Annotated in this window: 109 protein-coding genes (2 of these 109 cut by a window edge); 45 read left to right on the plus strand and 64 right to left on the minus strand. The window is 59.2% G+C overall.

The features are described 5' to 3' along the window. The 3 genes in view from WNZ14_RS07825 to WNZ14_RS07835 are tightly spaced (at most 8 nt apart) and all read left to right on the plus strand, a layout consistent with a single transcriptional unit that may run on beyond the window. Positions 1-377: the final stretch of an ABC transporter permease gene (locus WNZ14_RS07825; protein ID WP_342868011.1), read on the plus strand. Its footprint begins 685 nt before the window's first position; 377 of the gene's 1,062 nt are visible here — the last part of the coding sequence; its start codon lies off the left edge, out of view; the stop codon is at positions 375-377. Next, positions 377-1,153, plus strand: coding sequence for an ATP-binding cassette domain-containing protein (locus WNZ14_RS07830; RefSeq protein ID WP_342868012.1), 777 nt, complete (start codon positions 377-379; stop codon positions 1,151-1,153). The genes WNZ14_RS07825 and WNZ14_RS07830 overlap by 1 nt, the downstream gene beginning before the upstream one ends. A gap of 8 nt (positions 1,154-1,161) precedes the next feature. Beyond that, the gene (locus tag WNZ14_RS07835) at positions 1,162-1,800 is read left to right on the plus strand and encodes a nucleoside/nucleotide kinase family protein (protein WP_342868013.1); all 639 of its coding nucleotides are present in this window, start codon (positions 1,162-1,164) and stop codon (positions 1,798-1,800) included. Between the two features lie 141 nt (positions 1,801-1,941). On the opposite strand, the gene WNZ14_RS07840 is transcribed toward WNZ14_RS07835, so the two are convergent. The 12 genes from WNZ14_RS07840 to WNZ14_RS07895 all read right to left on the minus strand — a co-directional run bounded on the left by WNZ14_RS07840 (position 1,942) and on the right by WNZ14_RS07895 (position 14,502). Further along, positions 1,942-3,045, minus strand: a complete 1,104-nt coding sequence (locus WNZ14_RS07840; RefSeq protein ID WP_342868014.1) for a branched-chain amino acid ABC transporter substrate-binding protein — start codon at positions 3,043-3,045, stop codon at positions 1,942-1,944. A gap of 167 nt (positions 3,046-3,212) precedes the next feature. Next, positions 3,213-3,563, minus strand: a complete 351-nt coding sequence (locus WNZ14_RS07845; RefSeq protein WP_342868015.1) for a DUF6867 family protein — start codon at positions 3,561-3,563, stop codon at positions 3,213-3,215. A 13-nt stretch (positions 3,564-3,576) separates the two neighbouring features. Then, a complete protein-coding gene (locus WNZ14_RS07850; protein WP_342868016.1) occupies positions 3,577-4,308 on the minus strand; it encodes an ABC transporter ATP-binding protein in 732 nt (243 codons plus the stop codon). Next, a complete protein-coding gene (locus WNZ14_RS07855) occupies positions 4,305-5,240 on the minus strand; it encodes an ABC transporter ATP-binding protein (RefSeq protein WP_342868538.1) in 936 nt (311 codons plus the stop codon). The genes WNZ14_RS07850 and WNZ14_RS07855 overlap by 4 nt, the downstream gene beginning before the upstream one ends. A gap of 26 nt (positions 5,241-5,266) precedes the next feature. Next, positions 5,267-6,622, minus strand: coding sequence for a high-affinity branched-chain amino acid ABC transporter permease LivM (livM, locus tag WNZ14_RS07860; protein ID WP_342868017.1), 1,356 nt, complete (start codon positions 6,620-6,622; stop codon positions 5,267-5,269). Beyond that, the gene (locus tag WNZ14_RS07865; protein ID WP_342868018.1) at positions 6,622-7,548 is read right to left on the minus strand and encodes a branched-chain amino acid ABC transporter permease LivH; all 927 of its coding nucleotides are present in this window, start codon (positions 7,546-7,548) and stop codon (positions 6,622-6,624) included. Before WNZ14_RS07865 ends, livM begins: the two co-directional genes overlap by 1 nt. Positions 7,549-7,913: 365 nt before the next feature. Continuing rightward, positions 7,914-8,681, minus strand: a complete 768-nt coding sequence (locus WNZ14_RS07870; protein WP_342868019.1) for a TylF/MycF/NovP-related O-methyltransferase — start codon at positions 8,679-8,681, stop codon at positions 7,914-7,916. A gap of 120 nt (positions 8,682-8,801) precedes the next feature. Next, a complete protein-coding gene (locus tag WNZ14_RS07875) occupies positions 8,802-9,971 on the minus strand; it encodes a glycosyltransferase family 2 protein (RefSeq protein ID WP_342868020.1) in 1,170 nt (389 codons plus the stop codon). Then, positions 9,968-11,173 (minus strand): glycosyltransferase, encoded by a 1,206-nt coding sequence (locus WNZ14_RS07880; RefSeq protein WP_342868021.1) that lies wholly within the window; start codon positions 11,171-11,173, stop codon positions 9,968-9,970. The genes WNZ14_RS07875 and WNZ14_RS07880 overlap by 4 nt, the downstream gene beginning before the upstream one ends. A gap of 187 nt (positions 11,174-11,360) precedes the next feature. Further along, positions 11,361-12,575 carry a glycosyltransferase gene (locus tag WNZ14_RS07885; RefSeq protein WP_342868022.1) on the minus strand — a complete coding sequence of 405 codons (1,215 nt, stop codon included), beginning with the start codon at positions 12,573-12,575 and terminating at the stop codon, positions 11,361-11,363. Next, positions 12,572-13,648 (minus strand): radical SAM protein, encoded by a 1,077-nt coding sequence (locus WNZ14_RS07890; protein WP_342868023.1) that lies wholly within the window; start codon positions 13,646-13,648, stop codon positions 12,572-12,574. The genes WNZ14_RS07885 and WNZ14_RS07890 overlap by 4 nt, the downstream gene beginning before the upstream one ends. Beyond that, on the minus strand, positions 13,645-14,502 hold the full coding sequence (locus WNZ14_RS07895; RefSeq protein ID WP_342868539.1) for an NAD(P)-dependent oxidoreductase: 858 nt from the start codon (positions 14,500-14,502) through the stop codon (positions 13,645-13,647). Before WNZ14_RS07895 ends, WNZ14_RS07890 begins: the two co-directional genes overlap by 4 nt. A gap of 113 nt (positions 14,503-14,615) precedes the next feature. Here WNZ14_RS07895 and WNZ14_RS07900 point away from each other — a divergent pair, with 113 nt between their 5' ends. From WNZ14_RS07900 to WNZ14_RS07915, 4 genes are all read left to right on the plus strand, one after another. After that, positions 14,616-15,863, plus strand: a complete 1,248-nt coding sequence (locus tag WNZ14_RS07900) for an FkbM family methyltransferase (RefSeq protein WP_342868024.1) — start codon at positions 14,616-14,618, stop codon at positions 15,861-15,863. Between the two features lie 69 nt (positions 15,864-15,932). Next, a complete protein-coding gene (locus tag WNZ14_RS07905; RefSeq protein WP_342868025.1) occupies positions 15,933-16,685 on the plus strand; it encodes a class I SAM-dependent methyltransferase in 753 nt (250 codons plus the stop codon). Positions 16,686-16,811: 126 nt separating this feature from the next. Beyond that, on the plus strand, positions 16,812-17,582 hold the full coding sequence (locus WNZ14_RS07910; protein ID WP_342868540.1) for a cephalosporin hydroxylase family protein: 771 nt from the start codon (positions 16,812-16,814) through the stop codon (positions 17,580-17,582). 125 nt (positions 17,583-17,707) lie between these two features. After that, entirely contained in the window at positions 17,708-18,922 is a 1,215-nt protein-coding gene (locus WNZ14_RS07915) for a mandelate racemase/muconate lactonizing enzyme family protein (protein ID WP_342868026.1), read from the plus strand. 35 nt (positions 18,923-18,957) lie between these two features. On the opposite strand, the gene WNZ14_RS07920 is transcribed toward WNZ14_RS07915, so the two are convergent. Continuing rightward, complete coding sequence (locus WNZ14_RS07920; protein ID WP_342868027.1) at positions 18,958-19,350, minus strand: VOC family protein; 393 nt, start codon at positions 19,348-19,350, stop codon at positions 18,958-18,960. A gap of 210 nt (positions 19,351-19,560) precedes the next feature. Between WNZ14_RS07920 and rpe the strand changes: the two genes are divergently transcribed. Next, on the plus strand, positions 19,561-20,235 hold the full coding sequence (rpe, locus tag WNZ14_RS07925; protein WP_342868028.1) for a ribulose-phosphate 3-epimerase: 675 nt from the start codon (positions 19,561-19,563) through the stop codon (positions 20,233-20,235). Between the two features lie 109 nt (positions 20,236-20,344). Here the strand turns inward: rpe and WNZ14_RS07930 are convergent, their stop codons facing one another. The 6 genes from WNZ14_RS07930 to rocF all read right to left on the minus strand — a co-directional run bounded on the left by WNZ14_RS07930 (position 20,345) and on the right by rocF (position 26,613). Next, positions 20,345-21,703 (minus strand): nucleobase:cation symporter-2 family protein, encoded by a 1,359-nt coding sequence (locus WNZ14_RS07930; RefSeq protein ID WP_342868029.1) that lies wholly within the window; start codon positions 21,701-21,703, stop codon positions 20,345-20,347. Positions 21,704-21,896: 193 nt separating this feature from the next. Continuing rightward, positions 21,897-22,907, minus strand: coding sequence for an allantoicase (gene alc / locus WNZ14_RS07935; protein WP_342868030.1), 1,011 nt, complete (start codon positions 22,905-22,907; stop codon positions 21,897-21,899). 83 nt (positions 22,908-22,990) lie between these two features. After that, positions 22,991-23,926: a LysR family transcriptional regulator gene (locus tag WNZ14_RS07940; RefSeq protein WP_342868031.1), complete on the minus strand. Its 936-nt coding sequence runs from the start codon at positions 23,924-23,926 to the stop codon at positions 22,991-22,993. Between the two features lie 123 nt (positions 23,927-24,049). Further along, a complete protein-coding gene (locus WNZ14_RS07945; RefSeq protein ID WP_342868032.1) occupies positions 24,050-24,532 on the minus strand; it encodes a YaiI/YqxD family protein in 483 nt (160 codons plus the stop codon). Between the two features lie 66 nt (positions 24,533-24,598). After that, positions 24,599-25,651 (minus strand): ornithine cyclodeaminase, encoded by a 1,053-nt coding sequence (locus tag WNZ14_RS07950; protein WP_342868033.1) that lies wholly within the window; start codon positions 25,649-25,651, stop codon positions 24,599-24,601. Positions 25,652-25,689: 38 nt separating this feature from the next. Then, positions 25,690-26,613: an arginase gene (rocF, locus tag WNZ14_RS07955; RefSeq protein ID WP_342868034.1), complete on the minus strand. Its 924-nt coding sequence runs from the start codon at positions 26,611-26,613 to the stop codon at positions 25,690-25,692. 250 nt (positions 26,614-26,863) lie between these two features. Between rocF and WNZ14_RS07960 the strand changes: the two genes are divergently transcribed. Continuing rightward, on the plus strand, positions 26,864-27,307 hold the full coding sequence (locus WNZ14_RS07960) for an Lrp/AsnC family transcriptional regulator (RefSeq protein ID WP_342868035.1): 444 nt from the start codon (positions 26,864-26,866) through the stop codon (positions 27,305-27,307). Between the two features lie 151 nt (positions 27,308-27,458). Further along, positions 27,459-27,707, plus strand: coding sequence for a hypothetical protein (locus WNZ14_RS07965; protein WP_342868036.1), 249 nt, complete (start codon positions 27,459-27,461; stop codon positions 27,705-27,707). 27 nt (positions 27,708-27,734) lie between these two features. On the opposite strand, the gene WNZ14_RS07970 is transcribed toward WNZ14_RS07965, so the two are convergent. Next, on the minus strand, positions 27,735-28,514 hold the full coding sequence (locus tag WNZ14_RS07970) for a MipA/OmpV family protein (protein WP_342868037.1): 780 nt from the start codon (positions 28,512-28,514) through the stop codon (positions 27,735-27,737). Positions 28,515-28,664: 150 nt separating this feature from the next. Next, on the minus strand, positions 28,665-29,501 hold the full coding sequence (locus WNZ14_RS07975; protein WP_342868038.1) for an amidohydrolase: 837 nt from the start codon (positions 29,499-29,501) through the stop codon (positions 28,665-28,667). 212 nt (positions 29,502-29,713) lie between these two features. Between WNZ14_RS07975 and WNZ14_RS07980 the strand changes: the two genes are divergently transcribed. The 5 genes from WNZ14_RS07980 to ispD all read left to right on the plus strand — a co-directional run bounded on the left by WNZ14_RS07980 (position 29,714) and on the right by ispD (position 35,202). Continuing rightward, positions 29,714-30,448 carry an SDR family oxidoreductase gene (locus WNZ14_RS07980; protein WP_342868039.1) on the plus strand — a complete coding sequence of 245 codons (735 nt, stop codon included), beginning with the start codon at positions 29,714-29,716 and terminating at the stop codon, positions 30,446-30,448. Positions 30,449-30,605: 157 nt separating this feature from the next. Further along, positions 30,606-31,445, plus strand: a complete 840-nt coding sequence (locus WNZ14_RS07985; RefSeq protein WP_342868040.1) for a fumarylacetoacetate hydrolase family protein — start codon at positions 30,606-30,608, stop codon at positions 31,443-31,445. A gap of 156 nt (positions 31,446-31,601) precedes the next feature. Continuing rightward, positions 31,602-32,744: a fumarylacetoacetate hydrolase family protein gene (locus WNZ14_RS07990; RefSeq protein ID WP_342868041.1), complete on the plus strand. Its 1,143-nt coding sequence runs from the start codon at positions 31,602-31,604 to the stop codon at positions 32,742-32,744. Positions 32,745-32,756: 12 nt separating this feature from the next. Further along, entirely contained in the window at positions 32,757-34,262 is a 1,506-nt protein-coding gene (locus WNZ14_RS07995) for an aldehyde dehydrogenase (NADP(+)) (RefSeq protein WP_342868042.1), read from the plus strand. A gap of 241 nt (positions 34,263-34,503) precedes the next feature. After that, complete coding sequence (gene ispD / locus WNZ14_RS08000) at positions 34,504-35,202, plus strand: 2-C-methyl-D-erythritol 4-phosphate cytidylyltransferase (RefSeq protein WP_342868043.1); 699 nt, start codon at positions 34,504-34,506, stop codon at positions 35,200-35,202. Between the two features lie 55 nt (positions 35,203-35,257). Here ispD and WNZ14_RS08005 read toward each other — a convergent pair whose 3' ends face one another. From WNZ14_RS08005 to WNZ14_RS08045, 9 genes are all read right to left on the minus strand, one after another. After that, the gene (locus WNZ14_RS08005) at positions 35,258-35,935 is read right to left on the minus strand and encodes a GntR family transcriptional regulator (RefSeq protein WP_342868044.1); all 678 of its coding nucleotides are present in this window, start codon (positions 35,933-35,935) and stop codon (positions 35,258-35,260) included. A gap of 9 nt (positions 35,936-35,944) precedes the next feature. Next, complete coding sequence (locus WNZ14_RS08010) at positions 35,945-36,826, minus strand: dihydrodipicolinate synthase family protein (protein WP_342868045.1); 882 nt, start codon at positions 36,824-36,826, stop codon at positions 35,945-35,947. Positions 36,827-37,124: 298 nt separating this feature from the next. Next, positions 37,125-38,924: an IlvD/Edd family dehydratase gene (locus WNZ14_RS08015; RefSeq protein ID WP_342868046.1), complete on the minus strand. Its 1,800-nt coding sequence runs from the start codon at positions 38,922-38,924 to the stop codon at positions 37,125-37,127. 100 nt (positions 38,925-39,024) lie between these two features. After that, entirely contained in the window at positions 39,025-39,939 is a 915-nt protein-coding gene (locus WNZ14_RS08020) for an SMP-30/gluconolactonase/LRE family protein (RefSeq protein ID WP_342868047.1), read from the minus strand. Beyond that, positions 39,936-40,895: an ABC transporter permease gene (locus WNZ14_RS08025; protein ID WP_342868048.1), complete on the minus strand. Its 960-nt coding sequence runs from the start codon at positions 40,893-40,895 to the stop codon at positions 39,936-39,938. The genes WNZ14_RS08020 and WNZ14_RS08025 overlap by 4 nt, the downstream gene beginning before the upstream one ends. A gap of 11 nt (positions 40,896-40,906) precedes the next feature. Then, positions 40,907-41,956 (minus strand): ABC transporter permease, encoded by a 1,050-nt coding sequence (locus tag WNZ14_RS08030; protein WP_342868049.1) that lies wholly within the window; start codon positions 41,954-41,956, stop codon positions 40,907-40,909. Then, positions 41,949-43,493 (minus strand): sugar ABC transporter ATP-binding protein, encoded by a 1,545-nt coding sequence (locus WNZ14_RS08035; protein WP_342868050.1) that lies wholly within the window; start codon positions 43,491-43,493, stop codon positions 41,949-41,951. The genes WNZ14_RS08030 and WNZ14_RS08035 overlap by 8 nt, the downstream gene beginning before the upstream one ends. A gap of 92 nt (positions 43,494-43,585) precedes the next feature. Then, positions 43,586-44,722 carry a sugar ABC transporter substrate-binding protein gene (locus WNZ14_RS08040; RefSeq protein ID WP_342868051.1) on the minus strand — a complete coding sequence of 379 codons (1,137 nt, stop codon included), beginning with the start codon at positions 44,720-44,722 and terminating at the stop codon, positions 43,586-43,588. 114 nt (positions 44,723-44,836) lie between these two features. Continuing rightward, on the minus strand, positions 44,837-45,583 hold the full coding sequence (locus WNZ14_RS08045; RefSeq protein ID WP_342868541.1) for a GntR family transcriptional regulator: 747 nt from the start codon (positions 45,581-45,583) through the stop codon (positions 44,837-44,839). Between the two features lie 201 nt (positions 45,584-45,784). Here WNZ14_RS08045 and WNZ14_RS08050 point away from each other — a divergent pair, with 201 nt between their 5' ends. Together WNZ14_RS08050 and WNZ14_RS08055 are read left to right on the plus strand one after the other, a co-directional pair. Then, positions 45,785-46,384, plus strand: coding sequence for a TetR/AcrR family transcriptional regulator (locus WNZ14_RS08050; protein ID WP_342868542.1), 600 nt, complete (start codon positions 45,785-45,787; stop codon positions 46,382-46,384). A 1-nt stretch (position 46,385) separates the two neighbouring features. Further along, positions 46,386-46,715, plus strand: coding sequence for a multidrug efflux SMR transporter (locus tag WNZ14_RS08055; protein WP_342868052.1), 330 nt, complete (start codon positions 46,386-46,388; stop codon positions 46,713-46,715). Between the two features lie 61 nt (positions 46,716-46,776). Here WNZ14_RS08055 and WNZ14_RS08060 read toward each other — a convergent pair whose 3' ends face one another. From WNZ14_RS08060 to WNZ14_RS08095, 8 genes are all read right to left on the minus strand, one after another. Beyond that, a complete protein-coding gene (locus tag WNZ14_RS08060) occupies positions 46,777-47,820 on the minus strand; it encodes an NADP-dependent oxidoreductase (RefSeq protein ID WP_342868053.1) in 1,044 nt (347 codons plus the stop codon). A gap of 126 nt (positions 47,821-47,946) precedes the next feature. Further along, complete coding sequence (locus WNZ14_RS08065) at positions 47,947-48,717, minus strand: SDR family oxidoreductase (protein ID WP_342868054.1); 771 nt, start codon at positions 48,715-48,717, stop codon at positions 47,947-47,949. 35 nt (positions 48,718-48,752) lie between these two features. Continuing rightward, positions 48,753-49,907 carry an acyl-CoA dehydrogenase family protein gene (locus WNZ14_RS08070; protein WP_342868055.1) on the minus strand — a complete coding sequence of 385 codons (1,155 nt, stop codon included), beginning with the start codon at positions 49,905-49,907 and terminating at the stop codon, positions 48,753-48,755. Positions 49,908-49,987: 80 nt separating this feature from the next. Continuing rightward, complete coding sequence (pimC, locus tag WNZ14_RS08075; RefSeq protein WP_342868056.1) at positions 49,988-51,190, minus strand: pimeloyl-CoA dehydrogenase large subunit; 1,203 nt, start codon at positions 51,188-51,190, stop codon at positions 49,988-49,990. An 11-nt stretch (positions 51,191-51,201) separates the two neighbouring features. Further along, the gene (locus WNZ14_RS08080; RefSeq protein ID WP_342868057.1) at positions 51,202-52,386 is read right to left on the minus strand and encodes an acetyl-CoA C-acyltransferase; all 1,185 of its coding nucleotides are present in this window, start codon (positions 52,384-52,386) and stop codon (positions 51,202-51,204) included. A gap of 41 nt (positions 52,387-52,427) precedes the next feature. Continuing rightward, positions 52,428-54,095: a dicarboxylate--CoA ligase PimA gene (pimA, locus tag WNZ14_RS08085; RefSeq protein ID WP_342868058.1), complete on the minus strand. Its 1,668-nt coding sequence runs from the start codon at positions 54,093-54,095 to the stop codon at positions 52,428-52,430. Next, positions 54,092-56,194, minus strand: coding sequence for a 3-hydroxyacyl-CoA dehydrogenase NAD-binding domain-containing protein (locus tag WNZ14_RS08090; protein WP_342868059.1), 2,103 nt, complete (start codon positions 56,192-56,194; stop codon positions 54,092-54,094). Before WNZ14_RS08090 ends, pimA begins: the two co-directional genes overlap by 4 nt. Next, a complete protein-coding gene (locus tag WNZ14_RS08095) occupies positions 56,184-57,047 on the minus strand; it encodes an alpha/beta hydrolase (RefSeq protein ID WP_342868060.1) in 864 nt (287 codons plus the stop codon). Before WNZ14_RS08095 ends, WNZ14_RS08090 begins: the two co-directional genes overlap by 11 nt. 197 nt (positions 57,048-57,244) lie before the next feature. On the opposite strand from WNZ14_RS08095, the gene WNZ14_RS08100 reads away from it, so the two are divergent. The 6 genes from WNZ14_RS08100 (at position 57,245) to WNZ14_RS08125 (ending at position 62,849) form a co-directional block, all read left to right on the plus strand. Next, the gene (locus WNZ14_RS08100; protein ID WP_342868061.1) at positions 57,245-58,156 is read left to right on the plus strand and encodes an IclR family transcriptional regulator; all 912 of its coding nucleotides are present in this window, start codon (positions 57,245-57,247) and stop codon (positions 58,154-58,156) included. After that, the gene (locus WNZ14_RS08105) at positions 58,156-58,947 is read left to right on the plus strand and encodes an ABC transporter ATP-binding protein (protein ID WP_342868062.1); all 792 of its coding nucleotides are present in this window, start codon (positions 58,156-58,158) and stop codon (positions 58,945-58,947) included. The genes WNZ14_RS08100 and WNZ14_RS08105 overlap by 1 nt, the downstream gene beginning before the upstream one ends. After that, on the plus strand, positions 58,944-59,657 hold the full coding sequence (locus WNZ14_RS08110; RefSeq protein ID WP_342868063.1) for an ABC transporter ATP-binding protein: 714 nt from the start codon (positions 58,944-58,946) through the stop codon (positions 59,655-59,657). Before WNZ14_RS08105 ends, WNZ14_RS08110 begins: the two co-directional genes overlap by 4 nt. Positions 59,658-59,667: 10 nt before the next feature. Then, positions 59,668-60,543 (plus strand): branched-chain amino acid ABC transporter permease, encoded by an 876-nt coding sequence (locus WNZ14_RS08115; RefSeq protein ID WP_342868064.1) that lies wholly within the window; start codon positions 59,668-59,670, stop codon positions 60,541-60,543. Between the two features lie 3 nt (positions 60,544-60,546). After that, positions 60,547-61,599 (plus strand): branched-chain amino acid ABC transporter permease, encoded by a 1,053-nt coding sequence (locus tag WNZ14_RS08120; RefSeq protein WP_342868065.1) that lies wholly within the window; start codon positions 60,547-60,549, stop codon positions 61,597-61,599. 116 nt (positions 61,600-61,715) lie between these two features. Then, positions 61,716-62,849, plus strand: a complete 1,134-nt coding sequence (locus WNZ14_RS08125) for an ABC transporter substrate-binding protein (protein ID WP_342868543.1) — start codon at positions 61,716-61,718, stop codon at positions 62,847-62,849. A 119-nt stretch (positions 62,850-62,968) separates the two neighbouring features. Here the strand turns inward: WNZ14_RS08125 and WNZ14_RS08130 are convergent, their stop codons facing one another. Further along, positions 62,969-63,199 (minus strand): hypothetical protein, encoded by a 231-nt coding sequence (locus tag WNZ14_RS08130; protein ID WP_342868066.1) that lies wholly within the window; start codon positions 63,197-63,199, stop codon positions 62,969-62,971. A 194-nt stretch (positions 63,200-63,393) separates the two neighbouring features. On the opposite strand from WNZ14_RS08130, the gene WNZ14_RS08135 reads away from it, so the two are divergent. Continuing rightward, positions 63,394-65,256: a KUP/HAK/KT family potassium transporter gene (locus tag WNZ14_RS08135; RefSeq protein ID WP_342868067.1), complete on the plus strand. Its 1,863-nt coding sequence runs from the start codon at positions 63,394-63,396 to the stop codon at positions 65,254-65,256. 270 nt (positions 65,257-65,526) lie between these two features. After that, a complete protein-coding gene (locus WNZ14_RS08140; RefSeq protein ID WP_342868068.1) occupies positions 65,527-66,501 on the plus strand; it encodes an agmatinase in 975 nt (324 codons plus the stop codon). Between the two features lie 31 nt (positions 66,502-66,532). Here WNZ14_RS08140 and WNZ14_RS08145 read toward each other — a convergent pair whose 3' ends face one another. From WNZ14_RS08145 to dxs, 7 genes are all read right to left on the minus strand, one after another. Continuing rightward, positions 66,533-67,570 (minus strand): aromatic ring-hydroxylating dioxygenase subunit alpha, encoded by a 1,038-nt coding sequence (locus tag WNZ14_RS08145; RefSeq protein ID WP_342868069.1) that lies wholly within the window; start codon positions 67,568-67,570, stop codon positions 66,533-66,535. A 121-nt stretch (positions 67,571-67,691) separates the two neighbouring features. After that, positions 67,692-68,486, minus strand: a complete 795-nt coding sequence (locus WNZ14_RS08150) for an amino acid ABC transporter ATP-binding protein (protein ID WP_342868070.1) — start codon at positions 68,484-68,486, stop codon at positions 67,692-67,694. After that, complete coding sequence (locus tag WNZ14_RS08155) at positions 68,483-69,151, minus strand: amino acid ABC transporter permease (protein WP_342868071.1); 669 nt, start codon at positions 69,149-69,151, stop codon at positions 68,483-68,485. The genes WNZ14_RS08150 and WNZ14_RS08155 overlap by 4 nt, the downstream gene beginning before the upstream one ends. Then, positions 69,148-69,789: an amino acid ABC transporter permease gene (locus tag WNZ14_RS08160; protein WP_342868072.1), complete on the minus strand. Its 642-nt coding sequence runs from the start codon at positions 69,787-69,789 to the stop codon at positions 69,148-69,150. Before WNZ14_RS08160 ends, WNZ14_RS08155 begins: the two co-directional genes overlap by 4 nt. A 154-nt stretch (positions 69,790-69,943) precedes the next feature. Beyond that, entirely contained in the window at positions 69,944-70,771 is an 828-nt protein-coding gene (locus WNZ14_RS08165) for a transporter substrate-binding domain-containing protein (protein ID WP_342868073.1), read from the minus strand. Between the two features lie 373 nt (positions 70,772-71,144). Continuing rightward, the gene (locus WNZ14_RS08170; RefSeq protein WP_342868074.1) at positions 71,145-72,029 is read right to left on the minus strand and encodes a cobalamin B12-binding domain-containing protein; all 885 of its coding nucleotides are present in this window, start codon (positions 72,027-72,029) and stop codon (positions 71,145-71,147) included. 175 nt (positions 72,030-72,204) lie between these two features. Beyond that, positions 72,205-74,157, minus strand: coding sequence for a 1-deoxy-D-xylulose-5-phosphate synthase (dxs, locus tag WNZ14_RS08175; RefSeq protein ID WP_342868075.1), 1,953 nt, complete (start codon positions 74,155-74,157; stop codon positions 72,205-72,207). A gap of 394 nt (positions 74,158-74,551) precedes the next feature. Between dxs and bchI the strand changes: the two genes are divergently transcribed. Genes bchI through WNZ14_RS08205 form a run of 6 tightly spaced genes read left to right on the plus strand, consistent with a single transcriptional unit; the run spans position 74,552 to position 81,129 of the window. Continuing rightward, positions 74,552-75,583, plus strand: coding sequence for a magnesium chelatase ATPase subunit I (gene bchI / locus WNZ14_RS08180; RefSeq protein ID WP_342868076.1), 1,032 nt, complete (start codon positions 74,552-74,554; stop codon positions 75,581-75,583). Next, positions 75,576-77,453, plus strand: coding sequence for a magnesium chelatase ATPase subunit D (gene bchD / locus WNZ14_RS08185; protein ID WP_342868077.1), 1,878 nt, complete (start codon positions 75,576-75,578; stop codon positions 77,451-77,453). The genes bchI and bchD overlap by 8 nt, the downstream gene beginning before the upstream one ends. Continuing rightward, a complete protein-coding gene (gene bchO / locus WNZ14_RS08190) occupies positions 77,450-78,352 on the plus strand; it encodes an alpha/beta fold hydrolase BchO (protein WP_342868078.1) in 903 nt (300 codons plus the stop codon). Before bchD ends, bchO begins: the two co-directional genes overlap by 4 nt. Positions 78,353-78,409: 57 nt before the next feature. Further along, entirely contained in the window at positions 78,410-79,939 is a 1,530-nt protein-coding gene (locus tag WNZ14_RS08195) for a phytoene desaturase (RefSeq protein WP_342868079.1), read from the plus strand. Further along, a complete protein-coding gene (locus WNZ14_RS08200; protein WP_342868080.1) occupies positions 79,920-80,960 on the plus strand; it encodes a phytoene/squalene synthase family protein in 1,041 nt (346 codons plus the stop codon). The genes WNZ14_RS08195 and WNZ14_RS08200 overlap by 20 nt, the downstream gene beginning before the upstream one ends. Position 80,961: 1 nt before the next feature. Next, complete coding sequence (locus tag WNZ14_RS08205) at positions 80,962-81,129, plus strand: hypothetical protein (protein WP_342868081.1); 168 nt, start codon at positions 80,962-80,964, stop codon at positions 81,127-81,129. Here the strand turns inward: WNZ14_RS08205 and WNZ14_RS08210 are convergent, their stop codons facing one another. Both WNZ14_RS08210 and crtD read right to left on the minus strand, forming a co-directional pair. Then, positions 81,130-82,053, minus strand: a complete 924-nt coding sequence (locus tag WNZ14_RS08210; protein ID WP_342868544.1) for a carotenoid 1,2-hydratase — start codon at positions 82,051-82,053, stop codon at positions 81,130-81,132. Beyond that, positions 82,008-83,543, minus strand: coding sequence for a 1-hydroxycarotenoid 3,4-desaturase CrtD (crtD, locus tag WNZ14_RS08215; protein ID WP_342868545.1), 1,536 nt, complete (start codon positions 83,541-83,543; stop codon positions 82,008-82,010). Before crtD ends, WNZ14_RS08210 begins: the two co-directional genes overlap by 46 nt. 130 nt (positions 83,544-83,673) lie before the next feature. Between crtD and WNZ14_RS08220 the strand changes: the two genes are divergently transcribed. The 12 genes from WNZ14_RS08220 to pufC all read left to right on the plus strand — a co-directional run bounded on the left by WNZ14_RS08220 (position 83,674) and on the right by pufC (position 94,712). After that, positions 83,674-84,543 carry a polyprenyl synthetase family protein gene (locus tag WNZ14_RS08220; RefSeq protein WP_342868082.1) on the plus strand — a complete coding sequence of 290 codons (870 nt, stop codon included), beginning with the start codon at positions 83,674-83,676 and terminating at the stop codon, positions 84,541-84,543. A gap of 73 nt (positions 84,544-84,616) precedes the next feature. Then, complete coding sequence (locus WNZ14_RS08225) at positions 84,617-85,711, plus strand: methyltransferase (protein ID WP_342868083.1); 1,095 nt, start codon at positions 84,617-84,619, stop codon at positions 85,709-85,711. A gap of 104 nt (positions 85,712-85,815) precedes the next feature. Beyond that, positions 85,816-86,760, plus strand: a complete 945-nt coding sequence (gene bchC / locus WNZ14_RS08230) for a chlorophyll synthesis pathway protein BchC (RefSeq protein WP_342868084.1) — start codon at positions 85,816-85,818, stop codon at positions 86,758-86,760. Further along, positions 86,757-87,764 carry a chlorophyllide a reductase iron protein subunit X gene (locus tag WNZ14_RS08235; RefSeq protein ID WP_342868085.1) on the plus strand — a complete coding sequence of 336 codons (1,008 nt, stop codon included), beginning with the start codon at positions 86,757-86,759 and terminating at the stop codon, positions 87,762-87,764. The genes bchC and WNZ14_RS08235 overlap by 4 nt, the downstream gene beginning before the upstream one ends. 5 nt (positions 87,765-87,769) lie before the next feature. Further along, positions 87,770-89,314, plus strand: coding sequence for a chlorophyllide a reductase subunit Y (bchY, locus tag WNZ14_RS08240; protein ID WP_342868086.1), 1,545 nt, complete (start codon positions 87,770-87,772; stop codon positions 89,312-89,314). Continuing rightward, positions 89,311-90,771 carry a chlorophyllide a reductase subunit Z gene (gene bchZ, locus WNZ14_RS08245; protein WP_342868087.1) on the plus strand — a complete coding sequence of 487 codons (1,461 nt, stop codon included), beginning with the start codon at positions 89,311-89,313 and terminating at the stop codon, positions 90,769-90,771. The genes bchY and bchZ overlap by 4 nt, the downstream gene beginning before the upstream one ends. Before the next feature lie 35 nt (positions 90,772-90,806). After that, the gene (locus WNZ14_RS08250) at positions 90,807-91,046 is read left to right on the plus strand and encodes a hypothetical protein (protein ID WP_342868088.1); all 240 of its coding nucleotides are present in this window, start codon (positions 90,807-90,809) and stop codon (positions 91,044-91,046) included. A 121-nt stretch (positions 91,047-91,167) separates the two neighbouring features. Further along, positions 91,168-91,389, plus strand: coding sequence for a light-harvesting antenna LH1, beta subunit (gene pufB, locus WNZ14_RS08255; protein ID WP_342868089.1), 222 nt, complete (start codon positions 91,168-91,170; stop codon positions 91,387-91,389). Between the two features lie 12 nt (positions 91,390-91,401). Continuing rightward, a complete protein-coding gene (gene pufA, locus WNZ14_RS08260; RefSeq protein WP_342868090.1) occupies positions 91,402-91,602 on the plus strand; it encodes a light-harvesting antenna LH1, alpha subunit in 201 nt (66 codons plus the stop codon). A 129-nt stretch (positions 91,603-91,731) separates the two neighbouring features. Continuing rightward, positions 91,732-92,577 (plus strand): photosynthetic reaction center subunit L, encoded by an 846-nt coding sequence (gene pufL, locus WNZ14_RS08265; RefSeq protein ID WP_342868091.1) that lies wholly within the window; start codon positions 91,732-91,734, stop codon positions 92,575-92,577. Between the two features lie 10 nt (positions 92,578-92,587). After that, complete coding sequence (gene pufM / locus WNZ14_RS08270) at positions 92,588-93,556, plus strand: photosynthetic reaction center subunit M (RefSeq protein ID WP_342868546.1); 969 nt, start codon at positions 92,588-92,590, stop codon at positions 93,554-93,556. A gap of 4 nt (positions 93,557-93,560) precedes the next feature. Then, positions 93,561-94,712, plus strand: a complete 1,152-nt coding sequence (pufC, locus tag WNZ14_RS08275) for a photosynthetic reaction center cytochrome PufC (protein ID WP_342868092.1) — start codon at positions 93,561-93,563, stop codon at positions 94,710-94,712. Between the two features lie 307 nt (positions 94,713-95,019). Here pufC and idi read toward each other — a convergent pair whose 3' ends face one another. From idi to bchF, 16 genes are read right to left on the minus strand one after another with little or no spacing between them, the layout of a single operon-like run. Further along, positions 95,020-95,544: an isopentenyl-diphosphate delta-isomerase gene (gene idi / locus WNZ14_RS08280; RefSeq protein ID WP_342868093.1), complete on the minus strand. Its 525-nt coding sequence runs from the start codon at positions 95,542-95,544 to the stop codon at positions 95,020-95,022. A gap of 14 nt (positions 95,545-95,558) precedes the next feature. Then, positions 95,559-96,335 carry a spheroidene monooxygenase gene (locus tag WNZ14_RS08285; RefSeq protein WP_342868094.1) on the minus strand — a complete coding sequence of 259 codons (777 nt, stop codon included), beginning with the start codon at positions 96,333-96,335 and terminating at the stop codon, positions 95,559-95,561. Positions 96,336-96,393: 58 nt separating this feature from the next. Then, positions 96,394-97,611: a 5-aminolevulinate synthase gene (gene hemA / locus WNZ14_RS08290; RefSeq protein WP_342868095.1), complete on the minus strand. Its 1,218-nt coding sequence runs from the start codon at positions 97,609-97,611 to the stop codon at positions 96,394-96,396. 19 nt (positions 97,612-97,630) lie between these two features. Beyond that, positions 97,631-98,473 carry a putative photosynthetic complex assembly protein PuhE gene (gene puhE / locus WNZ14_RS08295; RefSeq protein ID WP_342868096.1) on the minus strand — a complete coding sequence of 281 codons (843 nt, stop codon included), beginning with the start codon at positions 98,471-98,473 and terminating at the stop codon, positions 97,631-97,633. 13 nt (positions 98,474-98,486) lie between these two features. Then, a complete protein-coding gene (gene acsF / locus WNZ14_RS08300; RefSeq protein WP_342868097.1) occupies positions 98,487-99,590 on the minus strand; it encodes a magnesium-protoporphyrin IX monomethyl ester (oxidative) cyclase in 1,104 nt (367 codons plus the stop codon). Next, positions 99,587-99,892, minus strand: coding sequence for a hypothetical protein (locus WNZ14_RS08305; RefSeq protein ID WP_342868098.1), 306 nt, complete (start codon positions 99,890-99,892; stop codon positions 99,587-99,589). The genes acsF and WNZ14_RS08305 overlap by 4 nt, the downstream gene beginning before the upstream one ends. Beyond that, the gene (gene puhC / locus WNZ14_RS08310) at positions 99,889-100,395 is read right to left on the minus strand and encodes a photosynthetic complex assembly protein PuhC (RefSeq protein ID WP_342868099.1); all 507 of its coding nucleotides are present in this window, start codon (positions 100,393-100,395) and stop codon (positions 99,889-99,891) included. The genes WNZ14_RS08305 and puhC overlap by 4 nt, the downstream gene beginning before the upstream one ends. 4 nt (positions 100,396-100,399) lie before the next feature. Beyond that, entirely contained in the window at positions 100,400-101,080 is a 681-nt protein-coding gene (puhB, locus tag WNZ14_RS08315; protein ID WP_342868100.1) for a photosynthetic complex putative assembly protein PuhB, read from the minus strand. Beyond that, positions 101,077-101,874: a photosynthetic reaction center subunit H gene (puhA, locus tag WNZ14_RS08320; RefSeq protein ID WP_342868101.1), complete on the minus strand. Its 798-nt coding sequence runs from the start codon at positions 101,872-101,874 to the stop codon at positions 101,077-101,079. The genes puhB and puhA overlap by 4 nt, the downstream gene beginning before the upstream one ends. Positions 101,875-101,901: 27 nt before the next feature. Beyond that, a complete protein-coding gene (locus tag WNZ14_RS08325; protein ID WP_342868102.1) occupies positions 101,902-103,347 on the minus strand; it encodes a BCD family MFS transporter in 1,446 nt (481 codons plus the stop codon). Continuing rightward, positions 103,344-104,045, minus strand: a complete 702-nt coding sequence (bchM, locus tag WNZ14_RS08330; protein WP_342868103.1) for a magnesium protoporphyrin IX methyltransferase — start codon at positions 104,043-104,045, stop codon at positions 103,344-103,346. Before bchM ends, WNZ14_RS08325 begins: the two co-directional genes overlap by 4 nt. 9 nt (positions 104,046-104,054) lie before the next feature. Continuing rightward, a complete protein-coding gene (bchL, locus tag WNZ14_RS08335; RefSeq protein ID WP_342868547.1) occupies positions 104,055-104,969 on the minus strand; it encodes a ferredoxin:protochlorophyllide reductase (ATP-dependent) iron-sulfur ATP-binding protein in 915 nt (304 codons plus the stop codon). Positions 104,970-104,995: 26 nt separating this feature from the next. Further along, positions 104,996-108,745, minus strand: coding sequence for a magnesium chelatase subunit H (locus WNZ14_RS08340; protein WP_342868104.1), 3,750 nt, complete (start codon positions 108,743-108,745; stop codon positions 104,996-104,998). Continuing rightward, a complete protein-coding gene (gene bchB, locus WNZ14_RS08345; protein WP_342868105.1) occupies positions 108,720-110,306 on the minus strand; it encodes a ferredoxin:protochlorophyllide reductase (ATP-dependent) subunit B in 1,587 nt (528 codons plus the stop codon). Before bchB ends, WNZ14_RS08340 begins: the two co-directional genes overlap by 26 nt. Positions 110,307-110,309: 3 nt before the next feature. Beyond that, on the minus strand, positions 110,310-111,617 hold the full coding sequence (locus WNZ14_RS08350) for a ferredoxin:protochlorophyllide reductase (ATP-dependent) subunit N (protein ID WP_342868106.1): 1,308 nt from the start codon (positions 111,615-111,617) through the stop codon (positions 110,310-110,312). Further along, positions 111,614-112,114: a 2-vinyl bacteriochlorophyllide hydratase gene (bchF, locus tag WNZ14_RS08355; RefSeq protein ID WP_342868107.1), complete on the minus strand. Its 501-nt coding sequence runs from the start codon at positions 112,112-112,114 to the stop codon at positions 111,614-111,616. The genes WNZ14_RS08350 and bchF overlap by 4 nt, the downstream gene beginning before the upstream one ends. Before the next feature lie 275 nt (positions 112,115-112,389). Here bchF and WNZ14_RS08360 point away from each other — a divergent pair, with 275 nt between their 5' ends. Further along, a complete protein-coding gene (locus WNZ14_RS08360; RefSeq protein WP_342868108.1) occupies positions 112,390-113,403 on the plus strand; it encodes a hypothetical protein in 1,014 nt (337 codons plus the stop codon). Between the two features lie 97 nt (positions 113,404-113,500). Continuing rightward, positions 113,501-114,003, plus strand: partial view of a transcriptional regulator PpsR gene (gene ppsR, locus WNZ14_RS08365; RefSeq protein ID WP_342868109.1) — the beginning only. It continues 841 nt past the right edge of the window; the window shows 503 of its 1,344 coding nt (coding positions 1-503); it begins with the start codon at positions 113,501-113,503; its stop codon lies off the right edge, out of view.

Below are 114,003 nucleotides of genomic sequence, written 5' to 3' on the forward strand. Positions count from 1 at the left end.
CGGTCGGAGATGATCCGGAGGCGGCAGAACTGGCCGGCGTCCAGGTCAAACGGACCCTCATCTCGGTCTACATGCTCTCTGGCCTGATCTGCGCCTTTGCAGGCTGGGCCCTGATTGGCCGTATTGGTTCGGTTTCGCCGACATCCGGCCAGCTTGGCAATATTGAATCCATCACCGCCGTGGTGATCGGCGGCATATCATTGTTTGGTGGTCGTGGCTCGATCATGGGCATGCTGTTCGGCGCGCTGATCGTTGGCGTCTTCTCGCTTGGCCTGAGGCTGCTTGGCGCAGACGCGCAGTGGACCTACCTGCTCATCGGTGTTCTCATCATTGCCGCCGTTAGCGTGGACCAATGGATCAGAAAGGTATCAGTCTGATGGAACCTATCCTCAAAGGACGTAATCTCGTTAAACGCTATGGCCGCGTGGTGGCACTCGACAATTGCGATTTCGACCTTCACCACGGCGAAATCCTGGCTGTCATAGGCGACAACGGTGCCGGCAAGTCGACGCTCATCAAGGCTGTCTCGGGTGCTGTTACTCCGGACTCAGGCAAGATCTGGCTCGAGGGCAAGGAAATCAAGTTCCAGACGCCGCTCGACGGCCGCCATGCCGGCATCGAAACCGTCTACCAGACGCTTGCCATGTCTCCGGCACTGTCGATCACCGACAACCTGTTCATGGGGCGCGAACTGCGCAAGCCAGGGTTCCTGGGTTCGGTGATGCGACAGCTTGATCACAAGGCAATGGACGAGTTCGCCCGCGAGAAACTCAACGAGCTCGGTCTGATGACGATCCAGAACATCAACCAGGCGGTCGAGACCCTGTCCGGCGGGCAGCGCCAGGGCGTTGCCGTGGCACGCGCCGCAGCATTTGGGTCCAAGGTCATCATTCTTGACGAGCCGACCGCGGCTCTCGGTGTCAAGGAAAGCCGTCGCGTGCTGGAACTGATCCTCGACGTCCGTTCGCGCGGCATTCCCATCATCCTGATCTCGCACAACATGCCGCATGTCTTCGAGGTGGCCGACCGGATCCATGTCCATCGGCTGGGCAAGCGGCTGTGCGTGATCAATCCGAAGGATTACACAATGTCGGATGCCGTCGCTTTCATGACCGGAGCCATGGAGCCGCCGCAGGAAGCGGTGGCTGCCTGACATAGACCATGAAACGTCAGGCCAACGCGGCGCGCATAGCGGATCAGGCAATCGAAAGGGCAGGGGCAAGCCAGCGTTTCATTATCGCGCTGGCTGGCCCGCCGGGCGTTGGTAAGTCAGCGCTTTCCCAAGCGCTGGTGACGGAATTCAATATCCGTCGACAGGGTGCGGCGATCGTTCCGATGGACGGGTTTCATCTCGACAATGCGGTGCTTGAGGCGCGAGGAGCCCTGTCGCGGAAGGGTGCGCCTTTCACCTTCGATGCGGACGGTTATGCGGCATTGCTGGCGCGGCTTCGCACTGAACCCGATCGCGATATCGCTGTCCCGGTGTTTGACCGTTCGCTTGATCTGTCACGTGCCGGTGGCCGTATCATAACGCCTGAGCACCGTTTTCTGATTGCCGAGGGCAACTACCTTCTGCTGGATGATCCGGTCTGGGCGCCGATGGCAGACCTGTTCGACCTGTCCGTGATGCTGACAGCGGGTCTGGATGAGCTGCGGCAGCGTTTGACCGATCGCTGGCTTGAATACGGCCTTGATCCGGAACAGGCGCTTGCGCGCGCGCTTTTAAATGACATCCCGAATGCCGAGCTTGTTGTGGGCAGTTCTGCCAAGGCGGAGATGGAGGTCTCAACCGGAACCTGAGGTCTGGCAACTGCCAAGCACCTTCACCTCTGCGGGGAGATGGTGGATAGGACGTCCGTAATTATCCGGTTTTACTGCAATCGACAAAAAAAGCCCCGGTGCTTTCACACCGGGGCTCCTTTGTATCAGTTCAACTGAAACCTATTCGATTTCAGCGTACTTGCCATCGGACCAGCGATAGAAGACGTAACCAGGAAGCGAAACGTCGCCCTTGGCGTCGAACTTCAGGTCGCCGAGAACGGTGCTGAAGTCGCCCGAGTTGAGAGCGCCACGAACGGCGTCATAGTCGGTCGAACCGGCACTCTTGACGGCTTCTGCGTAGGCCTGGATGGCTGCGTAGGTGTAGAGCACGTAGCCTTCAGTGGTCTTGCCTGCGTCCTGCAGCGCCTTGACGACGGCAGCAGCGCCTTCGCGCTTGGTCGGATCTGGCGAGAAGGTCATCAGCGTGCCTTCGCCGGCATCGCCGGTGATTGCCCAGTACTCGTCAGTGACCAGTGCGTCGCCCGAAACCAGAACAGTGGACATGCCCTGTTCCTTCATCTGGCGAGCCATCAGGCCAGCCTCTGTGTGGTAACCACCGACATAGAGAACGTCGATGCCTTCCTGCTTCATCTTGGAAACAAGCGCCGAGTAGTCCTTTTCACCAGCGGTGTAGGCTTCGTACATGGCAGGCTTGCCGCCGCCAGCTTCATACGAACCCATGGTCGCATCTGCGAGACCCTTGCCGTAGGCGGTCTTGTCATGAACGAAAGCGACCTTCTTGTCGGCAAAGTTCTTGAGCAGGTAAGCAGCTGCGGTTTCGCCCTGCTGGTCGTCACGACCGCAAACGCGGTAGGTGCCGCCGTCAGCGCCGCCCGGACGTTCGTCGGTGAACTTCGGGTTGGTCGAGGCAGGCGAGATCTGGATGATGCCTTCATCCGAGTACACAGCCGATGCGGGGATCGAGGAGCCCGAGCAGAAGTGACCTGCCACGAACACCACGCCGCTGCCAGCGAACTGGTTGGCGACAGCAACAGCCTGCTTCGGATCGCAAGCATCATCACCGATTTCAAGCTTCAGCATTTCGCCGTTCACGCCGCCAGCGGCGTTGATGTCGGCAACTGCCTGCTCGGCACCGGTTTTCATCTGTTCCCCGAAGGATGCATATTGGCCAGTCATCGGACCTGCGGTTGCGATGACGATTTCAGCCGAAGCTGAAGACATGGCGAAGCCAAGGGCTGCACCTGCCAAAAGGATCTTCTTCATATTATCTCCCAGCAACGCCTGTTCGTTTCCTATCACCGGTGCCGCAGGCGCTGTCAGTGTTCGGCGCCGGTGTGGGGGGCTTATGCCCCGTGTGCAACCATCTAAGCGGATATTTTCTAAGAAATACAGACCTTTTAGATGGTGATTCAAACCATTTTGCTGAGCGGTTAATTGCTCTTTTGTCGCCAGTTCAACGGTCCTGAACGCGTGAATGCGAAACTGTACTGTGTTGCAATCTGTCCGGCGCGCGTGAAACGCATGCCCAGAAATGCAAAGATCAGGATGACGATAAAGTCTACCACGAAATAGTAGCCCGACAGCAACGTCCCGTTGAACAGCGCGAAGTGGATGAAGCGCACCGCCAGTCCCAGGATCACCATGTACCAGGCGAGCTGCAGCGGCGTACGCCAGGTCTGGGCAACCGCCCGGCCAGTCATCCACGCCGTTCCTCCACCCAGGATCATCGTGACGAAGATGAACTCAGCGATCGAGACTTCCCACAAGAGGCCGTTTTCCATGTCTTACCCCTGTTTAGTGAGCTCCGCCTTCAAGATAGGCGGCGCGAACTTCATCGCGTTTGAGCAATTCGGCGCCGGTGCCGGACATGGTGATGTTGCCATTCACCATCACATAGCCCCGGTGCGCCAGCTTGAGCGCGTGGAATGCATTCTGCTCAACAAGGAACACGGTCAGTCCCTCGTTGGAGTTGAGTTCCTTGATGATCTCGAAGATCTGCTTGACGATCAATGGAGCCAGACCGAGTGACGGCTCATCGAGCAGCAAGAGCTTCGGCCGGCTCATCAGAGCCCGACCGATCGCCAGCATCTGCTGCTCTCCGCCCGAAAGCGTCCCGCCGCGCTGGCCTGCACGCTCCCTGAGCCGCGGAAACAGATCGTAGACGCGCTTCAAATCATCTTCGAAATGCTTGTCGTCGACCAGTTGCGCCCCCATCTGGAGATTTTCAATCACGGTCATGCGGCCGAAAATGCGGCGGCCTTCCGGCGATTGGGCAATCCCCATGCGGATGATTTCGTGTGTCGGCATACGCGAAATATCCTGGCCGTCGAAAACAATCTCGCCGGTGCGGGCACGCGGGCTGCCGCAGATTGTCATCATCAGGGTCGACTTGCCTGCGCCATTGGCGCCGATCAGCGTCACGATCTCGCCCTTTTTCACGTCGACATCGACGCCGCGCAGCGCGACGATCTTGCCGTAATAGGTTTCGACGCCGCGAATGGTAAGAAGGTTCTGGTCGTCGCTCATGACTGGCCTCCTTCACCGTTCTGCGTGTCGATGCTTTCCTCGACTGCGGCAACTTCATCTTCATCAACGCCGAGATAGGCCGAAATCACCTTCGGATCATTCTTCACATGGCTGGCATTGCCGTCGGAGATTTTCTGACCGTAATCCAGAACGATCACATGGTCCGAGATCTCCATGACCACGCCCATGTCATGCTCGATGAGAAGGATCGAGGTGCCGTGATCCTTGCGGATATACTGCAGAAGATCGTTGAGCTCCGTGGATTCCCGCGGGTTCAGACCGGCTGCCGGCTCATCAAGGCAGAGCAGGTGTGGCCGTGTGCACATCGCACGCGCAATCTCGAGACGCCGCTGGTCACCGTAAGGCAAATCCGCAGCCGGATCGTCGGCCCGTTCGATCAGGCCGGTCTTCTCCAGCCAGTAGGCGGCAAAGTCGATGGCTTCGGCCCGCGCCTTCTTGTAACCCGGCAGGTTGAAGATGCCGCCAACCGTCATCATCGAGGCGATCATCAACGGATTGTGCTGCGCCACCAAAAGGTTTTCCAGCGCGGTCATTCCGCCGAACAGACGGATGTTCTGGAAGGTGCGGGCAACCTTGGCGCGCTTGGAGATTTCGAAATCCGGCATGCGCTCGAGCAGGAACACCCGATCGTCGCCATCATCGTTGAACTGGCGTCCGGTGCGCGTCAGCGCCTCGATCTTTTCGGACTGAAAGCTCTTGCCGTGGCGCATGACGATGCGGCCTTCGGTGGGTTTGTAAAACCCTGTGACGCAGTTGAACACCGTCGTCTTGCCGGCGCCGTTGGGGCCGATCAGGGCGGTAATGTCGCCGCGCCCGACATTGAAGCTCAGATCGTTGACGGCAACCAGGCCGCCAAAACGCATGGTCAGATGCTCGACTGACAGCACGACATTGTCGTCCCAGCTCTGCATGGAGGTCGTTTTCATTGCGGTTTCCATCAGTGGCCCTCACCTTGAGCGACCATGTCCGAGCTGATCTTCTTGCGTTCCTTGTAGACCGCGGAAGGGTTGCGGCTGGAAATGATGCCGCGCGGCTTCCACACCATGATGAGCACCATGGCCAGGCCGAAAATCAGCATGCGGTATTGTGTGGGTTCGAAATCCGGCCCGAAGATCTCCTTCAGGAAGCCGAGGTTTCGCAGCACCTCGATACCGCCGATCATCACCACCGAAGCGATGACCACGCCGATCTGGGATCCCAGACCGCCAAGCACCACGATCGCCAGAATGATCGCCGATTCAAGAAAGGTGAAGCTTTCCGGCGAGATGAACCCCTGCCGCGTTGCGAAGAAGGAGCCCGCGAAACCGGCAAACATCGCGCCGATCGAAAAGGCTGTCAGCTTGGTGTTGGTTGTGTTGATCCCGAGCGACCGGCAAGCGATTTCATCCTCACGCAAGGCCTCCCAGGCGCGACCGATCGGCAGCTTGCGCAAGCGCAGCGTGACGAAGTTGGTGATCAGCGCCAGTCCCAGGATGATGTAATAGAGGTAGATGAAGCGGTGGATCGAATCGTAATCGAGGCCGAAGAAATCGGCAAAGCCGCCCTTGCGTTCGAATTCGAGGCCGAAGAAGCTGGGCTTCGGAATGCCCGAGATCCCATCCGGTCCACCGGTGAACTCATACCAGTTGAGCAGCACCACGCGGATAATTTCCCCGAAAGCCAGTGTCACGATGGCAAGATAGTCACCGCGCAGACGCAAGACAGGAAAGCCCAGAATGACACCCCAGGTCGCAGCCAGCAGACCGGCCAGCGGCAGCGCCGTCCAGAAACCGATATCGAGATACTGGGCCAGCAGAGCGAACGAATAGGCACCGACCGCGTAGAAGGCTACGTAGCCCAGATCAAGCAGGCCGGCGAGCCCGACCACAACGTTCAAGCCCCAGCCAAGCATGACATAGGTCATGATCAGGATCGCCAGATCGATGAACTGGCGATCACGGCTGGGAAACAGATACATCAGCAGAAACGGCAAGACCGCTGCCACAGCCAGCAGGAACGGTCCAAGGAAACGGCCGATAACCGTGAGCAACCCCGCAGGCAGCGCGACGCTCATTCCACTTGTTACCGGCTTGTTTGCCTTGAAGATGAACAGGTTGAGAAGCAACCGGACACCGAAGACAATTGCTATCGCGGCAAACCACAGGCCCCACCGGTAGGTGAGATCGAGGCCGCCGGTACCGATGTCGGTGCGCAGGGCCAGGAAGAAGAAGCCGAGGACGGCGACGAGGACTGCGGCTACCGCCGCGTCCTTGAGGGATTCGGCCATAAGGCCGGAATTCGGAGCGGCGCTCATTAGACTTTCTCGACTTCAGGTTTGCCCAGCAGTCCCGACGGCATGAAGATCAGGACGATGACCAGGATGGAGAAGGCCGCAACGTCCTTGTATTCAACCGAAAAGTAGCCCGACCAGAACACTTCGATAAGACCGATCAGCAGGCCGCCGAGCATGGCGCCCGGGAGCGAGCCGATGCCGCCAAGAACGGCTGCGGTGAAGGCTTTCACGCCGGCAAGGAAGCCGATGTAGAAATCGATCACGCCGTAGAGCAGCAGGAACATGAAGCCCGCAACTGCAGCAAGGGCTGCGCCCATGACGAAGGTCAGCGAGATGGTGCGGTCGACATTGACGCCGAGCAGGGCTGCCATCTTCTGGTCCTGCTCGCAGGCGCGCTGAGAGCGGCCGAGCGAGGTTTTGGAGATCAGCAGCGAGAAGCCGATCATCAGGGCCAGTGTTGTGGCGATGATGATCATCTGCATGTAGGAGAGCTGAACTGCAATTGTGCCGTTTTCGGTGACACCTTCGATGAGCGTAACGCCGCCCTGGATCTGCGGCGGCAGCGGCTTGACCCGTGCGCCTTGCGTGATCTGGACAAAATTCTGCAACACGATCGACATGCCGATGGCAGTGATCAGCGGCGCCAGCCGGAAAGATCCGCGCAATGGCCTGTAGGCCAGCCGCTCCACCGTCCAGCCCCAGGCGGAGGTGAAAAGCATCGAGACAAGAAGCGTGATGAAGAGGATCAGCGGCAACGCTGAAATTCCAAGTGCCACCAGCGCCAGGAAAGTCGCGAGCGCGATGAACGAACCAACCATGAAGATGTCACCATGGGCAAAGTTGATCATGCCGATGATGCCATAGACCATGGTGTAGCCGATGGCGATAAGCCCATAAATGGAGCCCAGTGTGAGCCCATTGATAAGCTGTTGCAGAAAATATTCCATGAGGTAGCTGTCCCTCTCGTCTTTTTATGGGGGGTGCTTTCATTGCACCCTCTTGGTCCCTTGAGACTCTATAGCGTGTTTTTCAACAGCGAGAATAGGAAAAGTTGGTGCAGCATGGATTTTCAGGTGTTCAATCGATTTGGAAGCGAATGAACAGTGAAATCCACGGCCTTCCGCGTCTTCACGCCGCGATGGTGGTGGATGCAACGCGATGGTTTCCTGCAGTGCGTTCAAATGACGTGGCGCGCCCGAACAGATAGCGCGGCACGATCAACTCTGTCTTATCGATTCGACCGTTGAACCTGAGCGCTCAAGGGCCCTTGGGCATGAAATCCTTCGCCGCTTGGCTTGTTGTCGGCAATGCTTCAGGGTTTGATCACGTATCCGCCTGGCGCATTTGCCCAGGGAAAGCGCTTGACTGGCAGCGATTCCCCTCTTTTCGCGGCGAACTCGTCCCAGGCCTTGGTTTCTCCTGGCCATTTACTTGTGGCATACTCATCGAGGATCAGAACGCCTCCGGGGACTAACCGATCCCAGCAATTCTCGAGGATTGCATAAGTGGGTTCATAGATGTCCACGTCGATGTTGATCAGGCAGAAGCGGGCTTCGGCATTGGCGCCAAGCCACTCAGGCAGGCTTTCGACGATATTGCCAATGATGATGCTGCCACGGTTGGCGGGAATGACCGAATCCTGGTTGTGAAGTTCGAGAAGAAGCTTGAATTCCTCAAGGAAGGAACTTGCGCTCAGACCTCCGGTTTTTTTCTCCACAGAGGTGTCTTCGTCACCGTCTTGCTGTGACAATTCCGGGAACCCCCCAAAAGTGTCGAAGCCAAACACCTTCTTGTGTGTCGCCGTGGGCGTTAGGGTTTCAATGAACTTGTGCCAGGTGAAGTAGGAGCGTCCAAAATAGACGCCAAAATCAATATAGTGACCGGGCAGGTCCATGGTCAGCTTGAACAGCTCATAGTGTGCGAGTTGTCGAATGAAGCTTCTTCGGCTCGCGTAGACCGGAACCAGATCAAGGTAGTGACGCAAGTCGTGCGGGTACTTGTCGGTTATTGTCTTCAGTTTCTCAAAAAATGAATCTTCACCGCTGGAGGGGTAGAAAAACATATCTTCGGGAGGATTCATTTTTGCGTGGTCCTTGCTTTCGAGCGTTATCTCGAGTTGGGGAGATCATGAAGAGGGTGGGGCAATCTCAATTCTGGAGATTGAGGCTTCCGAACGTGCGGGCCCCAATCTCCCGGTTTGTCAGTACAGCCTGCCCTCTAGCAGATGAACCGGAAACATCATGGTGTCGAGAATGCCGTAGAATTCCGCTGCGGATTCCGCGTTGCCGATACCCATGTCAAATCGAAGTTCATTGTTGTGAAACCCGACAAAGTTCGGAATGTCGGTGCGGAATTTGTACTTCGGGTCAAATGCCGCAAGTGCGTCTTTGCCGCGCCATTGAACAATTGCCTGCCGATAGGCATCTTTGCGGGCTTCGAAGAGTTTGCGATCGGACTGGCTTTCGCAGTCATGCGCACAGGCCTTGATGAAATTGTCTTCCCATGCCGTGATTTCGATACCCTGCTCCTGCTTGAAGGCTTCGATCACATGGCCAATCTGAGCGGTGATCCCGAGTTCGATGGGGAAGGGAAAATTCGCTGCTTCGATCTTTCCATCCATTTCCCTTAGGAAGGTTTCAATCACGGTACGCGCTGATTTTTCGTCCCGCAGTCCCATCGTGTTTGACGCCTTGCAAGCTCCGAATACCGACATTGGGCGTTCAAAATAGACAAAGCTGTTGGCGACCATCAACGTCCGGCAGATATTGTCGTAATCGACAATGGGATGTCCAAAATACTGACCCGAAAACGTGTCGCGGATGTCCTCAAGCAGGGTGCGCTTGACCGCGCCGTGGTAGACGCCGAAGGGACAATTCGGCCGGTCAACCGCGTCTTCCCAGAAGAACAGCTTTCGGATCATGTCTTCCTTCTTGATCCTCATCAGATGATTGCCGTTCGACATCTTGGTGGTTTCTGGGCCGCTGCGTGCTTCCGGCCAGATGAAATGCAGCCGTCCCCATGTCAGCGCATCCGCATCGGGCACGACCTTCTTGGTAACCCGGATCACTTCGCAAAGTTCGGGGTCAAGATAGTCGTCGTCGCCGATGAAACTGACCCATTCACCCGATGTTTCCCGAACGATCCGCTCCCAGTTCGCCCGCATCGACAAGACCTTGTCCACAGGTGCCAGCAGCTTGAGCCTTGGGTCGGCGCAGTTTTCGACAAACTCTGCCAGCGGTGCGGCGTCATCGGAATTGTCAGCCACAACCACTTCGAAGTCGTCTCGTTCGGAAGACAGCATTTCCCTTACCGCCGACATCGCATAGATCTGTCGATTGCGGGTAGGGATGCAGATTGAAAGCAACGTCATGCCGCAAACGCCTGTCTTGCTGAAACCAGATACTTGACGGGCAGCAGGAAGGATTCAGCAAAGTGATAGAATTCGGCAGGCGTCTTGATCTTCGGAAGCCCGCTCTCACGGATATACAGATATCCCCGGTGCACTCCGGTAAGCTCGTTTTGTGATTTTGCCGGAGTGAAGTGTTCAGGCGGATTGAAATGGGAAGCCCATGCGCCGTCCTCGAATGCCGCAAAACCCCGTTTCAATCCTTCGACCTTGATCCGGTATTCCTCAACCGTTCGCGACGTCAGGCATTCCTGCAGTGCTGAGTGAGCAAAATTCTCCTGGAACCCTTCATTTTCGACGCCGTACTTGCGGCAGAACCACCAGGTTGCTGCTGCAATCGACGAAATGATGGCGAGCCCGGGGAGCTTGGGCGAGAACGGAAAATCGTGCCCCTGAACCTGCTGGTCGTCGCCCAGCTCGCGATAGAAATCGTCAACCAGCTTCTGCATGACTTCAAATGACTGGGTGCTGGCCGAATTGGAGGCAGCGCAAGCCCCAAGAACCGAAAACGGGCGCTGACAGTAAATCATCGCCTTGGCTTCGATTATGACCTTGCAGATATTGTCAAAATCAACGGTCGGATGCTCGAAATAGCGATTGCTGAATTTTCGCTTGATCCGCTCCATCAGCGAGCGGCGGACCGCGCCATGGTAGATACCGAACCCGCCAGCAGGGCGTTTTTCCCGTTGGCTCCAGCGATACAATTGATCACGCAGGATCTTCCTGTCGGGAACATTGGTGCCGTGGCCAACCGGCACTGCGGCGAGTGTTGTAATCCTGCGGTTGTCGGGCCAGTTGAAGTTCAGACGAGCCCAACCCACCACTTCAAGATCTGGTTGGTCGCGTTCATACCGGCGAATCAACTGAAGCACGCTGGCGTCAATATGGTCATCGTCGCCGATCATGCAGACCCAGCGGCCCCGGACCTCGGTCATTGCGCGCTCCCAGTTGTCGATCATCGAGAGAGCGGTGTCAGCCGGAGGCAAAAGCCTGAATCGGCTATCATTCAACTGGGTGCGAAAGTAATCGCCAAGAACCGTGGCATCGTCTGAATTGTCTGCAACAATCACTTCGAAATCGGTTTCTTTCGACTCCGAAATGGCCTTGATGGCTTCGATGCAATAGCTTTGCCTGTTTCGCGTCGGAATACAGATCGTCAAGTACACCAAAGTTGAAGCCCCTGTGTGACACCAAATGCCAATATTAGAATACAGAAATTAGCTTGTGTGACGCTGACCCGGCATCGCTGACACTTGTGGTCGCAAAGTAGTGAAAATGGTGCTTTAAGCTGCTGAAGCTGACATTGTGTCGTAACTAAGCCCTTCCATGTATTGGTCAAACCGCAGGTGCCGCTCAGGCCCTCGGTGAAAGATCCAGATCAGGATAGTAGGCCTTGAAATGGGCCAGACTGCCTTTGGATGCCGCTTGTCCCATCTGCGAACAGGAATCCGTGTCGCCGGGTCCACCTTGCATGGCTTCATACCAGTGCCTCGGCGTGGGCCCCAATGCCCCGGCAAAATCGGGCGTCCGCTTGGGCTTAAGCATCGCTGCCTGCCACAGTGCGCGGAAGGCAGCGATTGACCGGTCCGGCGTTTTCAGCTCGAGAACCTCTGCGCGCGCATTATCGCCCATCCGGCGCACCTCGCCCGGGTGGGCAAGCATCCAGTTCAGCAGTTGGGCGGCGTGATCGAGCGAAGTGGCAACCAGGCCCGTTTCACCATCGCGCACGATCTCCAGTTCACAGGGATTGGCAAATACCAGTGGTGCGCATCCCAGTGACATCGCCTCCACAAGCGCGTTCTCCGCCGTACCGAAATGGAACGGCTGCAGCAGGTAGAGAAACACCGAAGTCTGCGAAAGCGCGGCAAGCGGATCCTTTGTATGACCGCGCAATTGAAAGCGGTCGGGATGTGTCATCGATGCGATCGCGTCACGCACCGGGCTGCATGCTGCAACGTCGCCCCAGACATTGACCACAACGTCATTGTGTTCAAGCCGGTCGATGACGTCCATCATAGCCGGACTCATCTTGGTGAACTCGACGGTGCCAAGATAGCTGACGCCAATTTTCTCGCGGTCCGAAGCTGCGCTGGTGCCTGCATGGCAAAATCCGCTGTTGACGACGTGTGTTCTCTCAAGCTTGCCGGCGGTCAACCCGGAAAGGTTGGGGGCCCGCCTCGAGCAGGCTGACGTGAACACGAAGTGGTCAGCAGCTTCGACCAGGCCTTCGGGAATGAACGGTGCGTTGATACCCGAGACATGGCTCCAGAAAACCGATCGCATCGCAGGCAGCGGCGCGCCAGCCAGAAGCCCGCACATCAACGGGTGGTTCCACCATTCAAACTGCACAATATCGGTAGCGGCCATCAGTTCGTGGATCTGTTGCTGATCCCGGGCAATCGTGACTGTCGCGCCGGTCTCGCGGATTTCATCGGCATATCGGCGATCGCGCGGTTCTTCTAGAAGCACGTACTCGCGTTCGGCAGCTTGCCGATCCGCCTCGCACAAGGCGGCATGCGCCTTGCCCACACCCCCGCCCAGATGGGGGGCGATGTGGACAATCTTCATTCGGCAGCGATGATCGATGCGACGCGTTTGGCACCAGGCGCGGTGACGTCAGGATCGAGTTTCACCATCTCGCGGAACCGTTCCAGCAGCATCGGGCGATAAGGGTCGATATTGTCGGGCAGGCAATGGCTCAACTGGCCACAACTGCCGCAGGTTCCATTCTCGCAACGGCGGCCCTCCAGATGCTGCAGCCTGAGCGCGTTCATCTTGTCGGAGTTCCAGACCTGTTTGATTGACTGCGCCTTGACGTCGCCGATGATCAGATCGCGCGACCAGTCAAGGAAGCAGGAGCTGACCAGGCCATCCGGGTTCACCGACATGCTGTAGAAAATGTAGGGGCAGGTTTCCGTGTTGCTGACGTCCTGCTGGTAGATGCCCTTTTCGATCTTCACGCCGGTGTGCTTCTCGATGTCGAATTCGGGCCAGCAGGGTGCGAAATTCTCGACAAAGATCCGGTCGCAATGGTCGCCAAATGTGTCGAAGAACAATTCCCGTTCACCTGGCTGCAGTAGTTCGCCGGGAATCTTGATCGAGATTTCCATATCGCCCTTGTTGGCGTAGACCCATTTGACGTTGTCGACAAAGCCGGCAAAATCGAAATTGAACTTGGTGAAACGCTGGTAGGTGTCCTTGGTCATGCCGTCGACGGAAATGTTGATCTTGTCGAGGCCGGCTTCAATGACGGGTCCCATTCTTTCGGGCGTCAGGAATGTGCCGTTCGTGGTCGTGTCGATATAGTCGACATGGCCGCTCTGCTTGGCATAGGCGATCATGTCTGCCAGACGCTTGTTCAGAAACGGTTCGCCATCCTTGTAAAGCCGCAAGACCTTGATCGGCTTGCCGAACTCTCCGAGATCGTCGATGATCTTGGTGAAAAGGTCATACTTCATTGCGCCCTGGAACCGGCCGGTGTCGGCAATCATGTCCCGGTGTCCGGTGGGGCAGAAGGTGCATTTGAAATTGCACGCGCTTGAAGGATCCACGAACACCACGAAGGGGGTCTCAAGCGGAATGACTGTTTCAAGCGCGGTCCTGTCTTCGAGATTGATCCGCGGTTTCAGCTGAGCTTTCATGACCGTGCGTCCCTTTTTGACCCTTCAACGACAAAATTTGGCACGCCAACAACCGCAGAAGGATCAAGCGGATGCGGGGCGCGGGTACCGAACTCGAGCAAGTCGCGCCGCCCATACCGGTCAGCGATAGATTCGGCGAACTGACGAATACTTACAGGACGACCAGAACAAATGTTGATTGCTCCAACCTGACCAGTATCGATGACGTCGGCGATCCGGGCGCCGGCGATGGTGACATCCATGTAGTCACGCAACTGGGTTCCTGGTCCCAGTCGCGCCTTCTCGCCGGCTTCAAGGCAGCGATTGAGGTAGGGATAAAGTCGGTTTTCATTTTCGCCCTCGCCGAAAAGGTAAAACAGGCGGCACCAGGAAAATTGCACATCGGTGGATTTGAACAGCTCGTCCAGAATCTCGAACAGGGCCAGCTTGCATGCTCCGTAGATGGTGGAAGGTGCGGTCGGGGCGTTAACATCAAGCCGGTCGGAAGGCAGGGCATACTCCATGCAGGTTCCAACTCCGACAAACTGTTGCACGCCCGCCCGCAAAGCGCCTTGTGCCATTCTGAAGCTGCCAGATACGCAGGCTGCGTTCCGCTCTGAATCGAGATAGTCGGCCGGGTTAACATACCAGGCGGCATGGATGACCGCGTCCGCCCCGTTGCAGCTCATTTCCCACCAGTCCGTGGATTGGGTGAACAGGTCCTCGCATTCCAGGATCGTGGCTTCAGGAAACATGCTCGCCAGCCGGCTTGCTGCTTCTGGTCGCGCTACAAGCCGAACGCCGTGGCCGTTTCTGACAAGCTGGTTGACGATCTGCGCACCGACAAAGCCGCTCCCGCCGGTCACAAGTACCACGCTCAAGGCAAGGCCCGGAAAAGCTCTGGTGTATTAACTGTCGCCACTAGACTTGTCCTGTCAGGCAAATGTGATTCTCGCACGCAGTGTTGCACAAGGGAAGCGGTCCAAAAATGATGAAAACTTCCCCCTCAGCTTCTGGGCAACGCGCGGGGTACGCTGATGCGGGGTCGGTTTACCCGTCACGCTGGTTTGATCGTGTTCCCAGCCTGTTTGAAGCACACGTGCTCTTGCAGGAACTTGCAGATCAGGCCTGTCTCGCGTCTCCCGTCGCTCCCGCCGGTCCGCTGGTGATATATGGAGCCGGTACTTTTGGCCGGATGGCGCTGGATTTCCTCAGCGACGTCGGCGTCGAACCAGCATTGGTGGTTGACGCCCGGGCTGACCAGATCCGGCACGTCGATGCCTGGAAGGGGATTGATGTAAGGGCGCCGCACGAGGTTCCCGAGCAGATCAAAGCCGAGGCGTTGCTTGCCGTCAGCATCGTCACAAGCCCGGTATCGCCGCTGATGCAGGAGCTGCAAAACCAGGGTTGGCAGAACGTCGTGCCTTTTTACGATGTGGCCGAGAGCTACCGACCATCCCATCCGCTGTCCAATGGCTGGTTTGCCGAACCGTTGCAGCCGGCGGATATGGTTGGCATCACGGAATGTCTTGATGCATGGGGGGATGATCTTTCCCGGGCCCACCACCTGAGTTTCCTTGCCTGGCGGCTTGCCCGCCAGGAGTGGCACTTCGATGGCGTATCGATCGACAATTCCAACCGGTTCTTCATACCCGAGGTTGTCGACGCGCTGAAAGACGGCGATCTTTTTCTCGACGGCGGCGCACACCACGGCAGCGTGTCAAAGGCATTTCTGGCGGCAGGCGCTCAGGAAAGCCGCATCGTTGCGTTTGAGCCTGACCAGGCCAATGCCGATCAGTTCGAAGTCTGGCACGCAAGCCTGCGTGAGCCGGTGCGCACGCGCGTTGAGCTGCGGCGCGTTGCGCTGGATGCGATATCACGGGACCGAAAATTCCATGGTGGCCTCGGGTTCATGTCCCAGCTCACCGGTGATGGCCCTCAGAGCATCGTGACCCAAACCATAGACATGGCGAACCTCGACCCCGGATTTGTCAAACTGCATCTGGAAGGCGGCGAGCTTGACGCACTCAAGGGCGGTCTTGAGACGTTTTCCAGAAGCCGGCCTGTCATTGCGGTGACCGTTTATCACAATGCGGATGGTGTCTGGCGCACGGCCTGCTGGCTGCGTCATAACTTGCACAATTATTGTCTCTTGATGCGCGTGCATAGCTGGTGCGGTACCGGCGCTGTCATCTACGCGCTCCCGAAGGAACGGATGCCCGAAGATATCGCGTGATGCTGAGGGATCGGGTTTACACGCATGAAGCGGGCGAGAAGGCAGAAAATTGGCCGTAAGTGAGGACAGATGAGCAAGCAGGAAGATGACGGCAGCCAGGTGAAAAAGCTTGATCAGAGCCTCATGGGAAGCAGAAGATCTGTCATCATGGCGGCGCTGTCGCGCAAGGCTTTCGCCACCAGTATCAAGGCGCTTGAAATCGGTGTCTGGTACGGCACCGGGTCGACAAATATCTGGCTTGATAATTTCATGCCCGGCTCGGATGTCGTGCTGGTGGATGCCTGGCGGCCTTATGCATCAAGTGCAGATGTCTTGATCGACGAATTCGGTGCGGCCAATTGGGACTATGCCAAAATGGATAGTCTGTCCTCGGAAGCCTTTCTGTCTGCCTTTCTCAATGTTCGAAAATTTGAGAATGAGCAAGATGACAAGAATGTATCGCTGATACGTGGAAAGTCGTCATCAATACTCCCGCTGCTGAAAGATGATTCGTTCGATTTCATTTATATCGACGCCGATCACAAATACGAATCCGTAAAGAGCGATATCGTCAATGCGAAAAGGTTGATCAGCAAGAAGTATGGAATTATTTGCGGAGACGATCTTGAGAAACAGCCGACCCATGAGCTGGTGGAGCTCGCAAAAAAGTACAAGGAACGAGACTATATAAAGGGTGAATATGGTTTTCACCCGGGCGTATGTCTCGCAATATTCGAGGAATTCGAGGCGGTAAACATGGTGGATGGGTTCTGGTGGGTGGTCTGCAGGAATGATGAATTTTCAACAAGTGACATCACGCCCGAGGATTTGCTCGCTGAATGACGCATCCGGTACATCGTATTGCTTCGCCAAAACCGCACGAGTAAGCCTCGCGCATCGGAACGTGTCCAACTCAAGGAAAAATCAGTGAGCCAGGAAACTGAATTCGCCGCCTATGTACAAAACAATATAGATTCCGCGGCCAATGATCCCGGTTTTGTTGGTCTCTCCCAGGTCTGGGTGCGCGAAAGCATCCGCTATAAATACGCATACAATTTCACCTGGCTTGGTCGCCCGATCATCCAGGTTCCCCAGGACACCTACGCCTACCAGGAACTCATCTGGAATTACCGGCCCGACCTGATCATCGAGACCGGCATCGCCCATGGTGGTTCTCTTGTGATGAGCGCCTCGATGCTGGCCATGCTCGATTATTGTGATGCCGTAGCGGCCGGTACCGTCCTTGATCCAAAGGCGAGCCGTCGCAAGGTTGTCGGCATCGATATCGACATCCGCCCGCACAACCGCGCCGGGATCATGGCCCATCCGATGCAGCACAAGATCCAGATGATCGAGGGATCGGCGATCGACAAGGCGATTGTCGATGAAGTCCACGCGATCGCAAAAGACTACGATAGGGTGATGGTGTTTCTCGATTCCAACCACACCCATGATCACGTGCTCGCGGAACTGCACGCCTACGCACCGCTGGTCTCGCAGGGTTCCTATTGCGTGGTCTGGGACAGCGGTGTGGAAGACCTGCCGGCGGACATGTGTGCTGACCGGCCGTGGGGCAAGGGCGACAACCCGAAGACAGCGGTGCATGCCTATCTTGCCGATCAGGAGAATGCCAACCGGTCCGGCACTGACGGCAAGCCACTGAAGTTCGAGATCGATAGCCTGATGCAGGCCAAGCTGATGATCTCGGCCGCGTCTGACGGCTTCCTGAAACGGATCTGACCGCGCACTCAGCTGTTGCGGCATGTCGTCGGAGCCGCACTTCAGTCTTGTGGCAACAGGGGCTGGATTTTCCGGTCGGGACCTGATCGATTGCGCCCGATTGAGGTGAGATTCCGGAGAGCATGATGAAGATCAAGGATGTCCAGACTTTTGTGGTTGCCAACCCGCCGCCGCAGACCGGCGGACGTTACTTCCTGTTTGTGAAACTGGTGACCGATGGCGGTGTCGTCGGGTACGGCGAAGCCTATGACGCGGCCTTCGATCCGCATCTGACCGCCAAGCTGATGGAAGACGTCGCCGCGCGCTATCTCGTGGGCCGCGATCCCCATGACATCGAGAATTTCTTCCGGCTCTGCTATTCCTCGGGCTTCTCGCAACGCCCGGACATGACCATGATGGCGTGCTGTTCGGCGCTTGAAATGGCCTGCTGGGATATAATCGGCAAGGAAGCGGGCCAGCCGGTGCACAAATTGCTCGGCGGGCGGGTGCATGAGGGCCTTCGCTCCTACACCTATCTCTATCCGGCGACCGGCAGCGCAGATCCGCTCTCCACCGACAGCCCCAAGAACGTGTACAACGACCCCGAGCTTGCAGCTGCTGCCGCAATCGAAGCCGTTCGCCAAGGCTTTACCGCGGTCAAGTTTGATCCGGCCGGCCCCTACCGTGTGCAGGGCGGGCACCAGCCGCTATTGACTGACATCGATCTGTCAGCCCGCATGGTCAAGGCTGTGCGCGAGGCCATTGGCACCAAGGCCGATATCCTGTTCGGCACCCACGGCCAGTTTACCGCAGCCGGCGCCATCCGCATGGCCCGCGCCATCGAAGCCGCCGATCCATTATGGTTTGAAGAGCCCGTGCCGCCCGACCAGATTGCTGCGATGGCGGAAGTTGCGCGGGCGACATCGATCCCGGTTGCCACCGGCGAACGCCTGGTCACCAAGCACGAATTCGCCCGCGTCATCGAAGCGCGGGCAGCAGCCATCCTGCAACCCAATCTTGGGCGCTCTGGTGGACTGCTCGAAACCAAGAAGATCGCCGGCATGGCAGAAGCCTTCGGCATCCAGATCGCGCCGCATTGCTATTGCGGGCCGCTGGTCGCCGCTGCCAACATCCAGCTTGCCGCCACGTTGCCGAACTTCCTGGTGCTTGAATCGATCAAGACCTGGGACGGGTTCTACGCCGAGGTGCTCAAGAAGAAGATCGAATGGGAGGATGGCTACGTCATCCCGTCAGACGAACCCGGCCTTGGTGTCGAGCTCGACGAGGCGGTCTGCGAGGCCAACCCCTGGGGCGGCGACATGCTGCATCTGGAAATGACCCGCGAGCCGATCCGGTTCTGATCCGCCCAGTCAGGGAAGAAAAGGGCAGGGCAGTGTCAGCTGATGCTGCCCTGGTCCCACTCGGGATCGTCAAAACTCTGGATTTCGACGCGGTAGCCGTCGGGCGAATGAAACAGCGAGCTGTAGACGCCAAACTCTTCGCTATGCTCCGGACCGCTGACATAGGTCACGCCCTTGGCTTCGAGGAAATCGCGCCAGCCGTCGACATCGGGTGACACGATGGTCAGCGTCACGCCGGCCGTCCCCTGCGGACGGTCCGGCAGGTTGCAGACGCCGATATAGCTCATTGGTGTCAGCCGGTAGATGTGGCAGGCGCCCTGATCGACCACGAAATCCAGTTCCATCACCTCGCGCAGGAAGCGCGAGCCGCGCTCCAGATCGCTGGTATAGGTGAAAACGATGGAATGGCTGATCGGTGGTCGGCTCATGGCGGGCTCCTGCAAATGATGTGGGCAAATTGCCCGCACCGCCGTGATTCGGGCAAGGGACATTTCGGCTTTGCACAGGCACGATCAAGGCTTGGCTTGACCTTGGCGTAGCAGATCGGGCAAACCGCTGCGCAACACCGGGGCCGCGGTCCTGATAGAGAGATGAAATCCAAAGGCCCAGTCGAAAGGCCTAGTCCAAAGGAACGCGCCGTGACCCGTCCCGTGCTGATCGCCCCGTCCATTCTGTCGGCAGATTTCTCCCGCCTCGGTGACGACATCGAAGGCGTCATGCGCGCCGGTGCGGACTGGATCCATCTTGATGTGATGGATGGCCATTTCGTCCCCAACATCACCTTTGGTCCCGGCATCATCAAGGCAGTGCGCCCGCGCACGAAAGCCGTGTTTGATTGCCATTTGATGATCGAACCTTGCGATCCCTATCTCGAGGCCTTCGCCGATGCCGGTTGCGATATCATCACGGTTCATGCCGAAGCCACCAAGCATCTTGATCGCTCGCTGCAGGCGATCCGGGCGCTCGGCAAGAAGGCCGGCGTCTCGCTCAACCCTTCTACGCCCGAAACCGTCATCGAATATGTGCTCGACCGTCTCGATCTGATCTTGCTGATGACGGTCAACCCGGGCTTCGGCGGTCAGGCCTTCATTCCGTCGGTGGTCGAAAAGGTTGCGCGGGTCAAGAAGATGATCGGTGATCGCCCGATCCACATCGAGATCGATGGCGGCGTAACCACCAAGACGGCTCCGCTGGTGACCGCTGCCGGCGCCGATGTGCTGGTCGCAGGATCCGCAGTTTTCAACGGCGCGGGCGAAGCCGATTGGGCGAAGAACATTTCGGCCATTCGCCAGGCGGCGCAAGATACAAACTGAAGTCTGCCACCAGCGTCAGAGATAGCCGGTCTGAGGCAAAAGGTCTGATGTAGATGAAAAGCCCCCGGCGCGAACCGAGGGCTTCTTTTATTCACAGCTTGAGTTGATCTCAGTCGTCGAGATCTTCAGGCAGCAGAAGATTGAGCACGATCGAGATCAGGGCTGCAGGCAGCAGGCCGCTGGTCAGCAGGATCTGCGCGGTCTTGCCAAGATGCTGCAGGGCTTCGGGCACCAGCTGCAGGCCGAGGCTGATCGACAGGGCTGTTGCGAAGATCACCATGTTGCGGCGGTTCCAGTTGACGTCGGACAACATGTTGATGCCAGCGGCGCAGACCATGCCGAACATCACAATCACGCCGCCGCCAAGCACATTGATCGGCACGGTGTTGATGATGGCGCCAATCTTCGGAATGAAGCCGCAGGCGATCAGGAACAGCGCCCCGATGGTCACCACGTGACGGCTCATGACGCCGGTCATCGCGACCAGTCCGACGTTCTGCGAGAACGATGTGTTGGGCAGGCCGCCAAACACACCTGCGACAGCAGTGCCGAGGCCGTCAGCGAAGGTTGCGCCTTCGATTTCCTTGTCGGTGGCTTCGCGGCCTGCGCCACCCTTGGTGATGCCGCTGGTGTCGCCCACGGTTTCGATTGCCGAGACGATGGCCATGAAGCACATGCCCAGAACGATTGCGACGTTGAAATCAAAGCCCCACTTGAACGGGATCGGCGGTGCGAAATAGCTGGCGCGCGCCAGATTGCCGAAATTCACCTGACCCATCATCAGTGCAACGATGTAGCCGGCAATGATGCCGACCAGCACTGCAGCCACGGCAGCAAAGCCGCGGGTGAAGAACTTTATTGCCAGCGTGACCACGATCACCACCAGAGCCGGGATCCACATTGCCAGGCTGCCGAATTCCGGCTTGCCCATCAGCGGCACGCCACCGGCAGCGTACTGCACGCCGACTTTGACCAGCGCCAGGCCGATCATCAGGACGATAAGCCCGGTCACCAATGGCGGCAGGGCGTAGCGAATGCGGCCTACAAAAAAGCCGAGGCAGAAGTGGAAAACACCACCGATCATCACCCCGGTCATCAGACCGGCCAGACCGGCTGTGCCCAGCCCCGCAACGGCCGGGATCATGACTGGAACGAAGGCGAAGCTGGTACCCTGAACGATCGGCAACCGTGCGCCCACCGGGCCCATGCCGATGGTCTGCAACAAGGTGGCAATACCTGCGAACAGCATCGACATCTGGATCATGTAGGTCATGTCGGGAAACCCGAGCGCGCCCTGGTCCGAGCCGAAGCCGATGCCGGCAGCGCCAGCCACGATGATGGCCGGCGTGACGTTGGAGACAAACATGGCCAGCACATGCTGGATGCCCAGCGGTACGGCCTTGATAAGCGGTGGCGTATAGTTTGGATCGCGCAGTTGTTCTGCGGTCCCGATCGATGAGTCTGCCATAAGGTTGGTCCTTTTTCCCTCAGGGGCACGTGTCCCACCGGTTCGCCGCCCCCCATTGCTGCGAACCAGTTGAATTGCCGGTTTTTGTCGATCTTCCAGGAATCCGGGCAGATTTATCTCTGCTACCCTATCGCTGTCCTGGTCGGTGTCTCCAAAAGGCAATACTCATGCCGCCGAAAAGGCGTCACGAACCTTATGCGAGCCGTCCTGTCAGTTTCAGGCGGCTGACCCCCCCATCGGGGAAAATGTTGAGCCGGACATGTGTGACGGGCCCAATGTCATTGATATGAGCGGACAGATCATGGACATGATCAGCCTTGAGCTTCTGCTGCCCGATCAGTTCCGGCCAGAACATCGAGGACGTGATGATGCCATCGGCCGCATCCGTTCCGAATTCGCTCATGTCGGCTGCCTGTATCGAGCAGGTGTCCGGAAAATTGCCCTTGTAATATGCAGTGTCGACAATTGCGCCCGACAGCACGCCACGCGCTCCCAGAGCGATGACGATCCATTCATTGCCTGGAACGCGCCGACGGCTGGTCTCCCAGCCGTCACCCATGTTGTATCCGCGCCCTGGCGCCAGCAGGCGGTGATAGGATCCGTAATGCGCATCCGAGAAGCCGATGATCCGCCCGCCATTGAGGGACGCTGACAATTCGATGTCGCCATCGCCCACCCGTGACCGGTCCAGATAGGGCTGACCAAACACCCGCAGCCGCGCCACGCCACCGTCGGGATAGATGTGCAGTCGTACATGGGTGAAAATGTCAGACGATGTCGACGCAAGGTAATGGTGCGCGCTCGGCCCCAGCGGAGAGGTTGCCAGCACTTCGGTCCATTCCGTGCTGTCATCCGGATCGCCTGCGACGTTGCAGGCTTCGATCCGCGCAGCCGGCGGATAGTTGCCGGTGAAATGGGATGTGTCGACATCAAAACCGTCGATACGACCGGCAGCCGCCAGTCGGATGACCGCGAAATCATGTCCCAGAACGCGTTTGCGGCGGCTTTCCCAGCCGTCCATCCATTTGCCATTGTCGTCGTACTTGTCTTCGATGAACACCGCAGGCTGGTCGGCCAGCATGCGTTCAAGAGGTGCAAAGAATTCGTCGGTGACCTGAATGCCCTTGGCGCCAAGTCCCGCTGATGCAAGGTTGACGGAATTCCGCGCAAAGCCCGGGAGCTGCGCTGGCATGTGTTCACTCATCATGTATCTCCTGGACGAATAGGGCCGGTCTGGTGCGGCCGGATTTCAGCGCCCATAGTATGCAAGGAAAATACACTTCGGTTTCAAATTTTTCCTGAAGATGTTAAAGCCGCGGCACGGTCTATCTCGGCGCGGATCCCCTTGATGACGTGATCTATGAACAGTTTGACCTTCGGATCCTGCAGCCGCTTGTGCGGATAGAGACAGGAGAAGGCTTGCTGCGTCTGGGGGGTCGCAGTTGCCACTTCGACAAGGCTGCCCGCATCAAGCTGGGAGGCAACGTCATAGCGGGTCTTGCTGGCGATGCCGCAATCGGCCAGCGCCCAGGCTGTCAGCACATCGCCGTCATCGCTTTCAAGCGACCCTTCGGGATGAAACCCGCGGACTTCGCCGTTGACGACAAGGTTCCAGTAAAATTCGGTCGCGCCCGGATAGCGCAACAGCAGGCACTTGTGGTTGTTCGACATGATCTCGTCGCCACTTTCCGGCATGCCGTACTTCTTGACATAACCGGGCGAAGCGACCAGCACGCGCTCGAAATCGTGTATGGATCGCACCCTGAGATCGGAATCGGGAAGTGGCCCGAGCACGAAGGCTGCGTCGAGCCCTTCCTGTGCGATGTCGACCTTACGGTCAGACAATCTGAGCCGGACATTGATATCCGGATACTCGATCTTGAAGGCCGGGATCAGCGGCGCCACCAGTCTCTTGCCGAGAGCCAATGGTGCTGAAATGAACAGCGTCCCCTTGGGCTGAGCCGTGATTTCGGCGATACCGCCTTCGACTTCGCGGATCGTGTCGAGGATCTTGATTGCGCCCTTGTAGAACAATTCGCCATGCGCAGTGGCCCGCAGGCTGCGCGTGGTGCGGTTAAACAGCCGCACGCCGAGGCTCTTTTCCAGATCCGAAATGCGGCTTGAGGAGACTGCCGCTGAAACGCGCAGATCGCGTGCTGCAGCCGACATGCTGCCGAGCTCGTAAACCCGCACAAATGTCTTGAGCATGTCCGTATAAGCCATGAACGTCATCCCCGGTAACGCGACGGTTCAGTTGAACGCCTGAGCCCCTGATTGTCCAGAAGAAACGGAAAACAACGCCGATTAGCTTCGATGTGATGGTAATGGCTTGTCGAAAGTTCCGGCTCAGCCGTGCCGTTTCAGCCGAACCAGTGCGAGATCAAGCGCCGAGAGAAAGCGCGACCGGTCCTGCCGCGAAAACGGCGCGGGGCCGCCAACCTGTGCGCCGCCGGCTCTCAGATCCGCCATGATTGACCGTGTCGCCACCGCCATGCCGATGGAATCATGGGTGAACGGTTTGCCGGTATGGCTCATGACAGCCGAAGCCTCGGCCTTGAGGCAGCGCTCGGCGAGTAGGATGTCGGCAGTCACCACCACGGCCCGCTTTGTTACATGCTCGACAATGCGGTCGTCGGCGGCATCAAAATTGCCCGGCACGATTTCGCGTTCCACCAGCGGATCTGCTTCGATCCGGAAGAAGCTGTTGGAAACGAAGGTCACCTTGATGTCGTGGCGGAGGGCTACCTTCACGCATTCCTCGCGCACCGGACAGGCGTCGGCATCGACAAGCAGGCGGATCGGTGGGGTATCGGTGTCTGAACTGGTCATGGCTTTCCAATACCCCGTGTCACCGGCTTCGCCAAGACAGTTGCCAAGCCGTTTGCGAAGCGAGCGTCAGGCGGGCTCGCCGGCGCGGGTCAGCATGCCGAATAGATCGCGCGGATCGTCCGGATCGGCAATCATGTCGAGTTGCTGGAAGTGTCCGGTCTTCAGCGCCCGTTGATAGACATATTTCAGCGCCGAGAAATCCTCGATGGCAAACCCGACGCCGTCAAACAGCGTGATCTGCGATGCTGAGGTCCGGCCTTCTGTCTCGCCGGTGATCACCTGCCAGAGTTCGGTCACCGGATAGTCTTCCGGCATCTGCTGAATTTCGCCCTCGATCCGCGTCTGCGGCGGATACTCGACGAAAATCTGCGAGCGCAGCAGGATATCCTTGTGCAATTCGGTCTTTCCGGGGCAATCACCACCGATGGCGTTGATGTGGATGCCGTCGCCCATCATGTTGTCGGTCAGGATGGTCGCATACTGCTTGTCGGCGGTGCATGTGGTGACGATCTGCGCGCCTTCCATCGCCTCTTGCGAGGAGCGGCAGGAGATCACCTTCAGCCCGGATCCGGCAAGATTGCGTGCGCATTTCGCAGTGGCTGCGGCATCGATATCGAACAGGCGCACCTCATCGATGCCGACCACCGCCTTGAACGCCAGCGCCTGAAATTCAGACTGTGCGCCATTGCCGATCAACGCCATGACCTTCGAACCCTTTGGCGCCAGATGCCGCGCGGCCATGGATGAGGTTGCGGCTGTTCTGAGTGCCGTCAGCATGGTCATTTCCGACAGCAGCACTGGATAGCCAGAGTTCACATCTGCCAAGAGGCCAAAAGCGGTGACCGTCTGCAGGCCCTGCTTGGTGTTGGACGGGTGGCCGTTGACATATTTGAAGCCATAGAGCTCCCCGTCGGATGTTGGCATCAGCTCGATCACGCCGACATCGGAATGGCTGCCCAGACGTGGTGTCTTGTCAAACAGCGGCCAGCGGGTGAAGTCATGCTCGATGGCGTCCGCCAGTTCCTTCAGCACGGTCTCGATGCCGATGGAATGCACAAGCCGCATCATGTTTTCGACGCTGATGAAGGGCACGTAGGCAAGATGGGAAGGGGCTGTCATGGTCTGTCTCCGGGGTGAGAAGAGTGGCGGCGCTGGAATCAAATGCTGCGGTTGACGCGGTCAAACACCTTGCGGCCCATCAGGCTTGCGGTGAGATCGACCATCAGCCGTGCGGTGCGACCGCGCTCGTCGAGGAACGGGTTGAGCTCGACCAGATCGAGCGAACTGACAAGGCCGGACTCGTGCAGCAATTCCATCACCAGATGGGCTTCGCGGAAGGTCGCGCCGCCGGGCACCGTTGTGCCGACAGCGGGCGCGATCGACGGGTCAAGAAAATCGACGTCGAGCGAAACGTGCAGAAGCCCGTTGGCGGCCCGAACCTGATCCAGGAATCCGCTGAGCGGTGCAACGAAGCCGCGTTCATCCAGCTCACGCATGTCGACCGGTGTGATGCCGTTCGCGCGCAATGCGGAGCGTTCGTCGGTGTCGACGGAGCGGATGCCGAACAGGCAGATCCGGTCTGTGGGGACAGGATCGGGGAATGGCGGAAAGGCATCAAACCCGTCGAGCCCGGCAATGTATGCCATCGGTGTGCCGTGCAGATTGCCCGAGCGGGTGGTCATTGGCGTGTGAAAGTCACTGTGGGCATCGAGCCACAAGACGAACAACGGGCGCGCCTGCTTTTTGGCGTGGGCGGCTACTCCCGCGACCGTGCCAAGCGACAGACTGTGGTCGCCACCAAGAAAAACCGGAAATCCAGCGTTCATAGCCTCCTCGGCAGCCCCGGCGAGTGCCTTCGTCCAGGCGACTGTCTCTGTCAGGTGATGCACCGCTGGGTTGGCGCTGCTGGCAACGTCCAGCGCCCGCAGCGCGACATCGCCTCGGTCATCGACGGTGCAGCCCAATTCCTCAAGAGTGGAGGCCAGGCCCGCCACCCGGTAGGACGCTGGGCCCATCAGGCAGCCGGGATTGGATTGGCCGCTGTCGACGGGTGAGCCGACCAGAATGCAATGATGGTTCATGAGTGTCCCTCTGTTCGGACAAGCCGTCGCAGAGACCGCTGGCGGTTGGTATTGGAGATTTCGCCGTTCCGGGCATCAAACCGACGCTTGTGTCAGTCCGCTTTGCCATTTTGGCAAATGTGGTCGCGCGTACGTCCAGTCGAAGCTCGTATCTCAGACCGTAAATGCGAAAAAAGTTCGCTCTTTGCGAAGATGAGTTGATCGAATATAATCAAATCGAAAGCGCAATCTACCAGATCGGTAGCATTAAATGTCTACATTGGACGATATCGACATCCGCCTGATTGCAGAGCTCAGACGCGACGGGCGGGCGTCGATCTCAGATCTTGCCGGAAAGCTGAAGCTGGCCCGCGCCACCGTGCGCAGCCGCATCGAGCGGCTGATGGCCAGCGGTGAGATTGCCGGGTTCACGGCTCTCACCCGCTCAGATGTCACGGCGGCGCCTGTCAGAGGGCTGACAATGATCGGGATCGAGGGCAGGGGGACGGAACGGATCATCGCCCATCTGCAGGGTATGCTGGCGGTTCAGGCTGTGCATTCGACCAATGGTCGCTGGGATCTCATCGTCGAGCTGGCGACCGATACACTTCAGGAACTCGATGACACGCTGGTCCGAATCCGCCGTTTCGAGGGTATCACTTCGAGCGAGACCAGTCTTTTGCTGTCATCGCGGCGCGCATCGACCCGGCGTTGATCAGGTCTTCTGACCAAGGATTGAAAACTCCGCCACCGGTGAAGGGCTTTTGGCGTCCGCATTGGAACCACGGCATGTCTGTGGCGTTGAGGTAGATACACGGTATCCAAAGCCGTTCACTCGGACCTGAGTTTCTGAAAGGATCAGTGCCATGCCCCATCAGGATATGAACGCGGACATCAGAGCAATTCTTGAAGACAAAGATTTGTCCACCGCCAAAAAGGTCGAAATGCTTGAGCGCATGCGCGAGAGTGTACGTTCGGAAATGCGCGCTGCAACCGAGAGCGCGATGGTCGATGACAACGATGTGGGAGACGAGCTCAAGCAGATCGACGAGGCGCTTGAACACCTGTCTGCCGACCCTGCCTCACCCGAAGATCGCGGCGGCGCCACTTTGTAGGCGCCGCTTATTTTAGGGGACGGGAGATCAGAAGCCGATGTCGAAGCGTCGAACGACGCCGAACGACGCGCTGTACTGGTTCTTGGACCCCTGCGCTGTAATCGGTGATCTGGCCGCATCGCCTCTGAGCCGCGACCAGCCTGCATCTGCCTCGACAGCCCATGCATCGTTGACCTGATAGCGCGCACCAATTTCCAGGCCGGCGCTGTACAATCCGCCAGATGCTGTTGTCGCCGGGTAAAGAGCCGATGCCTCCGCAGCGGTAACGCCGAAATAGGTATTGGTAAATTTGGCGTTGCCGAAGTTCAAGCGCGGGCCGCCATGGAAGGTCCACTGGTCGCCGGCCCTGACGACGACATCTGCGCCGAGTTCACCACGGACGCCCTTGTGGCCGCCAAATCCCTGCCTCACCGCGCCCATCACCCGGAAGCTGCCCATCTGGTATTTTGCCGCCACACCCAGCTCGACTGCTGTGTCGATAGTTCTGAGCCCCGTCAGCTCAGGAGAATCCTTTGTCGAGCGTCTGCCGATCACATCGATTGAAGGGCTCAGCGAAAATCCCTCATCCGAACCGCCGCCAATAGTGAAGCCATTGGGGAATTCCAGGCGCTTGAGCCGGAACAGCGGAACCGGAGAAAGAACCAGCTTGCTTGCACCGAAATAGCGCGGCGTCATCTTGCCCGCGACGCCCAGTTCAAAGGAAATGCCTGGATCACCTGCATCCTGCGCCTGCGCCTGCGCCTGCGGAATGAAGGCTGCAGCAGCGGCAACAAGTGGAGCGACGGTGAAACGAAAAGCTTTGATCATAGTCTGGTCCCGGCATTACGGATTACGAACTGGGTTTCAAACACCATAATTGGCGAAGGTTAACAAGCCGAAGCCGTGGATAAGATGGACGCAGCTTTGAACTATTTCTGTAGGGTGCACTCCTTTCTTGGTTGCGCACGACCAATCGCTTCAAAGTCTCCACAAACGCCTTGCATTGCCTGAAAGCAGCTTCTGCTTTTCATCGGCACTGGCGCCGTTCAAAAGCGCATGGGTGGCCGCGACCCAGGCCAGAAGTCCGCCGCCGGGCGTGCAGACCGGCCAGTCGCTGCCCCAGACAACGCGATCCCACCCAAAACTTGAAATCGTGTGCTCGGCCCATGGCCGCAGTGTTTCCGCGATCCATGTGTCGGGATCGGCATAGGCCACGACGCCCGAAATCTTGGCAACCACGTTGGGCCGTTTGGCAAGCTCGGCAATGTTGTCGTGCCAAGGCTGTCGCACATCGCCCTTGATGTCGGGAACACCGCAATGATCGAGGACGAAGGTGACGTCAGGGGCGAGGTCGGCCAAGGCCATTGCGTTGGGCAATTGGTGCGGCAGCATGCAGATATCGAAAGTCAGCCCGGAGCCGGACATGCGCGCGATATTCTCCCGGAACAATGGCTGCTCGGACAATTCGTCCGGCACGACGTGCAGAACGCGGCGGAACCCCTTGACCATAGGATTCTGGCGCTGGCGATCTAGGTAGGCGGCAAATCCCGCATGCTCCGGCCGGCAGGAGGCGATGGCGCCTGCGATCAGGCTGCCGGGACGACTGGCGAGCGTTTCGATATAGTTGGTTTCGTCCTCGATGCGCTCCTCCGCGACATCGACTTCCATGTGCAGCGCACACGAGATCCCGGCACGACGGGCTTCCAGCTCATAAGCGGCATAGGGCCAGGCCTGGTTCAGCGCTGGCACGTTCGCAAGCCAGGGGTAATCCAGCACCCACGGATCGACAACGTGCAGATGGGTATCGATGATCATGCTGGTCCCTTTTCGTAAGCGCTGGCTTTCCAAGTCTGGCTGCCACCCGGATATTCCCACACCAGATGGTTTACTCAAACAGCAATTCAGGTTGTAGTGTCAAAATCCGATAGGGGCTTTTGGCGGCTGCTTATGTGGTGCTGAACGACAATCACATCTATAGCAGCAAGGGAAGGCGGAAGTCCGCCGAGCGGAAACTGGGGGGAGACAATATGCCAGACTGGGTCAAGGACAGGACGGTGCTGGTGACGGCCGCCGGACAGGGCATCGGGCGCGCAACGGCGATTGCCTTTACTGCAGCCGGCGCACGTGTCATTGCCACTGACATCAATGAGGCGGCCCTGGCGGAGCTGACATCGGAAACCGGCATTGAAACCCGCAGGCTCGATGTTCTCGATGCTGCCGATATCGCAGCCGCCGTTGCCGCTGTCGGCCCGGTCGATGTGCTGTTCAATGGCGCGGGCTTTGTGCATGCGGGCTCCATCCTCGAGATGAAGGAGGAAGACTTCGAGTTCGCCATGGATCTCAATGTCCGCTCGATGATCCGCACCATCCGCGCGGTGTTGCCGACGATGATCGAGCGCGGCGGCGGGGCAATCATCAACATGTCTTCGGTGGCGAGCTCGATCAAGGGTGTGCCCAACCGCTTCGCCTATTCCACCACCAAGGCGGCCGTTGTCGGCCTGACCAAGTCGGTTGCCGCCGATTATGTCGGGCATGGCATCCGTTGCAACGCGATCTGCCCCGGCACCGTCGAGAGCCCGTCACTGCAGGACCGCATGCGGGCGCAGGGAGATTATGAGGCCGCACGCGCTGCCTTCATCGCGCGCCAGCCGATGGGCAGGCTCGGATCACCCGAAGAAATCGCCGACCTCGCGGTTTACCTCGCCAACGCAACCTACACCTCGGGCCAGGCCTACGCCATCGACGGCGGCTGGACGATCTAACGACGGCGCAGTCGCCAAGGTCGCCATGGCCTGTGGGCGAACAGCGTCGTCGGCTTCTCAATCGAGTTGAAACCGCTATCAATGAACCCGACCATATTCAATCAGGCCTGTATCACTGCAGCCCGACCGGCCAAATCAGACACAAGGATCACATGATATGAAACTGCTTCGCGTTGGCGCCCCCGGACAGGAAAAGCCCGCCATTCTTGATGCTGCCGGCAAACCCCGTGACCTGTCATCTGTTGTGGATGATATCGCCGGCGAAACGCTGCTGCCCGAGACCCTTGCAAAGATCGCAGCTATCGATCCGGCGAGTTTGCCGGAACTTGACGCCGGTCGCATTGGCCCCTGCGTTGGCGAGGTCGGCAAGTTCATCTGCATCGGTCTGAACTATTCCGACCATGCTGCTGAAACCGGCGCGGAAGTGCCCAAGGAGCCGGTCATCTTCATGAAGGCTACCAGCGCTATTTGCGGACCCAACGACACGGTCCTGATCCCGCGCAAGTCGGTCAAGACAGACTGGGAGGTCGAGCTCGGCGTCATCATCGGCAAGGGCGGCGTCTACATTGATGAAGCCGATGCGATGGAGCATGTCGCGGGCTACTGCGTCATCAATGACGTCTCGGAACGCGAATTCCAGATCGAGCGCAGCGGCACCTGGGACAAGGGCAAGGGCTGCGACACCTTCGGTCCGATCGGCCCATGGCTGGTCACCCGCGATGAAGTTGCCGATCCGCAAGACCTCAAGATGTGGCTTGAAGTCGACGGTCACCGTTACCAGAACGGTTCGACCAAGACGATGGTCTTCGGCGTACAGCATATTGTGAGCTATGTGAGCCAGTTCATGAGCCTGCAGCCCGGCGACGTGATCTCCACCGGAACGCCTCCCGGCGTCGGCATGGGTCAGAAACCGCAAGTCTACCTCAAGGGCGGAGAGACCATGGAACTTGGCATCGAAGGGCTGGGCCAGCAGCGCCAGACGGTCGGCAAGGCCTGAGGCGGCGCAAAGGCGCGACACTGCGGCAGCGGTATTGAACTCGCAGGATTGGCGCCGGGGTGTCCTTGGCGCCATTTTTGCGTGTTCGGGGTTGCGAACTGGGCCAATCTGGCCGAAACATGGCCACTGCTTGTTGCCACTGGGGGGATATTTGCAATGACCGATTTCAACCTGCCTGCCGATGGCGTTTTCATCGGCCGCATCTGGTCGCCCGAGGCTCAAGGGCCTTCAGTCGTGACCATCCGTGACGGCTCCGTTGTGGACATTACGTCTAAAGACGCGCCGACCGTGCGCGACATTTGCGAGATGGAAAATCCGGCCGATTATGTGTGCAACGCGCCGGCAACTGCCGTTGGACGGCTGGCGGACATCGCCAGGAATTCCGGCCAGATGGACAAGCCGCATTTTCTGGCACCCTGCGATCTGCAGGCGGTCAAGGCCTGCGGCGTTACCTTCGCGTCCTCCATGGTCGAGCGGGTGATCGAGGAACAGGCGGCCGGCGATCCGAAGAAGGCGCTGGATATTCGCGCCCGCGTCGGAGAAGCCATTGGCGGCTCGCTGCGTAACATCAAGGCGGGCTCTACCGAGGCAGCCAATGTCAAGGCGGCGCTGATCGCCGAGGGGCTCTGGAGTCAGTATCTCGAAGTCGGCATAGGCCCGGACGCCGAGGTGTTTACCAAGGCGCCGGTGCTGTCCTCGGTAGGTCCCGGCGCAGAGGTCGGTCTGCATCCGATTTCGAAATGGAACAACCCGGAGCCGGAGATCGTGCTCGCGGTATCATCGAAGGGCAGGATCGTTGGCGCTTCGCTTGGCAATGACGTAAATCTGCGCGATGTCGAGGGCCGCTCGGCGCTGTTGCTCGGCAAGGCAAAGGACAACAATGCAAGCTGCTCCATCGGGCCGATGATCCGCCTGTTCGATGATGGCTTCACGCTTGATGACGTTCGTCAGGCGGAACTCGATCTCACGGTCACCGGCGAAGACGGCTATGAGCTCAAGGGCCACTCCTCCATGAAGGAGATCAGCCGGGATCCGGCCGATCTGGTTGCCCAGACGCTCGGTCGCCACCATCAATATCCGGACGGTATTGTGCTATTCCTTGGCACGCTGTTCGCACCAACCAAGGACAGGGATAAGCTAGGCGAAGGATTTACCCACAAGATCGGCGATATCGTCACGATTTCGTCGCTTCGACTTGGCAGTCTTACAAACACTGTGCGGCTTTCAACCGAGTGTCGGGAATGGACATTCGGTGTCGCCTCTTTTATGCGGAACCTCGCCGCGCGAAATCTTATCTGACTGGAGAATGACATGCTGACGGGAAAACATCTGATTGCCGGAAACTGGATCGCAGGTGACGCGACCTTCAAGAGCGAGCCGGCCCATGGCGACGCCCATGAATTTTCGGTCGGCACGCCTGCCCATGTCGATGCTGCGGCAAAGGCTGCCGAGGAAGCCTTCTGGAGCTTTGGCTATTCCACCCGCGCCCAGCGGGCAGAACTCTTGAATGCCATCGCTGACGAGATCGAGGCACGCGGCGAAGAAATCACCGCCATCGGAACTTCGGAATCCGGCCTGCCGGAAGCCCGGTTGCAGGGCGAGCGTGGCCGCACGACCGGCCAGCTGCGCCTGTTCGCAAGCCACATCGAAAAGGGTGACTATCTTGATCGTCGTCATGACGAGGCGCTGCCGGATCGTGCACCACTGCCGCGTCCCGACCTGCGCATGATCCAGCGCCCGATCGGCCCCGTAGCTGTCTTTGGCGCATCCAACTTCCCGCTCGCCTTCTCCACCGCAGGCGGCGACACCGCGGCGGCATTGGCGGCCGGTTGCCCGGTTGTGGTCAAGGGCCATTCCGCCCATCCAGGCACAGGTGAGATTGTCGCTCAGGCCATTGATGCGGCTATCAAGAAGCTCGGCATGCATCCCGGCATCTTTTCGCTGATCCAGGGCGGCACCCGCGAAGTTGGCCAGAGCCTGGTTCAGCACCCGCTGATCAAGGCCGTCGGCTTCACCGGATCTCTCGGTGGCGGTCGCGCCTTGTTTGATCTCTGCGCCCAGCGTCCGGAGCCGATCCCGTTCTTTGGCGAACTGGGTTCGGTCAATCCGATGTTCCTTCTGCCCGAAGCCGTCAAGGCGCGTGGCGAGGCCATTGGCAAGGGCTGGGCTGGATCCCTGACCATGGGCGCAGGCCAGTTCTGCACTAACCCCGGCATTTCGGTGGTCATCGACAGCCCGGAGGCTGACACTTTCATTAAAGCGGCAACGACTGCGCTTGAACCGGTTGGCGCACAGACAATGCTGACCGACGGCATCGCAAAGTCATACCGCGCCGGACGTGACCGGGTCGCGGGCGTCAAGGGCGTGCAGGAACTGCTGACCTCGACCTGCGATCTGCGCAACGCAACACCCTATCTGTACGCCACGACCGGAGCTGAATGGCTCGACAATGAGGTGCTCGGCGAAGAGGTGTTCGGACCGCTCGGGCTGATCGTCAAGGTCGCGGATTTCGACGAGATGATGAAGGTCGCGAAAAGCCTTCACGGACAGCTGACCTGCACCTTGCACCTTGATGGGGGCGACACCGAGCATGGCCGCAAGCTGATGCCGGTGCTTGAGCGCAAGGCGGGCAGGGTGCTCGCCAACGGCTTCCCGACCGGTGTCGAGGTGGCTGATTCAATGGTCCACGGCGGCCCCTATCCGGCATCGACCAATTTCGGCGCAACTTCGGTCGGCACACTCTCGATCCGGCGCTTTCTGCGCCCGGTCTGCTTCCAGGGCATGCCCGCCGATTTGCTTCCAGAAGACTTCGACTGAAAATAGCAACCAGTCGTCGCCAATGATGCCGGCCTCATCTTGTCCAAAAGACAGGATGAGGCCGGTTTTCGTTTGTCTGGACTGCACATGCAGTCGCAATAGGCCGTCAGCAGGGCTTCATCCGCCGGCGAACCCCAAGCTGCTGGCACAAGCCAATAAGTGAAAGGCACCCGGCATTTAGCAAAGACACAAGCCGAATTCGCGATTGCGGCTCTACAAAAGGTAGTTTAGTCCAAGTTGAATGTTGAACTCCGTGCTTATCGTTGCGGCAGGCCGCGGCCATCGTCTGGGTGGCGAGATCCCGAAGCAGTTTCTACCCGTCGGCGGGGTCTGCTCGCTGCGTCGTGTGGTGGACGCGTTTCTGGTTCTTGATGCGATCGACCTGCTGCGCGTTGTTATTCACCCCGATGATCAGATCCTTTGCCAAGAGGCGTTAGCGGGCATTGATGATCAGCGTTTGCTTGCTCCCGTGCATGGAGGCAGCACGCGTGCCCAGTCGGTGCGCCTGGGCCTGGAATCCTTTTGCGATACGAACACCCAAAAAATCCTGATCCATGATGCTGCCCGGCCCTTCATCCCTGTCGAAGTGATCGAAGCCGTTCTGGGAGCGCTCGATGAGGTGGAAGGTGCATTCGCAGCCCTTCCCGTCGTTGATGCGCTGTGGAGCTCGGAAGGAAACGCCGCCGTCGCTCCGGTTTCCCGGGAAGGGCTCTGGCGTGCGCAGACGCCGCAGGGGTTTCACTTCGGCCCCATTCTGGCAGCCCATCGCGGTCATGACGGCGAGGTCCATGATGATGTGGCGGTCGCGCGTGCGGCGGGCATGACGGTTCGTATTGTCGAAGGGGCTGAAGCGAATTTCAAGATCACCACCGCCGCCGATCTTGAACGGGCAAGCGCGGAACTGATGCGGTTGGAGCGGATGTCCAGTCAACCCGATTGAGCAAGGGATGCAGTGGAGAGGCTTGCCGGTCAGCCAGCCTCTCCAGCAGTTGAACTCATTCCATGTTGACGGCGCGCCGCCGCGCAACATCGATGTGCGCCTGCATCGCGATGGCCGCAGCCTCGGGGTCACGCTTCTCGATCGCTTCGATGATGCTCATATGCTCGCCCATCACTGACGGGATCATTGACACATAAAGCCGTGTTTCGGCAAGCCGGATAAGCTTGATCTTGATCCAGTTGACCCGGTAGGCCTGCGTGATGATCTCGTTGCCGAGCGCATCGATGATCGCCTCGTGCAGCTGCAGGTCCACGGCTTCCGCGTCCTGCATCAACCCATCCACATCGCCTCGCTGATTCCGTTCGAGGATTTCCTGATGGCGGGCCCGCAGGATTGCGATCAACTTTGGATCGGCACTCGAAGCGAAATGCCGCACAGCGGCCACTTCGATGAACTCGCGGAATTGATACGCGTTGCGCACCAGATTGAGGTCCACCTGCGGCACCTGCATGCCGCGCTGCGGCGCTGTGCGGATCAGCCCCTCGGCTTCGAGCCGTGGGACCAGTTCGCGGATCGCGCCGAGCGGAAACCCGGTGATCTCCACCAGTTCGCGCTGGGTGATGAACTGTCCCGGTTTGATCTCCTGCGACAACAGGCTTTTTGTGTATCCCTCATAGGCCTGCTCGCGCAGCTTCAGCGGTTCACCATCCTTGTTGTGCGGCGGCAAGATCATCTTATGTCCTCAGGCAACGGCCATGATGGTGTCAAAGGCTTCAACCAGTTTCGATCTCCGTTCGGCGCTCAGTTCGCTCAACGGTGGCCGCACGGCATCGAAAGCAGAATCCCGCGCCAGATGTCCTACCAGAACCTTGACTGCCGGTGTAACCGGATTTGCAACAATCAGGTCGACCAGATCGATGACCATCTTGCCATCGCCACCGGAATGGATCACCGGAACCAGCAGTTCCGGCGCGATGTTGGCAAGCCCGCAGATCGATCCTTCGGCGCCCTTGGCCATGGCACGCGGCAACAGCCGCTCGTCGCCGACCAGAACCGAGATGTCGCCATGTGCGGCGAGATAGCGTTCCGCCGTGGCCCAGTCGCCCGAGGAGTCCTTGATGCCGGTGATCACGCCGGGCCAGGCCTTGCGCAGGCGGGTGATCAGTTCTGGCGACAGGCCAACCGATGTCTGGCTTGGAATATGATACATGATGACACCACGAAGGCTTTTGCCGATGCGCTCGAACACCTGGTTGAACCAGCTGTAGAGGCCCTCGTCATCCACGCCTTTCATGTAGAACGGCGGAGCCATCAGAAGACCTGCTGCGCCGGCATCAAGGGCCGCCTTAGACTGCGCCACTGCATCGTCGATGGCTGAAGCCATGATGCCGACCTGAATGCGCGTGTCTGCCGGAAGTATCTCTTTCAGCGCGTCATACATTGCGTTGCGCTCGTCAAGCGAAAGGCCATAGCCCTCGCCGGTGGTTCCGCACAAGGTGACGCTGTCACAGCCGCGCGCGAGAACGGCGCGTGCGTGCCTGGCAAGCTTGGGAAGGTCGACTGCGCCGGACGCGGTGTAGGGGGTAACCAGGGCAGCGGAAAGGCCAAAGATAGGTTTGTTCATAAATAGTGCGCCAGTTGGTTGTTGCTAACATGTTAGTTGGTTTCAAGTACACGAGCCAACCGGATTGGTAAAGACCAGGCGAGCGAAATTGCCCTTGCTGACACAAGGCCAGAAGTTGGAATCGGCAGTGGAGTAAGCGACCCGATGGGCGATCCGGCGTCAGAGCGTCGCGCGGGCAGGGCAAGCGCAGGCCACTTCCGGCCAGGCTCGTAGGCGCCCAAAACGCCAGCATCCCGGGAGGCGGCTTGCCTCCCGGGATGCTCACGATGCAGGCCCGCCCGGGTTTCAGTGCCGGGTTTCAGTGATTGTCGCGTGGAACCGATTTCTGGGCGACACGCTGGAAGGAATCGGCGCCGCGCAGGACCATGCCTTCGGAAAACGGTTCGGCGAGGTCCCGGAAAATCTTCTGCCATGGGGTCTGGCTCTCGGGGATCGGGTATCCGCCCGATTTGGCCAGATCCTCAGCCCGCTGTGCCCATTCGTCCTTGGGAACCAGAGCGTCAACACGGCTCTTGCCGAGATCAATGCGGATCCGGTCGCCATTGCGCAGAAGCGCAAGACCGCCTCCGGCTGCAGCCTCTGGCGATGCATTGAGGATCGAGGGAGAAGCCGACGTTCCCGACTGGCGGCCGTCGCCGATACAAGGCAAGGCTGAGATGCCTTTTGCCAACAGGTAGCTCGGCGGCCGCATGTTGACCACTTCGGCACCGCCCGGATAGCAAAGCGGCCCCGCGCCACGCATCACCAGGATCGAATTTTCATCGATTGCCAGGCTCGGGTCGTCGATCATCCTGTTGTAATGCTCCGGTCCGTCAAAGACGACGGCAAAGCCCTCGAAGGCATCCTTGTCATCGGGATTGGACAGGTAGCGCTTGCGGAACTCGTCTGAAATCACCGAAGTCTTCATGATGGCGCTGTCAAACAGCGACCCCTTGAGATTGAGGAAGCCTGCTTCCTTCATCAGCGAGTTGGTGACCGGGCGGATCACATCGGCATTTTCAGTGACACGATTGACGCAGTTTTCCCCGATGCTGCGACCGTTGACCGTCAGGGCGCCGGGGTGGGGCAGGAGATTGGCTTTCATCAACTCGGCCACGACAGCGGGGACGCCGCCGGCCCGGTGAAAATCCTCGCCGAGATAGGCGCCGGCCGGCTGCAGATTGGTCAGCAGCGGAACATGATGCCCCAGCGTCTGCCAGTCGTCATTGTCGAGTTCGACACCGATATGCTTGGCGATGGCCACCACATGGATCGGCGCGTTGGTAGAGCCGCCGAGAGCGGAGTTGGTGACGATGACATTCTCGAAGGCTTCGCGGGTCATGATGTCGGATGGCTTGAGATCTTCGCGCACCATGTCGACGATGCGCTTGCCGGTGGCATAGGCCATCTGCCCGCGTTCGCGGTAAGGCGCCGGAATGGCGGCCGATCCCGGCAACTGCATGCCCAAGGCTTCGGCGATCGAATTCATCGTCGATGCCGTGCCCATGGTGTTGCAGTAGCCAACCGAAGGAGCCGACGAGGTGACCAGCTCGGCGAACTGCTCGTCGTCGATCTTGCCTTCGGCGTGGAGTTCCCGCGCCTTCCAGATGATCGTGCCCGACCCGGTTCTCTCGCCACGGAAATAGCCGTTCAGCATCGGTCCGACAGAGAATGCAATGGCGGGAATGTTGACAGTGGCCGCCGCCATCAGCAGTGCAGGCGTTGTCTTGTCGCAGCCGATGGTCAGTACAACACCGTCGAGCGGATAGCCGAACAGGGATTCCACCAGTCCCAGATAGGCCAAGTTACGGTCGAGCATTGCCGTCGGGCGCTTGCCGGTTTCCTGGATTGGATGCACAGGAACCTCGAACGGCACGCCGCCATTGGCGATGATGCCGTCGCGGACGCGTTTGGCGAGCTCGATGTGATGCCGGTTGCACGGAGACAGATCCGATCCGGTCTGCGCAATGGCGATGATCGGTTTGCCCGACTGAAGCTCATCGCGCGTGAGGCCGTAATTGACGTAACGCTCGATATAGAGCGCCGTCATTTCGCTGTTTTCCGGATTGTCAAACCACAGCTGTGAACGTAGCCGGGTCTTCTTGTCCTTGTCTGACATCTAAGTCTCCATTGCCGTTTGGCTTGCACTTCAAGTTGCGTGCTGTCACCCGCGCCGCAGGATCAGACACTGACTGGCGTCGCGTGTGCGATGCGCAGTGTTAGCAGCCCTTTGCGTTGACATAAATCGAATACACCGACGTTGTCGCGCAGATCGCAAGCCGGTTTCTGTTGGGCCCGAAAAAACACAGATTCGAGACAACTTCAGGGATCAGGATCTTGCCGAGAAGGTTTCCCTCCGGCGAGAAACAATGCACACCATCGCCCGCAGAAGACCAGATATTGCCTGATGCATCGAAGCGGAACCCGTCGAACAATCCGCAGTCAGAGAAAACAAAATCCTCCCCGAGCCCGAGGCTCGCGCCATCAGGGTTGACGGGATACCGACGGATCTTTGGCGCGCAATCGGGAACATGCGTGCGACCGGTGTCGGCCACGTAAAGGAATGTCTCGTCGGGCGAGAATGCCAGCCCGTTCGGCTGCACCAGGTCGCTGACCACGACCGAGACAGTGCCGTCGGGCGCACAGCGATAGACCTGCGAAGCGCCGATATCCGACGGTGCCGCATGCCCCTCATAGTCACTGTCGATGCCATAAGTCGGATCGCTGAACCAGATCGAGCCATCCGATTTGACCACGACGTCATTTGGTGAATTCAGTCTCTTGCCGTCAAAGCGGTCGGCGAGAACTCTGCGGGTGCCATCATGCTCGATCCTGCTGACGGCGCGGCCACCATGCTCGCAGCTGACAAGCCGGCCCTCGAGATCCGTGGTGTGCCCGTTCTGATGCAGGCAGGGCTGCTCAAACACTGACACAGACCCGTCCGTCCCGTCCCAGCGCATGAGCCTGTCGTTGGGGATATCGGACCACAATAGGTACTTTCCGGCAGCAGAATAAACCGGCCCCTCGCACCAGCGCGCACCGGTCCACAGCGTTTCCAGCCGCGCATTTGAATGGATCAGGCCGGAAAAGCGCGCGTCGCTGATCTCATAGAGTGGAGTGGTTGGTTTGGTCATAAATGCACCTTGTTACCGCGCCCGTAAACCAGAAGCATACAGACAATTACCGATCCATAAATCACCTGGCGTCCGGCTTCAGGCATTTGCATGATCGACAGCACAGAGTTCAAGAGCACGATCAGAATGACGCCAATCAGGGTTCCGATGTACCGGCCCTGACCGCCCAGAATGCGGGTGCCGCCGATGACCACTGCGGCGATTGCGGGTAGCAAAAATGCGTTGCCCATTCCCTGGAATGCTCTCGCCGAATAGCCAGCCAGCATCACGCCAGCGAGGGCTGCGCAGATGCCCGAGACAACAAACGAGCCGAGGATCACCCGGCGTGTGCGAATGCCTGAGAGATACGCCGCCATCTCGCGATTGCCGGTCACATAGATCTCGCGACCAAACGCTGTTCGCTTGAGCATGATAGCGATGACAACGGACACAGCCATCCAGACGAATATGGCGTTGGGAATGCCGAGAATCTTGCTCGATGCAAGGATCCGCATCAAGGGTGTCGCTGCATCCTGCGGCGCAAAACCGCCGGTATGGGCGACCATCAACCCGCGCAACACCGAATCCACACCGAGGGTGAAAATCATCGACGGCACCCGCAGATAGGCAACGCCAAACCCGTTGACCAGCCCGACGCCAGCGCCAATCGCAATGCCGACGGGGATCGCCATGTCTCCGCCCACTGTCGTTGCCATCATTGCTGCAGCCGTCATCGTCCAGGCGACGCTCAGATCGATGTGTCCCAGCAGAATGACTACCATCATGCCGGCTGCGACAATTCCGAGAAACGAGCCGGTTTGCAATTGCTGCAGCAGGTAACCCGGAGACAGAAGTGGCGCCGTACCCTGCGTCGAAAGCGTGTAGACGGTGCCGATTGCCAGAATGACCAGAATGAAGGCTGACGCGATCAGGATCGGCTTGTCTTCAGGCTTCAGGCTGGGGATCGAAAATTTCATGGCCATCGCTCCTATCTGAAAAGGTTGAGCCGGTTTTTGACCTGCAGGGTTCTGATCGCGCCAAGACTGACGGCGACCAGAAGAACCAGGCCTTCAACCAGTGGCTGGAGCAGGGGATCTATGGAGACCACGCGGAAATAGAACGAGATGACGCGCAGGATCAGCGCGCCGACAAGCGACCCGATGGCCCCGCCGACGCCACCGAGCAGCGATGTGCCGCCAACCACCACGGCTGCGATGGAGTTGAGCGTATAGGCGCCGGCCTGGGTGACATCGGCATTACCCGACGACGTCTGGATGGCGAGATACAATCCCGCGCAAGCTGCAAAGAAGCCTGCCAGCGTGAACGCGGCGATCTTGGCGCGATTGAGCGGAAGACCGGACATGTAGGCAGCCCCTTCCGCCGAGCCGATGGCGTAGATCGTGCGACCGGTGACCGTTCGCTTGAACGGAAGCCAGACCCCGAAGGCGATCACGACAACGATCAGCAACGGCACCGGAAACCAGGAAATCGTCTGGAACCAGGCCGCATCTGCATCAAACAATCCGTAAGTGTCGACAAATTCATAGAGGTCGTTGGTCAGCGCCCAGCTGATGTCATCATCCACATTGCCGCCCGGTATCGGCCGGATGAAAAGCGCAAGCCCGACGGCAATGGCTCCGGTTGCCAGTGTCGCGATGATCGGCTGCAAACGGCCATAGACAACGATCAGCCCGTTCATCAGACCGAAGGCCGTGCCGCTCGCCAGCGTGATGATCATCCCGAACACGATCTGCAGCGGTGACCCGTGCACCACTACGGAGGCGATGCAATTTGCAAGTGTCATCACGGCGCCAACAGAGAGGTCGAGCCCCCCGAGCAGTACCGGAACTGTCTGCGCCATTGCCAGAAACACGATTGCCACGGATTCATTGGTGTTCTGGATAAGCACCGCCGCCGAGAAACCGCGCGGGTGGATGAAATTGTAGACAAGGTAAAGCGCCGCGAGCATCGCGATGGCGCTGTAGAACGCGACATTCTGCCGAATATTTGTGGCGAGCGCGGAGCGGGTGTCAGCCATGCTGGGCTCCTGCTGTCCGTGAGGGTACCTGTGTGCCGACGTTAAGCGAAGCCGCAACGATTGCTTCTTCGGTGATCGCGTCGCCGGTCAGCTTGGAGACGATCTCTCCATCATACATCACCACCACCCGGTCACAGCAGCCGATCAGTTCGGCATAATCGCTTGAGTACAACAGGATCGTCTTCCCCCGGTCTGCGAGTTCGCGAATGAGCCTGTAGATTTCCTGTTTCGTGCCGACATCAATGCCGCGCGTCGGATCGTTGAGCAGGATCACATCTGGATCCGTCATCAGCCATTTTGCGATCACGACTTTCTGCTGGTTTCCGCCCGAAAGGGTCGAAACGATGTCATCCGGGCTGGCGACCTTGATCTGCAGTTTTGCGATACCGTCGGATACGGCCTGCCTGGCCTTGTCCTGATTGATGAACGGCCCGTCGGAAACGCGGCCATAGGAGGCGGCAAGCAGATTGTCCGCGATCGACATGGCCAGCATCAGGCCCTCGGTCTTGCGATCTTCCGGCACCAGCGCGATACGCATGGCGGCCCCCTTTGCTTCCGCAGGCGAGACTGGCCGGATCGGTTGGCCATCAATCGTGACATCGCCGTTCAATCCCCGCAGCACTCCGAACAGACCCAGAAGCAATTCCTTCTGGCCTTGTCCGTCCAGCCCGCCGAGCCCCACAATCTCGCCCTTGCCGACACTCAGGTTGATGCCCTTGAGCTGGCCTTCCCAGGCCAGATTGTCGATTGTCAGATAGGCAGGTTTTGGCGTCGGCGCCGGTTTGGGCGGATAATGCGCCGTGACCTCGCGACCAATCATCAGCTTGACGATCTCGCCTTCCGAATGCGCGCCCTTGGCAAAGGTCTCGATGTGTTGGCCGTTGCGGAAGACAGAGAGCGTGTCGCAGAGCTTGTCGATCTCCTGCATGCGGTGGGAAATGAACAGGCTGGCAACGTTGCGCGCCTTCAGATCCGCAAGCAGGCCGTAAACGGTTTCCACATCGCGGCTGGTAAGCGCAGACGTGGCTTCATCGAGAATAAGAACTTTCGGATCCTTGCCGAGTGCCTTGGCAATCTCAACCATTTGCCGGCGCGACAGCGATAGTTCGCGCACCAGGGAGTTCGGATCGACATCCTCGCATTTGATCCGCGCCAGCAACTCTTCTGCCCGGCGGCGCTGCGCACGCTTGTCGATCAGGCCGAATTTGCGCGGCGGAGACGAGATCGAGATATTGTCGGCAACCGACAGGTCCGGCACAAGTGACAGTTCCTGGAAGATGCAGACGATGCCTGAGGCGGCAGCCTGCGTTGGATTTGAAAACCGGACGGTTTCGCCGTTCACCTTGACGGTGCCCGTGTCAGGTTGCAGCACGCCCGACAGGATCTTGATCAGCGTCGATTTCCCGGCGCCATTTTCGCCCAGAATACCGTGGATCGTGCCGGAATGGCATTTGAGATCGACGCCCTCCAGGGCGCGTGTTCCCGAAAAATGTTTCGAGACACCAGTCAACTCGGCGATCGGACCGTCAATCGGCATTGCGCACGCACTCCTGGCAGGCAGCGTTGTCATGTCTGGGGAATAATGGGGCGCCAGACGATGCACGGCGCCCCAGGGGTTTGCTTGGACGTTTATTTAACGTCAGCTTCGGACTTCGCCATGATCGAAGGGCCGGAGATATTGACGCCACACGGAGGGAATTCGTTCACTGTGAAGAAGTTGTCCGGCAGATCGCTCCAGAAGTTCTTGCCGTCCTCGAGATCCTTGTAGGTGGCCACTGGCAGCGGCACCGAGATCAGCTGCGGCATGACATTGCCCTCGAGTGCGGAGACCGCAGCCTTCATGGCAATGGCGACCAGACCCGGGGACTGACCGATCGAGATGCCTTTCAGACCTTCGTCGGAATAGGTGGCGATGGCCTTGCGGTAACCGTTCTCGGATTCGCCGGCGACCGGCACCCATGGGTGACCGGCATCCTTGAGCGCCTGGATGACGCCGTTGGAGCCACCCTGTCCAACCACAGCCTCGAACTGACCGTGAACCGCGATGGCGTCGGCGACGACTTTCTGGGTCGTACCGTCATCCCAGTTGCCGACGACAGAGACCATTTCCCAATTGCCGCCATCGGCCTTGAAGGTCTCGTTAATGCCGATCGAGCGGTCGCGGTCGACCGAATTGCCCGGCAGTCCGCGTACTTCAAGTATCTTGCCCGAGCTGACGCCTTTTGCCTTGAGCTCGTCGAGCGTAAACTGCGCCCACATCTGGCCCATCTTCAGCTGGTCTTCGTTGACCTGCATGACGGCATCGGTGTCGAGCACGTTGTCGAACGGGACCAGCACGACGTTGTTCTTGTCGGCGAGACGGATCACCCGGTCAAAGCCGTCGGGAGATACCGCAATCGTGACAATGGCGTCGTACCCCTGGTTGATAAAATCCTCGATGGCGCCGAGCTGCGCAGGTGCATCCGTGCCGGTCGAGACCACCTTGAATTCGGCAATCTTGTCCTTCATTGTAGCGTCTTCAGCAAAGGCCTTGGCGGTCTTGATCATCTGAATGCGCCAGCCATTGCCGACAAATCCATTGACCACCGCGACCTTGTAGGGGCCTGCCTTGGCGGGCCATTGCATGTATTTCGTGTCCGCACTCCAGGGTGCGAAACACTCAGGGTCTGCTCCCGGGCCGGATACGACTTCAGGGCCTGCCAGTGACAGGCTTGTCGAGAGCATCAGGCCCACGATTGCAGTTGAAATGACTGTTCCTAGTTTCATGCTAGTTCCTCCTCCATTGGTGCCTCATCGCACCCTCCCAGATGCCACGATGTGTGACGATCATCTCCTCATCCGCTTCCTGACTTTTCATCAGCGGCCCTATTCTGATGGCTCCTAATCCGAAAAATGCCGGAAACCGGCGTCCAGATGGGTCTTCATCTTGTACTGGTAGGCGGTCCGGTCGCGCTTCTCGAGCGTCTCCAGGATTGCTGCATGCTCGGAGTATGTAACGGTCGAGAATGTCTGAACGGTCTTGGCCTTGAGCATGATCTTCATGATCACCGGCTTCATGATCTTGTAGACGTCGAGGATCGATTTGTTCCCCATCACGGCCACCAGCCGAGTGTGAAAGCGGAAGTCGATCTCCGATGCCTCAATAGCCGTTTTCACATTCAGAAGTTCCTTGTTGATCTGATGCAGCTCAGCGAGGTCTTCCGGCGTCACGGTGTCAAACAGCAACTCGAACGATGCCACCTCAAGAAGGCTGCGAAACCCCTGGATGTCGACGAATGTCTCGCGCGATACCTGGAGTGTGTTGAACGAAAAGAGGTCGAACGCCCGCGCCATACGCTCATCGATGATGACAGCGCCGATTTTCGGCCGGACCTTGACGACGCCATAGGTCTTCAGGATGCGCATGGCCTCGCGCACGGTGTTTCGGCTGGTGTGGAAACGTTCGCAGAGTTCTTTCTCTGTCGGCAGGCTGTCGCCGACCTTCAGTCCGCCTTCCGAAATCAATCCGCGAATACGATCGACCAGGTCGTCCACCGCAGATGCTTTTTCCACATGACCGCCCGAATCCGTGGCGGCGGGATCTGTCGCGTCAGTGTCATTGGGCCTTTCAAGGGATCTGGCGGACATGTCAGTCAAAAAGCTCTTCCTATTTGTTGGACAAATAGACGATAGCTGTGCAGATAAAACAGAGTCAAGAGGGGTGGGGTCTCGCAGCGGCTATATAAACCGACTAATCATCCTACAAATAAACGGAAGATTTCCGTGCCGGCAGCAAGCCTTCAGACAGTGATTGATTAAAAACCGTCCAGACGGTATGTTTTGTTGATGATGACGAGACCTCAACGCAAGAACGATCCGAACGCCGTGCGTACGAGGCTTCTTGACTGCGCAGCCGAACTGATTGTCGATCACGGTCTTTCGCCCCTGACGCTGGAAAGTGTGGCGCGCGAAGCCGGTGTCAGCAAGGGTGGGCTGCTGCATCATTATCCTGGAAAGGATGCTTTGACCGGAGGGTTGTTTGACCAGGTGGTTGAGTGGTTCGACAGTCAGGTGGAGGCAGCGCTCGAAGCGGATGAAACCAAACCGGCGCGGTTTTCACGCGCCTATCTGCGGGTCATCGCCGCGATCGACATGTCAGTGCCGGAGGAAAAGCGTCTTGCGGTGCTGATCCTCATGCTCAGTTCCGATCCGCACTATTGCGCCCGCTGGAACAGCTGGGTGGAAACCCGCCTGCAAAGGCATAAACAAACCGACCTGACACCTTTGGCCCGGACTCTGCGGCTGGCCGCCGACGGGCTTTGGCTGTCCGATCTCGGAGCCGGACCGGATTCCGACCCGATGACACGCCGCGATATTTTACAGTTTCTGGAAGATCTGGATGCCGGCGGCGCGACCGTGGCCCCAGACCCCCATCAAGAAGGACTTTGACATGCCGTGGCTGTTTCTTGGTATCGCGATCACCGGTGAAGTCATCGCCACCACGGCGCTGAAAGCATCGCATGGGTTCACCAAATGGGGCTTTGGTGGCATCTCCATCGTTGGCTACGCGATTTCGTTCTACTTTCTGGCGATTGTTCTCAAGACCATTCCGGTTGGCATCGCCTACGCGGTCTGGGCCGGCGCCGGCGTTGCGATGGTCACGCTCATCGGCATCGTCTTGTTCGCTCAGAAGCTGGATCTTTTCGCCTATCTCGGCATAGGCCTGATCGTTGCCGGAGTGCTCGTGCTCAATCTGCTGTCTGGCACGACCACGCATTAGACATTGCAGCCCGGACTACCCGCCCGGGCTGCGAAGCAGTTTCCACCAGCGTTTCGAGCGTTCAGCCGCCGACCTTCACCAGCGTCTTGCCGAAATTCTTGCCATCGAGCATGCGGATGAAGGCCTCCGGTGCATGCTCCAGACCTTCCGTCACATCCTCACGGTAGGCAATCTTGCCGTCGCGGACGAGGGGGCCGACCTCGGCAAGGAAATCGCCGAACCTGTCGAAATGGTCGGAGATGATGAAGCCGGTGACAGTCAGGCGGTTGACGAGGATCGTTCTCCACAGCTTTGGCAGCCGGTCAGGTCCGCTGGTTTCGCCCGCGCCGAGCGCGCCGGCATTGTACCAGGCGATCATGCCGCAAAGCGGGATCCGGCCTGCGACATTCATCATCGGCATCACGGCTTCCAGCGTCATTCCGGCCACGTTCTCGAAATAGATATCCACACCGTCCGGGCAGACCTCGGAGAGGGACTTGCGCATGTCTTTAACGTCGCTTGCGGCCCGGTGATCGATGCAGGCATCGAAACCGAGTTCCTTGACCGCGAAGGCGCATTTGTCGGCGCCGCCGGCCACGCCAATCGCGCGCAGGCCCTTCTGCTTTGCCAACTGGCCTACCATCGAGCCGACAGGCCCGGTGGCAGCTCCGACGACCAGCGTCTCACCCGCCTTTGGCTTTCCAATCTCATTGAAACCGTACCAGCCGGTGAAACCCGGCATGCCGAGGACTCCGAGCGAAGTGGAGATCGGGGCAACGTCGGGATCAATTTTCCGCAGCTCATTGGCGCGCACCACGCCATGGCTGCCCCATCCGAACATCCCCATTGCGATGTCGCCGGGCGCGAACCGTGGCGAGCGGCTTTCAATGACTTCGCCGACCGCGCCGCCACCCATCTGCTCGTCGATCTTGACCGGTGTGGAATAGGACTTCGCATCATCCATCCGGCCACGCATATAGGGATCGAGCGACATGTAGTGCACGCGCATCAGCACCTCGCCCTCGCCGGGGGACGGCATCGCTGCCGTTTCCAGACGGAAGTTGTCCGGTCCGGGCTGGCCTTCGGGGCGCTTGGCAAGGACAATCCTCTGCATTTGGTCAGACATGGTGGTTCCTCCGTTTGGGTGTCGGGCCACAGCGCCACGCGTTTGGTCAAACGCGGATGGGGCTGGGGTTTTGAAAGAGTGCAGTAATCTTATTGCTCAAATGAAATCAGCTGAACGTGACAGCAATCAGGCAATGGTCACGCCGCCATCGGCGACGATCACTTGTCCGGTGATGAAGCTCGCCGCCGGTGACGCGAGGAAAGCCGCAACCGGGCCGATTTCCTCGGGCAATCCGATGCGCTGCAGCGGCGTGGTGCGTGTGCGCTTCTTGAGGTTGTCCTGGTCCTCCCAAAGGGCGCGGGCAAAATCCGTTTTCACCAGGCCAGGTGCGATGCAGTTAACGCGGACATTGTCAGGGCCATGTTCAACGGCAAGATTGCGCGCCAGTGCAAAGTCGGCCGCCTTGGAAATCCCGTAGCCGCCAATGACAGTGTTGCCGCGCATGCCGGCGATCGAAGAGATGATGACGATCGCGCCATCTCCCTTCGTCTTCATGGCCGGGATCACCCTGTTGCAGAGCCAGAGGTTGCTTTTGACGTTCGAGCCCATGATCTTGTCGAAGGCCTCGTCGGACAGTTCGCCGAGCGGGCCATAGGCCGGATTGACTGCGGCATTGCACACCAGAATGTCGGGCGCGCCGTAGAGCTTTTCAGTACCGGCGATCAGGTTTTCAATGTCCTCTTTGCGCGAGATGTTGCAGGCAATGACGGAAGCCTCGCCACCTTCGGCCCGGATTGCCTCGGCCACCGGTTCGCAGGCCTCCGCAGTTCGGCTCGAGATGACGACTTTCGCCCCGAGCCGCGCCATGGTTTCAGCTGTCGCACGACCGATGCCACGGCTCGATCCGGTAATGACGGCGATCTTTCCGGCAAGCGAGAATGGCATTGAAGTGTCCATGGCGCGGGTCTTTCTTGTGTTTTCGGGCTCTGTTATCAGGCGTCTTCGCGGATGAGGCCATCCATCTGAGCGAGCCGCTTCAGGTGATGATTGGCATCGCCAAAGAGGATGTCGAGCATGGTGGTGCGCTTGAAATAGTGGCCAATGGCATATTCCATCGTCATGCCGACGCCGCCGTGAAGCTGGACGGCTTCTCGACCGATGATCTTTGAGGATTCCCCGATCTGCACCTTGGCGGCGGAGACTGCGCGGGCGCGTTCGACCGTATCGTCACCGGTTGCCATCATGCTGGCATACATCGTCATCGACCGGGACTGCTCGAGTTCGACGAACATGTCGACAGCACGATGCTGCAGCGCCTGGAAAGACCCGATGGTGGTGCCGAACTGGCTGCGGGTCTTGAGGTACTCGAGCGTCAGCTCGTGCATCTTCTCAAAACATCCCACGGCCTCTGCGCAAAGGGCAGCAACCGCTTCATCCGCCACGCGCGAAATCACTGGCCATCCCTTGCCTTCATCACCGATCAGGGCTTCCGGCCCGACCTTGACCGACTGGAAAGTGATCTCGGCAGCGCGCAAGCCGTCCTGCGTCGGGTAACCGATGCGCGACACGCCTTCCGCATCCGCATCAATCACGAACAGCGAAATGCCATCTTCATCGCGGGCGTCACCGGATGTCCGGGCAGAAACGATGAGCTTGTGGGCGCTGTCGCCGTGCAGCACCAGCGCTTTCTTGCCATCGATCACCCAGCCATTGCCATCCTTCTTTGCTGTCGTCTCGACATCGTAAAGGTCATAGCGGCCCTGCGGTTCGGCGCAGGCGAAAGCCATTCTGAGCCCGCCTTCGGCCATGGCCGGAATAAGGGCTGACTTCTGCTCGGCATTTGCCGCGTGGCGCAACACGCCACCCGAAAGGATGATGCTGGCAAAGAAGGGTTCGAGGATCAGCGCCTTGCCGAACGCTTCCATCACGATCATTGTTTCGGTGGCGCCGCCGCCGATGCCGCCGTCTTCCTCTGCAAAGGGCAGGGCGAGAAGGCCGAGCTCAGCATACTGGTTCCACATCTTCTCGCTGAAACCGGCCTCGCCCTTGCCATGCTTGCCGCGCGCCTCGAAACCATACTGGTCCTTGAGCAGGCGCTCGACGCTGTCCTTTAGCATGCCTTGTTCTTCGGAAAGGTCAAAATCCATAGTGTTGTTCTCCCGACAGGCCGGCCGCGCCGGCGCCGAATTGAGGACGCCGCTGCCGGGTCCTGAAATGCTGGTCTGTGCTAAAGCCCGAGAATGGCTTTCGCGATGATGTTCTTCTGGATCTCGTTTGATCCGCCATAGATCGAGACCTTGCGCGTGTTGAAGTACGCGGGCGCAATCGTCGATGCCCAGTCCGGGCCGATGTCCGGCTCGTTGCGACCATCAATCCCCTCTTCGGGCTGATAGGGCATGGCGTAGGGGCCGACGACGTCCATCAACAATTCGGTCGTCGCCTGCTGGATCTCCGAGCCCTTGATCTTGAGGATCGAACTGGCCGGATCCTGCGTGCCCTTTTCCCGCTTTGCCTCACCGGCAAGAACACGCAGCTGGGTCATCTCCAGCGCCTTCAGGCGAACTTCGACGGCTGCGATCTTCTCGCGGAACTCCGCCTGGTCGATCATCCGCTGGCCGCCAACCTGCTGCAGTCCGGCAAGCTCCTTGATCCGCCGGACACGCTCCTTGGAGACGCCGACGCGGGCAATGTTGACCCGCTCGTTGCCGAGCAGGAATTTGGCGTAATTCCAGCCCTTGTTCTCTTCGCCGACGAGGTTCTCGACAGGAACCCGAACGTCGTCAAAGAACACCTCGTTGACCTCGTGGCCGCCGTCGATCGTCTGGATCGGTCGCACGGTGATGCCGGGGGTTTTCATGTCGATCAGCAGGAACGAGATGCCGGACTGCTTGCGCGCCTCCGGATCTGTGCGCACCAGACAGAAGATCCAGTCAGCATACTGAGCCAGCGTGGTCCATGTCTTCTGGCCGTTGACGACATATTCGTCGCCGTCACGCACCGCACGGGTTTTCAGCGACGCAAGGTCGGAGCCCGAACCGGGTTCGGAGAAGCCTTGGCACCACCAGTCTTCGAGCGTCGCGATACGCGGCAGGAAGCGTTGTTTCTGCGCCTCGTTGCCGAATGTATAGATCACCGGTCCGACCATGTTGACGCCGAATGCGAGCGGCGCCGGCGCTGGCGCCTGGCTCAGTTCCTCAAGAAAGATGTATTGCTTGATAGCACTCCAGCCGGTTCCGCCATGCTCGACAGGCCAATGCGGCACCGCCCAGCCCTTGTCGTGCAGGATCCGGGTCCAGGTGACCAGTTCGTCCTTGCTGGTATGCCTACCTGCGACAATGTTTTCGCGAATGTTGGCAGGAAGCGCCTGCCGGAAGAAGCTTCTGACTTCGTCGCGAAAGGCCAGCTCGTCTTCTGTGAATCTCAAATCCATGGCTCGGCTCCTCAAAAGATTTCGAAAAGGCCGGCGGCACCCATGCCGCCGCCAACACACATTGTCACCACGCCGTATTTGACACCGCGGCGCTTGCCTTCGATCAGCACGTGGCCAGAAAGCCGGGCGCCGGTCATGCCGTAGGGGTGGCCCACCGAGATGCTGCCGCCATTGACGTTCAGCTTCTCCGGATCGATGCCCAGTCTGTCGCGGCAATAGAGTACCTGCACCGCGAAGGCTTCGTTGAGTTCCCACATGCCGATGTCGTCGATCTTCAGGCCCGCGCGTTCGAGCAGGCGAGGGATTGCGAATACCGGGCCAATGCCCATCTCGTCGGGCTCTGTGCCTGCGACTGCGAAACCGCGCAGCGCGCCAAGCGGTTGCAGGCCACGCTTTTCGGCGAGCTTGGCATTCATGACCACGCAAGCCGAGGATCCGTCTGACAACTGGCTGGCGTTGCCGGCCGTGATCATCGCGCCTTCTCCACGCACCGGCGTAAGGCCTGCCAGTCCTTCCAGTGTCGTCTGCGGGCGCGGGCCTTCGTCGGCCGAGATCGTGACGTCCTTGTAAGAGACCTCCTTGGTCTCCTTGTTCATGACCGCCATCGAGGTGGTGATTGGCGCGATCTCCGCGTCGAAACGTCCAGCCTCCTGCGCAGCGGCAGTGCGTCTCTGGCTTTCAAGCGCATATATGTCCTGGGCTTCGCGGCTGATGTTGTAGCGCTTGGCAACAGTTTCAGCCGTGTCGATCATCGCCATGTAGATGTCAGGCTTGTGCTGCATCAGCCAGCGGTCCTGACGATGAAAACTGTTCATGTGCTCGTTCTGCACGAGGCTGACAGACTCCAGCCCGCCGCCAATGGCGATTGGCACGCCGTCGAGCTGGATCGAGCGAGAGGCAACCGCGATGGCCTGCAAGCCCGACGAGCATTGCCGGTCGATCGTGGAACCTGCCACAGTGACGGGCAGGCCGGCCCGCACCAGCGCCTGACGGGCGACGTTGCCACCGGTCGCACCCTGCTGCAGCGCGCAGCCCATGATCACGTCCTCGACTTCGCCGGGCTCGATACCTGCGCGTTCGACAGCATGCTTGATGGCGTGCGCGCCGAGCGTGGCTCCGTCAGTGTCGTTCAGTCCGCCGCGATAGGCCTTGCCGATCGGTGTGCGGGCGGTTGAAACGATGACTGCATCCTGCATTGCATTTTCCTTCATTCTTGATGGTCTGGTGTGTTCGGTGTCTATACGGCTGCGGTCTTGCTGTTCTCCATGTCGCGCAGTTCCTTGCGCGAGAGTTTGCCGACCGAAGTTTTTGGAAGCTCGTCCTTGAATTCGAGGGCTGCGGGCAATTCATGGCGCCCGATCCGGTCCTCGAGAAACGTCACAAGCTCTTCGAGAGTGAAAGGCTGCGCACCGGGTTTCAGTGTCACGAAGGCCTTCGCGGCTTCACCACGATACTGGTCCTGAACACCCAGAACGATGCATTCGCCGACTGCCGGATGTTCATAGATCGCCTGTTCGATCATCTGCGGATAGACATTGAACCCGCCAGAGATGATCATGTCCTTCTTGCGGTCGACGATATAGAAATAGCCGTCCGGAGCCATGTAACCGACATCGCCGGTCAGGAAAAAACCGTCGGCAAACGCGACGGCATTTTCCTCGGGCTTGTTCCAGTAGCCGGCTGTCACGTTCTTGCCCCGCACCCGTAATTCGCCAACTTCGCCCGTAGCGAGGATCTGGTGCGGATCGTCGAGAGACACCACCTGCAATTCGACGCCGGGGAGCGGCATGCCGATTGAACCAGGCTTCGGCTCGCCAAACGGCAGCAGGTTTGTGCCCGCGGGAGATGTTTCCGTCATGCCCCAGCCGCCGGCAAGGCGCTGGCCTGTCAGGCCTTCGAACCGCTGACCAACCTCGACCGGAAGCGGCGCACCGCCAGATGAACAGCGCTTGAGCGAGGAGATATCGCTTTTCATCAGGTCCGGATGATTGGCAAGCGCAATCCACATTGTCGGCACGCCGGGGAATGTGGTGATCCGCTTGGACTGGATGTCATTGAGTACCTGGCCTGAATCGAAGCGCATATGCAGCACGATTTCGGCCCGACGCCTGATCCCCAGCAGAAGAATGGTGGTCAGCGCATAGATATGAAACAGCGGCAGCACGCAGAGAACTTTTTCGCTTTCACCGGCATCACCGTAAAGCGCCTCGAACCATGCGTCATAGCTCGATACGGCCGCTGTCAGGTTGGCGTGTGTCAGCATTGCGCCCTTTGCCGGTCCGGTCGTGCCGCCGGTGTACTGCAAAAGTGCGATGTCTTCTTCGTCGATCTCCGGCCAGGCGGCTGGAGCAGTCCTGTTGGCACAAAACTGGTCAAGCCTTATGACGTCCTCACGCTCGGGAATGACTTCCCGCGCAGGGTTCTCTCCGCCGAAACGGACGTCATCGCCGACGATCACCCGATCAGCAAGACCGGCTTCCATCAGCTTGATCGCACCGGCGAGCATGCCGCCGATATTGGTGGTAACAATTGTGCGCGCACCCGAGTCGGTCAACTTGTGGGCAAGTTCCCTGGGTGCATCCAGCGGAGAGAGATGCGCAAGCCGTGCACCGGCTTTCAGCGTGCCAAAAAACGCGACCGGATGATACGGCGTGTTGGGCAGGTAAAGTGCGACCGTCTGGTCCTTGGCAAGACCTGCCTCAAGCAGCGCAGCGGCGAAGGCCTCGGCTTCATCGCGCAGCCCTGCATAACTGATCGACCAGCCCCGGAACTCCAGCACCGTCCGCTCCGGACACTCCGCGACCGCATCCTCGAGCAGGTCGGGGATGCGTCCGGTTGCGATGGGGGTTCCCCATCGCAGATTGTCCGGATAGGAGGTCTCCCAGGCATGCTGGGAGGCGGTCATGCGACTTTGCCCTTGGCTGCCATCGCTTCTGCGAGCGATTCGCCTGACTTTGCAGCCTTCCGCAAGAGTGCCGAAGGTTCAAATACCGAATTGCCGGTTTTGCCATGCCAGTACTCGAGCCGTTCAACGATATGGCTGAGGCCCGCTTGTTCGGCCCAGAACATCGGGCCGCCCTTGCCAACCGGAAATGCGTAGCCATTGATCCAGACGATGTCGATGTCGGATGGCCTGAGCGCGATGCCTTCCTCGAGAATGCGGGCACCCTCGTTGATCATCGGGTAGATTGTGCGCTCGACGATCTCGGTCGCGTCAATATTACGCCGGTTCACACCGAGTTCCTTGGCCTTCTCCTCGATCAGGGCATTCACCCACGGGTCGGGTTTGCCGTCTCGTGGGCCGTCTTCGTAGCTGTAAAAACCCTTGCCGGTCTTCTGGCCGAAACGGCCTTCTTCACATAGCGCGTCGGCGATCACTGCCGTCTGGCCGAGTGACTTGCGGTTGCGCCAGCCGATATCGAGACCCGCCAGATCGCCCATGGCGAAAGGGCCCATCAGGAAGCCGAAATCCAGAAACGCCTTGTCGACATCCGCCGGTGAGGCGCCTTCAAGCAGCAGATCCTCGTTCTCCGCCGAGCGGGAAGACAGCATGCGGTTGCCGACAAACCCATGGCATACGCCGACGACGACAGGAACTTTGCCGATCCGCTTGCCGAGCGCCAACGCGGTAGCGACCACGTCGGAAGCCGTTTCCTTGCCGCGAACAATTTCCAGTAGCTTCATCACGTTGGCCGGCGAGAAGAAGTGCATGCCCAGAACGTCGGATGGCCGCTTGGTCATCTGGGCGATTTCATCGACATCGAGATAGGAGGTGTTGCTGGCCAGAACAGCACCCGGCTTCATGACCTCGTCAAGCTTGCCGAACACGACCTTTTTGACCGACATTTCCTCGAACACGGCCTCGATGACAAGATCGGCGTCCCCAATGTCGTCATAGTTGGTGGTCGTGCTTAACCGGCCCAGTCGCCTGTCGCGCTCTTCTTCCGAAATCGAGCCGCGCTTGACCGAGGTGTCATAGTTGCGACGGATGACCGACATGCCGCGATCGAGAGCTTCCTGGCTCATCTCGAGGATGGTGACAGGAATGCCGCCATTGACCAGCGACATGGCGATGCCGCCGCCCATGGTGCCGGCGCCGATGACGGCCGCCTTGGCGACGGTCCGCGGTTTCACATCCCGTCCGATGCCTGGAACCTTGCCGGCCTCGCGTTCGGCAAAGAACAGATGCCGTTGCGACTTCGACTGCTCGCCGTTCATCAGCTCGATAAAGATGTCGCGTTCCTTGGCGAGCGCCGCGTCAAACGGTGTGTCGAGTGTCAGCCGGACAGCACGAACACAGGCGAGGGGAGCGTCCAGACCGCGTGCCTTTTTGGTAAGGTCTGCGGCATGGGCGTCAAAGGCTGCCGGATCGCGGCGCGCGGCTTCAAGCTTGTCTTCCCGGTCACGCACGGCCGACGGCTTTTCAGGCGCAGCAGCAAGCTCGCGAGCGAAAGCCTTGGCATCTTCCAGCAGATCATCGCCCGCGATGCGGTCGACGAGCCCGACTGACAGCGCTTTTTGGGCTCCTACCGGGTTTCCGGGAACGATCACATCGAGTGCTGCTTCCGGGCCGATCAGGCGCGGCAGGCGCTGGGTGCCGCCGGCGCCCGGGATAAGGCCGAGCTTGACTTCCGGCAACGCCAGCTTGGCGTCCTGGCTTGCAATCCGTCCGTGACAGGAGAGGGAGACTTCCAGTCCGCCGCCAAAGGCAACGCCATGAATGGCTGCAACCACCGGCTTTGTCATGGTTTCGCAACGGGTGTTCACATCCGGCAGAGATGGCTCGCGCGGCGTTTTGCCGAATTCCGTGATGTCGGCACCGCCGCTGAACACCCGACCGCCGCCGGTCAGGACCACTGAGCTGACTGTGGAGTCCGCTTCAGCGCGATCCATGGCTTCGATGACCCCACGCCTGACGTCAAACCCGAATGCGTTCACCGGTGGATTGTCAATCGTGATGACCGCAACATCTCCATCCGCTGTGTAAGTCACGTTACCTGCCATGTTCTTCTCCCTGATAAATTCCTGTTTCTCCACCCCGTTCCGCAAACGAGCGGAGGCAATCTGTGAGCGCTGCATTGAAGGCGTCAGCGGCTTCGTACTGAACCCAATGCCCGGCATTGGCAACCAGTTTGAAAGGCGCTTTCTTGTCGCGGCCAGCCAGCCAGACGCGACGTTCTTCAAAATGCGGTGCAGCCAGTTGATCGTGTTCGCCCCAAATCGCTGCCAGCGGGACTTTGCTTGCATCGAGCATCTCTGTCAGCGGCTTGAGGCGTGCAGTCGGACGCGTGTCGTGACGTGAGCGTTCGGCATTTGATTGCTGAATCAGGATCGCCGTTTCGTCGATGCGGGTCGAATCGGCGATCATGATCGCCAGAAGGTTTTTTCTGTGCATAGCCCGACGCGATGCGATGTCGGAAAGGTGACGCCAGCTCGCCAGATCAACCACGTTTCTACGCGCCTCGAAGCCAACTCCGCCGACGATGACAAAGCCGCTGATGCGAGATGCAATCATGCGTGCAAGGTAGCCACCAATGATTCCCCCATACGAGAAACCGACAAGATTGAGCGGCTGCGATCCTGCGAGTTGCTCGATTCCGGCTGCCAGAATGCGGGCCATCCGATGTGGATCTGCCTTTGGATTGCAGGCCGCCGAATCGCCGAATCCCGGTAGGTCTGGAACAATAACCCGGTAGTCGCCTGAAAAGGCTTCGATCTGTCGGAAGAAGTGGCTCCATGACCCAGCTCCTCCATGCAGCATCACCAGCGCAGGGCCGCTTCCCCATTCACGCCAGACAGCGAAACCGTCTTCCGTCTTTATCTCGGTTCGACGCGCCGCACGGTCAAGTTCAGCCACCGCCGCAAATGCGGCATGACCAGACCATCCAGAGGAAGTCCCATCAGGGCTTTCTCCGGCTTTTTCATACAGGGAAGCAGTCTCCTCCAACGTCCGCAAAAAACCTCCCAGTTTCGCAGTGCGAAATTCAATTTTATTATTTGACCTTACTGCTAGAATGTGATGGATTGTTTGTCAATAAAGGGAGGAGCGGCTGCATGACAGCCAATGAACGTGGTAACGTCAATGGCGTTGCCGCTGATAACTTGAGCTATGCTCATGATGGTGACAGGAAGTTCGTGACCGCACTTGCGCGTGGTCTCGAAGTTCTTCGCTGTTTTCATCCTCGCGACGGTTTTCTTAGCAATCAGGAAATCGCCGAGCGCACCGCATTGCCCAAGCCTACTGTCACCCGTCTCACCTACACATTGTGCGAACTCGGTTATCTCATGCAGATTCCGAGGCTCGGAAAATATCAGCTTGCCCCTGGCACAATCACGCTTGGGTATGCAGCCCTTGCCAATCTCAGCATTCGTCATGTCGCCCGTGGCTTCATGGACCAGGCCGCAGAGGTGCTGTCGGCGCCGATAGCCCTTGGCGTGCTTGATCGAAACAAGGCGCTTTACGTCGGCATTTCGCGTGGGTCGGCAACATTCACCGTTCAGCTCGAAATCGGCTCGCGCATCCCGTTGGTGGAAACGGCGATGGGCCGGGCCTTGCTTGTAAGGCTGCCCGAGGCGGAACGCGAAGAGCATTTCGCGCTGGCCGTCGAGAAGCATCCTGAAAAAGGCATGCTGCTGCGCAAGACAATGGACACTGCCGTTGCAGATTACGAACGATACGGTTTCGTCGTTTCGACAGGCGAGTGGCGACCGGACATTTTTGCCGCCGGCGCGTCTCTGGTCGCCGCAGACGGATCCGGGACCTACGCTTTCAATTGTGGCGCGCCGCCGCATCATTTTCCGCCCGATCGTCTTTATGAACAGGTCGGCCCGGTGATGGCGTCTCTGGCTCGTGTTGTCGATGACGCGTTGAATGGAAAACGGCCGCTTCGGCCAGACGAGAGCTGGATGCCCGCGATGCAAGCTGCCGGAACAAATTTGAACCCACATGAGCATGGAGGACACTGATGCAGGCTCAAACCGTCAGCTCACCACCGCAACTTGCCGTACGTGACGTCGTCGTGCGATTTGGCGGAATCGTGGCGCTTGATGGCATCGCCTTCGAGCTGCACAAAGGCCAGATCCTCGGTCTCATCGGACCCAACGGTGCGGGCAAGACGACGCTTTTCAATTGTCTGAGCCGGCTCTACACACCGGCATCGGGGGACATTCTCTATGATGGAAAGTCCGTTCTTTCCTACCCGGCGCACCACATGCCAGCCGTCGGAATTGGCCGCTCGTTCCAGAATGTTGCGCTCTTCCAGCGGCTAAGCGTGCGCGACAACATTCGTGTCGGCGCCCACGCCTGCAGCCGCAGCGATTTCCTGTCTGATGCACTTCGCCTGCCATGGGTGCGGCGTCAGGAAGCCGAGGTCGACGCGACCGTCAACGAACTGATTGATTACCTTGAGCTGGGTGATGTCGCCGACCTGCCGGTGGATGGCTTGCCTTTCGGAACCCGCAAGCGGGTCGAGATTGCGCGTGCTCTGGCAGCCCGGCCCGGCGTTCTTTTGCTTGATGAACCCGCAGGCGGTCTAAATCATGATGAAGTCGGTGAACTCGGCCGGCTGATCCGCAGCATCCGCGATGATCGAGGCGTAACCGTTCTGCTGGTCGAACACCACATGGGGCTGGTGATGTCGATCTCCGACAAGGTGGTCGTGCTCAGTTTCGGCCGCAAGATTGCGGAGGGCACGCCAGCCGAAGTGCAGAAGAACCCCGACGTGATTGCCGCATATCTGGGAGGCCAGTCTGAATGAGCATGCTACTTGAAGTTACAGGCCTGCACGCTTCCTATGGCGATTTCCGGGTCCTGCATGGTCTCGATTTCTCCGTTGAGAAGGGTGGCATTTCAACGCTTTTGGGCGCGAATGGCGCAGGCAAGACAACGACGCTCCGGGCATTGTGCGGAATGATAAAGCGTTCCGGCAGCATCCGATTTGATGGCAAAGATATTGGCGGCAAGGCGACCGAGGACATCGTTCGTCTCGGCGTGGCTCACGTTCCGGAAGGGCGGGGGACCTTCACCGGTTTGACCACCGAAGAAAACCTGCAGTGCGGCGCCATGACCCGCAGCTCAAGCGCCGAGATCGCGCGTGACCTCGAACAGGCCTACCATTGGTTTCCCCGGTTGCGTGAACGCCGCAACCAGCAGGCAGGTACGCTTTCGGGAGGCGAACAGCAGATGCTGGCCATCGCCCGCGCCCTGATGCTCAGGCCGCGCCTGATGTTGCTCGACGAGCCTTCGTTCGGTCTCGCCCCGTTGATCGTCCAGGAAATGTTCTCGATCCTGCGCAAGGTCAATCAGGAGCAGGACGTCGCCATGCTGATCGTAGAGCAGAACGCAGGCGTGGTTCTCGAACTCGCAGACAACGCCTTTGTTCTTGAGACCGGAGACATCGTCATGTCCGGTACCGCCGCGGAAATCCGCGACAATGAAACCATCCGCGCCGCCTATCTCGGCTACTGAGGGAGACACGATGGAGCTTCTGGCACAGCAACTGATCACAGGCATCGCAACGGGCGGGATTTATGCCTGCATGGCTCTCGCCGTTGTGATGATCTATCAGGCAATCCACCACCTGAATTTCGCCCAGGGCGAAATGGCAATGTTCTCCACCTTCATCGCCTGGCAAATGCTTGCCTGGGGCGTGCCCTACTGGCTGGTGATCCCGCTGACGGTTGCGATCTCCTTTGTTGGCGGTGTGGCGATCGAACGTCTGGTCATTCGCCCGCTCGGCGATGCGCCGGTGCTCAGCCATATTGTCGTGTTCATCGGCCTGTTTGCGATCCTCAACAGTCTTGCGGGATTCATCTGGGATTTCACCATCAAGCCATTCCCGAGCCCGTTCGGCGAAGGTTCGCAGCTTGGCGGCCTGATCAGCAATCACCAGATTGGCATGATCGCGGTCACCATGACCGTGCTGGTGATGTTGTTTGCCTTTTTCCAGTACACCAGGGTCGGACTTGGGATGCGGGCTGCCGCCGAAAATCCGGAATCAGCGCGTCTGGTCGGTATCCGGGTTGGCTGGATGATCGCGCTCGGCTGGGGCATGGCGGCGGCAATTGGCTCCATCGCCGGAATTCTGATCGCTCCCATCGTCTTTCTTGAGCCCAACATGATGCTGTCGATCCTGCTCTACGGCTTTGCCGGCGCGGTGCTCGGCGGTCTGACCAGCCCGACCGGCGCGGTGTTTGGCGGGTTCATGGTCGGCATCATTGAGAATCTGGCGGGCACCTACATTCCGGTGATCGGCGGCGAGCTCAAGCTTCCGATAGCGCTGGTCCTCATCGTCACCGTTCTGGTGTTCAAACCCACAGGCCTGTTCGGCCGCACTGTCGTACAGAGGGTCTGAGATATGTCCATAGACACCACGACCGCCGGGACTGCCGGCGAAAAACAGGCCGCAGCGAGCCAGACTGTGCTTCCCGCGCCTGCAGCAGCCACAAGCAACGTGAAGATCATGCGGGCGGCAGGCATTGCCCTTCTGGTTATCGGGCTTGCCGCGCCGTTCATGGCCGGAAACTTCCTGATTTTCCAGCTCACAATGATGCTGATTTATGCGATCGCGATCCTTGGCCTGAACATCCTGACCGGCATTAACGGTCAGTTCTCGCTCGGACATGGCGCGTTTTACGCTGTAGGCGCCTATACTGCCGCTATTCTGATGGACCAGTTTGGCGTCGGTTATCTTTGGACGTTGCCCGCAGCTGGTATGGTTTGCTTTATAGTGGGCTTCCTGTTCGGGCTGCCCGCGCTGAGGCTGGAGGGCGTCTATCTGGCGCTGGCGACGTTTGCGCTCGCTGTCGTCACACCGCAACTTTTCAAGCTCTCGCCGTTTGAGCACTGGACCAGCGGCGTCATGGGGATCGTTATCGCCAAGCCGGATGCCCCGTTCGGCCTGCCGCTCAATCCCGACCAGTGGCTTTATTTCGTCACCCTTGCGGTTGGCCTTCTGGCTTATGTCTGCGCCAGAAACCTTGTCGGCAGCCGTACCGGTCGCGCCCTGATGGCGGTCCGCGATAATCCGATTGCGGCACGGTCGATGGGGGTGAACACGGCACTGTTCAAGTCATTGGCCTTTGGCGTCAGCGCCCTTTACACCGGCGTCGCCGGCGCGCTGGGGGCCATCGTGGTTCAGTACATTTCACCGGATTCGTTCCATTTCGCGCTTTCCGTCGCCCTCGTTGTAGGGCTTGTGGTCGGCGGTGTTGGCTGGCTGCCGGGAGCATTGTTTGGAGGCGCCTTCATCATGTTCGTACCGAATATCGCTGAAGAGCTTTCTAAGGGCCTGTCGGGCGCTGTCTACGGCGTCATCATGATCCTCATGATGTACGCGGTACCGACTGGGCTCGGAGGTCTGTTGAAGGCAGCGCTGGGAGCGCTGTCCAAACGGAGTATGAATAGGTAGTGCAACCTTTAAGGGAGGAAACCATGCACAATAGACGTAATATGATCAAATATGTGGGCGCGGGGCTTGTTTTGAGCGCCGGCCTGGCATTTCCAGCGATCAGCCAGGCAGCAGATATGCCCGGCGTGACCGACACTGAAATCAAGATCGGAAACATTTCGCCATACAGCGGACCGGCATCGGCCTATTCGACCATTGCCAAGACGATCGAAGCCTATTTCAACAAGGTCAACGAGGAAGGCGGGATCAACGGACGAAAAATCAACTTCCTCTCCTATGACGACGGCTACTCGCCGCCAAAAGCCGTGGAACAGGCACGCAAGCTGGTGGAGAGCGATGAAGTTCTTCTGATCTTCCAGTCACTCGGGACGCCGTCCAACTCGGCCATCGAGAAATACATGAACATGAAGAAGGTGCCGCAGCTTCTTGTCGCGACCGGCGCCACCCAGTTTGGTAATCCGAAAGTCGCCCCATGGACGATGGGCTGGCAGCCGAACTACCAGAGCGAAGGCATCATCTACGGCCGCTACATCGCGTCCGAAATGCCCGATGCAAAGATCGGCGTCATGTTCCAGAACGATGACTTCGGCAAGGACGTCCTCAACGGCCTGAAAGCCGGTCTTGGCGACAAGGCCGACATGATCGTTGCTGAAGCCTCCTACGAAGTTGCCGAACCGGTGGTGGATTCGCAGGTCGTCAAGCTGAAGGCATCCGGCGCCAATGTTTTCATCAACATTGCAACGCCGAAATTCGCCGCTCAGGGCATCAAGAAAGCCCATGAGATCGGCTGGGAAGCAACCCAGTTCGTAGCCAACGTCTCCAACTCCGTCGGCGCGGTTCTCACGCCTGCCGGTCTTGAAGCCTCGACCGGCCTGATCTCCACGGCCTATCTCAAGGATATGCAGGATCCACAGTGGGCGGACGATCCGGCCGCCAAGGACTGGAATGCCTTCATGGACAAGTACTATCCTGACGGCAACAAGCTATCGAGCTTCACCACCTACGGTTATTCGGTGGCACAGACGATGGTGCATATTCTCGAACAGGCAGGCGATGACCTGACGCGCGAAAATGTGCTCAAGCAGGCAGCAAGCATGAACGACGTCAAACTGCCGTTGTTCCTGCCTGGCATGTCGATGAACACATCTGAAACGGACTACTTCCCGATCGAACAGATGCAGCTGATGAAGTTCAACGGCGAGCGTTGGGAAACTTTCGGCGACGTCATCTCTGGTGAAGTCGGCGGCTGATACCAGCCTCAGACTAGCAAGATCAAAGCGCCGGGCACCACAATGGTGTCCGGCGTTTTTCGTTCAACTGAACAAGTGCCATCTCATCAGGCGGATACGGAAGCGGCTGTGTTTCGCCGTCAGCTCACATGAAAGGCGAATATGGCAAGCAGCGCGAAAAGTGCTGCGACCAGCAAAAGCAGCAACGTGTCCGTAGCCGTCGATAACACACCGGTTTCACCCTTGGCCGTGATCTGCGACCTGATCTTGAGCATGCCAAGATAGGCAGCGAACGCACCCGCTAGCGTCCGGTGCCTCTTGAGGCGCACGAAAGCCGATAGCAGCCTTGGGTTAACTTGAACGTCTGCCATTCCGCTCTTCCAGGAACTTGATCTCCAGCGTCACCTGCGGGTCGACCGTGCCATTGGTTTCACTGCCTTGCCGCGATGGCTTTTGTCACTGATTTCTTTTCAACTCGCAGGCGGTTAGGCTATAGCGATTTTGCTGAGCAACATGTCTTACATTTGTGTAATCGCCTGTACTGACCGGACATGAAGGACAAACCATGAAGCCGGACCGGGCATTGATAACTGTTGCCGCTCTTGGAGTGGTTTTCGGCGACATCGGCACCAGTCCGCTCTATGCGTTCCGGGTGTCCATGGGCGCGGCGCAGGAAACTTCTTCGCTTGCGGTCATGGGCGTTCTGTCGCTGATCTTCTGGTCGCTGATCATTGTCGTGACGCTCAAATACGTGCTGCTCATCCTGCGGGTGAACAATGGAGGTGAAGGCGGCATCCTGGCGCTCGCCGCGCTGCTTGATCTTCACCGCGCCACTGCAAAGAACCGATCGGCTCTCTTGTTGATTGTCGCCATCGCCGGCGGTGCCTTGTTGTTTGGTGACGCCATCATCACGCCGGCAATTTCAGTTCTGAGCGCGACGGAAGGCCTGCATGATATTTCGCCGGCGTTCCAGGATCTCACGGTGCCACTCGCCTGTCTCATTCTGGGTGGGCTGTTCTTCTCTCAACGCTTCGGGATCATGCGCATCGGCGTTTTGTTCGGGCCGGTCATGCTTGTATGGTTTGGTGTCCTTGCAATCAGTGGATTGATTGCGGTTGTTGCGCATCCCTCGGTCCTTGAAGCTATTTCGCCCCACTATGCGATTGCATTCACGCTCGCCCATCCAGGCGTCATGCTTGCCGTGCTTGGCGGCGTGTTTCTCACCGTGACCGGCGGCGAGGCGCTGTATGCGGATCTCGGCCAGTTTGGCCGACCTGCGATCACGCAAGCATGGTTGCTGATCGCGCTGCCGGCACTGTTGCTCAACTATCTTGGTCAAGGTGCGCAGTTTCTCGCAGACCCCGGCGGAGGAATTGAAAACACCTTCTACGCGCTCTTTTCACAGGAACTGCTGTTGCCGGTCGTCCTGCTCGCAACCTTGGCCACGGTAATTGCGTCCCAGGCCGTCATCACTGGCCTTTTCAGTCTTGGCCGCCAGGCCATCCAGCTCGGGTTCCTGCCTCCGATGACGGTGCATCACATGACCGGCGAGAATGAGCATGATGTCTACATCCCCGTCGTCAATGCCATCGTGGGGATTGGTTCGGTCGCCATCGTGCTGGCTTTCCGGACATCGGATCAACTTGCGGACGCCTATGGCATTGCCGTTGCCGGCGCGATGATCACCACCACAATCCTCTACATTGCCTACCAGGTTAAGAGCCGGCGAGCTTCAGGGAAATCTCTCGCCGGGATGCTGTTCTTGCTTACGCCCATTCTGCTGGTCGACGTGGCTTTTCTGTCGGCCAGTTCAGGAAAACTCGTCAGCGGTGGCCTGGTTCCGCTCCTGCTTGCGTCAGCGGTTTGCGTCATCGTCATCGCCTGGCGCAAGGGCCGGGAGCGTATGCTTGAGCTGCAGAAGATGGGCGAGTTCCAGTATAGCCCGGATCAGACGAAGCGAGCCGAGCAGAATCAGGCACCCCGGGCGGGCGTGTTTCTTGTCCGGCCCGGCCAGATGTGGCCGCTCGCACTCCAGGAGTTATCCGAGCTGACCGGTAGCGATTTCAACCGGATCATTGTTCTGTCGGTCTGGACCACGTCGCGTCCCCGCGTCGATGCAACGAGCAGCGTTACCATCACCCGTCTTGATGACGCCGTGGCACGGATTGATGTGCGGGTCGGCTACATGCAGCAGATCAACGTGCCGGCACTGATTGGTCCCGCGCTAGATGAACTTGGGCTCGAAAGCAGGAAGGTAACCTATGTTGCCAACCTCGAACGCCCGATGACGCCCCGTTCATTGAGATCGCTTGATGCTGTATTCCATTCGATTTTTGTCGTTCTTGCCCGGCTCGCGCTCCGCAGCACCGACCGGTTTCAACTGCCACCCAGCCGCACTCTTGAGATAGGAATGCCCCGTCAATTGTAAGGTTCATCTTCCGTCCGCATCCCTGGAATGAACACGGCAAGGCTCTGCCGCATTGGGCAAGATCGTGTCTGACGTCAGTGTCCGACCGCTCCGACAGACCGTTAAGTACCCGGTTTTCAGCCCTGTTTTAACGTGGATCATCCATCAGATGCTGCGCGGGTTGGACAAATAAACGCGGGACTTGGTGGCAAAAATCTGTTCAAAATGAAGCTGGTTTCTTACTTCCAAAATGGAACGCTTTCAGCGTTCTAACGAGCATCCGGAGACATGATGAGCGACCCGTTTTTTCACCCCGTTTCTGGCTTTGACCTGCCGCGTTTTGCCGGTGTCGCAACCTTCATGCGTCTGCCGCATGTGACGCTCGATGATCCGCGCATCAAGGATGTTGCCATCGGATTGATCGGCGCGCCCTGGGATGGCGGCACCACCAACCGCCCGGGGCCCCGCCACGGACCGCGGCAGTTGCGCGATCTTTCGACCATGATCCGGGCCGGAAACGGCGCTACCGGCGTTCGGCCGTTCGAACTGGTCAATTGTGCCGATCTTGGCGATGTCGCGCCCAATCCGGCAGATCTGATGGATTCGCTGGAGCGGTTCTCCGATTTCTACGGTCGTGTGAAGCAAGCGGGCATCGTGCCCCTGACTGCAGGCGGCGATCACTTGTGTTCGCTGCCGATCCTGCGCGGACTGGCTTCGGATGCGCCAGTCGGCATGATCCATTTCGACAGCCACACCGATCTGTTCGACAGCTATTTCAACGGCTCCAAGTTCACCCATGGCACGCCGTTCCGCCGCGCGGTCGAGGAAGGCCTGCTGGATCCGAAACGGGTGGTGCAGATAGGCATTCGCGGTACATCCTACGACACCGAAGACAAGGATTTCGCCCGTTCGGTCGGCATTCGGCTGATCACCATCGAGGAGTTTTTCGCCCGAGGCATCGAGGATGTCATGGCTGAAGCGCGCGAGATCGTCGGCCAGGCACCGACCTATGTGACCTACGACATCGATTTCGTCGATCCGGCCTTTGCGCCCGGCACCGGAACACCGGAAGTGGGCGGCCCGAATTCGTTCCAGGCGCTACAGGTGGTGCGCGAGCTGGCAGGCGTGAATGTCATCGGCGCTGATCTGGTGGAAGTCTCACCGCCGTTCGATGCATCGGGCGGCACCGCCTGGCTCGGCATTTCGATCATGTTCGAACTGCTGTGCATCATGGCGACGGCTGTCGACAAACGCCTAGCCGGATAAGGCACCTCTCGGATCGCTCAGGCGGCGGTGATTATTCCGCCGCCTGCTGCATCTGGCCTTCCGCCGCCACCATGCGGTCAATGTGCTGGCGGAACTTGATCGGACCTTTGTCGATCTTGAGGTTGAGGTTCGGCGATGTCATGGTGTCCATACCTATCTGCACCGCGTTGAGCACGATGCGGTCTTCCTCGAACGCGGCCTGAACGGCGCTTCCAAACCGAGCCGAAACTTCCTCGTCTCCAGGTGCAAAATTGCGCATCTGGAACCAGAAATAACGCGTCCGTTTTTCATCGATCGGCGTCATGAAATTGAAGCTGTCCATGAGGAAAACATCTTCATGCATCGGCTTGCCGGCGCCGCCGGTGCCAGCCGGAACAAACACTGCCCGAATGATTGCATGGCAGGGGTAGCGAACTTCGTAATGCTGTTCCCGGTCAGCGTTTCCCTTGAACTTGACGAACGGCGCGTAGAACGGCGCAACATCGACATCCATCATCCAACGCGACACCACAACGCCATCTTCCTTTTCAAGCGTGTGAACCGGCACCTCTTCGCAAGCCGCGTTGCCAAAGGAGGAGGGGTGCACCCAGGCGACATGGGAGGGATCAAGCAGATTGTCGGTGATGTAGAGATAGTTGCAGTCGACCGTCATTGCGTCGCCGCGGCTCTTGCCCCACTCGGGATTGTCCCACTGATCGATCTTGAAAATCTTGGCGGGGTCGGCGAGCGCCATATCGCCCGGCCAGATCCACAGCATGCCGTAGCGTTCCACCAGCGGAAAGGCCCGGACCTTGGCGACATGCGGAATGCGCTCGGCGCCCGGAACCCGCGTGCAGGTGCCGGCACAGTCAAATCGCAGGCCGTGGTAGCCGCATTCCACCTCGTCGCCCAGAAGCCGGCCCATCGAGAGCGGCAGCTTGCGGTGAGGGCAGGCATCTTCCAGCGCGATTGCCACGCCATCCTGACGTCGGTAGAGCAGCACGTTTTCGCCCAGAATTCGGACCTGCGTCAGGGTGCGACCGATCTCGTGATCGAGAGCGGCGACATACCAGGCATTTTTAACAAACATCCCTGTTCTCCCAACTGGCGTTATCTCAATGAAGTTTCGCACTGCCAAACGACATTGTCACATCAGAAAATGTCCCATGCCTTCACATGTAACGGCTTTACGGAACTGTCCTGTTACTCGCTCAAAGCAGCGTTGCAGCGCCCCGGTCGAGATAGGTGTCGAGAAACTGATCGATGCGCTCATGACGCGGTTTGCCGAAGACTTCCTCCGGTTTGCCTTCCACGATCAGCTTGCCCTGATCCAGAAACACGATTTTTGAACCCACCGATGCGGCAAAGCCGATTTCGTGGGTTACCACCAGCATGGTCATGCCGCTTTCAGCGAGATCGCGCATGACGTTGAGAACTTCGCCTGTAAGTTCAGGGTCCAGCGACGAGGTCGGCTCGTCAAACAGCATGATGTCCGGATCGAGCGCCAGCGCCCGGGCGATCGCCACCCGCTGTTGCTGCCCGCCCGACAACTCGCTCGGGTAGTGGCCGGCGCGATCACTCAGCCCGACCTTTGAGAGCTGAGCCATGGCGCGTTGCTCGGCATCCTTTCGGGGCATCCCGCGGACGGTCACCAGCGCTTCTGCGACATTGCCGAGTGCTGTCATGTGCGGCCAGAGATTGAACTGCTGAAACACCATGCCGATATGGGCGCGCACTTTCTGGGTTTCCGCGGCGGGAAGTCGAACGCGCTCGCCATTCGGGCCGCTGGCAAATCCCAACGGTGTGCCGTTGATCTCGATGAAGCCCTCATTGGCTTCTTCAAGCAGGGCAACGCAGCGCAGCAGCGTGCTCTTGCCCGATCCCGAGGGACCGAGCAGGCAGGTCACCTGACCGCGCTCGACCACAAGATCAATGCCGTTGAGAACGGTGGTCTTGCCAAAGCGCTTGACGAGTTTTTCAACCTTGATTGCGGGTAGTCCGGTCATGATGCGGCAAACCTGTATTTAGAAAGACGGCTTTCAGCGTAGCGACCCATGGCGCTGCAGGTCTCGACAAGAGCCCAGTAGATCAGCGCGAGAATCGCAAAGCCCTCGACGAAGGCATAGTGTTTGGTGCCCAGCGCGCTGACGGCAAGCGTCAATTCCGGCACGGAAATAATCGACAGAATGGCGGTCTCCTTCAGCATCAGAATGGTCATGTTGACCATGGAAGGCAGCAGCAGCATTGTCATTTCCGGCAGGATGATGCGCCGCAGGGTCTGCGTGCGGTTGAACCCGACGCATTGCGCAGCCTCGATGTGGCCTTTTGGAATGGCAACAAAGCCGGAGCGCCAGAGCTCGGAATAGTAGGCGGCACCATAAATCGTCAGGCCCAGAAGACCCGCGCTGATGCTGTCGAGGGACAGGCCGATGAACGGGCCGCCGTAATAGAGCAGGAAAATCTGCACCAGAAACGGCGTGCCGCGGATCAGTTCGACCGGAGCAAAAAGAGCCAGATCCAGCCAGCGCGGACCGTAGCGCCGCGCCACGGCAACGACGAACCCGAGGATGATTCCAAGTGCTGAGCCAGCCAGCCAGAGCAGAATGGTTACGCCCAGGGCGCGAAAAATGTCGGGCAGGTAGAGGATGATGAGATCAAGGTCAAAGGTCATATCCGCCCCCACTGCATCCGCTTTTCGAGTTTCAGGCCGAAGCCTGCGACAACGAGGTTGATGATGAGGTAGATCAGCCCGGCCGCGGCGAACAGTTCGAGTGGGCGGTACGTGCTCGCAGCGAGATCCTGCGCCATGCGCGACAATTCAACCACGCCGACCACCGAAACCAGCGACGAGGATTTCAGCATCATGATCGCTTCGCTGATCAGGGCGGGAATAGTCAGTTGAACAGCGATAGGCAGCCGGATCCGGCGAAAAGTTGCGAATTTCGAGAAGCCACACATGTTGGCGGCTTCGACAAGTCCTTTGGGCACACTGGAAAACCCGCCGCGCAGGATTTCGGCCTGATAGGCCGCCGTGCAAAGCGACATTCCGACAATTGCTGCCACTTCACTTGGTACATTCAGACCGATTTGCGGCAGCAGGTAATAGATCAGCAGAAGCTGAACCAGCAGCGGTGTCCCACGGAAAAAGCTGACAAACAGCTTGCCCCCGATCCGGGCCCACCGGTTGGTCGACATCACCGCGGCGCAGACCAGTGAGGACAGCAGGAACCCGATTGTAATGGATATGACGCTTAGAAGAACGGTCAGCCTCGCAGCTTCAACCAGAAGCCAGAACAGCTTCCATGACATGAGCAGACCTTTCCTTATGCATCTACGGACGTTTTAGTAAGCTGTCCGCCGCCTCGGCTTGCGAGATGAGCGGCGGACATATCAAGGGAAAAGACAATTGCGCAACGGGTTTGCCTGTCAAGAAGACAGACTTACGTCGTTGCGCAACTGCAAATCAGATAGCGGCCTTGTCGAGTTTGCCGGGCGTGTCGAATTCAACACCGAACCACTTCTTCTGGATGACGCCCAGACGGCCATCAGCCTTGATGGTGGCCAATGCGGCATCGATGGCGTCCATCAGCGTCGCGTACTCAGGCTCCGGGCGACCGGGAAAGCCAAAATAGGTCTTCACGCCGAATGGCGGCTCGATGAGAGCGAAGGTTTCCGGGCGCTGCTGCGCGACATAGGCGATGTTGGGGAAGGAGTTCGCCACAGCGACAATGCGGCCGGCGGCCAGATCCGCGTAGGCTTCGTTGAAGCTGACGTATTCCTTTGCTTCGATCGGGCTTGGCAGGGTGTTGCCATATTCGATCACCTGGGCGAGCTGTGCAGTAGCCTTGCCCGAACCGACGGCCTTGCCAGCAATGTCCTCAGGCTTGTTCAGGCTGTCGTCGCCGGCCTTCTTGAGCAGCGCCACAGTTGCTTCTGCAATGGGAGCTGTGAAGCGGAAGCGCTCCATACGGGCATTGGTAATGGTCGCAGGTCCAGCCACCATGTCGAACTTGCCTGATTCCAGACCGGGGAAAACGCCATCCCAAGGCAGAGTGACCCACTCGATGGTCACTCCCAGTTCCTTGCCGATTTCAGCGAAGAGATCGACATTGAGGCCAACATGCTCGCCGGCATCAATGAAATCGAATGGAGCGAAGGCGGTTTCGGTGCCGACTTTCAGCACGCCTGCTGCCTTGACCTTATCAAGAACATCCTCGGCCTGCGCCGCGCCGAGCATTGCCAGGCCCATCAGGCCGGCCATTGCTGAAGTCATAAGGGTTTTGAATTTCATCTCGGTTGCTTCCTTTTGTAGTGCCGCCTCACCGGCGTGTGGACAACTGGCGACTTTGGGGGGCTTTGCCCCTCTTTTGTCTATACAAAATGAAACGCGGTTCTTGTCCCTTGTCAATCGGGGACTGCCAAAATAATGGTCATGGCGATAAATTGTGCAGTGTTTCTGCAGCAGTTCCTTATGGATGTTTCAGGGATCGCTGCCCGGTGGGACTCGTTCGCGCTGGCAACTGTGTTGCCAATCATAGCCTCACTCGGACGAAAAGTTCAATTTGAATGAGGCGCTACCGTCTGCGTCTATTGCTTTGCAATGATGGCGGGGCAGTCGCTGATGAAGGGGATGTCGAATCGCATCAATTGATGTGCGCTTTGAGTCAGCGATCGAGGCTTTTTATTATCTGGTTTGCCATTTGGATGGCCTGCCGTACATCGAGCGCCACAACATCCGCGCCGTTGGCATATAATTCGGCCTCGCGGCTGGCCAGAGAAGGGCCGCCGACCAGTATCGATAGCGACGGGGTCAGGCACGCGGAGCGGATCTTCTTGATGACCGAACTTACATCCTGGGTTGATGATCCGACGGCAACCGAGACGCCGATCATCTGGTATCCACCATCGCGAACCATTCCGTAGGCCTGGTTCCCGGCTTGGAGACTGGGACCGCCATCGACCGACCAGCCTTCTTCGTGAAAGACTGATGCGATCACGCTCAGGCCAAGGGTATGGTCATTGCTAGGCATCCGCATCAGTAGGATTCGCGGCCGATCTTCATCACAAAATGATGGTCCGCCGACATCAGACAGACTGGTCAGGAGCAATTGCAGTCGTGCGGTTGCAGCAGTGACGCTGGCAAAGCTTTGCTCGTCCTCGCACCACATCCGGCCGAGTTCTTCTGCGATAGGGATGACCAGCGTTTCACAGATTACGAGAAGAGGGACCCTTTCACTGCGAAGCCGCTCAAGGCCAATACGAAAATGCTTTGGATCTTTCTCAAGAATGGCGCTCAGGAACTGACCGAAATAGACCGTTCCGTCCATCGCCTGCTGATCGGCTTCCGCGGTGTCAGAACTTTCGTAATGAAAGTGATGACGGATGGCTTCTTCAAGCTTGCCACGGTCCTCGGTCTTCATCGTTCTCGTTGCGCTTGCAATCCCGGAAAGCAGCGTCGATCGCGCTGCCGATCCAGCTGGTGGCCGCCTGCTGAAATGTCTGCTTGGTGCGGATTGTTCGTATCCGCCGCTTTCCTCGTTATCAGACATTTACTCTCCCCTCATTTTGCGGTCCCCATCCGCATTGGGAAAATGGTATGATGGTTTTTTCAATGAAACGAGGGGTAATGGGGCAATACTGCAATGCGGTTTTCGCCGAATCGGAAAAGAACTCACCTCAAGATGTCAGGAATCAGTAGGAATATAAGTATATATAGCCAATAGACTATGTGGCAAATGCTAATGTAGGAATCTTGTCACGCTTGCCGGTGGAACTTCTTTCGAGACTGTCCACAGCCGCTTCCGCCAGGCGCGGTGCGGTCAGGCCTGATCTTTCGTACATGACATTGGGGCCAGCGTGAGGTTCAAACCGGTCCGGTAAGGTTAGGGTGCGAACTGCCACAGTGCCATCAAGTTGTCCGGTTGCAGCCAGATGTTGAAGAACATTCGCGCCAAAACCGCCGCTAGCTCCTTCTTCAACGGTAATCAACGCATCATGACGGCGGGCAAGGTCTTCAATCAACGCTTTGTCGAGAGGTTTTGCAAAGCGCGCGTCGGCGACAGTCACGGACAATCCTCTAGTTGTCAGTAAATCAGCTGCAGCGAGACATTCCCCGAGCCGAGCTCCGAAAGACAGAAATGCAATGTCACAGCCCTGGCGGACAATCCGGCCCTTGCCGATCTCAAGCGGGATGCCGCGCTCGGGCAGCGCCACCCCGGTGCCTTCCCCGCGCGGATATCTGAACGCGATCGGGCCGGAACTATGAACGGCAGCGGTTGCGACCATGTGCACAAGCTCGGCCTCATCGGCGGCTGCCATCACAGTGAAGCCGGGCAGATTGGACAAATAGGCAATATCGAAGGCGCCGGCATGGGTTGGGCCGTCAGCGCCGACGAGACCGGCACGGTCGATGGCAAACCGCACCGGCAGTTCCTGCAGGGCCACATCATGAACGATCTGGTCGTAAGCGCGCTGCAAGAATGTGGAATAGATCGCACAGAACGGCTTCATGCCTGCAGCCGCCATGCCGGCAGCAAAGGTGACCGCATGCTGTTCGGCAATGCCGACATCAAACATTCGTTCCGGATGCGCCTTGGCGAAAATATCGAGCCCGGTGCCCGAGGCCATTGCCGCGGTGATTGCGACAACGCTCTTGTCGCGTGTCGCTTCATCAGTCAGCGCATTGGCAAAAACCTTGGTGAAGGCCGGTGCTCCGGGTTTGGATTTTGACAGTGTCCCTGTCCTGGCATCGAAGCTGCCGACGCCATGATACTTGTCGGCGCTGTTTTCCGCCGGTGCATAGCCCGCGCCCTTGCGGGTGATCGCGTGTATCAGCACCGGTCCGTCGGCGACACCCTTCAGGGTGCGCAGGATGGTCAAGAGTTGCGGCAAATCATGCCCGTCCACCGGCCCGACATAGGAAAATCCCATATGCTCGAACAGGCTCGAGGTGCCGGTCAGAGCGCCAACAGCCTGACGTGCCCGGGCGGCTCCGGTTCTGAAGGGCTCAGGCAGCATTGAAGCCGCCTTCTTCATCACCACATCCATGCCGATGGCCGGTGCCTGCGCGCACAGCGCTGACAGATGCTTGGAGAACGCACCAACCGAAGGCGAAATCGACATTTCATTGTCGTTGAGAATGACAAACATGCGCTTGCCCAGGGATCCGGCATTGTTCATCGCCTCATAGGCCATGCCTGCCGACATCGCGCCATCGCCGATAACCGCCACCGAATCGCCATCGCCATATCCAAGCGACCGGGCAGCGGCAAAGCCCAGGCCCGCTGAAATCGATGTCGAGGAATGCGCAGCACCAAAGGGGTCGTAAGGGCTTTCCGAACGTTTGGTGAATCCTGACAAACCGCCATCCTGGCGCAGAGTTGCCATGGCTTCACGCCGACCGGTAAGAATCTTGTGCGCATAGGCCTGATGTCCGACATCCCAGATAAGCTTGTCGCGGGGCGTATCGAAAACGGCATGAATGGCAACGGTAAGCTCGATCACGCCCAGCGTGGAACCCAGATGGCCGCCGGTTGCAGCTACTTTTGCAATGGTGTCGCGCCTGAGTTCCTCGGCCAGTTGGACAAGGTCAGCGTCCGCGAGGCGACGAACGTCCTCGGGGCTTTCAATTCCGTCGAGTATCGGCGTCGAGTTCTCGGTTTTCGAAACAATCCCCATTGCCAACCTCCTTGTTCGTCCGGTTTCAGCCGGGAAAGCCGATCATTTTTTTGAAACCGGCACTCATGCACATATTCGGGGCAATATTGGAAAATGTAAACATTAATTTACACTCTAAATGTCAAATAAAATGTACATATAGCGATTGAGACAAGGATTTCATACGCAAAAGAGCCATAAAGGGACCAGTTTGCAGATCTTGGGCATTCCCGTCGCCGACGTAAGCCCGGATTATCTAGATTGCAAATGATGCCGGAGTGTATATTCTTGTTTACGTGGAGGTGTCCAAAATAGTGGACACATTGGTTGGAGAGCCAGTTCCGCGACTCCGGGTGAGCTTTCGGCCAGGTGCTTCGCGCAGAACAGGCATACGCAGAATGAGAGGTCACCTTCGATGGCAAAGCCCTATCCCTTCAGTGCCATTGTCGGTCAGGACGAAATGAAGGATGCGCTGCTGATGGCTGCGGTTGAGCCTGCACTCGGTGGGGTTTTGGTCTTTGGCGATCGCGGAACGGGAAAATCCACAGCCGTGCGGGCGCTGGCTGAACTGGTGCCTGAACTCTCCAGCACCCGGGGCTGCCGCTACAATTGTGATCCGGCGAATCCCGCCGAGCCATGCCCGGTCTGTGCGACCGCACCCAAATCCGAACGAATCAAGCGCCGGGCGCCGATGGTCGATCTACCGCTGGGCGCCACCGAAGACAGGGTCTGTGGGGCGCTTGATATCGAAAAGGCTCTCGTCTCAGGTGAGCGCGCCTTTGAACCGGGCCTTCTGGCCAAGGCTCATCGCGGTTTTCTGTATGTCGATGAGGTCAATCTGCTTGAGGACCATCTCGTCGATCTTCTGCTTGATGTGGCGGCCTCCGGCGTCAACGTGGTGGAGCGCGAAGGCTTGAGTGTGCGTCACCCGGCCCGGTTCGTGCTCGTCGGCAGCGGCAACCCGGAAGAGGGTGAACTGCGCCCGCAATTGCTCGACCGGTTCGGCCTGTCGGTCGATGTCTCGTCGCCGCGCGATATTGCATCCCGCATCAAGGTGCTCAAGCGCCGTGATGCCTATGAGCAGAACGCCGAAGCCTTTTTGGCGAAATGGGCCAAGGAGGAGCAGCGGCTTGCTGCGCGCATAGTTGCCGGTCGCAAGGCCGTGGGCTCGGTGGTCTTGTCCGAACGGCTGATGATCATGATGGCACATCTGTGCATGCAGCTGGGCGTTGACGGCTTGCGCGGAGAACTGACGCTGATGCGCGCAACCCGCGCCAAGGCTGCACTTTCACGCCGCAAGGAAGCAACCGTCGAGGATGTGCTGGAAGTGGCGCCGATGGCGCTACGACACCGCCTGCGTCGTGATCCATTGGATGAGGCAGGCTCGAAAACCCGCGTTGACCGTGCGATCAGCGAAATTGCCGGAGCGCCTGTGGGACATGCATGAACCTGGCGCCGACAACCCGGTTGATCCGCGCTGGGGCGACGCGCTTCTGGCTGCACGTATTTTGGTAGCAGGCGCAGGCTTTATTGGCGGGGTCCGGCTGCGCGCGGGCGCTGGGCCGGTGCGTGACCGCTGGCTCGAGATGGTCCAGTCCATGTTGGACGCGAAGTCCGGTCCGGGGTTGCCCTGGATCCGCATTCCATCCTCTTCCGCCGCAGGGCGCCTGACCGGCGGCATCGATATCACCGCGACACTGACCGCCGGTCGCCCGGTGCATGAGAAAGGTCTGCTGGCCCGCGCGGACGGTGGTTTCATCGTTCTCGGCATGGCCGAACGGCTGGCCGAATCCAGCGCCGCCATTATCGGACGTACACTTGACGACGGTGAGGCGACCGGCTCATCGGGCCGAAAGCAGCCGGCACGGTTTTCGGTGGTCGCCCTCGATGAATCCGCTGACGAGGACGAGGACCTTCCCTCGGCCCTGGCCGACCGGCTGACGCTGGATCTGCGGCTTGATGGCCTCTCCATCCGCGACGCAGTTTGCGATCCGGAATTCGCGCGTGAGCTTGGGCAGGATCTGCCCGATGCCGCCGCCTTTGCAGTCGCGATGGGCGCAGTCACTGTCGGTGATGATCTTCGCGAGGCGGCTGCCGCGATCAGTCTGGCCTTGCCCGGCGCTCCGATCCGGCGCGCACTTGATCTCATCCGCGTTGCCCGCATCCTTGCCATGCTCGAGCAAAAGCCGACCGCCGATGCAGAGCATCTTGTGACTTCGGTCCGCCTCTGTCTCGGCATGACCATGAATGCGCCCGAGCAAACCGACACCGAAAGCCAGCCGGCCGAACCCGACACGGCTCAGGACGACGCCGAGGATCAGAGCCAGGCCCGGAACCAGGCTGACCAGCCGCCATCGCCACCCGAGGCTCCAGCCGAAAACACGGACACAAATGGCGAGACGACAGAGACAGAAATGTCGGAAGACGAGATGATGGTCGCCGCTGCCGCCGCTTCTCGCGCGGTGCTCGACGAGCTCGATCGTCCCGACAGAACAGCGGCCGCAAAAATGGCCCGCACCGGAAAATCCGGCGGATTCAAATCCGGCAGCCGCCGGGGAAGGCCTGCGGGCATTGTCTCGCGCCCGCCCTATTCGGAGGCGCGGCCCGATGTGGTTTCCACGCTTCGCGCCGCCATTCCATGGCAGCGTTTGCGCAACCCGGACTTCGCGCTGAGCGCCGATGGCTCACCCCAGCAGCTGCGCATCCTGCCATCTGATTTCCGATATATCAGGTTCCGCCACCGCACGGAATCCACGGCCATCTTCGCTGTTGATGCCTCAGGTTCGACCGCGATGGAACGTCTGGCCGAGGCCAAAGGTGCGATTGAATTGTTGCTTGGCGATTGCTATGTCCGGCGCGATCAGGTTGCGCTGATCACCTTCCGCGGTATGGCGGCCGAAACGCTGCTCGAGCCGACCCGCTCGCTGGTGCGCGCAAAGCGGTCACTGACCGGCATTCCCGGCGGTGGCCCAACACCGCTGGCTGGCGCCATCAGGCGTTCACTGGAAATAGCAGGCATGGTGCAGCGGCGCGGGCAATCGCCTTTGATTGTCTATCTCACCGATGGCAGCGGTAACATCGCGCTTGACGGAAAGCCCGATCGCGCTCGCGCCCGCGACGATGCCCAGATGTTGGCCCGACAGGGCGCAGCGCTCGGCTACCGCTCGATCCTTATTGATATCTCCCGAAGGCCACGCGAGACCACGCGCGAACTGGCTCGCTCCATGCAGGCGCAATATTGCCCGCTGCCCATTGTCTCGGCCAGTGCGGTCAATGCAATTGTCGGCGCTGAACTGGCGAAAGGCACACGACAATGAGCCTGTCCGGCATCCCGCCCACGCTCGACCATGAAGGCCGCAACTGGCCGTTCCGTCATGCGAGCCGGATGCTGCGAGTGGGCCATCTGGACTGGCATGTCCAGGACATCGGTGATCGAAAGGCGCCGGTTGCCCTGATGGTTCATGGCACTGGAGCTGCGACCCACTCGTTTCGAGGACTGATCCCGCTCTTGTCGGCCGACCATCGTGTCATCTCGATGGATCTTCCCGGACATGGATTTACGCGCGGAGCGAGGGCCGATGATCTGACACTGCCCGCCATGGCGCGCGCTGTTAGAGGTCTGCTCAAGACGCTCGAGATAGAGCCCGCGATTGCCATCGGTCACTCGGCTGGCGTCGCTGTATTGCTGCAGCTGAGCCTTGACGGTGGGCTCCGCTCTGCCCGCATGATCGGGCTCAATGCCGCGCTAGAGCCCATTCGTGGCAACGCGCTACTACAGCCCTTGGCAAAATTGCTTTTCTTCGCCAACCCGCTGACCGCCCGTTTGGTCTCGTTTCAGGCCCGCATCGGCAACATGGCAGACAATCTCCTGAAGGCCACCGGATCGAATATCGATCAGCGGGGACGGGACTGCTACAATATTCTGATGCGCCAGACGTCTCACATCAACGGCGCTCTGGGCATGATGGCGAACTGGCAATTGGAGCCGCTCGTCGCCCAATTGGGACGTCTGAAAAGTCCGGTGACTCTGATTGCCGCGGCGGATGATCCGATGGTTCCGGCAAGAGTATCGCGCAATGCGTCAAAACTCATAAACGGCTGTCTGCTTGAAGTCGCTGCCCGCGGCGGACATCTGATGCATGAGGCCGACCCCCAGTGCGTTTTCGAGCTGATCGAGCGCTCATTCCCTATGATTTCCAAAAGATCGGTGGCCTGAGATGCGGATTGACAGGATCAGATCGCTGTCCAAGACCTTGACGGGAGTGATCGCGTGATGACGGCTCATGATCCTTCGCTTGCCAACCCGTCGTCCGTTGATGCCCGGCCCCACGCCATTGTCATCGGTGCGGGATTTGGCGGTCTTGCCGCAGCTGTCAGGCTTGGCGCGCGCGGTTACCGGGTCACCATTGTCGAAAAGCTGGATGAACCCGGAGGTCGGGCATCGCAGTTCCGCCAGGACGGCTTCACCTTCGACGCTGGCCCAACCATTATAACTGCGCCTTTCATCTTCGAGGAACTCTGGACCTTGTGCGGTCGCAAGCTGTCCGAAGACGTCGAGCTGGTGCCGCTTGATCCGTTCTACACTGTCCGTTTCGATGACGGGCGCGAGTTCCATGTCAATTCCGACGACAAGGAAATGGAAGCCCAGATCGTGAAGTTTTCGCCTGAGGACCTGGCCGGTTACCGGCGGTATCTCGCCGAAAGTGAACGCTGTTTCAGGACCGGTTTTACCGGGATGATCGACAAGCCGTTTCCGACCCTTGTCTCCATGGCGATGGCCTTGCCGGGCCTCGTCATGCGGCGCGCCGAACGGTCGGTTTACAAGCTGGTCTCGAAATTCATCAAGAACGAGCAGTTGCGGCAGGGCCTGAGCTTTCACCCGCTTTTCATCGGTGGCAATCCAATGCGCTCTTCGGGCGTCCTCAGTCTGATTTCCTATCTCGAACGCGAGTATGGCGTGCATTATGCCGTTGGCGGCACCTACGCCTTGGTGAAGGGTATCGTCGGTTTGATCGCGGGGCAGGGCGGAGTTATACGCACCGGCGTCGAAGTGTCTGAAATCACCGTAGAGCAAGGCCGCGCCACCGGCGTCCGTCTTGCCAGCGGCGAGACCATTCCGGCCTCTATTATTGTCTCCAACGCCGATACCGGCTGGACCTACACCAAGCTTCTGGCAAAGCATGCGCGCAAGCGCTGGACCGACGCCAAGGTGGACCGCGCCAAATATTCGATGAGCCTGTTCGTCTGGTATTTTGGCACTGACCGCCGCTACGAGGATGTCGGCCATCACACCGTGATGATGGGACCAAGATACGGCGAACTGCTTCACGATATCTTCGATGCCAAGCGGCTTGCCGATGATTTCAGCCTGTATCTCTATCGCCCGACCGCAACCGATCCGACGGTGGCGCCCGAAGGCTGTGACACATTCTATGTTCTCTCGCCGGTGCCCAATCTTGATAGCGGCATCGATTGGGAAACCGCTGCCGAACCCTACCGCAAGAAAATCCAGGCACATCTCGAAGCGACTGTTTTGCCCGGTTTGGGTGAGCATGTCGTCAGCTCCCGCATCATGACGCCGGTGGATTTCCGTGACCGGCTGCTGTCGGTCAAGGGCGCCGCGTTCGGTATCGAGCCGCTGATCACGCAACTCGCCTGGTTCAGGCCGCACAACAAGAGTGAGGAGGTCGAAAACCTCTACATGGTTGGCGCCGGAACCCATCCAGGCGCCGGCCTTCCAGGCGTCGTTTCTTCGGCCAAGATTCTTGACAAGGTTGTGCCCAATGCCAGCGCCATCGTCTGAAAACTTCGTCCTTGATCCCAGTCTTCGCAAGGAGTGCGAGGAAGCGATCCGTGCCGGTTCAAAATCCTTTCTTGCAGCCTCCATGCTGCTGCCGGTCTCCACCCGATCCGCCGCTCGCGCACTTTATGCATTTTGCCGCGCCACCGATGATCTGATCGACGAAAGCGCCGACCCTGCGCGAGGCCTGCAAGAAATCCGCGCCCGTCTCGACGCCATCTATCGCGGAACCCCGCACAACCATCCCGCCGACCGCGCCTTTGTCGCGGTCGTTGAGCATTACGCCCTGCCGCGCGCGCTGCCGGTTGCCCTGATCGAGGGGTTCGAGTGGGATGTCCAGAACCGCACTTACAGGGATTGCGGCGAGCTTTGCGCCTATTCTGCCCGGGTCGCCTCCACCGTTGGCGTTATGATGACCCTGATCATGGGCGTCTGTGACCGTTCCGTTCTGGCCCGCGCAGCGGATCTTGGACTTGCCATGCAACTCACCAACATCGCCCGCGATGTCGGTGAGGACGCCCGCCGCGGGCGCATCTATCTGCCGCTCGATTGGCTCGATGGAGCCGGAATCGATCCAGAAGCTTTTCTCGCCGATCCGCAAGCCTGTCCTGCCATGCGCGCCACCGTTGAGCGGCTGCTTGATGCGGCAAACATCCTGTATGCCCGCGCCATGACCGGTATCGCCGGCCTGCCACTGAGCTGCCGGACGGCAATCCGCAGCGCGGCGCTGATTTATCGCGAGATCGGCCGCGAAATCGAGATAGCAGGGCACGACAGTATCACCCGGCGTGCGCATACCTCGACCCGGCGCAAGCTTGAATTGATCGGCAGGGCCGCGGCAACGCCGTTTCTGTTTCAGCCGGTCTCCACCGAGCCTGCCCATCCCGAGGTCCGCTTCCTCGTCGAGGCCGCCGCTGCAGGCCGCATCAACGCGCCATCCGGTCTCGACGCGAAAGCCGGGCGCATGATCGAACTTATGACGCTTTCGGAAACGCGCCGTCGCGCTGTCGACGTGGGTGGCTGATATGGGGAATTATGCCGGCCTGATCGAGATTGCACTGAGCTTTGGCGGCTTCGTGCTGTTCATCATCTGGCAGATGCGTACACTCAAACGCGACGTTCGTGCCCGCAAGGAACGGGAGCGGACTGCAGAGGCTGATCCGTCAGCCGAGCATCAGCCCAAAGCGGATTGATCACTTCGCACGTCGTGGCATCCGGAAGGGCAGCATCGCCTTGACCACCGGCGAGGCAAACCGCGCACCCGACAGGCTCTCATGCATCATGTCGACAGTCTCGCCCGTAAGCCGGGTGCGTATGACGGACCGGGTGTAAAACGGACCGTCCTCAAGAGTGCGTGACAGGCTGGGCTTTGCGCCCTCATCGTGGTGGCCTGAGCGTGGTACGCCCCAGAAGCCGTTTGCGATCCGTGTCTTGGCGGGCATCTCTATTTGATGAACCTCGCCATCGGTGCCGATGCGGATCGCGATTTCACCATGGCTGCCATCCTTGCGGATGGTGTCGTAGATGATCACTGCATCCCCGTTGGGCAACCGCCCGCGTGCCCAGTCCCAAAGCGTAAATCCTCGTTCCAGAGGCTCGCTCCCCCAATTGCTGTCCATGTAGCCATGGCCCGACCAGTTTTCGCCGCCGGTTTCGAATTCGGCGCTGATTCGCCCGGTCGGCGAGACCGGCCACCAGCGATGTGTGCCCGCAGCATCGATATCAAACACCTGCGATGTCACCGCGTCGGGAGAAAACCGGATTGTGCCTTTGACCCGTTTTGGCAGCCATTGCGCCGGTGGTCGCGGCACCGAGATCTCGTCGAACTCGATTACGATCTCGCCACCGTCGCGCCGAATCTGGCTCGGCCCGACCTGAAACGACAAGGCGTCGCGGTGGGTCGCCTTGCGTCCACGCTCGGTCATGGTCCAGCGGTTTCCCTCTGGTGCGTAGAGCGCGACATTGATGCAAACGTGATTGTCTGGATCGCGCCGTCCGGCCCAGTGGTAGTAGGGCGAGAACACCGAGCCGACAAAGGCAATCACCGACAGGCCATAGCGTCCGCAGTCGCTCAGGCCGTCGACATACCACCAGAGATAACCGCCCGGCGGGACGATTGCATCGAAGCGCGGTCCTCGACCAGGCTCTCCGCCGCCAGCATTCCTGAAAGTGTCGCCATCGGCACGCCCGGTCCCGGATGCGTGCTCCCGCCCGCCAGATATAGCCCCGGAATTCTGGTCCGCGACCCCGGCCGCCGGAATGACGCCGTCCATCCGTGAGATGCCCTGCCGTAGAGCGCTCCCCCCGTTGCCGGGAACAACTGGTGAAACTGGTCCGGCGTGGTCGGGATGAACTCCATCCCGTCCCGCTCCACGTTCAGCCCGCAGGCCGAAAGATGGGTCAGTGCTTGATCGAGGCATTGCCCGGTCTCCTTGGTCGAAAAAGTCTTGATGTCACCGTCGGCCGGAGCGTTGAGGATGAACAGCATCCTCTCGCGGTCCACGCCATCGGGAAGGCTTCCCTGATCATCACGGTCTTGGGCGCAGATGTAGGTGGTTGGAACCGAAGGCATGCTTTGCCCGCGGGTCAGCGCCTCAAACTCCGAGGCGTAGTCATCGGAAAAGAAGACGCTGTGATGCGCCAGCGGAAATCCGGATGTCTTGGCAGTCATGGAAAATGTCAGGGCTGAAAGCGAGCGCGCTTTCCGCAGTGTCGGCGAGACGCCGGATCCGGCTGTCAGTCGCGCCAGCGCAGAGACATCGCCATTGAAGATGATTCTGTCTGCCTTGAGCCGTTCGCCACCATTGAGCCTGAGCCCGGTCACGCCCTTGCTTCCAGCTTCAATGGCTTCGACATCGGCGCCATAGCGGAAGGTGACACCAAGCTCTGCGGCGAGACGCTCCATGGCCCGCGCCAGTCCGTGCATGCCGCCCTTTGCCAGCCAGACTCCATCCTGTTCGACATGCGCAACCAGCATCAGCGTGGCCGGAGCCATAAAGGGTGAAGATCCGCAATAGGTGGCGTAACGCCCAAACAATTGCCGCAATCGCGGATCGGGAAAGCAATCGCCGAGCGCCTGCCACATTGAGGACAACGGCTTGAGCGCCATCTGCCTGGAAAGATTGAACAACCCGATTCGTGCCATCAGCGAGATCGGCCCAGGTCGCTGGGCGTCTATGTAGCTTGGTTTCAGGGTGGAAAACATCGCCGCACTTTCGGCGGCAAACCGCCGGTAACCGTCAGCATTCTCCCTGTTTGAGAAGTCCTCGATGGCCCGGGCACTCTCGTCGATATCGGCAAACAGATCCAGCCGCTTGCCATCGCGCCAGCCATGCCGGGCCAGAAGTTCGGCTTTTCGCAGCCCTATCCGGGCACTGAGGTCCGCGCCTGCCATCGCGAACAGACGCTCGAAGACCCAGCGCATGGTGAGAACCGTTGGGCCGGCATCAACCGGTTTTCCACCGACGTCGAGCTGCCGCATCTTGCCACCAGGCGCGGATCCGCGCTCGACCACGGTGACGTCGAAACCTGCCACCGCGGCTGAAATCGCCGCGGCAAGTCCGCCGGCCCCGGCGCCCACCACCACAACTTTCTCAGACGGACGCATCGTTTCAAATCCCTCATTCGCATCGGCCGCCAACGCCGTTGACAATCCATTGAACTGTGTCAGGATAACTTTACACATATAAATGTCATTTAAAAGTGACATTGGCGAGGATGTTGGAGGGACACGCCAGATGGATCTGCAAAAACGCATTGAACGCAATCTTGAGCGCGCAGTCACATACGCCACCGCTGGCGGCAATCCCTCCCTGATGTGCGATGCACTCAAATACGCGGTGTTCCCGGGTGGGGCTCGCATCCGTCCGAGGCTTTGCCTTGCGGTGGCGCTGGCTGCTGGTGATCCTGCTCCCAACGCATCCAACGCGGCGGCAACGGCCATAGAGCTCCTGCACTGTGCCTCGCTGGTGCACGACGACCTGCCCTGTTTTGATGATGCGGACATACGGCGCGGCAAGCCGAGCCTGCATTCAGCCTTCGGCGAAACCACCGCAGTGCTGGCTGGCGATGCATTGATCGTGCTGGCCTTTGAAACCCTGGCGCGCGAATGTCTGGCCACGCCCGACCGGATCGCGCCGCTGATCAGTGTGATTGCCCGCGCGGTGGGCATGCCTCACGGCATCATTGCCGGACAGGCCTGGGAGAGCGAAGAGAAGATCGATCTCAAGGTCTATCACCGCGCCAAGACATCATCGCTCTTTATCGGGTCAACCACCGCAGGCGCCATCGCTGCCGGCGTCGATCCGCAGAACTGGTATCGCCTGGGCGAGGCACTCGGCAATGCTTTTCAGGTTGCTGATGACCTGCGGGACTGTGCCTCGAACCTGGATGAAATCGGAAAGCCCTGCGGCCAGGATGCAGCCCATGATCGCCCCAATGCGGTGCATGAGCTTGGCCTGGGCGGTGCCGTCCAGCGCTTGCAGGAACTGGTCAGCGAGGCCGCGGCCTCGATTCCGGACTGCCGTGGCTCGGATATGCTCAAGCAGTTGATTCTGGATGAAGCCAAGCGACTGGTGCCCAAAAGCCTGGCCACCGTGGCGGCCTGACAACATGGTTGCCGAGGTGACAGCTCCCGGTTCGCATATTCCTGTCAACAAGCAACCGGGCTGGCGCTCACGTTTGAGCGCCTGGCGCGCGCGACAGGTTGCGCGGCCCGAGTTTCGCAGGCTCGTGCAGCGGATGCCGGTGTCCCGGATGTTCTCCCGGTCGCAGGAAGCAGATCTGTTCTCGATAGCCACAGGTTTTGTTCAGAGCCAGGTCTTGTTCGCAGCATTGCAGACCGGCTTGATCGAAGCCCTGGCGGAAGGGCCTGTGAGCATCACAGATCTCGCCCGTATCACCGGCCTCACTGAAGAGCGCCTCAAGCGTCTTCTGCAGGCGGCGCAATCCTTGAAGCTGGTCTCTGCGAACTCTGACGGTTTTGTCACGCTCGGAGATCATGGCGCGGTTGTTCAAAGTGATCCGGGCATTCGGGCGATGATCCGACATCACGCGCTTCTCTATCGCGACCTGAGTGATCCGGTCAGCCTGTTCGCCGGGTCGCGTACCGATACCGAACTGAGCCGCCTTTGGTCCTATGCCGGGTCGGGCCGCGAATCATCGGTCAAGCCAGGCGACGCCGCCGCCTATTCTGCGTTGATGGCAGCGAGCCAATCGATGCTCGCCGATGAAATCCTCGACGCCTATGATTTTGGCCGGCACCAGAAGCTGCTCGATGTGGGGGGCGGAGAGGGGGCGTTTCTCTCGGCGGTGGCCGGGCGGCATCCGGACCTGAAGCTGTCCCTCTTCGATCTGCCTCCCGTGGTCGAGCGGGCGCGGGCCAAATTCGCGGGCCGGCCTTTGAGCCAGTGTGCGCACTGCCACGGTGGCAGTTTTCTCGATGATGCACTGCCGCGCGGTCATGATTGCGTCACCCTGGTCCGGGTGCTGTTCGATCACGAAGACAGTATTGTTCTCAGGCTTTTGCGCAATGTCCGCGCGGCCATGGAGCCTGGGCAAACGCTGGTGATTGCCGAACCGATGGCTGGTGACAGCTCACGGGGGCAACGGCTCTCGACCGTCTATTTCGGCGTTTATGTTCTGGCCATGGGTTCTGGACGCTGCCGCACCCCCGAAGAGATCGTTGCTTTGGCGCGAGCTGCAGGCTTCTCACACTTCGATATTCGGCCCTGCCGGTCCTCATTAATGGCGACGCTGGTTGTCGCGAATCTCTGACATTTATCTAAAGCGGTGTAAATATAAGTTGACATGAAAGAATGTAAAAATAATATTACATACAGGAGGCAGCGTCTCGCCTGAGTCAGGCTTGACCGATCAATATGCAAACAAGCGCAGTCGTATTTGAACAACCAAAGCTAATAGCTCTTCAGTCGCTTGATGTGGCTGACCCGGGTGATGGTGACGTGGTCGTGGAAGCGATCTGGAGCGGCATCAGCGCCGGCACGGAGAAGCTGTTGTTTGAAGGCCGCATGCCGAAATTTCCAGGCATGGGTTATCCGCTTGTTCCCGGATATGAGACCGTGGGACGGGTAGTTTCGGCCGGACGCGATTGCCGCGCCGATATTCAAGGCAAGCTGGTGTTCGTGCCAGGCGCCATGGGATACCGTGACGCTGCGGCCCTGTTCGGCGCATCCGCTTCCACGCTGGTGACGTCCGGCGAACGTGTTATTCCGATTGACAACGATCTTGCCCAGGGCGGCACCTTGCTGTCTCTTGCTGCCACTGCCTATCACGCGCTGACCTTGCCAGGGCTGGTCGCACCTGACCTCGTGATTGGCCACGGCATTGTTGGCCGGCTGACAGCGCGCCTGATCATCGCCATGGGGAACAAGGCTCCTCATGTGTGGGAAATCAACCCGGCCCGTCAGCATGGCGCTGTGGGATATGAAGTCACCACAGCCGAAGCCAGCGAAGGCCGCAAATGGTCCTCGGTGCTCGACGCAAGCGGTGATCCGGACATTCTCGACAAGGCGATCGCGGTGCTTGAGCGTGGCGGAGAAATTACCCTTGCCGGCTTCTACAGCGAAACCATGAGTTTCCGCTTTACCCCGGCATTCATGCGCGAGGCGCATTTCCGCATCGCCGCTGAATTCAAGCCTGCCGATGTGCACGCTGTGCTCGATTTGCTGGCGCACGGGAAGCTCTCGCTGGATGGCCTCATCACTCATACGTCGAGCCCCGCTGATGCGGCGGCTGCCTACCAGGCGGCCTTCGGCGATCCTGACTGCCTGAAAATGATACTTGACTGGAGGGAACTACAATGACTGAAGGCTTCGGCGGAAGCGCCACAGACCGGATCCGTGACCTCCTGCGCGAGGAGGCGTCGATCGAGCCTGATCAGGTGCATACCGGCCCGGTCAAGAAAGACACCCAGATCATCGCCATCTACGGAAAAGGCGGAATCGGCAAATCCTTCACGCTTGCCAACCTCTCCTGCATGATGGCCCAGCTCGGCAAGAAGGTTCTGCTGATCGGCTGCGATCCGAAAAGCGACACCACCTCGCTGCTGTTTGGCGGCCGTGCCTGCCCGACCATCATCGAGACATCTTCCAAGATGAAGGCTGCTGGTGCGGAACTCTCGATTTCCGACGTCTGCTTCAAGCGCGACGGTGTTTTCGCCATGGAGCTTGGCGGCCCCGAAGTTGGCCGCGGCTGCGGCGGACGTGGCATCATCCATGGTTTCGAAACTCTCGAAAAGCTCGGCTTCCATGACTGGGATTTCGATTACGTGCTGCTCGACTTTTTGGGCGATGTGGTCTGCGGTGGTTTCGGTCTGCCGATCGCCCGTGACATGTGCCAGAAGGTGGTTGTCGTCGGCTCCAATGACCTTCAGTCGCTCTACGTCGCCAACAATGTCTGCTCTGCGGTTCAGTATTTCCGCAAGCTTGGCGGCAATGTCGGCGTCGCCGGCATGGTCATCAACAAGGATGACGGCTCCGGCGAGGCAGAAGCATTCGCCAAGGCAGTCGGCATTCCGGTTCTGGCCGCGATCCCGCAGGATGACGATATCCGCAAGAAGAGCGCCAACTACCAGATCATCGGCCATCCCGACAATCGTTGGGGCCCGCTGTTCCAGACGCTCGCCGAAAACCTTGGCCTTGCGCCACCGGTTCTGCCCGAGCCACTCACCCAGGACGGGTTGATCAATCTTTTTGACGCCAGCGACACCGGCGGCGACTACGTGCTTGTGCCCGCGCTGCCCGAAGACATGTGCCCTGCATCAGCCTTGGCGCGTCCGTCCCTCGAAGTCGTCTACGACACGGTATGATGAGCATGGATGATCATTCTCCCACCCGCGAAGACCATGTCACGACCCCGGACGCCAGCCCGGCAGCCGAAGGCATGTCCTGCGCATCAGGCGCGGAAAAGATGAAGGCCCAGGCCATGGCGTCTGGCAAGTCCGAGCTGATGCAGCGCCTGGAGGCGGATTACCCAAAGGGGCCGCATGACCAGCCGCAATCGATGTGCCCCGCTTTTGGCTCGCTCCGGGTCGGCCTGCGCATGCGTCGGGTCGGAACCATCCTGTCGGGCTCTGCCTGCTGCGTCTACGGTCTTACCTTCACGTCGCATTTCTACGGCGCCAAGCGCTCGGTCGGTTACGTGCCGTTCAACTCAGAATCGCTGGTGACTGGCAAGCTATACGAGGACATCCGCGACGCGGTCCATGAGATGGCTGATCCTGACGCATATGACGCGATCGTGGTCACGAGCCTCTGTGTTCCCACAGCTTCTGGTGTTCCGCTGCAGATGCTGCCCAAGCAGATCAACGGTGTCCGCATCGTAGGCATCGACGTGCCTGGATTTGGTGTGCCGACACATGCGGAAGCCAAGGACGTGCTGTCCTCTGCCATGCTGACCTACGCCCACAACGAGGCCGAAAGCGGCCCGGTTCAGGCGCCGCGCGGCGGCATCGAGGAGCGTCCGTCTGTCACAATTCTGGGCGAGGTGTTCCCCGCTGACCCAATGATGATCGCCGCCATGCTGGCGCCGATGGGTCTGGCTGCGGGACCGGTGGTGCCGGTGCGCGAATGGCGCGAACTCTATGCCGCGCTTGATTGCGCCGCCGTTGCCGCAGTCCACCCGTTCTACACCGGATCGGTTCGTGCCTTCCGCGCAGCTGGCCGCAAGGTGATCGGCTCGGCACCGGTTGGTCTTGAGGGCACCGATGCCTGGCTGCAGGCGATCGGAGACGGTTGCAATGTGGGGCAGGCGCAGATTGATTCTGCCCGCAACGCCTTTGGCGGCGCAATCCGCGGCGCGCTTTCGGAAAATCGCATCAAGGGTCGTATCACTCTGTCGGGCTATGAAGGCTCTGAGTTGATCGTCGCGCGGCTGCTGGTCGAAAGCGGCGCCGACCTGAGATATGTCGGCACAGCGTGCCCGAAAACCGAGTTTTCCAAGCTTGATGCAGAATGGCTTGAAGCCCACGGCGTTCACGTCGCCTACCGCGCCTCGCTCGAGCAGGATCTGGCCGCCATGGGCGAGTTCAAGCCCGATCTCGTGATCGGCACCACGCCGGTTGTTCAGAAGGCCAAGGAGAACGCCACGCCGGCGCTTTACTTCACCAACCTGATTTCCGCCCGTCCGTTGATGGGGCCTGCCGGCGCGGGCTCTCTGGCGACAGTCGTTAATGCCGCAATCGCTAACAAGCCGCGCTTTGACCGCATGCTTGAGTTCTTCGGCGAAGTCGGCAAGGGCGACAATGCCGGTGTTTGGGAAGACACACCCGTTCACAATACGTCCTTCCGCAAGAAGTTCGCCGCAAAGGCGGCAGCTTCCAAGAATGCGGTGGATTCCGGGGAGGCGGTTGGCACATGACGCTGATCATCGACCACGACAGGGCCGGGGGCTATTGGGGTTCGGTCTATGTGTTCACCGCCATCAAGGGCATGCAGGTGATCATCGACGGCCCGGTGGGCTGCGAGAACCTGCCGGTGACCTCGGTACTGCACTACACCGATGCGCTGCCGCCGCACGAACTGCCCATAGTCGTTACCGGCCTGGGCGAGGAAGAACTCGGCCAGCACGGCACCGAAGCCGCGATGAAGCGCGCCCGTGCCGTACTCGATCCTGATCTGCCAGCCGTTGTCGTGACCGGATCCATCGCTGAAATGATTGGCGGCGGCGTGACGCCTGAAGGCTCGAATATCCAGCGCTTCCTGCCGCGCACCATCGACGAGGACCAATGGCAATCAGCCGACCGGGCGCTCAAGTGGTTGTGGACGGAATACGGCCCGAAGAAGGGCAAGATCCGTCCGCCCAAGGCGCGCAAGGATGGCGAAAAGCCGAAGGTCAACATCATCGGCGCGATCTACGGCATGTTCAATCAGCCGTCCGATCTGGCGGAAATCCGTCGCCTGATCGAAGGCATAGGCGCCGAGGTCAACATGACATTCCCGCTCGGGAGTCACCTGGCGGATGTCTCGAAACTCGCCGATGCCGAGGCCAATGTTTGCCTCTACCGCGAGTTCGGCAGGTTGCTGTGCGAGAGCCTCGATCGGCCCTTTCTGCAGGCGCCGATCGGCATCCATTCGACCACGGCCTTCCTGCGACAGCTCGGAGAGATGCTCGGGCTTGATCCCGAACCCTTTATCGAACGTGAGAAGCACACCACGCTCAAGCCGATGTGGGATCTGTGGCGCTCGGTCACCCAGGATTTCTTCGCCACCGCCGGCTATGCCATCGTGGCGGGCGAGACCTACGAACGCGGCATTCGCAATTTCCTCACCGAGGAAATGGGTATGCCTTGCACCTTCTCGGTCCAGCGCATTGCCGGCAAGAAAACCGACAATCAGGCGGTCCGCCAGATGATCAAGGACAAGCCGCCGCTGGTTATGTTCGGCTCCTACAATGAGCGCATGTATCTGGCTGAAGCCGGTGCCCGGGCGATCTACGTTCCGGTGTCGTTTCCTGGCGCGATTATCCGTCGCCACACCGGCACGCCGATCATGGGATATTCGGGCGCGTCCTGGCTTATCCAGGAAGTCTGCAACGCGCTCTTTGACGCGCTGTTTTCGATCCTGCCGCTGGCCACTGACATGGACGCTGTCGAGGCAACGCCGGCGATATCACGGGGTGAAATTCCCTGGGCGCCCGAAGCCAAGGCGAAGCTCGATCGTGCCATCGATCTGGAGCCGGTGCTGGTCAGGATTTCGGCAGCCAAGCGGCTGCGGGATGCTTCCGAAGCGGAAGCAAGGTCCCGCGGCAGTGAAATAGTCAACCAGGAAGATGTGGATCTGGCCACCCAGGCGCTCAGGCGCGGGCGGGCTGCATAACGCGCCGGAAGATTTCGGCAGACAGGGAGAGTGCGATGACAACGACAACAATGCATCACAGGGAACGGCAGGCAGCTCGCGGGCGATCCCGGGCTGATCGGGTCGAATACCGGCTTCTGGTCGCCATCGCCTTTGTCATCTGTTTCGCCATGGCGGGCGCATCCCGGCTGTTCGCGGCCTTGCGCGGCAAGCCTGTCGACAGCCATGGCCAGTCAGTTTTCGCGGAGGCGCGGGCATCAGCTCACGCCACCGCGGGTTACGCGTTCATCGCGTAGCCCGACGCCTTTTGCCGGGGTCCAAATCCGGCAAAAAACCCGCCGATGTCGTCCGTTCGGGCGGTTTGAGGCAGACCCGGCTGCGGGGCACCGCAGCGCTTGTGACTAGGAGGTACTTTCAATGTCCAGTCCAAATACCGTTTCGCTTTCGGGAATGACCGAAAGCGAAGCACAAGAGTTCCACTCGTACTACCTCCAGGGGATGATTGCATTCGTGGCTATTGCCGTTGTTGCACATCTTCTCGTCTGGTTTTGGCGCCCGTGGATCCCCGGTCCGGAAGGCTACGCCTCGCTTGAAGGCGTCAGTCAGACGGTAACCGCATTCCTGCCAATGCTCGCATAAAGGAGAAGCGAAATGTGGAGAATTTGGATGCTTTTCGACCCGCGCAAAACGCTGGTCGTCCAAGGTGTTTTCCTTTTCGCGCTGGCGGTGATGATTCATCTCGTCCTGCTCAGCACGACCCGCTTCAACTGGCTCGAAGGCGCACCGGTGGTAACCGGCGCACTCGATCCGTCGACGGGCATCTTGGGACTTATCCCAATGATGATCGGCTGAACGCTGACAACAATGACTGCGGGCGGGCCAATGACCCAGGTCACCCGCCCGCGGTCGAAATCCGAAATGGTCAAAACCTGGAATGGGATTGCGTGAATCGTCCGCAATCAGGGGGGTTGGAGATAAGCCATGGCGCTGCTGAGTTTTGAAAGAAAATACCGCGTTCGCGGTGGCACCCTGATAGGCGGTGACTTGTTCGATTTTTGGGTCGGACCGTTTTATGTGGGCTTCTTTGGCCTCACCACCGCGTTTTTCGCATCTGTGGGAACCGCGTTGATCTTTTACGGTGCGGCAATCGGGCCGACCTGGAACATGTGGCGGATCTCCATCGCTCCGCCTGATCTGAGCTACGGTCTCGGCCTCGCGCCCTTAGCGGAAGGCGGGCTGTGGCAAGTCATCACCATTTGCGCCTTCGGGGCATTTATCTCATGGGCGCTGCGCGAGGTGGAAATCTGCCGCAAGCTTGGCATCGGCCTTCATGTGCCGTTTGCCTTCGGCGTCGCCATTTTCGCTTATCTCTCGCTGGTTGTTATCCGGCCAGTCCTGCTTGGCGCCTGGGGACACGGGTTCCCCTATGGCATTTTCAGCCATCTCGATTGGGTGTCCAATGTCGGATACCAGTACCTGCATTTCCACTACAATCCGGCCCACATGCTGGCGGTCTCGTTGTTCTTCACCACGACGTTGGCCTTGTCGCTGCATGGCGGCCTGATCCTCTCGGCCGCCAATCCGGGCCGCGACGGCACACGCTACAATAAGCCCGACGTGATGAAGACGCCTGAATATGAAGACACATTCTTCCGCGACATCATTGGCTATTCGGTCGGTACGCTCGGCATTCACCGGCTTGGCCTGGTGCTGGCGCTGAACGCCGGCTTCTGGAGCGCGGTCTGCATCATCATCAGCGGCCCGCTGTGGAACAAGGGCTGGCCGCAGTGGTGGAACTGGTGGCTCGATCTGCCGATTTGGAGCTGAAAGGGATCTGATCATGCAATATCAAAATCTATTTACCCAAGTGCAGGTCCGCGGCCCCGTTGAAGCCGGTATCCCGCTGCCCCGAGGCGACGATGATCGCTACGGCAAACCTGTATACAATTGGCTTGCCGGCTGGTTCGGCAACGCTCAGCTGGGTCCGATTTATCTCGGTTTTCTGGGCACCGCGTCGCTGATCAGCGGAACAATCTGGTTCGTGATCGTCGGCTTCAATATGCTTGCCTCGGTAGGCTGGGATCCAATCCAGTTCATCCGCCAGCTGTTCTGGCTGGCGCTTGAGCCCCCGCCGGCCAAATATGGGCTGTCGCTCGTGCCGCCGCTCAGTGAGGGCGGTTGGTACATCATTTCAAGCGTGTTCCTGCTTGCAGCCGTATTGTTGTGGTGGGCGAGGATCTATGTTCGGGCAAGGGCGCTCGGTCTCGGCACTCACGTCTTCTGGGCTTTCGGGGCTGCGATATGGCTGTTCCTGGTGCTTGGATTGTTCCGGCCGGTTCTGATGGGCTCATGGGCGGAAGCCGTACCTTACGGTATCTTCCCGCATCTTGACTGGACGGCGGCGTTTTCGATCCGCTACGGCAATCTCTATTACAACCCGTTCCACTGCCTTTCGATTGTCTTCCTTTACGGCTCGGTGCTGTTGTTCGCCATGCATGGCGCGACAATTCTCGCCGTCACCCGTTACGGCGGCGAGCGCGAGCTCGAACAGATCAGCGACCGTGGCACAGCCTCTGAACGCGCAGCACTTTTCTGGAGGTGGACCATGGGCTTCAACGCCACCATGGAATCCATTCACCGCTGGGCCTGGTGGTTCGCAGTGCTCACACCAATCACTGGCGGGATCGGCATTCTGCTGACCGGGACCGTGGTCGACAACTGGTTCCTTTGGGGCATGAAGCACGGCCTTGTCGCGCCGGTGCCTGACATGTGGCCAACCGTCGTCGATCCGGCCATAGGGGGTTAAGATCATGAAACTCTGGATACCATTCGCCGCCGCAGCCGGTGTATTCGTTGGAGCCGCGATAATTTTCGGGGCCGATTGGGATCTGCCCCCCGTAGATACCGATCAGATCGGCTATCGCGGAAGCGGCATGTACCATACGCTTGACCGCGAGGACCAGGCCGAACTCAAGCTCGCAAATGTTGCTCCCGAACCACTCTACGAGGCGGATCCGGAAGGCGACCGTGCCGGCGAGTTCTATGAAAACGTCCAGGTGCTGGGGGATCTATCGACAGACCAGTTCAACCTGTTCATGGCCTCCATCACAGAGTGGGTGTCGCCGGAGCAAGGCTGCGCCTATTGCCACAACGAGGAAAACCTTGCCTCCGATGAGGTCTACACCAAGGTTGTTGCTCGCCGCATGATTCAGATGACACAGCACGTCAATGAGGATTGGCAGGCTCACGTCGCCCAGACCGGGGTCACCTGTTATACCTGCCACCAGGGGCAGCCCGTGCCGGCGAATGTCTGGTCGCGCAATCTTGTGCCTGGCGAAAAGGGCACGGACCTTGGCTGGAGCGGTGGTCAGAACATTGTCAACAAGACTGCCGGCAACACATCATTGCCGTCAAATGCGCTGGAAAGCTATCTGCTGGAGGACAAGTCGATCCGCGTGCATTCGCTGACCGCCCTGCCCAATGGCGATAACACTGCCAACGTCAAGAACACAGAAGAAACATGGTCCCTGATGATGCACATGTCGGAAAGCCTGGGCGTCAACTGCGTGACCTGTCACAACAGCCGCGCGTTTAATGACTGGGATCAGAGCCCGCCGCAACGCGTGACGGCCTGGCACGGGATCCGCATGGCGCGCGAACTCAACCAGAGCTACATCACAGGTCTGGCACCTATATTCCCGGACAACCGTAAGGGACCCGAGGGCGACGTTCTGAAGATCGGCTGTGCAACTTGCCACAACGGTGTGCAGAAGCCTCTTTATGGTGTGTCGATGCTGAAGGACTACGTCGATTCCCTCGGCACCAAGTCCAACACCGATGTGCCTGACTACAACACCTACAAGCCGGGAGAGACGACAACCATGTCGCCGGCGAAAACCACTTCGCTCGAGCCTCTGCAGGGCTCGGGCAAAGGGGGAACGGCTCTGGCATCTGCCGATTGAGCCTTGCAGCAGCAGGCAGCGCTTTCCCTCAGCGTGCGCTTGCGGCAAAAGAGAACCGGAGATCGCGAGATCTCCGGTTCTTCTGTTTTCAGGAGATAAGAAACTGGGTAGCGGAACGACGAGACAAGCGTGGCCGCTAGACTTGAAGTCACGGGTTCGATCCAGCCTAATGTTTCAAGGAGTATGGGATGAAAGGCCGGTCTCCGGCTTTCCTGGATTTCGCTCTCGCCAGCAGACGACAGTCCCCCCCGAACGGGAGGTCGCGCAGTTCTTGTCTCTTATGGGATAGTGGCCAGGAAAACGCGGATCAGAAGATCAGGTCTGGATAGCGTTCAGCATAAATCCGGAACCAGGGTGTGAAGTGCTCCGGATGGTTCGCGATTTCGGCGTGGAGCTCCTCGCAGGTGATCCAGCGTGTCTCTTCGACTTCACGAATGTCCGGCTGTATTTCAAGCGTCGCGCGGTCGGCCGTGCCGATATACATCGTGACTTTCTCGTGCTCGTGCAGTCCGTTGCCGACATCGGCCGAGTACTCGACCACGCGCCGCCGTGACAGCGGCACGTTGAAGCCGAGTTCTTCCCGGAGCCGCCGCCGTGCGCAGCTGTCGATAGGTTCGTCCCAATAGGGATGCGAACAGCAGGTGTTCGCCCACAGCCCGCCGCAATGATACTTTGATGCGGCTCGTTTCTGGATCAGCAAATGGTCGCCATCGAAAACGAAGATCGAAACCGCCAGATGAAACAGACCGTCAGAATGCGCTTTCAGCTTTTCAACCGGATAAAGCGAGCCGTCTTCGGAAATCGCCGATATGATCGTCGGATGTACATTCATGGCTTTGTCTTGTCCTATCCAGTCGCAATCGCCCGCGCGGCTTTGGCCATACCGCCGGAGCAGTCGGGGTCAAACGCCGTGGGTGTGCACTTATCCTGTCCTGTGAGGCCCGTCAGCCCCTGCCACTGACCTTCTGTCGAAAGAAGATTGAAGCGTGTGAAGCAATATTCCGAAAACCAGTTCTCACTGTAAGCGCAACGTACCGCCTCGCCATGGGTAGCGCTGTTCCTGGAAAAGCTCTCCATCGCTTCGATCGACTGCCAGACTGACAGCGTGACCTGGTGCAGCCAGGGGATCTCCCCGGTGCCGATCATGAACTGCCGCATGTTCTCGGCCTCAACGGTCGCTGAGATCGCCGGGACTTTCGACCAGAAGCGGATCAGCTTGGAAGGCCTGATCGAAGCGCGTGTCAGTGCCACGACGGGCATTGTTTGATTTCCCGCACCTTCGGCAATGGGGAAATGATGACCGTCCCAGTTGCCGCGGGTGGAGACCGGTTCGAGATAAAGCGTTGCCATTTGGTCGGCATTGCTGCGGTAGCCGGAAAGCGACGATGCTGAGGCTATTCTTTCGCGGGCGATGTCCAGCGACGGCCATTGGGCCAGCAGGGTGTAGACACCGAAATTCGGGCGGGTCGAAAAGCCGGCGCCCGAACCCGTACCCATCAGCTTGAAGAAACTCAGATCTGGTGTCGCGCTCAGGCCGGGCTTCGCCAGTCCCATCTGCGAAAACGCCCAAAGGCGCTTGCGCAGGGTCGCAAACCGGAACAGCGAAAACGTCACCACCGTCACCGGTTTCCCTCCCTGAGCCCTGCCGGATGCAATCTGCTTCTAGCCAGGGCAATCCTTATCAAGCCACCGCGCGCGACAATGCGCATTGCGACCACAAATCGCACAGCGAATCCACCAGATGTCTCAGGTCGCCATCACTGTGCATCGGAGTTGGCGTAAAGCGCAGCCGTTCGGTACCGACCGGAACTGTCGGATAGTTGATTGGCTGCACATAGACGCCGTAGGTGTCGAGCAGGATGTCCGAGATCCACTTGCACTTCTTCGCATCGCCCACCATCACCGGAACGATATGGCTTGGGTTCTGCATGTGCGGAATGCCCTTTGCGTCCAGCATGGCGCGGAACTTGGCCACGTTGTTGCGATGGCCGGCCCGTTCCATCTCGCTTTGCTTGAGATGCTGGATCGATGCGGTGGCGCCGGCAGCAAGCGCTGGCGGAATGGCGGTGGTGAAAATGAAGCCCGAGGAGAAACTGCGGATGAAATCACAGACCGCCGTTGATCCGGTGATGTAACCGCCCATCACGCCAAAGGCCTTGCCGAGCGTACCTTCGATGATGGTGACACGGTCCATCAGGCCATCGCGTTCTGCGACACCGCCGCCGCGCGGCCCGTACATGCCGACAGCGTGGACTTCGTCGAGATAGGTCATCGCTCCGAACCGTTCGGCGACATCAAGGATTTCCCCGATCGGGGCCATGTCGCCATCCATCGAATAGACGCTTTCGAAAGCCACCAGCTTGGGTGCTGCCGGATCGTCAGCGGCCATCAACTCGGCCAGGTGCTTCGGATCATTGTGCCGCCAGAGCCGCTTTTGCGCACGGCTGTGACGGATACCCTCGATCATCGAGGCGTGATTGAGCGCGTCGGAATAGATGATCAGGCCGGGGATCCCGGCGCCAAGCGTGCCGAGCGCCGCCCAGTTGGACACATAGCCCGACGAGAAGATCAGCGCGGATTCCTTGCCATGCAGATCCGCCAGTTCACGTTCGAGCAGCACATGAGCATGGTTGGTGCCCGAAATGTTGCGCGTGCCGCCGGCGCCTGCGCCGCATTGATCGACTGCCGCATGCATCGCCGCGATGACCTTCGCGTTCTGGCCCATGCCGAGATAGTCATTCGAACACCAGACGGTTACGTCATGGGTTGTGCCATCAGCACGATGCCGGGTGGCGCGGGGGAAGCCACCTGCATGCCTCTCGAGCTCGGCGAAAACACGATAATTGCCTGCCGCATGCAACGTGTCGAGCTGCGATTTGAAGTAGCGGTTGAAGTCCATTTGGGTGATCCCCCTAATCTCAGGCCCGTGCTGTTGCGCGGGGAGTTTCCGATTCCGGTGTGGTGTGAAGCATGGCCGGGTGGTCCCGGTTCTTGTCGGTAGGCTTTTTCTTTGCCTTGTCCATGGCCCAGCCCCAGAGGGCTGAATCGCGCACCGGCAAAACGAGAAACAGATGTTCGATGAACGCCAGTGCCGCAAACGAGGCAAGGAGCGTCCACTTGACCGCATCATGGGAGTTCGTGGCTGTTGCGGCTGCGTAGACGAGCCAGGCCAGCAAAGCGGCGGTGCCTGTCAGCGAGACATAGAACCAGCCGCTGGTGCGGTCCGTGCGGAAATAGCTTTTCAGGTAGGACAAACGATCGGGCAGCATGTCGCTGATCGCGTGCCGTGCCCCCAGATAGATGTTCAGTTTGGTCGAGATCCGCATGATCCACAGCAGGCAGAATGCCAGCAGTGCGGTGGTATTTTCCGCCCCCGCCATCAGCCAGACAAGGCCGAGAACGGTAGCGAAAAGCGCCAGTTCATGATCGCGAACTGTCAGAAAAGCCGCCCGAAACCGGGTCTTCTCCCGAGGCGCTTCGCCGGCCTCAATACGTCTCGGCCCGGTGACCAGGCCGATCAGGAAAGTGGTCTCGTGCCAGGCCCACAAGGCCAGCGCCGAGAAGAAGGCGATATAGGCTGAAAGCGGCGTTCCGTGATCACGCGTTGCCATCAGCCCGAAGGCGCCGAGCAGGGCCACAACGGTTGCAAGCGCCATGACGGTCTTGAAATACCGGTTTCCTGCCCGCGCCAGCGCCAGCACCAGCCCGGTGGCGACCCACCAGGCGACACTTGCGATCAGGACTGCGGACAGGAAAGTCATCGCGATTGTCTCCTTACCATACCGGCTGCAGGCGGCTCTTCGCCGGCACCTGATTGGACTTGGTCGGGATCATGTAAAGCCTCACAAAGCCAAGACCGGCACGGCTCATGTGCCAGGCCTTTGCGATCTTGCCGGAGATGCCGCCACGTTCTGCCGCGGCGTTGATCGAATCATTGATCCGGTTGAGCTTGCGCAAGGTTGGGACGAAGGCTGGATGGTCGAGATCAAGCGTCAGCGGAAACACCTGACGGGTAATCTCGCTGGTCAGTCGGAACACACGCATGTCGTAGTCTTCAATGCCGATGTCGAGCGCCTTGTGGAACGCGGGACGGGCATGGTCGCGCACATACATGGTGGCAAACACTGCCAGCAGGAAGAACTTGATCCAGTACTTGTTGACGCCCGAAGTCAGCTTCGGGTCCGACCGCATGATCAGGGAAAATGCCTCGCCATGACGGAACTCGTCATTGCACCATTCCTCGAACCATTTGAAGATCGGATGGAAACGCTTCTCCGGGTGTTTCTGCAGATGCCGGTAGATGGTGATGTAGCGGGCATAGCCGATTTTTTCGGAAAGGTACGTCGCGTAGTAGATGAACTTTGGCCGGAAATAGGTGTACTTCTTCGCCTTGGCGAGAAAGCCCATATTGACGCCGATGTTGAACTCCTTGAGCGCATCATTGATGAAGCCGGCGTGGCGGCTTTCATCACGGCTCATCAGCCCGAACAATTCGCAGATTTCCTTGTTGGTGCCGCGGCGCTTCATCTCCTTGTAAAGCACGCAGCCCGAAAACTCGGCGGTCAGCGATGAGACCAGGAAATCGATGAACTCGCGGCGAAGCTCGTCAGGGAGCGCGTCGATGTCGATAACATCCCAGTCGGCATTGCGCTTGAAATGGCCCTTGTTCGGGTCCGAGCGCATTTCCGCGATCAGATCATCCCACTCCTGTTGAACGCCGGTGACGTCGAGACGGTCCATCTCTTCAAAATCCGTGGTGTAGAACCGCGGATTGAGCATGGTCGATTCGACCGCGGTCTTGGTGGTGTCATTGATGCCCGGGCTGGTCCCAGCGACATTCTTCGCATTGGTGAGGTTCGGCTCAACGTGCTTGTTCATGCCCGTGCCCTCTCTGAAAAACTGAATTCGCAAAGCTCCATGAACTCGAAATCGCCGGTGGCGCGAGTCCATGTGCGTTCGAGGAGGCTGGCTCGTGTGATCGTCGCTGTGCGGCGGAAACTCTCGCGATGCCCGTAAGGCACTGCAACAGGCGATCCGTGAACCATCACTTCGTCGCCGGGATAGACAACTACCCCGTTGTCAAAGCGCAAATGCGCGCCCAGTTCCTCGAAGGTGTTGTTTATCTCGACAGTGCAAGGAACCTCCTCCTTGCGCCGTCCTATCAGCGGTGTTTTGCTCATGGCTTCTCATTCCCTCTCGAAGCTAGCAGTTCAGCATAAGCGGCGGCGTTATCTGGCCCGAAGGCATTGAGATAAAGCCGTTCGCCGGTGGCGGTATCGGAGAGCGACACGGAGCCGTTCTCCCATTTGATCAGCCGGTAAGGCAGGCCTTGTGGAGTGTCGTCCATAAGCCGCATGCGTGAGAGCGCGCGCAGCGACCCCCGCACGAATCCACCCTGTTCCGGCGCAAGGGTGGTGATTGCTTCGCCCGTTTGGGCGTCATAAATGGTGATCGCGGTGTCATGGGTGCCCACGATGCGTATGTCGCGGATCTGCTCGGGCTGCCCGTAGACGTTTATCACCGTGCCGATGCCCGTCTTCATCCCGAACAAAACCGCGGAAATCGAAAACCCGATCAGGCCGAGCCCCAGCACCAATGGCATCCGTGGAAACCTGCTCGCCTTGCGGCGAGGCGATTGTGGTCCGCGATTTGTGTCAGGATAGTTGGGGCTCAGCGCGTTCATGATCTTACTCCGCTGCTTCGATGAGACGACCGCCGGATATCGGTCCGGTCTGTTTGGAGGAGACGGCGCGCTGCGGCGCCGCATCACCGGCGGTGCGGCTGCCTGATAGGGCTGCGGAGAGCACATTGCCCGCAATCGCCACGTCTTTCAGGCAGATCATCTGGGGCATCAGCGCACCCTTTTTGAAGCCGCGCACATGCGGCCAGAACACCAGCCATGACAGCTTGTCACCAGGTTTTAGCGTCAGTGCTATGTCGCCGGCGCCGTCCGGGCCTTCGCGCATGTCAGCCGACACAATACGCGTGAACGGCAGATTGAAGGTTGCCGACAAGGCAACGCCAATGCGCATCACGACGCGTTTGTTGGTGATCGTGTAGAGCGTTGTCTTCTGAACGCCCCATGCAAAAGCTTCCAGAAAGCCGACCACGATGGTGGCCATGATGGTGAGCGCACCCGAGGAGAACAGGATCTCGCTTGGAAGGCGCCCGTCATAAAGACCGGCCGATACGTTCCAGGCAATCAGCACCGCGAAATAGCCCGCGATCCAGCGTGTTTTGATCACTTGCCGCGAGACCTTCGCCGAAGACGGCGCGCCCTGCCACAAGATGACCTCACCTTCGGGGAGCTCGGCCGGAAGACCGGGCACCGGTTCATAATCGTGTTCTGGTCCGCCGGTCTCGCTCATGCCAGTGGCTCCTGTCTGCTGGGTTCGGCGTAGAGCAGGCCCGAGCCGAAGTAGGCGACGATCTTGTCTTCCTCGAGGAAGGTCACGCTGTCAGGCAGGTTGGTGCCCGGCACCAGCGCGAAATGTTCGCCGGTGATGGCCTTGACGTAGAAGATGCGTTCGCCATTGCCGGTTTTGCGGAAGATGCCGAAATTGATCGGCACCAGGATCTGGCGCGGTTCGGTGCCGACCTCGGTCGTAATCTCAAGGTAGCGCAGCATCTGCTCTGAACGGTCCACCCAGATGTCTGTAATGGTGCCTGCGACGACCAGGTTGAAGCCGACAACGCGCAGCCCCACCGGATTGATTTCGCCCTCAGCCACGTGGAAATCGGTAGCCACTCTCAGAGGCACGATCTTGTTGTGCCCGTCATGGCTGAGATCTGGCGTATCGGAGCGCTCGGCCCAGGAGCCCGGTCCGATGGAATCGAGCATCGGGTTAGGCCCGGTCGGCACATAGGGAGCACCTGAGAAATTAGCGATTTTGACGCCGGGCACAGGCCGGTCGGTGCTGTCGCGTTTGCCGTTTGGTACTGACACCTCGCCATGGCCATGCGGCAAAAGGAAGGTCTTGGCAGGTGGCACGAAAAGCCAGTCATCCCTGTTGAAAGCGCCTGACTGATCGGCTTCCAGCGGATAGCCTTCGCGCCGGTCCTCCATGCGGATGTAGAAAAGCAACAGCGCGAAGAACACCCAGAACGCATAAAGCGTGACTTGGGCGACGTCGAGATAGGCTGTGAGGGCTCCGGTTTGCATGACTTCTCTCCTTCAGCTAGCGGCAATTCAGCCGGGCATGTCTGCCAATCCGAAGCGTTGGCCCCGGTTGTGATGAATGGTTTGGGTGCTGCGTGAAGCAAGCGGCCCCAAAGCCGCCAGCGCCGCAAACAGCAGCCCGATTTCAAGATGATAGACGACGCTGTACCCGGCCGCCGGTGCGCTCATTGCAGCGCCGGGCACGGCATCGGCGACCAGATTGTTGACCCCGTCACGGATCAATCCGCCAGCCGCGAGACCAAGCCCGATGGCTGTGGCCTGCACAGCGCCCCAGGCGCCGATGGCCAGGCCGTTGTCGGATTTCTCGGCAATATCCATGGCCGCGAGCATGGTGCAGACTGCAAACAGCCCGGCGCCAAACCCGATGATACAAGCGCCCACGCGAAACAGGTTGGCGGCATTGAGTGGCTCGGCGAAAATGATTGCCGAGAATCCGACGATGCCGGAGAGCAGCCCGAGTGCCGCCAGCCGGTACATGTTTGCGCCGTTCTGCAAGGCGCGGCCGGCATGGGCAAAGCCCAGAAGCGTGCCCGTTGACCAGATCGCGGTCAAAAGCGTGGTCTGGCTCACCGATAGCTTCAGCACTTCGCCGCCATAGGGTTCAAGCAGGACATCCTGCATCGAGAACGCGGCCGAGCCGAGCGCCACAGCCACCAGCAGGCGAATGGTGCCCTTTTCCTTGCGGTATGCAGCGAACGCTTCGGAGAAAGGCGTGGTGTCGCGTTCATGTCGGGTGGCGACCGGATTGCGAGGCTCCTGCTTCCACAGGCAGATGACGTTGAGCACCACGGTAACGACAGCCGAGCCCTGAACCACCTTGATCAGGATCAGAGGCGAATAGTCGCGCAACAACAGGGCGAAGACGATCGAGGCGATAAGCATGCCGACCAGCAGCATCACATACATCAGCGCCACGACGCGGGGCCGGTTGTCATCAGCCGAAAGATCAGTCGCCAGCGCAAGCCCTGCGGTCTGGGCCATGTGCATGCCAATCCCGGTCAGCAGAAAGGCCAGAAGCGCGCCAGCCGGCCCGGCCCACTCGGGCCCGGTGGTCTGAGACTGCAAAAGCAGCAGCGCGAATGGCATGATTGCCAGCCCGCCGAACTGCAGGATCGTCCCAAGCCAGATGTAGGGGACACGGCGCACGCCGAGCGCCGATTTGTAGGTGTCGGAGCGATGTCCGATCAGGGCCCGGAAGGGAGCAGCCAGAACCGGTATCGCAATCATCAACGCCACCAGCGATGTTGGCACACCGAGCTCGACGATCATCACACGGTTGAGTGTGCCGGTGAGAAGAACCGCCGCCATGCCGATAGACCACTGGAACATCGACAGACGCAACAGCCGCGACAGCGGCAGGTCTTCGGTCGCAGCATCTGCGAACGGCAGATAGCGGGGACCGAGCGTCTTCCATTTGTCGAGAATTTTGCGGTTGGCTTTGGCAACGAGTTTCATGACCTCACGAGCTCCTCTGCCACGGAGATGTAAAACCCTCTGGAAATCCGGGTTGAAGCGCCCCTGGTCCAGCCCTGCATGTCGTTGCGTTGCACCGCCTGGGTGAGCAGCCGATCTATGGCGACAGGCTGGATCGTTGGTGAACGGTCGCCGCGCGGAAACAGTTTGCCGACTGCCTGCATCATCACCAATGGTCGGGTGCGCGGGGCGAGAGTGAAGACCATCTTGCGGCTGGTGCGACGCGCCAGGCCGGCAATCGCCTCGGCAGCTTCCAAGGCATTGTAGTGAATGAGCGCATCCATCGACACGACCCCATCAAATTCGCCGTGTTCGACTGCGAGCATGTCGCCTGCGATCAGGGTGACCGAGCCGCCGTTGCGAATAGCGGGCAGGGCCTCGTTGGCGTGGCTCACCATTTGCGGTGAAAGATCAACGCCAAGCACATCGGCGCCGCGATGCGCTAGTTCGATCGCCAGCGGTCCGGCGCCGCAGCCTGCATCCAGGATACGCCAACCGGTCAGGTCATGCGGAAAACGATCTAGGATCGCCGAACGCATGGCGTCACGACCGGCCCGGACTGTGGCCCGGATGCCCGACACCTTCTCGGTCGAGATCAGCCGTTTCCAGGCATCGAGCGCAGTGCGGTCGAAGTAAGTCTGGATCTCATCACGACGTTTGATGTAGGCGGCGTCCTGCATGTCTCTGGCTCACTCAAATCCGAGGAAATCAAAGATTTCCCGATCCTTCATGGGGTTGGCATTCTGTTCTTCGGTTCCGGCCCACATTTGCTCGGCCAGCTTCATATATTCCTGCTGGATCGACACGATCTCCGGATCGTCGCCCATCTCGAACAGGGTGCATTTCTTCAGCCGGCTTCTGCGCACAGCGTCGGAATCCACAATGTGAGCCAGCCGCTTGAGGCCGATTGCCTCGTTGTAGCGGTCGATCTGGTCAGTCTCGCGCGACCGGTTGGCAATGACGCCGCCAAGGCGCACATCGTAGTTCTTTGACTTGGCCTTGATCGCCGCAACGATGCGGTTCATGGCGAAGATGGAATCGAAATCATTGGCTGCCACCACCACGGCCCGTTCAGCGTGCTGCAGCGGAGAGGCGAAGCCGCCGCAGACCACATCGCCCAGCACATCGAAGATCACCACATCGGTGTCTTCAAGCAGATGATGCTCCTTCAGAAGCTTCACCGTCTGCCCGACCACGTATCCGCCGCAGCCGGTGCCGGCTGGTGGGCCACCGGCTTCCACGCACTGCACGCCGTTGTAGCCCTCGAACACGAAGTCTTCGGTCCTGAGTTCCTCGGGATGGAAATCCACGCCCTCGAGCACATCGATCACTGTGGGGATCAGGCTCTTGGTCAGGGTGAAGGTGGAATCATGCTTGGGGTCGCAGCCGATCTGCAGCACGCGCTTGCCAAGCATGGAAAACGCTACCGACAGGTTTGACGAGGTGGTCGATTTGCCGATGCCACCTTTGCCGTAGATGGCAAAAACCTTGGCCTTGCCGACGTCCATCTCGGTTTCAAGATGAACCTGAACGCTGCCGTCGCCATCGCCGTCCCCGTTGAGACCGGCGGCGTCACGCAGCTTGGCGACCCTTGCGTCATCCATTGCAGTGCGGGGGTGGGTGTAAAGGTTCATTCTGCAGCCTCCAAGCCTTCGGCACGATCTTCCATTTCCTCGCCCGCAGCACAGAGCGCAGCCCAGGTTTCGTCGTCCGGCGTCCAAAAGTTTCTGTCTTTCGCCTCGATGAGGCGGTTGACCATGCGCAGGGAAGAAGCCGGGTTCAGATCCGAGAGCCTGCGGCGCATGGTTTCGTCGAGAATGAAGGTTTCGCTCAGCTTCTGGTAAACCCAGGGCTGGACATCGCCGGTGGTGGCCGACCAGCCAACAGTGTTGGCGATCTGGGCCTCGATCTGGCGCACGCCTTCATACCCGTGCTTCAGCATGCCCTCGAACCATTTCGGGTTCAGCGAGCGGGTGTGCGTTTCGAGCGCCACCTGTTCTCCGAGCGTTCTCACGCGGCCTTCGCCCTGTGTCTGGTCGGAAATGTAGACCGGCAGTTTCTCTCCGCCCTTGGCCAGTGAAACAGCCTTGGCGATGCCGCCGAGCGTGTCGAAGTAGTGATCGATCGTGGTCACGCCGAGCTCGACTGAATCGAGGTTCTGATAGGCCATGTCGACCTTGGCGAAGACGTCGTTGAGCAGCTCGACCTGTGCCGAAGTCTTGCCCTTGCGGTCGATCGCAAAGCCCTTGCGGCTTGTGTACATGTCGGCAATTTCCTGGTCGTCGGTCCAAGCGCTGGATCCGATAAGGAAATTGACGTTGGCGCCGTAAGCACCTTCGGCGTTGGAGAAAACCCGGTAGGCAGCCTGCTCAAGGTCGCAACCATGTTCGGCAGCATAGGCCAGCGCATGTTTGCGGATGAAGTTCATCTCCACCGGCTCATCAGCGGTTGCTGCAAGATAGGAAGCTTCTGCGAGCATGGTTGCCTGCAGCGGCAGCAGGTCGCGGAAAATGCCGGACAACGTCATCACTGCATCGATGCGTGGACGGTTGAGCTCATTGAGCGGGATCAGTTCGGCGCCGCAAACCCTGTTATAGGCATCAAGCCTGGGCCGCGCGCCCATCAGCGCCATGGCCTGGGCCATCGGGGCACCTTCGGTTTTCAGATTGTCCGTGCCCCAGAGAACCACCGCAATTGTTTCAGGCAATGCGCCATCGGTTTCGAGATAACGCTCAAGCACCTTGGCCGCTTGCCGTGTGCCATCCTTGACCGCATAGGCGCTGGGGATGCCGAACGGATCAAAACCATGGATGTTACGGCCGGTGGGCAGCATGTCAGGCGTGCGGATCAGGTCGCCGCTGGGTGAGGGCGCAACAAACCGACCGTCAAGTGCCGTGATCAGGCCATCAAGCTCGCGGTTGTCAGCAAGGTTTGCATTGGCGCGCACCAGACGCTCGATCAGGGTCGTCTGGCCCTCCCTGCCCGCATGTGTAGCTTCCACTTTAGGCTCGGCAAAAGTGACGATGGCCTCGATGATGTCCTTCGAGGGCGTTTCGGCATCGTCAGCTTCGGCGATCAACGTGATCATATCGCGCCGCTCGGCTTCGCTCATTGCCTGGCCAGCCACATGAAGACCATGTGGTATCAGGGCATATTCGAGCTCTAGCATCGATGCGGTCAGCGCCGCCACATAGGCGTCAGAGTCCTGGGAGGACACGTGTCTGTTGAGTTCCAGCTGATCAGCCTGGATATGGATCAGGTCGAATGCGTCTTTGCGTTCGCTCTCCTGAGTGAGATCCAGATTGCGGAACCGGTCGAGCGAAGATTTGAGTTCGCTCAGACCCTTGTAGAGACCTGCATTTGTCACCGGCGGGGTCAGGTAGGACACCAGGGTTGCAGCCGAGCGCCGCTTGGCGATCGTGCCTTCGGACGGGTTGTTGGCTGCATAGAGATAGAGATTGGGCAGGTCGCCGATCAACCGGTCCGGCCAGCAGTTCGATGACATGCCCGACTGCTTGCCCGGCATGAATTCCAGCGCGCCATGGGTTCCGAAATGCAGCACCGCATCAGCCCGGAAAGTGCGCTTGAGATAGGTGTAGAAAGCAGCGAATGCGTGGGTTGGTGCGAAGCCCTTCTCAAACAGCAGCCGCATCGGGTCGCCCTCATAGCCAAAGCCCGGCTGCACCGCGATCAGCACATTGCCGAACTGCCGTCCCAGCACAAAAATCGATTGGCCGTTGGTGAAGATCCGGCCCGGTGCAGGACCCCAGGCAGCCTCGATGTCGTCGAGATATTTCTCGTTGCGAACATGGTCGTCGGCACTGACCTGCGCATGCACATTGGCGAGCGCGCCATATTTTGCCGAATTGCCGGTCAGAACCATGTCCCGCAGCGTCTCGGCGTCTTCCGGAACCTCGATCGTGTAGCCTTCCTGCTTCAGCTTGATCATCGTTGCATGCAGAGATTCAAACACCGACAGGAAAGCAGCAGTGCCCATGTTGCCAGCATTCGGCGGGAAGTTGAAAATCGTCAGCGCGATCTTGCGGTTCACACGCTCGGTCTTGCGAAGTGCGACGAGCTTCTCAAGCCGTCCGGCCAGAACCTCGACACGTTCCGAATGAGGCACCATGCAGGAACGGCCGGCAGGGCAGGTTCCGCACTTGCGTGAGCAGACGCATGGCTGTGTGCCATCGATCTTGTCGGTACGGCCGCCATAGACCAGCGTACCGGTTGCGCCATCAAGTTCAGGAATTGCCACCATGATCGTGGTTTCGATCGGCAGCAGGCCCATGTCTGAGGCTTCCCAGCGCTCGATCGTCTGGAATTCGGTCACATAGGCGGCGATATAGGGAACGTCGAGCCGGGTCAGCGTTTCCGCTGCCGCAGATGCGTCGGAATAGGCAGGCCCCCCCACCAGTGAAAAGCCGGTCAGCGACACCATAGCGTCAATTGTGGTTCCGGTCGTACCGCCGGACAGGAACGCATCAATCGGTCCGCGCATATCGAGGCCTGAGCAGAACACCGGCACGACGTTGAAACCGCGGCGCTCGAAAGACCGGATGACGCCGTCATAATGGCCGGTATCGCCTGAAAGAATGTAGGACCGCAGCAACAGAAGGCCGATTGTGCCCTTTGCGTCGGTACGTGTGGGCAGGGCGCCAAGCTCGGCGCTGACCAGGCCCTTGATGTCGGGATGATAGACACCCTGATCAGGATATTCGACAGGTGATGCAGCCTTGACCACAGTGCGCAGCGACCGGCGATCGCCGTCGGAATATTTCTCGACCATCAGTCGCACGAGATTGGCGATATTGGCGTCAGATGCCGCGATCCGGTACTGCATGCAGATAAAGTAATTGCGCACATCCTGCGCCGTGCCGGGAATGAAACGCAGCAGTTTCGGCAGACGCTTCAGCATCGCCAACTGGCGCTCGCCAGCGGTCCGTCCGGTTTCCTTGTTTTTCGACCTGTCACCGCGGAGCTTCTTCAAAAGTGCGAGCGGGCCCTTCTGCTCGCCATCCATCTTGAACCGCCCCATCGAGGTGTTCTTCATGATTTCGCCGGTCGACATGCAGCACATCATGGCGTCGCAATGGTCCCGCCGCGCCGCCAGATCCGGGCCGATGGCTTTGACGTGCTCTTCGATGAACAGCATCGAGGCGACAATGATGTTGCCCTGAGCGATGTCGTCCTTGCAGGCCTGCAGCTTGTCCGGATTGTCGTTCCAGTCGGTGGCGGCATGTACCGTCAGCCGCAGGTTTGGCATTTCGCCCGAAAGCATCTGGCGCGCATCATCAACCGCTGCCGACATGTGATTGTCGAGCGTGATCAGGACAACATTGACAGGGGCGGTATTAGCGCCCGAAGTGTGCTTTTGCATCGTATAATGTCTCGATCGTAATCGGGTTGAGGCCGTTCTGGGCAGCATAGGATTCAGTATTGCGCCGCGCCTTCCCGCGGACGAAAAATGGAATTTTGCGAAGTTCGCGCTCGGCGTCCTGCGTCCACGACGGATCACCGTCAGCCACAGCGGCAACTGGTTCGGCATGGGCAGTTGCTTGTTCTTCAGCTACGTCGGTGGCCGCGTTTGCATTGGCTGCCGGACCGCCATGACCATGGCCCAGATGCGATGATCCGGCGTCGTCATTGAATTCAAAATCGCCGCGGAACATCTGCAGAAGATGCTCTTCCAGGCCCATCATCAGCGGATGAACCCAGCTGTCGAAAATCACATTGGCGCCTTCAAAGCCCATCTGCGGCGAGTAACGGGCAGGGAAATCCTGCACATGCACCGGGCTCGAGATCACAGCGCAGGGAATCCTGAGCCGCTTGGCAGCATGGCGCTCCATCTGCGTGCCCAGAACAAGTTCCGGCTGGGCGGCAATGATGGCATCCTCGACATCAAGGTGATTGTCGGAAATCAGCGGCTCGACACCATATTTGGCTGCAGCCTCGCGCACGTCGCGGGCAAATTCGCGGCTATAAGTGCCAAGACCGCAGACTTTAAAGCCGAGTTCCTCGGATGCGATGCGGGCGGCGGCAACAGCATGTGTGGCGTCGCCGAAAATGAACACCCGCTTGCCGGTTAGATAGTTCGAATCGATGGATCTTGAATACCAGGACAGCCGTTCCGCGCCGCTTTCAACCAGGGATGCGGGAACATCGACGCCGGCGGCTTCCGCCACGGCCTTGATAAAGTCCTGCGTTGCGCCAACGCCGATCGGCGTGGTTGCAACCATCTCCTGGCCGAACTGGCGCTTGAGCCAGCGCGCCGCATTGTCGGCGATTTCGGGATAGAGCACGATGTTGAAATTGGCCTGCGGGATCCGCGCCAGATCAGCGGGCGACGCGCCAAGTGGTGCAATTGTGTTGATCCGGATGCCGAGCGCTTCAACGATCTTCTTGACCTCAAGAATGTCGTCGCGATTGCGGAAACCGAGCGAGGAGGGACCAAGAATGTTGCAGCTTGCCTGTTCCGGCGCGACATCGGGCTTGCCAGCGCCGCCGGCAAAGGCCCGAACCAGCCGGTAGAAGGTTTCGGCAGCGCCCCAGTTTTCCTTCTTCTGGTAAGACGGAAGCTCGAGCGGTACGACCGGAACGTTGAGCCCCAGCGCCTTGGCGAGACCACCCGGATCGTCTTGGATGAGTTCCGCGGTGCAGGATGCGCCAACCAGAAGCGCCTGCGGCTTGAATCGCTCGACGGCTTCCCGCGCTGCAATCTTGAAGATTTCCGCGGTGTCGCCCGAAAGGTCGCGCGCTTGGAAAGTGGTGTAGGTCACGGGCGGGCGCTTCTTGTTGCGCTCGATCATGGTGAACAGCAAATCGGCATAGGTGTCGCCCTGCGGCGCATGCAGCACGAAGTGCACATCGCGCATCGAATTGGCGATCCGCATGGCGCCGACATGCGGCGGTCCTTCATAGGTCCAGACGGTCAGTTCCATGGCTCAGGTCCCCACTTTCAGAAGGGACCGGCGCATCAGCGGCCGGGCGATCAGTTCGGCCAGATCGCCGGCCTGCTCGTAACCCTGGATTGGCGTGAAGACGAACTCGATCGACCATTTGGTCGAACGGCCCTGCGCCTCGAACGGATTGCCAAGACCCATGCCGCAAATGATCAGGTCTGGATTGTCGCTCTCGACCCGGTCGATCTGCCGCTCGACGTCCTGGCCTTCGCTGACACGGACGCTGTCAGGCATCATGGCGAGTTCGGGGCCTACCACATCACGGTTGAGATAGGGGGTGCCGATCTCGACGATGGATGTGGAAAGTTCACGCGACAGGAACCGCGCCAGCGATGGCTCCAGCTGCGAATCGGGAAACAGGAAGACTGACTTGCCCTCAAGCACAGGCCGATAGCGCTCGACAGCGCGGCGGGCACGCTCGCGGCCGGGGCCGGTAATGGCGTCAAACTTTGCCTGCGGCACACCAAACGAATCGGCGATGGCGCTGTACCAGGCGGTCGAGCCTTCTTCGCCAAGCGGGAAGGGGGCCGAGATGCGTGTTGCCCCGCGACGCTCCAGCGCCTGGGCGCAGGTTCCGACCCATGGCTGCGCCAGGATGAAACGTGTGTTGGGGCCGACCGGCGGCAAAGTTGTCGAGGACCGGGATGGCAGGAACCGAACCGGGCCAACGCCCAGGCCGTCAAACACCCGCATCATCTGGTCTTCGACGACGTCGCCAAGTGCACCCACGACAACCAGTGATGCCGGTGCGCCCGGCGCTTCAGCAGGCATGTCAGCAACGAGTGCTGCGAGGAAATTGTCTTCGCCTTGGGTAAATGTGGTCTCGATGCCCGAGCCGGAATAGGCCATCACGCGGCAAACCGGGGAGTGCTCTCCGTTCAAGCGGCTGGCAGCGCGGGGCAGATCCAGCTTTATGACTTCGGACGGGCAGGAGCCGACCAGCACCAGAAGCTTGATGTCAGAACGGCGGGTAAGGAGCCGGGTGACCACCTTGTCGAGCTCCTCGTTCATGTCGGCCATGCCTGCAAGATCGCGCTCATCGATGATGGCGGTGGCGAATCGCGGTTCGGCAAAAATCATCACGCCTGCGGCTGACTGCATCAGATGGGCGCAGGTGCGCGATCCGACGATCAGGAAGAACGCATCCTGCATCTTGCGGTGCAGCCACATGATGGAAGTCAGGCCGCAAAACACTTCATGCTGGCCGCGCTGCTTGAGCACATCGCGGCGATCCGCAGTTTCGGGGGCACAAGTCTGCGCCGGGACGGGCGCTGAATAAACAACGGTCATGCCATTGCCTCCTTTGAGGAGGGCGCGCCGATCCGGGCCAGACGGAACTTGTAAAGAAACTGTGTGGCGTTGATGACGTAGGAAACATAGGCCGCGGCCGCGAGCGTCATCAGCTGGCTATCGGTCAGCAGATTACCCCAGAGAGCAATGAGGTAGGCGGTGTGCAGCGCCAGAACCAGCATCGACACCATGTCTTCCCAGAAGAAGGGGCGGGCGAACAGGTAAGCGCCGAACACATCCTTTTCCCAGATCGAGCCGGTGATCATGATTGCATAGAGTGTCATCGTCTTGGCCACCACCGAGACATGGGCTGCAACGAGCCATGATCCCATCATCCACCAGTGAATGATGAGGCCGACCGAAATCGCGAAGACCAGAAACTGAATCGGAGCGAGGATGCCTTGCACCAGGGTCCAGACCGAATTGTCACGGCGGACTCGCTCTTCCGGTGTGTACAGTCCGGTCGGCGTATCGCTGGGCGAAACATGCATATTCATCTGGCCTTATCCCTCTCCGCTTCAAGCCCTGATGAGAGGAGGTTAGTCACAGAATTCGAAAGTGTCAATTTTAATTGACGTCATACTAGGTTTACAAACGGATTAATTCGTTCCATTCTTCATCTGCCGCGTTGGAAGAGTCTCTATGATGGAGATGGAGCTGATCGGGGGGTGGGAATGCCGCGATTGATGTGGGCAGTCCTTTCAAAAACGAACGGCTTTGGGCAGCCTTAATCGGCGCCGCGGTCCTGAGAGGACAGGGAGGCATCTGGGTCATGAAAACAGGTCCGGGCATGCGTGGTACCAACGGCGGATCCGAAGGATCCGCAAATCTGGCGCGCTCCGGTTCGCCAGTCTCAAAATCGAAGGATGAGGCACTTCATCATGTAATTGAGCGGATTGTCGTCAGCACTTGTTTCAAGGGCGCGCTTCCAGAGGCAGACTCAATGGAAGATCAATCAGAAGACCGGCAGGTCGCCAGGCACGATACTGACAAGCCCATCAATGGGCGCGCTCGTGCAGTCAGGCGCCAGGCCGAGGATCAGATCAAACCGGCGTCGCCCGGCGCATCGGCAATGGCCAGCGTAAAGCGTTTCATAGCGGTTCTTGACAAGATCTATGACAAGGTTCTGTCCGACGGCGATTTCGACTATGTCGGCTTCATGCGGGCGCGGTCTCTTGGACCTTCTGAGATGCTGGATCTGCTTGAAGCCTGCGCCGTTCGGCTGGGTGAGGAATGGAACTGCGACAGCCTGGGATTCGTCACGGTCACTGTCGCCACCTCGCGCCTGCAGCGCGTTTTGACAACATTGAGCCAGGAGAATCGGTGTTTTGAGCCGGTCGCCCATGACCGTTCGATGTTGTTGATCGTGCCGCGCGGCGAGACGCATACGTTTGCCGTCAGCCTGATAGAAGAGCGGTTCCGTCTGAGAGGTTGGGAAACCAGTATGGTGTTTGCCGACCGTCTCCTTGACTTGCCTCATCTTCTGAAAACCAGTGACTTCCAGCTGGTTTGTATCGCTTGGCTCGACAGCGAACTCAAAAATCGGGTTGAATCCGTTCTGCACGCTATTCGCACGTCCGTAAATCGGGATCGGACCTGTGTAATTGCTGGCGGTCCGGCTGCTGTGGAGTACTCCCAGTGGCTGGAAGAGCGGGGCGTTGAAAAGGTTTGCAGCAATGCCCAAATCGCGTTAGAGACAGCGCAGAGGCATGGTGCAACTCGCAATTCGGCGTTAACAGCGACGGACGTAAACGGTTCCCTGTTGGAACCGTTGCGAAGTGCCTAATCGGAAAATGGAACAACAAACCTCCAGAACTGTCCACCGAACATTTGAAAAAACACTTCAAGCGTTCGAAAACCTCCCTTCTGGGGTTTCGCTTAACATGGCGTCGCTCGGAAGCGATCTGACCCTTCTGGTTGATTCCTCAGGTTCAATCATCGATGTCGCCTATCTTGATGCGACGGTCCAGCCCTTCGGTGTCGAGGATTGGCCCGGGCGCGCTTGGAAAGACACCGTAACAACCAGTAGCGCCGATAAGATTGACAGCCTGATCGATGAATGCGCCAAAACCGGTGCCAGTCGCTCTCACCAGGTCAATCATCCGGGTCCGCGCGGCGCTGATTTGCCCGTCGAATATGTGCTCCGGCGAATTGATGGTTTTCCCTATCTGATTGCCTACGGCACTGATCTGCGCAAATTTGCGGAAGTCCAGCAGCGCCTGATCCAGGCCCAGTTCGAATTGGAGCGGGAATATCGCCGCGTCCGCGAATCCGAGGCGCGCTACCGGGTTATTTACCAAAAAATGGACGGCGCACTGCTGGTTGTGGATGGGGAAACCCGCCGCATCATAGATGGCAATGCGGCTGCGGGGCAGATCTTTGGCGT

The organism is Hoeflea sp. AS60, from assembly GCF_038900115.1.
Lineage (GTDB): Bacteria > Pseudomonadota > Alphaproteobacteria > Rhizobiales > Rhizobiaceae > Hoeflea.

Excerpts from the sequence above, each read along its gene's own strand:
- WNZ14_RS07830 (WP_342868012.1), top strand. The coding sequence starts at position 377 with ATGGAACCTATCCTCAAAGGACGTAATCTCGTTAAACGCTATGGCCGC.
- WNZ14_RS07835 (WP_342868013.1), top strand. The coding sequence starts at position 1,162 with ATGAAACGTCAGGCCAACGCGGCGCGCATAGCGGATCAGGCAATCGAA.
- WNZ14_RS07840 (WP_342868014.1), bottom strand. The coding sequence starts at position 3,045 with ATGAAGAAGATCCTTTTGGCAGGTGCAGCCCTTGGCTTCGCCATGTCT.
- WNZ14_RS07845 (WP_342868015.1), bottom strand. The coding sequence starts at position 3,563 with ATGGAAAACGGCCTCTTGTGGGAAGTCTCGATCGCTGAGTTCATCTTC.
- WNZ14_RS07850 (WP_342868016.1), bottom strand. The coding sequence starts at position 4,308 with ATGAGCGACGACCAGAACCTTCTTACCATTCGCGGCGTCGAAACCTAT.
- WNZ14_RS07855 (WP_342868538.1), bottom strand. The coding sequence starts at position 5,240 with ATGCAGAGCTGGGACGACAATGTCGTGCTGTCAGTCGAGCATCTGACC.
- livM (WP_342868017.1), bottom strand. The coding sequence starts at position 6,622 with ATGAGCGCCGCTCCGAATTCCGGCCTTATGGCCGAATCCCTCAAGGAC.
- WNZ14_RS07865 (WP_342868018.1), bottom strand. The coding sequence starts at position 7,548 with ATGGAATATTTTCTGCAACAGCTTATCAATGGGCTCACACTGGGCTCC.
- WNZ14_RS07870 (WP_342868019.1), bottom strand. The coding sequence starts at position 8,681 with ATGAATCCTCCCGAAGATATGTTTTTCTACCCCTCCAGCGGTGAAGAT.
- WNZ14_RS07875 (WP_342868020.1), bottom strand. The coding sequence starts at position 9,971 with ATGACGTTGCTTTCAATCTGCATCCCTACCCGCAATCGACAGATCTAT.
- WNZ14_RS07885 (WP_342868022.1), bottom strand. The coding sequence starts at position 12,575 with ATGAAGATTGTCCACATCGCCCCCCATCTGGGCGGGGGTGTGGGCAAG.
- WNZ14_RS07890 (WP_342868023.1), bottom strand. The coding sequence starts at position 13,648 with ATGAAAGCTCAGCTGAAACCGCGGATCAATCTCGAAGACAGGACCGCG.
- WNZ14_RS07900 (WP_342868024.1), top strand. The coding sequence starts at position 14,616 with ATGATGAAAACTTCCCCCTCAGCTTCTGGGCAACGCGCGGGGTACGCT.
- WNZ14_RS07905 (WP_342868025.1), top strand. The coding sequence starts at position 15,933 with ATGAGCAAGCAGGAAGATGACGGCAGCCAGGTGAAAAAGCTTGATCAG.
- WNZ14_RS07915 (WP_342868026.1), top strand. The coding sequence starts at position 17,708 with ATGAAGATCAAGGATGTCCAGACTTTTGTGGTTGCCAACCCGCCGCCG.
- WNZ14_RS07920 (WP_342868027.1), bottom strand. The coding sequence starts at position 19,350 with ATGAGCCGACCACCGATCAGCCATTCCATCGTTTTCACCTATACCAGC.
- WNZ14_RS07930 (WP_342868029.1), bottom strand. The coding sequence starts at position 21,703 with ATGGCAGACTCATCGATCGGGACCGCAGAACAACTGCGCGATCCAAAC.
- alc (WP_342868030.1), bottom strand. The coding sequence starts at position 22,907 with ATGAGTGAACACATGCCAGCGCAGCTCCCGGGCTTTGCGCGGAATTCC.
- WNZ14_RS07940 (WP_342868031.1), bottom strand. The coding sequence starts at position 23,926 with ATGGCTTATACGGACATGCTCAAGACATTTGTGCGGGTTTACGAGCTC.
- WNZ14_RS07945 (WP_342868032.1), bottom strand. The coding sequence starts at position 24,532 with ATGACCAGTTCAGACACCGATACCCCACCGATCCGCCTGCTTGTCGAT.
- WNZ14_RS07950 (WP_342868033.1), bottom strand. The coding sequence starts at position 25,651 with ATGACAGCCCCTTCCCATCTTGCCTACGTGCCCTTCATCAGCGTCGAA.
- rocF (WP_342868034.1), bottom strand. The coding sequence starts at position 26,613 with ATGAACCATCATTGCATTCTGGTCGGCTCACCCGTCGACAGCGGCCAA.
- WNZ14_RS07960 (WP_342868035.1), top strand. The coding sequence starts at position 26,864 with ATGTCTACATTGGACGATATCGACATCCGCCTGATTGCAGAGCTCAGA.
- WNZ14_RS07965 (WP_342868036.1), top strand. The coding sequence starts at position 27,459 with ATGCCCCATCAGGATATGAACGCGGACATCAGAGCAATTCTTGAAGAC.
- WNZ14_RS07970 (WP_342868037.1), bottom strand. The coding sequence starts at position 28,514 with ATGATCAAAGCTTTTCGTTTCACCGTCGCTCCACTTGTTGCCGCTGCT.
- WNZ14_RS07975 (WP_342868038.1), bottom strand. The coding sequence starts at position 29,501 with ATGATCATCGATACCCATCTGCACGTTGTCGATCCGTGGGTGCTGGAT.
- WNZ14_RS07980 (WP_342868039.1), top strand. The coding sequence starts at position 29,714 with ATGCCAGACTGGGTCAAGGACAGGACGGTGCTGGTGACGGCCGCCGGA.
- WNZ14_RS07985 (WP_342868040.1), top strand. The coding sequence starts at position 30,606 with ATGAAACTGCTTCGCGTTGGCGCCCCCGGACAGGAAAAGCCCGCCATT.
- WNZ14_RS07990 (WP_342868041.1), top strand. The coding sequence starts at position 31,602 with ATGACCGATTTCAACCTGCCTGCCGATGGCGTTTTCATCGGCCGCATC.
- WNZ14_RS07995 (WP_342868042.1), top strand. The coding sequence starts at position 32,757 with ATGCTGACGGGAAAACATCTGATTGCCGGAAACTGGATCGCAGGTGAC.
- ispD (WP_342868043.1), top strand. The coding sequence starts at position 34,504 with ATGTTGAACTCCGTGCTTATCGTTGCGGCAGGCCGCGGCCATCGTCTG.
- WNZ14_RS08005 (WP_342868044.1), bottom strand. The coding sequence starts at position 35,935 with ATGATCTTGCCGCCGCACAACAAGGATGGTGAACCGCTGAAGCTGCGC.
- WNZ14_RS08010 (WP_342868045.1), bottom strand. The coding sequence starts at position 36,826 with ATGAACAAACCTATCTTTGGCCTTTCCGCTGCCCTGGTTACCCCCTAC.
- WNZ14_RS08015 (WP_342868046.1), bottom strand. The coding sequence starts at position 38,924 with ATGTCAGACAAGGACAAGAAGACCCGGCTACGTTCACAGCTGTGGTTT.
- WNZ14_RS08020 (WP_342868047.1), bottom strand. The coding sequence starts at position 39,939 with ATGACCAAACCAACCACTCCACTCTATGAGATCAGCGACGCGCGCTTT.
- WNZ14_RS08025 (WP_342868048.1), bottom strand. The coding sequence starts at position 40,895 with ATGAAATTTTCGATCCCCAGCCTGAAGCCTGAAGACAAGCCGATCCTG.
- WNZ14_RS08030 (WP_342868049.1), bottom strand. The coding sequence starts at position 41,956 with ATGGCTGACACCCGCTCCGCGCTCGCCACAAATATTCGGCAGAATGTC.
- WNZ14_RS08035 (WP_342868050.1), bottom strand. The coding sequence starts at position 43,493 with ATGCCGATTGACGGTCCGATCGCCGAGTTGACTGGTGTCTCGAAACAT.
- WNZ14_RS08040 (WP_342868051.1), bottom strand. The coding sequence starts at position 44,722 with ATGAAACTAGGAACAGTCATTTCAACTGCAATCGTGGGCCTGATGCTC.
- WNZ14_RS08045 (WP_342868541.1), bottom strand. The coding sequence starts at position 45,583 with ATGTCCGCCAGATCCCTTGAAAGGCCCAATGACACTGACGCGACAGAT.
- WNZ14_RS08050 (WP_342868542.1), top strand. The coding sequence starts at position 45,785 with ATGACGAGACCTCAACGCAAGAACGATCCGAACGCCGTGCGTACGAGG.
- WNZ14_RS08055 (WP_342868052.1), top strand. The coding sequence starts at position 46,386 with ATGCCGTGGCTGTTTCTTGGTATCGCGATCACCGGTGAAGTCATCGCC.
- WNZ14_RS08060 (WP_342868053.1), bottom strand. The coding sequence starts at position 47,820 with ATGTCTGACCAAATGCAGAGGATTGTCCTTGCCAAGCGCCCCGAAGGC.
- WNZ14_RS08065 (WP_342868054.1), bottom strand. The coding sequence starts at position 48,717 with ATGGACACTTCAATGCCATTCTCGCTTGCCGGAAAGATCGCCGTCATT.
- WNZ14_RS08070 (WP_342868055.1), bottom strand. The coding sequence starts at position 49,907 with ATGGATTTTGACCTTTCCGAAGAACAAGGCATGCTAAAGGACAGCGTC.
- pimC (WP_342868056.1), bottom strand. The coding sequence starts at position 51,190 with ATGGATTTGAGATTCACAGAAGACGAGCTGGCCTTTCGCGACGAAGTC.
- WNZ14_RS08080 (WP_342868057.1), bottom strand. The coding sequence starts at position 52,386 with ATGCAGGATGCAGTCATCGTTTCAACCGCCCGCACACCGATCGGCAAG.
- pimA (WP_342868058.1), bottom strand. The coding sequence starts at position 54,095 with ATGACCGCCTCCCAGCATGCCTGGGAGACCTCCTATCCGGACAATCTG.
- WNZ14_RS08090 (WP_342868059.1), bottom strand. The coding sequence starts at position 56,194 with ATGGCAGGTAACGTGACTTACACAGCGGATGGAGATGTTGCGGTCATC.
- WNZ14_RS08100 (WP_342868061.1), top strand. The coding sequence starts at position 57,245 with ATGACAGCCAATGAACGTGGTAACGTCAATGGCGTTGCCGCTGATAAC.
- WNZ14_RS08105 (WP_342868062.1), top strand. The coding sequence starts at position 58,156 with ATGCAGGCTCAAACCGTCAGCTCACCACCGCAACTTGCCGTACGTGAC.
- WNZ14_RS08110 (WP_342868063.1), top strand. The coding sequence starts at position 58,944 with ATGAGCATGCTACTTGAAGTTACAGGCCTGCACGCTTCCTATGGCGAT.
- WNZ14_RS08115 (WP_342868064.1), top strand. The coding sequence starts at position 59,668 with ATGGAGCTTCTGGCACAGCAACTGATCACAGGCATCGCAACGGGCGGG.
- WNZ14_RS08120 (WP_342868065.1), top strand. The coding sequence starts at position 60,547 with ATGTCCATAGACACCACGACCGCCGGGACTGCCGGCGAAAAACAGGCC.
- WNZ14_RS08125 (WP_342868543.1), top strand. The coding sequence starts at position 61,716 with ATGCCCGGCGTGACCGACACTGAAATCAAGATCGGAAACATTTCGCCA.
- WNZ14_RS08130 (WP_342868066.1), bottom strand. The coding sequence starts at position 63,199 with ATGGCAGACGTTCAAGTTAACCCAAGGCTGCTATCGGCTTTCGTGCGC.
- WNZ14_RS08135 (WP_342868067.1), top strand. The coding sequence starts at position 63,394 with ATGAAGCCGGACCGGGCATTGATAACTGTTGCCGCTCTTGGAGTGGTT.
- WNZ14_RS08140 (WP_342868068.1), top strand. The coding sequence starts at position 65,527 with ATGAGCGACCCGTTTTTTCACCCCGTTTCTGGCTTTGACCTGCCGCGT.
- WNZ14_RS08145 (WP_342868069.1), bottom strand. The coding sequence starts at position 67,570 with ATGTTTGTTAAAAATGCCTGGTATGTCGCCGCTCTCGATCACGAGATC.
- WNZ14_RS08150 (WP_342868070.1), bottom strand. The coding sequence starts at position 68,486 with ATGACCGGACTACCCGCAATCAAGGTTGAAAAACTCGTCAAGCGCTTT.
- WNZ14_RS08155 (WP_342868071.1), bottom strand. The coding sequence starts at position 69,151 with ATGACCTTTGACCTTGATCTCATCATCCTCTACCTGCCCGACATTTTT.
- WNZ14_RS08160 (WP_342868072.1), bottom strand. The coding sequence starts at position 69,789 with ATGTCATGGAAGCTGTTCTGGCTTCTGGTTGAAGCTGCGAGGCTGACC.
- WNZ14_RS08165 (WP_342868073.1), bottom strand. The coding sequence starts at position 70,771 with ATGAAATTCAAAACCCTTATGACTTCAGCAATGGCCGGCCTGATGGGC.
- WNZ14_RS08170 (WP_342868074.1), bottom strand. The coding sequence starts at position 72,029 with ATGTCTGATAACGAGGAAAGCGGCGGATACGAACAATCCGCACCAAGC.
- dxs (WP_342868075.1), bottom strand. The coding sequence starts at position 74,157 with ATGGGGATTGTTTCGAAAACCGAGAACTCGACGCCGATACTCGACGGA.
- bchI (WP_342868076.1), top strand. The coding sequence starts at position 74,552 with ATGGCAAAGCCCTATCCCTTCAGTGCCATTGTCGGTCAGGACGAAATG.
- bchD (WP_342868077.1), top strand. The coding sequence starts at position 75,576 with ATGCATGAACCTGGCGCCGACAACCCGGTTGATCCGCGCTGGGGCGAC.
- bchO (WP_342868078.1), top strand. The coding sequence starts at position 77,450 with ATGAGCCTGTCCGGCATCCCGCCCACGCTCGACCATGAAGGCCGCAAC.
- WNZ14_RS08195 (WP_342868079.1), top strand. The coding sequence starts at position 78,410 with ATGACGGCTCATGATCCTTCGCTTGCCAACCCGTCGTCCGTTGATGCC.
- WNZ14_RS08200 (WP_342868080.1), top strand. The coding sequence starts at position 79,920 with ATGCCAGCGCCATCGTCTGAAAACTTCGTCCTTGATCCCAGTCTTCGC.
- WNZ14_RS08205 (WP_342868081.1), top strand. The coding sequence starts at position 80,962 with ATGGGGAATTATGCCGGCCTGATCGAGATTGCACTGAGCTTTGGCGGC.
- crtD (WP_342868545.1), bottom strand. The coding sequence starts at position 83,543 with ATGCGTCCGTCTGAGAAAGTTGTGGTGGTGGGCGCCGGGGCCGGCGGA.
- WNZ14_RS08220 (WP_342868082.1), top strand. The coding sequence starts at position 83,674 with ATGGATCTGCAAAAACGCATTGAACGCAATCTTGAGCGCGCAGTCACA.
- bchC (WP_342868084.1), top strand. The coding sequence starts at position 85,816 with ATGCAAACAAGCGCAGTCGTATTTGAACAACCAAAGCTAATAGCTCTT.
- WNZ14_RS08235 (WP_342868085.1), top strand. The coding sequence starts at position 86,757 with ATGACTGAAGGCTTCGGCGGAAGCGCCACAGACCGGATCCGTGACCTC.
- bchY (WP_342868086.1), top strand. The coding sequence starts at position 87,770 with ATGGATGATCATTCTCCCACCCGCGAAGACCATGTCACGACCCCGGAC.
- bchZ (WP_342868087.1), top strand. The coding sequence starts at position 89,311 with ATGACGCTGATCATCGACCACGACAGGGCCGGGGGCTATTGGGGTTCG.
- WNZ14_RS08250 (WP_342868088.1), top strand. The coding sequence starts at position 90,807 with ATGACAACGACAACAATGCATCACAGGGAACGGCAGGCAGCTCGCGGG.
- pufB (WP_342868089.1), top strand. The coding sequence starts at position 91,168 with ATGTCCAGTCCAAATACCGTTTCGCTTTCGGGAATGACCGAAAGCGAA.
- pufA (WP_342868090.1), top strand. The coding sequence starts at position 91,402 with ATGTGGAGAATTTGGATGCTTTTCGACCCGCGCAAAACGCTGGTCGTC.
- pufL (WP_342868091.1), top strand. The coding sequence starts at position 91,732 with ATGGCGCTGCTGAGTTTTGAAAGAAAATACCGCGTTCGCGGTGGCACC.
- pufC (WP_342868092.1), top strand. The coding sequence starts at position 93,561 with ATGAAACTCTGGATACCATTCGCCGCCGCAGCCGGTGTATTCGTTGGA.
- idi (WP_342868093.1), bottom strand. The coding sequence starts at position 95,544 with ATGAATGTACATCCGACGATCATATCGGCGATTTCCGAAGACGGCTCG.
- hemA (WP_342868095.1), bottom strand. The coding sequence starts at position 97,611 with ATGGACTTCAACCGCTACTTCAAATCGCAGCTCGACACGTTGCATGCG.
- puhE (WP_342868096.1), bottom strand. The coding sequence starts at position 98,473 with ATGACTTTCCTGTCCGCAGTCCTGATCGCAAGTGTCGCCTGGTGGGTC.
- acsF (WP_342868097.1), bottom strand. The coding sequence starts at position 99,590 with ATGAACAAGCACGTTGAGCCGAACCTCACCAATGCGAAGAATGTCGCT.
- WNZ14_RS08305 (WP_342868098.1), bottom strand. The coding sequence starts at position 99,892 with ATGAGCAAAACACCGCTGATAGGACGGCGCAAGGAGGAGGTTCCTTGC.
- puhC (WP_342868099.1), bottom strand. The coding sequence starts at position 100,395 with ATGAACGCGCTGAGCCCCAACTATCCTGACACAAATCGCGGACCACAA.
- puhB (WP_342868100.1), bottom strand. The coding sequence starts at position 101,080 with ATGAGCGAGACCGGCGGACCAGAACACGATTATGAACCGGTGCCCGGT.
- puhA (WP_342868101.1), bottom strand. The coding sequence starts at position 101,874 with ATGCAAACCGGAGCCCTCACAGCCTATCTCGACGTCGCCCAAGTCACG.
- WNZ14_RS08325 (WP_342868102.1), bottom strand. The coding sequence starts at position 103,347 with ATGAAACTCGTTGCCAAAGCCAACCGCAAAATTCTCGACAAATGGAAG.
- bchM (WP_342868103.1), bottom strand. The coding sequence starts at position 104,045 with ATGCAGGACGCCGCCTACATCAAACGTCGTGATGAGATCCAGACTTAC.
- bchL (WP_342868547.1), bottom strand. The coding sequence starts at position 104,969 with ATGGATGACGCAAGGGTCGCCAAGCTGCGTGACGCCGCCGGTCTCAAC.
- WNZ14_RS08340 (WP_342868104.1), bottom strand. The coding sequence starts at position 108,745 with ATGCAAAAGCACACTTCGGGCGCTAATACCGCCCCTGTCAATGTTGTC.
- bchB (WP_342868105.1), bottom strand. The coding sequence starts at position 110,306 with ATGGAACTGACCGTCTGGACCTATGAAGGACCGCCGCATGTCGGCGCC.
- WNZ14_RS08350 (WP_342868106.1), bottom strand. The coding sequence starts at position 111,617 with ATGACCGTTGTTTATTCAGCGCCCGTCCCGGCGCAGACTTGTGCCCCC.
- bchF (WP_342868107.1), bottom strand. The coding sequence starts at position 112,114 with ATGAATATGCATGTTTCGCCCAGCGATACGCCGACCGGACTGTACACA.
- WNZ14_RS08360 (WP_342868108.1), top strand. The coding sequence starts at position 112,390 with ATGAAAACAGGTCCGGGCATGCGTGGTACCAACGGCGGATCCGAAGGA.